Source organism: Streptosporangium album (genome assembly GCF_014203795.1).
GTDB classification, from domain to species: domain Bacteria; phylum Actinomycetota; class Actinomycetes; order Streptosporangiales; family Streptosporangiaceae; genus Streptosporangium; species Streptosporangium album.
Map to the genome: position 1 here is coordinate 2451761 of NZ_JACHJU010000001.1, position 114299 is coordinate 2566059.

The 114299-nt window shown below is 68.1% G+C and carries 104 protein-coding genes, 5 tRNA genes, 3 rRNA genes, 4 pseudogenes and 1 riboswitch (2 of these 117 running past the window's edge); of the genes and pseudogenes, 55 read left to right on the forward strand and 61 right to left on the reverse strand.

Annotated features, from left to right (window positions below):
* From FHR32_RS11560 to FHR32_RS11580, 5 genes are all read left to right on the forward strand, one after another.
* Positions 1–579 carry the 3' portion of a DUF1707 SHOCT-like domain-containing protein gene (locus tag FHR32_RS11560; protein ID WP_184754316.1) on the forward strand. 18 nt of this gene lie to the left of the window's left edge, so only the last 579 of its 597 coding nucleotides appear in the window; the start codon falls outside the window, past its left edge; the stop codon is at positions 577–579.
* Positions 580–678: 99 nt separating this feature from the next.
* Complete coding sequence (gene plsX, locus FHR32_RS11565) at positions 679–1698, forward strand: phosphate acyltransferase PlsX (RefSeq protein WP_184756484.1); 1020 nt, start codon at positions 679–681, stop codon at positions 1696–1698.
* A 60-nt stretch (positions 1699–1758) separates the two neighbouring features.
* Positions 1759–4116, forward strand: a complete 2358-nt coding sequence (locus FHR32_RS11570; RefSeq protein WP_312882266.1) for an HAD-IC family P-type ATPase — start codon at positions 1759–1761, stop codon at positions 4114–4116.
* Complete coding sequence (gene argS, locus FHR32_RS11575; RefSeq protein ID WP_184754317.1) at positions 4113–5867, forward strand: arginine--tRNA ligase; 1755 nt, start codon at positions 4113–4115, stop codon at positions 5865–5867. Before FHR32_RS11570 ends, argS begins: the two co-directional genes overlap by 4 nt.
* Before the next feature lie 143 nt (positions 5868–6010).
* Positions 6011–7339, forward strand: coding sequence for a hypothetical protein (locus tag FHR32_RS11580; protein ID WP_246466105.1), 1329 nt, complete (start codon positions 6011–6013; stop codon positions 7337–7339).
* 61 nt (positions 7340–7400) lie between these two features.
* Here FHR32_RS11580 and FHR32_RS11585 read toward each other — a convergent pair whose 3' ends face one another.
* Positions 7401–7793 (reverse strand): cell division protein SepF, encoded by a 393-nt coding sequence (locus tag FHR32_RS11585; RefSeq protein WP_184754319.1) that lies wholly within the window; start codon positions 7791–7793, stop codon positions 7401–7403.
* A 191-nt stretch (positions 7794–7984) separates the two neighbouring features.
* Between FHR32_RS11585 and FHR32_RS11590 the strand changes: the two genes are divergently transcribed.
* The gene (locus FHR32_RS11590) at positions 7985–8773 is read left to right on the forward strand and encodes a PhzF family protein (RefSeq protein ID WP_184754320.1); all 789 of its coding nucleotides are present in this window, start codon (positions 7985–7987) and stop codon (positions 8771–8773) included.
* Between the two features lie 143 nt (positions 8774–8916).
* Here the strand turns inward: FHR32_RS11590 and rrf are convergent.
* The 3 genes from rrf to FHR32_RS11605 all read right to left on the reverse strand — a co-directional run bounded on the left by rrf (position 8917) and on the right by FHR32_RS11605 (position 14138).
* Positions 8917–9033 (reverse strand): 5S ribosomal RNA (gene rrf / locus FHR32_RS11595).
* Positions 9034–9108: 75 nt separating this feature from the next.
* A 23S ribosomal RNA gene (locus FHR32_RS11600) occupies positions 9109–12238 on the reverse strand.
* A gap of 378 nt (positions 12239–12616) precedes the next feature.
* Positions 12617–14138: ribosomal RNA gene (locus FHR32_RS11605) — 16S ribosomal RNA — on the reverse strand.
* The 16S, 23S and 5S rRNA genes sit together here, the layout of an rRNA operon.
* Positions 14139–14703: 565 nt before the next feature.
* Here FHR32_RS11605 and FHR32_RS46645 point away from each other — a divergent pair.
* Both FHR32_RS46645 and mgrA read left to right on the forward strand, forming a co-directional pair.
* Positions 14704–16779 carry a S9 family peptidase gene (locus tag FHR32_RS46645; protein WP_184754321.1) on the forward strand — a complete coding sequence of 692 codons (2076 nt, stop codon included), beginning with the start codon at positions 14704–14706 and terminating at the stop codon, positions 16777–16779.
* Entirely contained in the window at positions 16780–17808 is a 1029-nt protein-coding gene (gene mgrA / locus FHR32_RS11615; RefSeq protein ID WP_184754322.1) for an L-glyceraldehyde 3-phosphate reductase, read from the forward strand.
* A gap of 18 nt (positions 17809–17826) precedes the next feature.
* On the opposite strand, the gene FHR32_RS11620 is transcribed toward mgrA, so the two are convergent.
* Positions 17827–20253, reverse strand: a complete 2427-nt coding sequence (locus FHR32_RS11620) for a lysylphosphatidylglycerol synthase transmembrane domain-containing protein (protein WP_312882267.1) — start codon at positions 20251–20253, stop codon at positions 17827–17829.
* Between the two features lie 561 nt (positions 20254–20814).
* Here FHR32_RS11620 and FHR32_RS11625 point away from each other — a divergent pair.
* Together FHR32_RS11625 and FHR32_RS11630 are read left to right on the forward strand one after the other, a co-directional pair.
* Complete coding sequence (locus tag FHR32_RS11625; protein ID WP_184754323.1) at positions 20815–22365, forward strand: M28 family metallopeptidase; 1551 nt, start codon at positions 20815–20817, stop codon at positions 22363–22365.
* A 73-nt stretch (positions 22366–22438) separates the two neighbouring features.
* Positions 22439–24454 carry a molybdopterin-containing oxidoreductase family protein gene (locus tag FHR32_RS11630; protein WP_184754324.1) on the forward strand — a complete coding sequence of 672 codons (2016 nt, stop codon included), beginning with the start codon at positions 22439–22441 and terminating at the stop codon, positions 24452–24454.
* Positions 24455–24481: 27 nt separating this feature from the next.
* Here the strand turns inward: FHR32_RS11630 and FHR32_RS11635 are convergent, their stop codons facing one another.
* Both FHR32_RS11635 and FHR32_RS11640 read right to left on the reverse strand, forming a co-directional pair.
* Complete coding sequence (locus tag FHR32_RS11635; RefSeq protein WP_184754325.1) at positions 24482–25249, reverse strand: hypothetical protein; 768 nt, start codon at positions 25247–25249, stop codon at positions 24482–24484.
* 176 nt (positions 25250–25425) lie between these two features.
* Entirely contained in the window at positions 25426–25875 is a 450-nt protein-coding gene (locus tag FHR32_RS11640; protein ID WP_184754326.1) for a GNAT family N-acetyltransferase, read from the reverse strand.
* A gap of 92 nt (positions 25876–25967) precedes the next feature.
* Between FHR32_RS11640 and FHR32_RS11645 the strand changes: the two genes are divergently transcribed.
* A complete protein-coding gene (locus tag FHR32_RS11645; RefSeq protein ID WP_184754327.1) occupies positions 25968–26435 on the forward strand; it encodes a hypothetical protein in 468 nt (155 codons plus the stop codon).
* Between the two features lie 49 nt (positions 26436–26484).
* Here the strand turns inward: FHR32_RS11645 and FHR32_RS11650 are convergent, their stop codons facing one another.
* The 3 genes from FHR32_RS11650 to FHR32_RS11660 form a co-directional block, all read right to left on the reverse strand.
* Positions 26485–26952: an SRPBCC family protein gene (locus FHR32_RS11650; RefSeq protein ID WP_184754328.1), complete on the reverse strand. Its 468-nt coding sequence runs from the start codon at positions 26950–26952 to the stop codon at positions 26485–26487.
* Between the two features lie 24 nt (positions 26953–26976).
* Positions 26977–27363, reverse strand: coding sequence for a VOC family protein (locus tag FHR32_RS11655; protein WP_184754329.1), 387 nt, complete (start codon positions 27361–27363; stop codon positions 26977–26979).
* Between the two features lie 65 nt (positions 27364–27428).
* A complete protein-coding gene (locus FHR32_RS11660; protein ID WP_184754330.1) occupies positions 27429–27752 on the reverse strand; it encodes a DMT family transporter in 324 nt (107 codons plus the stop codon).
* 17 nt (positions 27753–27769) lie between these two features.
* Positions 27770–27836, reverse strand: a riboswitch (guanidine-III (ykkC-III) riboswitch).
* A 439-nt stretch (positions 27837–28275) separates the two neighbouring features.
* Between FHR32_RS11660 and FHR32_RS11665 the strand changes: the two genes are divergently transcribed.
* From FHR32_RS11665 to FHR32_RS11690, 6 genes are all read left to right on the forward strand, one after another.
* On the forward strand, positions 28276–30099 hold the full coding sequence (locus FHR32_RS11665; protein WP_184754331.1) for an acyl-CoA dehydrogenase: 1824 nt from the start codon (positions 28276–28278) through the stop codon (positions 30097–30099).
* 235 nt (positions 30100–30334) lie between these two features.
* Positions 30335–31069, forward strand: a complete 735-nt coding sequence (locus tag FHR32_RS11670; protein ID WP_184754332.1) for an NUDIX hydrolase — start codon at positions 30335–30337, stop codon at positions 31067–31069.
* A 70-nt stretch (positions 31070–31139) separates the two neighbouring features.
* Complete coding sequence (locus FHR32_RS11675) at positions 31140–32096, forward strand: lipopolysaccharide kinase InaA family protein (protein WP_184754333.1); 957 nt, start codon at positions 31140–31142, stop codon at positions 32094–32096.
* A gap of 271 nt (positions 32097–32367) precedes the next feature.
* Positions 32368–33324, forward strand: coding sequence for a hypothetical protein (locus FHR32_RS11680; protein ID WP_184754334.1), 957 nt, complete (start codon positions 32368–32370; stop codon positions 33322–33324).
* Between the two features lie 69 nt (positions 33325–33393).
* Positions 33394–34608, forward strand: coding sequence for an adenylosuccinate synthetase (locus FHR32_RS11685; RefSeq protein WP_184754335.1), 1215 nt, complete (start codon positions 33394–33396; stop codon positions 34606–34608).
* A gap of 52 nt (positions 34609–34660) precedes the next feature.
* Positions 34661–34885: a DUF6458 family protein gene (locus FHR32_RS11690; RefSeq protein WP_184754336.1), complete on the forward strand. Its 225-nt coding sequence runs from the start codon at positions 34661–34663 to the stop codon at positions 34883–34885.
* On the opposite strand, the gene FHR32_RS11695 is transcribed toward FHR32_RS11690, so the two are convergent.
* Complete coding sequence (locus FHR32_RS11695; protein ID WP_184754337.1) at positions 34882–35175, reverse strand: Dabb family protein; 294 nt, start codon at positions 35173–35175, stop codon at positions 34882–34884. The two genes, FHR32_RS11690 and FHR32_RS11695, sit on opposite strands and share 4 nt — an antisense overlap.
* A 270-nt stretch (positions 35176–35445) precedes the next feature.
* On the opposite strand from FHR32_RS11695, the gene FHR32_RS11700 reads away from it, so the two are divergent.
* Complete coding sequence (locus tag FHR32_RS11700; RefSeq protein WP_184754338.1) at positions 35446–35706, forward strand: hypothetical protein; 261 nt, start codon at positions 35446–35448, stop codon at positions 35704–35706.
* A gap of 397 nt (positions 35707–36103) precedes the next feature.
* Here the strand turns inward: FHR32_RS11700 and FHR32_RS11705 are convergent, their stop codons facing one another.
* From FHR32_RS11705 to pdhA, 4 genes are all read right to left on the reverse strand, one after another.
* Positions 36104–37771, reverse strand: a complete 1668-nt coding sequence (locus FHR32_RS11705) for an ABC transporter ATP-binding protein (protein ID WP_246466107.1) — start codon at positions 37769–37771, stop codon at positions 36104–36106.
* Positions 37772–38453: 682 nt separating this feature from the next.
* Positions 38454–39854 carry a dihydrolipoamide acetyltransferase family protein gene (locus tag FHR32_RS11710; protein ID WP_184754340.1) on the reverse strand — a complete coding sequence of 467 codons (1401 nt, stop codon included), beginning with the start codon at positions 39852–39854 and terminating at the stop codon, positions 38454–38456.
* 14 nt (positions 39855–39868) lie between these two features.
* A complete protein-coding gene (locus tag FHR32_RS11715) occupies positions 39869–40852 on the reverse strand; it encodes an alpha-ketoacid dehydrogenase subunit beta (protein WP_184754341.1) in 984 nt (327 codons plus the stop codon).
* Positions 40849–41940 (reverse strand): pyruvate dehydrogenase (acetyl-transferring) E1 component subunit alpha, encoded by a 1092-nt coding sequence (gene pdhA / locus FHR32_RS11720; RefSeq protein WP_184754342.1) that lies wholly within the window; start codon positions 41938–41940, stop codon positions 40849–40851. The genes FHR32_RS11715 and pdhA overlap by 4 nt, the downstream gene beginning before the upstream one ends.
* Before the next feature lie 287 nt (positions 41941–42227).
* On the opposite strand from pdhA, the gene purS reads away from it, so the two are divergent.
* From purS to FHR32_RS11750, 6 genes are all read left to right on the forward strand, one after another.
* Entirely contained in the window at positions 42228–42473 is a 246-nt protein-coding gene (gene purS / locus FHR32_RS11725) for a phosphoribosylformylglycinamidine synthase subunit PurS (protein ID WP_184754343.1), read from the forward strand.
* 170 nt (positions 42474–42643) lie between these two features.
* Complete coding sequence (locus tag FHR32_RS11730) at positions 42644–43084, forward strand: ATP-binding protein (protein WP_184754344.1); 441 nt, start codon at positions 42644–42646, stop codon at positions 43082–43084.
* Positions 43085–43320: 236 nt separating this feature from the next.
* The gene (gene purQ, locus FHR32_RS11735; protein ID WP_184754345.1) at positions 43321–44004 is read left to right on the forward strand and encodes a phosphoribosylformylglycinamidine synthase subunit PurQ; all 684 of its coding nucleotides are present in this window, start codon (positions 43321–43323) and stop codon (positions 44002–44004) included.
* 23 nt (positions 44005–44027) lie between these two features.
* Entirely contained in the window at positions 44028–46283 is a 2256-nt protein-coding gene (gene purL / locus FHR32_RS11740; protein ID WP_184756487.1) for a phosphoribosylformylglycinamidine synthase subunit PurL, read from the forward strand.
* Positions 46284–46322: 39 nt separating this feature from the next.
* Positions 46323–46739 carry a hypothetical protein gene (locus FHR32_RS11745; protein WP_184756677.1) on the forward strand — a complete coding sequence of 139 codons (417 nt, stop codon included), beginning with the start codon at positions 46323–46325 and terminating at the stop codon, positions 46737–46739.
* A 290-nt stretch (positions 46740–47029) separates the two neighbouring features.
* The gene (locus FHR32_RS11750; protein ID WP_184754346.1) at positions 47030–47464 is read left to right on the forward strand and encodes a hypothetical protein; all 435 of its coding nucleotides are present in this window, start codon (positions 47030–47032) and stop codon (positions 47462–47464) included.
* Between the two features lie 174 nt (positions 47465–47638).
* On the opposite strand, the gene FHR32_RS11755 is transcribed toward FHR32_RS11750, so the two are convergent.
* Positions 47639–48301 (reverse strand): TetR/AcrR family transcriptional regulator, encoded by a 663-nt coding sequence (locus FHR32_RS11755; RefSeq protein WP_246466822.1) that lies wholly within the window; start codon positions 48299–48301, stop codon positions 47639–47641.
* Positions 48302–48383: 82 nt separating this feature from the next.
* Here FHR32_RS11755 and FHR32_RS11760 point away from each other — a divergent pair, with 82 nt between their 5' ends.
* Together FHR32_RS11760 and FHR32_RS11765 are read left to right on the forward strand one after the other, a co-directional pair.
* The gene (locus FHR32_RS11760; protein WP_184754348.1) at positions 48384–49829 is read left to right on the forward strand and encodes an MFS transporter; all 1446 of its coding nucleotides are present in this window, start codon (positions 48384–48386) and stop codon (positions 49827–49829) included.
* Positions 49830–49963: 134 nt separating this feature from the next.
* Positions 49964–50410 carry a sterol carrier family protein gene (locus FHR32_RS11765; protein ID WP_184754349.1) on the forward strand — a complete coding sequence of 149 codons (447 nt, stop codon included), beginning with the start codon at positions 49964–49966 and terminating at the stop codon, positions 50408–50410.
* Between the two features lie 84 nt (positions 50411–50494).
* On the opposite strand, the gene FHR32_RS11770 is transcribed toward FHR32_RS11765, so the two are convergent.
* On the reverse strand, positions 50495–51313 hold the full coding sequence (locus FHR32_RS11770; protein WP_184754350.1) for a DUF4190 domain-containing protein: 819 nt from the start codon (positions 51311–51313) through the stop codon (positions 50495–50497).
* A 387-nt stretch (positions 51314–51700) separates the two neighbouring features.
* Here FHR32_RS11770 and purF point away from each other — a divergent pair, with 387 nt between their 5' ends.
* Both purF and purM read left to right on the forward strand, forming a co-directional pair.
* Positions 51701–53137 carry an amidophosphoribosyltransferase gene (gene purF / locus FHR32_RS11775; protein ID WP_184754351.1) on the forward strand — a complete coding sequence of 479 codons (1437 nt, stop codon included), beginning with the start codon at positions 51701–51703 and terminating at the stop codon, positions 53135–53137.
* Between the two features lie 58 nt (positions 53138–53195).
* Positions 53196–54221, forward strand: coding sequence for a phosphoribosylformylglycinamidine cyclo-ligase (gene purM / locus FHR32_RS11780; RefSeq protein WP_184754352.1), 1026 nt, complete (start codon positions 53196–53198; stop codon positions 54219–54221).
* A 182-nt stretch (positions 54222–54403) separates the two neighbouring features.
* Here purM and FHR32_RS11785 read toward each other — a convergent pair whose 3' ends face one another.
* Together FHR32_RS11785 and FHR32_RS11790 are read right to left on the reverse strand one after the other, a co-directional pair.
* On the reverse strand, positions 54404–54637 hold the full coding sequence (locus FHR32_RS11785; RefSeq protein WP_184754353.1) for a DUF3073 domain-containing protein: 234 nt from the start codon (positions 54635–54637) through the stop codon (positions 54404–54406).
* A gap of 149 nt (positions 54638–54786) precedes the next feature.
* Entirely contained in the window at positions 54787–55890 is a 1104-nt protein-coding gene (locus FHR32_RS11790) for a Leu/Phe/Val dehydrogenase (RefSeq protein WP_184756488.1), read from the reverse strand.
* A 199-nt stretch (positions 55891–56089) separates the two neighbouring features.
* On the opposite strand from FHR32_RS11790, the gene FHR32_RS11795 reads away from it, so the two are divergent.
* Together FHR32_RS11795 and bldC are read left to right on the forward strand one after the other, a co-directional pair.
* Complete coding sequence (locus tag FHR32_RS11795) at positions 56090–56947, forward strand: DUF8083 family protein (RefSeq protein ID WP_184754354.1); 858 nt, start codon at positions 56090–56092, stop codon at positions 56945–56947.
* Between the two features lie 319 nt (positions 56948–57266).
* Positions 57267–57470: a developmental transcriptional regulator BldC gene (gene bldC / locus FHR32_RS11800; protein WP_013133571.1), complete on the forward strand. Its 204-nt coding sequence runs from the start codon at positions 57267–57269 to the stop codon at positions 57468–57470.
* Positions 57471–57621: 151 nt separating this feature from the next.
* Here the strand turns inward: bldC and FHR32_RS11805 are convergent, their stop codons facing one another.
* Positions 57622–58311, reverse strand: a complete 690-nt coding sequence (locus FHR32_RS11805; protein WP_312882272.1) for a TetR/AcrR family transcriptional regulator — start codon at positions 58309–58311, stop codon at positions 57622–57624.
* A gap of 135 nt (positions 58312–58446) precedes the next feature.
* Between FHR32_RS11805 and FHR32_RS11810 the strand changes: the two genes are divergently transcribed.
* The 4 genes from FHR32_RS11810 (at position 58447) to FHR32_RS11825 (ending at position 62483) form a co-directional block, all read left to right on the forward strand.
* Entirely contained in the window at positions 58447–59532 is a 1086-nt protein-coding gene (locus FHR32_RS11810; RefSeq protein WP_221465367.1) for a LacI family DNA-binding transcriptional regulator, read from the forward strand.
* Positions 59533–59653: 121 nt separating this feature from the next.
* The gene (locus FHR32_RS11815; RefSeq protein WP_184754355.1) at positions 59654–59902 is read left to right on the forward strand and encodes a hypothetical protein; all 249 of its coding nucleotides are present in this window, start codon (positions 59654–59656) and stop codon (positions 59900–59902) included.
* Positions 59903–59958: 56 nt separating this feature from the next.
* Positions 59959–60810: an N-acetylmuramoyl-L-alanine amidase gene (locus tag FHR32_RS11820; protein ID WP_184754356.1), complete on the forward strand. Its 852-nt coding sequence runs from the start codon at positions 59959–59961 to the stop codon at positions 60808–60810.
* A 35-nt stretch (positions 60811–60845) separates the two neighbouring features.
* The gene (locus FHR32_RS11825; protein WP_184754357.1) at positions 60846–62483 is read left to right on the forward strand and encodes a beta-N-acetylhexosaminidase; all 1638 of its coding nucleotides are present in this window, start codon (positions 60846–60848) and stop codon (positions 62481–62483) included.
* Positions 62484–62644: 161 nt separating this feature from the next.
* Here FHR32_RS11825 and FHR32_RS11830 read toward each other — a convergent pair whose 3' ends face one another.
* The 3 genes from FHR32_RS11830 to FHR32_RS11840 all read right to left on the reverse strand — a co-directional run bounded on the left by FHR32_RS11830 (position 62645) and on the right by FHR32_RS11840 (position 64271).
* Positions 62645–62848, reverse strand: a complete 204-nt coding sequence (locus FHR32_RS11830) for a heavy-metal-associated domain-containing protein (RefSeq protein WP_184754358.1) — start codon at positions 62846–62848, stop codon at positions 62645–62647.
* A gap of 42 nt (positions 62849–62890) precedes the next feature.
* Positions 62891–63958 (reverse strand): quinone-dependent dihydroorotate dehydrogenase, encoded by a 1068-nt coding sequence (locus tag FHR32_RS11835; RefSeq protein ID WP_184754359.1) that lies wholly within the window; start codon positions 63956–63958, stop codon positions 62891–62893.
* A gap of 64 nt (positions 63959–64022) precedes the next feature.
* Positions 64023–64271, reverse strand: a complete 249-nt coding sequence (locus FHR32_RS11840) for an ANTAR domain-containing protein (protein ID WP_184754360.1) — start codon at positions 64269–64271, stop codon at positions 64023–64025.
* A 394-nt stretch (positions 64272–64665) separates the two neighbouring features.
* On the opposite strand from FHR32_RS11840, the gene FHR32_RS11845 reads away from it, so the two are divergent.
* From FHR32_RS11845 to FHR32_RS11860, 4 genes are all read left to right on the forward strand, one after another.
* Positions 64666–65049 carry a hypothetical protein gene (locus FHR32_RS11845; protein ID WP_184754361.1) on the forward strand — a complete coding sequence of 128 codons (384 nt, stop codon included), beginning with the start codon at positions 64666–64668 and terminating at the stop codon, positions 65047–65049.
* 51 nt (positions 65050–65100) lie between these two features.
* A complete protein-coding gene (locus FHR32_RS11850) occupies positions 65101–65817 on the forward strand; it encodes a phosphatase PAP2 family protein (protein ID WP_184754362.1) in 717 nt (238 codons plus the stop codon).
* 1129 nt (positions 65818–66946) lie between these two features.
* A complete protein-coding gene (gene lepB / locus FHR32_RS11855; RefSeq protein ID WP_184754363.1) occupies positions 66947–67759 on the forward strand; it encodes a signal peptidase I in 813 nt (270 codons plus the stop codon).
* Between the two features lie 246 nt (positions 67760–68005).
* On the forward strand, positions 68006–68875 hold the full coding sequence (locus FHR32_RS11860; RefSeq protein ID WP_184754364.1) for a universal stress protein: 870 nt from the start codon (positions 68006–68008) through the stop codon (positions 68873–68875).
* Here FHR32_RS11860 and FHR32_RS11865 read toward each other — a convergent pair.
* Complete coding sequence (locus FHR32_RS11865; RefSeq protein WP_184754365.1) at positions 68808–70727, reverse strand: glycoside hydrolase family 15 protein; 1920 nt, start codon at positions 70725–70727, stop codon at positions 68808–68810. The genes FHR32_RS11860 and FHR32_RS11865 overlap by 68 nt on opposite strands.
* 30 nt (positions 70728–70757) lie before the next feature.
* Positions 70758–71006, reverse strand: a complete 249-nt coding sequence (locus FHR32_RS11870) for a hypothetical protein (protein ID WP_184754366.1) — start codon at positions 71004–71006, stop codon at positions 70758–70760.
* A gap of 204 nt (positions 71007–71210) precedes the next feature.
* Between FHR32_RS11870 and FHR32_RS45900 the strand changes: the two genes are divergently transcribed.
* Together FHR32_RS45900 and FHR32_RS45905 are read left to right on the forward strand one after the other, a co-directional pair.
* Entirely contained in the window at positions 71211–71441 is a 231-nt protein-coding gene (locus FHR32_RS45900; protein WP_281390867.1) for an aldo/keto reductase, read from the forward strand.
* Positions 71438–71563 (forward strand): annotated as a pseudogene (locus FHR32_RS45905) (aldo/keto reductase); the annotation flags it as partial. The gene FHR32_RS45900 and the pseudogene FHR32_RS45905, both read left to right, overlap by 4 nt.
* Positions 71564–71746: 183 nt before the next feature.
* On the opposite strand, the gene FHR32_RS11880 reads toward FHR32_RS45905, so the two are convergent.
* The 4 genes from FHR32_RS11880 to FHR32_RS11895 form a co-directional block, all read right to left on the reverse strand.
* The gene (locus FHR32_RS11880; protein ID WP_184754367.1) at positions 71747–72121 is read right to left on the reverse strand and encodes a DUF2267 domain-containing protein; all 375 of its coding nucleotides are present in this window, start codon (positions 72119–72121) and stop codon (positions 71747–71749) included.
* A 336-nt stretch (positions 72122–72457) separates the two neighbouring features.
* Entirely contained in the window at positions 72458–72943 is a 486-nt protein-coding gene (locus FHR32_RS11885) for a hypothetical protein (RefSeq protein ID WP_184754368.1), read from the reverse strand.
* A 14-nt stretch (positions 72944–72957) separates the two neighbouring features.
* A complete protein-coding gene (locus tag FHR32_RS11890; protein WP_184754369.1) occupies positions 72958–73302 on the reverse strand; it encodes a hypothetical protein in 345 nt (114 codons plus the stop codon).
* Positions 73303–73647: 345 nt separating this feature from the next.
* A complete protein-coding gene (locus tag FHR32_RS11895) occupies positions 73648–74508 on the reverse strand; it encodes an aldo/keto reductase (protein ID WP_184754370.1) in 861 nt (286 codons plus the stop codon).
* A gap of 106 nt (positions 74509–74614) precedes the next feature.
* Here FHR32_RS11895 and FHR32_RS11900 point away from each other — a divergent pair, with 106 nt between their 5' ends.
* On the forward strand, positions 74615–75514 hold the full coding sequence (locus FHR32_RS11900) for a LysR family transcriptional regulator (protein WP_184754371.1): 900 nt from the start codon (positions 74615–74617) through the stop codon (positions 75512–75514).
* A 5-nt stretch (positions 75515–75519) separates the two neighbouring features.
* Here the strand turns inward: FHR32_RS11900 and FHR32_RS45915 are convergent, their stop codons facing one another.
* Together FHR32_RS45915 and FHR32_RS11905 are read right to left on the reverse strand one after the other, a co-directional pair.
* Positions 75520–75654, reverse strand: coding sequence for a hypothetical protein (locus FHR32_RS45915; RefSeq protein ID WP_281390868.1), 135 nt, complete (start codon positions 75652–75654; stop codon positions 75520–75522).
* A 116-nt stretch (positions 75655–75770) separates the two neighbouring features.
* Positions 75771–76715, reverse strand: coding sequence for an aldo/keto reductase (locus FHR32_RS11905; RefSeq protein WP_221465368.1), 945 nt, complete (start codon positions 76713–76715; stop codon positions 75771–75773).
* Between the two features lie 105 nt (positions 76716–76820).
* Between FHR32_RS11905 and FHR32_RS11910 the strand changes: the two genes are divergently transcribed.
* On the forward strand, positions 76821–77543 hold the full coding sequence (locus tag FHR32_RS11910) for an acetamidase/formamidase family protein (protein WP_184754372.1): 723 nt from the start codon (positions 76821–76823) through the stop codon (positions 77541–77543).
* Positions 77544–77613: 70 nt separating this feature from the next.
* Here FHR32_RS11910 and FHR32_RS11915 read toward each other — a convergent pair whose 3' ends face one another.
* From FHR32_RS11915 to FHR32_RS11925, 3 genes are all read right to left on the reverse strand, one after another.
* On the reverse strand, positions 77614–79035 hold the full coding sequence (locus FHR32_RS11915) for an alkaline phosphatase PhoX (protein ID WP_312882278.1): 1422 nt from the start codon (positions 79033–79035) through the stop codon (positions 77614–77616).
* 127 nt (positions 79036–79162) lie between these two features.
* Positions 79163–79357, reverse strand: a complete 195-nt coding sequence (locus tag FHR32_RS11920) for a hypothetical protein (protein ID WP_184754374.1) — start codon at positions 79355–79357, stop codon at positions 79163–79165.
* Positions 79354–79935: an MFS transporter gene (locus tag FHR32_RS11925; RefSeq protein ID WP_246466109.1), complete on the reverse strand. Its 582-nt coding sequence runs from the start codon at positions 79933–79935 to the stop codon at positions 79354–79356. The genes FHR32_RS11920 and FHR32_RS11925 overlap by 4 nt, the downstream gene beginning before the upstream one ends.
* 106 nt (positions 79936–80041) lie before the next feature.
* Here FHR32_RS11925 and FHR32_RS11930 point away from each other — a divergent pair, with 106 nt between their 5' ends.
* Positions 80042–80653 (forward strand): TetR/AcrR family transcriptional regulator, encoded by a 612-nt coding sequence (locus FHR32_RS11930; RefSeq protein ID WP_184754375.1) that lies wholly within the window; start codon positions 80042–80044, stop codon positions 80651–80653.
* A gap of 286 nt (positions 80654–80939) precedes the next feature.
* On the opposite strand, the gene FHR32_RS11935 is transcribed toward FHR32_RS11930, so the two are convergent.
* Entirely contained in the window at positions 80940–84578 is a 3639-nt protein-coding gene (locus FHR32_RS11935; RefSeq protein ID WP_184754376.1) for a CARDB domain-containing protein, read from the reverse strand.
* Positions 84579–84818: 240 nt separating this feature from the next.
* Between FHR32_RS11935 and FHR32_RS47220 the strand changes: the two genes are divergently transcribed.
* On the forward strand, positions 84819–85184 hold the full coding sequence (locus FHR32_RS47220; protein ID WP_376773309.1) for a hypothetical protein: 366 nt from the start codon (positions 84819–84821) through the stop codon (positions 85182–85184).
* Positions 85185–85194: 10 nt separating this feature from the next.
* Here FHR32_RS47220 and FHR32_RS44255 read toward each other — a convergent pair.
* The 3 genes and pseudogenes from FHR32_RS44255 to FHR32_RS11950 form a co-directional block, all read right to left on the reverse strand.
* Positions 85195–85614, reverse strand: a pseudogene (locus FHR32_RS44255) (epoxide hydrolase N-terminal domain-containing protein); the annotation flags it as partial.
* A 27-nt stretch (positions 85615–85641) separates the two neighbouring features.
* A pseudogene (locus FHR32_RS44260) lies at positions 85642–86247 on the reverse strand (phosphotransferase family protein); the annotation flags it as partial.
* 210 nt (positions 86248–86457) lie between these two features.
* Positions 86458–86826, reverse strand: coding sequence for a helix-turn-helix domain-containing protein (locus tag FHR32_RS11950; protein WP_221465369.1), 369 nt, complete (start codon positions 86824–86826; stop codon positions 86458–86460).
* A gap of 109 nt (positions 86827–86935) precedes the next feature.
* Here FHR32_RS11950 and FHR32_RS11955 point away from each other — a divergent pair, with 109 nt between their 5' ends.
* Together FHR32_RS11955 and katG are read left to right on the forward strand one after the other, a co-directional pair.
* Positions 86936–87373: a Fur family transcriptional regulator gene (locus tag FHR32_RS11955; RefSeq protein WP_184754378.1), complete on the forward strand. Its 438-nt coding sequence runs from the start codon at positions 86936–86938 to the stop codon at positions 87371–87373.
* Between the two features lie 32 nt (positions 87374–87405).
* Positions 87406–89637, forward strand: coding sequence for a catalase/peroxidase HPI (gene katG, locus FHR32_RS11960; protein WP_184754379.1), 2232 nt, complete (start codon positions 87406–87408; stop codon positions 89635–89637).
* A gap of 645 nt (positions 89638–90282) precedes the next feature.
* Here katG and FHR32_RS11965 read toward each other — a convergent pair.
* A tRNA-Ser gene (locus tag FHR32_RS11965) sits at positions 90283–90350 on the reverse strand.
* 158 nt (positions 90351–90508) lie between these two features.
* On the opposite strand from FHR32_RS11965, the gene FHR32_RS11970 reads away from it, so the two are divergent.
* On the forward strand, positions 90509–90790 hold the full coding sequence (locus FHR32_RS11970) for a type II toxin-antitoxin system Phd/YefM family antitoxin (RefSeq protein WP_184754380.1): 282 nt from the start codon (positions 90509–90511) through the stop codon (positions 90788–90790).
* Positions 90783–91187, forward strand: a complete 405-nt coding sequence (locus FHR32_RS11975) for a type II toxin-antitoxin system VapC family toxin (protein WP_184754381.1) — start codon at positions 90783–90785, stop codon at positions 91185–91187. Before FHR32_RS11970 ends, FHR32_RS11975 begins: the two co-directional genes overlap by 8 nt.
* A 107-nt stretch (positions 91188–91294) precedes the next feature.
* Here the strand turns inward: FHR32_RS11975 and FHR32_RS11980 are convergent.
* The 4 genes from FHR32_RS11980 to FHR32_RS11995 all read right to left on the reverse strand — a co-directional run bounded on the left by FHR32_RS11980 (position 91295) and on the right by FHR32_RS11995 (position 93241).
* Positions 91295–91368, reverse strand: a tRNA-Phe gene (locus FHR32_RS11980).
* A 28-nt stretch (positions 91369–91396) separates the two neighbouring features.
* Positions 91397–91470 (reverse strand) — tRNA-Asp (locus FHR32_RS11985).
* A gap of 106 nt (positions 91471–91576) precedes the next feature.
* A tRNA-Glu gene (locus FHR32_RS11990) sits at positions 91577–91649 on the reverse strand.
* 92 nt (positions 91650–91741) lie between these two features.
* Positions 91742–93241: a metallophosphoesterase family protein gene (locus FHR32_RS11995; protein ID WP_184754382.1), complete on the reverse strand. Its 1500-nt coding sequence runs from the start codon at positions 93239–93241 to the stop codon at positions 91742–91744.
* Positions 93242–93275: 34 nt separating this feature from the next.
* Here FHR32_RS11995 and FHR32_RS12000 point away from each other — a divergent pair, with 34 nt between their 5' ends.
* Both FHR32_RS12000 and FHR32_RS12005 read left to right on the forward strand, forming a co-directional pair.
* On the forward strand, positions 93276–93626 hold the full coding sequence (locus FHR32_RS12000) for a metallopeptidase family protein (RefSeq protein WP_221465370.1): 351 nt from the start codon (positions 93276–93278) through the stop codon (positions 93624–93626).
* Positions 93627–93795: 169 nt separating this feature from the next.
* Positions 93796–95091, forward strand: coding sequence for an MFS transporter (locus tag FHR32_RS12005; protein ID WP_184754384.1), 1296 nt, complete (start codon positions 93796–93798; stop codon positions 95089–95091).
* Position 95092: 1 nt separating this feature from the next.
* On the opposite strand, the gene FHR32_RS12010 is transcribed toward FHR32_RS12005, so the two are convergent.
* Positions 95093–95599 carry a PspC domain-containing protein gene (locus FHR32_RS12010; RefSeq protein ID WP_184754385.1) on the reverse strand — a complete coding sequence of 169 codons (507 nt, stop codon included), beginning with the start codon at positions 95597–95599 and terminating at the stop codon, positions 95093–95095.
* A 121-nt stretch (positions 95600–95720) separates the two neighbouring features.
* Between FHR32_RS12010 and FHR32_RS12015 the strand changes: the two genes are divergently transcribed.
* A complete protein-coding gene (locus FHR32_RS12015) occupies positions 95721–96878 on the forward strand; it encodes an acyl-CoA dehydrogenase family protein (RefSeq protein WP_184754386.1) in 1158 nt (385 codons plus the stop codon).
* A 108-nt stretch (positions 96879–96986) separates the two neighbouring features.
* Here FHR32_RS12015 and FHR32_RS12020 read toward each other — a convergent pair whose 3' ends face one another.
* Complete coding sequence (locus FHR32_RS12020; protein WP_184754387.1) at positions 96987–97610, reverse strand: 3'-5' exonuclease; 624 nt, start codon at positions 97608–97610, stop codon at positions 96987–96989.
* Positions 97611–97726: 116 nt separating this feature from the next.
* Between FHR32_RS12020 and FHR32_RS12025 the strand changes: the two genes are divergently transcribed.
* Positions 97727–97802: transfer RNA gene (locus FHR32_RS12025), tRNA-Lys, on the forward strand.
* A gap of 106 nt (positions 97803–97908) precedes the next feature.
* On the opposite strand, the gene FHR32_RS12030 is transcribed toward FHR32_RS12025, so the two are convergent.
* The 16 genes and pseudogenes from FHR32_RS12030 to FHR32_RS12105 form a co-directional block, all read right to left on the reverse strand.
* Positions 97909–98517: a site-specific integrase gene (locus tag FHR32_RS12030; protein WP_184754388.1), complete on the reverse strand. Its 609-nt coding sequence runs from the start codon at positions 98515–98517 to the stop codon at positions 97909–97911.
* Between the two features lie 147 nt (positions 98518–98664).
* Positions 98665–98943: a TSUP family transporter gene (locus FHR32_RS12035; RefSeq protein ID WP_312882651.1), complete on the reverse strand. Its 279-nt coding sequence runs from the start codon at positions 98941–98943 to the stop codon at positions 98665–98667.
* A 15-nt stretch (positions 98944–98958) separates the two neighbouring features.
* Positions 98959–99618, reverse strand: coding sequence for a DUF1707 SHOCT-like domain-containing protein (locus FHR32_RS12040; protein ID WP_184754389.1), 660 nt, complete (start codon positions 99616–99618; stop codon positions 98959–98961).
* Between the two features lie 1040 nt (positions 99619–100658).
* Positions 100659–100877: pseudogene (locus FHR32_RS12045) on the reverse strand (tyrosine-type recombinase/integrase); the annotation flags it as partial.
* A gap of 78 nt (positions 100878–100955) precedes the next feature.
* Positions 100956–101276: a P-loop nucleotide/nucleoside kinase family protein gene (locus FHR32_RS42930; protein WP_221465371.1), complete on the reverse strand. Its 321-nt coding sequence runs from the start codon at positions 101274–101276 to the stop codon at positions 100956–100958.
* A gap of 131 nt (positions 101277–101407) precedes the next feature.
* Positions 101408–101806 carry a hypothetical protein gene (locus FHR32_RS12055; RefSeq protein ID WP_184754390.1) on the reverse strand — a complete coding sequence of 133 codons (399 nt, stop codon included), beginning with the start codon at positions 101804–101806 and terminating at the stop codon, positions 101408–101410.
* Between the two features lie 582 nt (positions 101807–102388).
* Positions 102389–102925, reverse strand: coding sequence for an AAA family ATPase (locus tag FHR32_RS12060; protein ID WP_184754391.1), 537 nt, complete (start codon positions 102923–102925; stop codon positions 102389–102391).
* A 330-nt stretch (positions 102926–103255) separates the two neighbouring features.
* Complete coding sequence (gene sepF, locus FHR32_RS12065) at positions 103256–103489, reverse strand: cell division protein SepF (RefSeq protein WP_312882281.1); 234 nt, start codon at positions 103487–103489, stop codon at positions 103256–103258.
* A 98-nt stretch (positions 103490–103587) separates the two neighbouring features.
* Positions 103588–104784: an amidohydrolase family protein gene (locus FHR32_RS12070; protein ID WP_184754393.1), complete on the reverse strand. Its 1197-nt coding sequence runs from the start codon at positions 104782–104784 to the stop codon at positions 103588–103590.
* On the reverse strand, positions 104781–105578 hold the full coding sequence (locus tag FHR32_RS12075) for an IclR family transcriptional regulator (RefSeq protein WP_184754394.1): 798 nt from the start codon (positions 105576–105578) through the stop codon (positions 104781–104783). The genes FHR32_RS12070 and FHR32_RS12075 overlap by 4 nt, the downstream gene beginning before the upstream one ends.
* 77 nt (positions 105579–105655) lie before the next feature.
* Positions 105656–106840, reverse strand: a complete 1185-nt coding sequence (locus tag FHR32_RS12080) for an aminotransferase class V-fold PLP-dependent enzyme (RefSeq protein ID WP_184754395.1) — start codon at positions 106838–106840, stop codon at positions 105656–105658.
* Positions 106841–106847: 7 nt separating this feature from the next.
* A complete protein-coding gene (locus tag FHR32_RS12085) occupies positions 106848–107597 on the reverse strand; it encodes an amino acid ABC transporter ATP-binding protein (RefSeq protein ID WP_184754396.1) in 750 nt (249 codons plus the stop codon).
* An 11-nt stretch (positions 107598–107608) separates the two neighbouring features.
* Positions 107609–108511 carry an amino acid ABC transporter permease gene (locus FHR32_RS12090; RefSeq protein ID WP_312882282.1) on the reverse strand — a complete coding sequence of 301 codons (903 nt, stop codon included), beginning with the start codon at positions 108509–108511 and terminating at the stop codon, positions 107609–107611.
* 13 nt (positions 108512–108524) lie between these two features.
* Complete coding sequence (locus FHR32_RS12095) at positions 108525–109457, reverse strand: transporter substrate-binding domain-containing protein (RefSeq protein ID WP_184754398.1); 933 nt, start codon at positions 109455–109457, stop codon at positions 108525–108527.
* A 522-nt stretch (positions 109458–109979) separates the two neighbouring features.
* A complete protein-coding gene (locus FHR32_RS12100; protein WP_184754399.1) occupies positions 109980–110426 on the reverse strand; it encodes a hypothetical protein in 447 nt (148 codons plus the stop codon).
* Positions 110427–110487: 61 nt separating this feature from the next.
* Positions 110488–111372, reverse strand: a complete 885-nt coding sequence (locus FHR32_RS12105) for a MurR/RpiR family transcriptional regulator (protein ID WP_184754400.1) — start codon at positions 111370–111372, stop codon at positions 110488–110490.
* Between the two features lie 92 nt (positions 111373–111464).
* Here FHR32_RS12105 and FHR32_RS12110 point away from each other — a divergent pair, with 92 nt between their 5' ends.
* The 3 genes in view from FHR32_RS12110 to FHR32_RS12120 are tightly spaced (at most 2 nt apart) and all read left to right on the forward strand, a layout consistent with a single transcriptional unit that may run on beyond the window.
* A complete protein-coding gene (locus tag FHR32_RS12110) occupies positions 111465–113009 on the forward strand; it encodes an ABC transporter substrate-binding protein (protein WP_184754401.1) in 1545 nt (514 codons plus the stop codon).
* Positions 113010–113011: 2 nt separating this feature from the next.
* Positions 113012–113983, forward strand: a complete 972-nt coding sequence (locus tag FHR32_RS12115) for an ABC transporter permease (protein WP_184754402.1) — start codon at positions 113012–113014, stop codon at positions 113981–113983.
* Positions 113980–114299 carry the beginning of an ABC transporter permease gene (locus FHR32_RS12120; protein WP_184754403.1) on the forward strand. It continues 508 nt past the right edge of the window, so only the first 320 of its 828 coding nucleotides appear in the window; the start codon lies at positions 113980–113982; its stop codon lies off the right edge, out of view. The genes FHR32_RS12115 and FHR32_RS12120 overlap by 4 nt, the downstream gene beginning before the upstream one ends.

Here is a 114299-nt window from a genome sequence, read left to right on the forward strand (position 1 = left end):
CCTCTGCGGCCCTCTCCCGCACCGGCACTGCGCGCGTCCGACGCCGACCGCGACCGGGTGGCGTCGGTGCTGGCCGAAGCCCTCGCCACCGGCCGTCTGACCAGCCTCGAACACGCCGACCGGCTGCAGGCGACCTACGACTCCGCGACCGTGGACCAGCTCGCTCCGATCACCGCCGACCTGCCCGACGTCACCGCCACGGGGAGCGGACCCGCCACCGTCCGGCAGGAGGTCAGCGCCGTCTTCAGCAAGGTGATCCGGGGCGGGCGCTGGATCGCCGGACGCCACACCGCGCTGAACGCCACGTTCGGCGCGCTGATCGTCGACCTGTCCGACGCGGTTCTCCCTGGCCGGGAGATCACCCTTGAAGTCAACTCCTACTGCGGCAAGCTGATCGTCAGGGTGCCCGAGAACGCCCATGTGATCGACGAGGTCAGCGCGCTGTTCGCCAAGAGGCACATCTCCGGAGGCCTGGGCGACGAAGGCGGCCCCGTCATCCGGGTCGTCGGCCGGGTCACCTTCGGAAAGGTCATCGTCGCGAGGGAGAGAAGCGACTGGAATCTCCCCGGCAAGCCCTGATCGACCCGGGTGGGCCGCCTGCCGCCACCCCCACCTACGATGCGGACAGACCATCCCGCACGAGGTGACCGCTTGCCTGACACCGATGTTCCCGGCCCCATGCCGGCCTCTCTGCCGATCGCCCTGGACGCGATGGGCGGAGATTACGCCCCCGAGGAGATCGTGGCGGGAGCCGTACAGGCGGTGCGGGAACACGGGATCCCCATCGTCCTCGTCGGTGAGCCCCGCCCCCTCATGGAGGCGCTCTCCCTGCACGACGCGCTCGCCGAGATCCCGATCATCCGGGCCGAGGAGGCCCTGGCCATGGACGAGGGCGCCCTCGCCAGCCTCCGCCGCCCGCGCTCCAGCATCGCCGTCGCCTGTCATCTCGTACGGCGGGGCGACGCCTGCGCCGTGGTCTCCGCCGGATCCACCGCCGGGATCGTCGCCACCGGCAAGCTCCGGCTCCGCAGCCAGAACGGAGTGCTCAGGCCCGCTCTCACTGTCGCCCTGCCAACCCGCCCCACTCCCACCGTCCTGCTGGACGCGGGGGCGAACGCCGAGGTGAAGCCGGAGATGCTGGTGCAGTTCGCACACCTCGGCGCGGCCTACGCGGAGACCGTCCTGGAGATCACGGACCCCGGGATCGGCCTGCTGACCATCGGCAGCGAGCCCGAGAAGGGCAACAAACTCGTCAAGCGGGCCCACGAACTCCTGTCGGCCGCCCCCGGCCTGAGATTCGCCGGCAACATCGAAGGGCACGACCTGCTCACCGGTGCCGTGGACGTCATCGTCACCGACGGCTTCACCGGCAATGTGGCCCTCAAGACCATGGAGGGCAGCGTCCGCTACGCCTTCACCGAACTCCGCGAGACCATCAACGAGAGCCGCGCGGCCCGGCTGGGCGGGCTGCTGCAGAGGAAACGCCTCAGGGAACTCGTCCAGCGGCTGGACCCCGAGGTCCACGGCGGAGCCGTACTGCTCGGGCTGAACGGCACGGTGGTCATCGCCCACGGCTCCTCCCAGGCCAAAGGGGTGAGCGCCGCCTGCGTGCTCGCCGCCAGACTGGCCCGGCAGGGCGTGGTCACCCGCATCGGCGAGCGGCTCGGCGCGGCCCACCGGCCACACCGCCTCTGGTAGCCCGGTCCCCGGCGACCCCCCGCGTAAGGTGAGAGATCCACACGGATCTCGGGGGGACGCGTGGAGCAGCCGGCAGAACGGGGGCTGACCACTGCGGAGGTCGCCGAGCGGATGGCTCGCGGTCAGGTCAACGTGGTGCGGCGCCGATCGAGCAGGTCGCTCACGGCGATCATCCGGGCCAACGTTCTCACCCTGTTCAACGGCGTGATCGTCGCCCTCTGGGTGATGATCATGATCTTCGGGCAGTGGCAGGACGGGCTCTTCGGCCTGGTGGTGGTGGCCAACTCGGCGATCGGCATCGTCCAGGAACTCCGGGCCAAGCACACCCTGGACAACCTCGCCGTCGTCAACGAGGCCCCCGCCAGGGTACGGCGGGACGGGGTGGACACCGGCATCCCGCCCGGGCGGATCGTGCTCGGCGACCTCATCCTGCTCTCCCCGGGCGACCAGCTCCAGGTCGACGGCCAGGTGGCGGACGCCGACGGACTGGAGGTGGACGAGTCCCTGCTCACCGGTGAGGCGGCCCCGGTCGTCAAACAACCCGGCGACCAGATGCTCTCCGGCAGCTTCGCCGTGGCCGGGAACGGCTCCTATGTCGTGACCAGGGTGGGCGGCGACGCCTACGCGGCCAGGCTCGCGGAGGAGGCCAGCGCGTTCAACCTGTCCCACTCCGAGCTGCGCGACGGCATCACACGGTTCATCGCCTACATCACCTGGATGATCATCCCGATCGGCGCGCTGCTCGTCTGGAGCCAGATCAACAGGGCCGGCGATTTCGGCCAGGCCGTCACCGGCGCGGTGGCGGGGATCGTCACCATGATCCCCGAGGGCCTCGTCCTGATGACCAGCATCGCCTTCGCCGTCGGCGTCATCCGGCTGGGCCGGCGCCACTGCCTGGTCCAGGAGCTACCCGCCATCGAAGTGCTGGCCCGGGTGGACGTCCTCTGCCTGGATAAGACCGGCACGCTCACCGCGGGCGGCATGAGCCTCGACGAGGTACGCCCGCTCCGCGACGACCTCCCCGTCCACGACGCCCTCGGCGCGCTGGCCCACCTGAACCCCGATCCCGACCCCACTGTCCGGGCCATCCGGACCGCATATCCGAAGGCCCCCGGCTGGACCCCCGGTACCAAGGTGCCCTTCTCCTCGGCCCGCAAATGGAGCGGTGCCGATTTCACCGGACAGGGCGCCTGGATTCTCGGCGCCGCGGACGTCCTGCTCACCCCGGGCACCCCGGAGTACGTCGAAGCCGAGGAACGGGCCGCCGCCGGCCTGCGCGTGCTCGCACTGGGCCGGGTCACGTCCCTGCGGGACCCCGGCGACCTCGGCTCCGTCGAGGCCGCCGGGATCGTCGTGCTCAGGCAACAGCTCCGCCCCGAAGCCGCCGAGACCCTCCGCTACTTCACCCGGCAGGGCGTCACCATAAAGATCATCTCCGGCGACAACCCCGGGTCGGTCTCGGCCATCGCCCACTCCCTCGGAGTCCCCGGCGCGGAGAACGCGGTGGACGCCCGCACCCTGCCGGAGAACGACCCCGGGAAACTGGCGGAGATCCTGGAGACCGCCACCGTCTTCGGCCGGGTCACCCCGCACCAGAAGCGATCGTTCGTCGGCGCCCTCCAGGCGCGGGGCCACACGGTCGCGATGACCGGGGACGGCGTCAACGACGTGCTCGCGCTCAAGGACGCCGACCTCGGCGTGGCGATGGGATCGGGCAGCGGCGCCGCCCGGGCGGTCGCCCAGATCGTCCTGATGGACAATGACTTCGCCGGCCTGCCCGCCGTGGTGGCGGAGGGCCGCCGGGTGCTGGCCAACATCGAGCGCGTCTCCCGGCTCTTCCTCACCAAGACCTTCTACGCGATCGTCCTGTCCCTGCTCACCGGGGTCATCGGACTCGTGTTCCCCTTCGCCCCCCGGCACTCCACCCTGATCAACGCGCTGACGATCGGCATCCCCGCGTTCTTCCTGGCGCTCGCACCGAGCGACGAGCGGGCCAAGCCCGGATTCGTGCCGCGCGTGCTCCGGCTGGCCGTCCCCGCCGGAGTCGTCTGCGCGGCCGCCGTCTACCTGTCGTACTGGGCGGCACAGACCGGTCCCTCCACCCTGGAGGAGAACCGCACCTCAGCGGTGATCACGCTCTTCATCGCCACGTGGTGGCTGCTGGTCCTGATCGCCCGGCCGTACGTCTGGTGGCGCGTCGCGCTGGTGGCCGCCATGGCCGCGCTGTTCGCGCTGGCCCTCGCCATCCCGTTCAGCCGGGACTTCTTCGCGCTCGCCCTCGGCGACCTGAGCGACGACCTCGTGGCGGTAGGGCTCGGCGCCGTCGCCGCGGTCGCGCTGACGGTTGTCTTCACGATCGTGCGATCGCGCGACAAATCGCCGGGTCAGGAGCGGTCAACCGATACCCTTGGGTCATGACCGACCCGCAGCTCGCACTGACCGAGCGCGTCCAGCAGGCGCTGGCCGCCGCCTTCGGTGCGGAGTACTCCGACGCAGACCCGCTGATCCGTCCCTCGCAGTTCGCCGACTACCAGGCGAACGTGGCGATGAGCCTGAGCAAGCGACTGCGACGGGCCCCGCGGGAGGTCGCCCAGGAGATCGCCGCCCACCTCACCGGCGAGACGGCGGGCGCACAGGGCGAGCTGTTCCCCGGCACGGTCGAGGTCAGCGGCCCGGGCTTTCTGAACCTGACGCTCTCCGACGAGTGGATCGCCACCCAGGCGGCCGAGATCCTGGCCGACCCGCGCAGCGGCGTCGCGCCGGCCGGCTCGCCGCAGACCATCGTGATCGACTACTCCGCGCCCAACGCGGCCAAGGAGATGCACGTCGGCCATCTGCGCACGACCATCGTCGGCGACGCCCTGGTCCGGGTCCACGAGCACCTCGGCAACAAGGTCATCCGGCAGAACCACCTGGGCGACTGGGGCACCCCGTTCGGCATGCTCATCGAGCACCTGCTGGACATCGGTGAGAAGGCCGCCGTGGCCCAGCTCGAAGCCGGCGAGGGCAACGCCTACTACCAGGCCGCCCGGGCGAAGTTCGACGGCGACCCGGAGTTCAACGCGCGCGCCCGCGCACGGGTGGTGACGCTCCAGGCAGAAGAGCCGGAGACCATGCGTCTGTGGCACATCTTCATGGACGCCACGGTCCGCTACTTCAACAAGGTCTACACCCAGCTCAACATGAGGCTGACCGACGACGACATCGCCGGCGAGAGCATGTACAACCACATGCTCGCCCAGGTCTGCGACGAGCTGCAGGAACGCGGAATCGCCGTCATCAGCGACGGGGCGCTCTGTGTCTTCCCACCCGGCTACACCGGCCGCGAGGGCCAGCCGCTCCCCTTCATGATCCGCAAGAGCGACGGCGGGTACGGCTACGCCACCACCGACATGGCAACCATCCGCTACCGGGTCCAGGACCTGAAAGCCGACCGGATCCTCTATGTCATCGGGGCGACCCAGGCCCTGCACATGTCGATGCTGTTCGACTCCGCCAGGATGGCCGGCTGGCTGCCCGACCACGTCAGCGCCGAGCATGTCCAGATCGGCAGCGTGCTGGGCAGCGACGGCAAGATGTTCAAGACCCGGAGCGGCAAGTCGATCAAGCTGCTGGATCTCCTCGACGAGGCCGAGTCCCGGGCCGCCGCCGTGCTCGCGGAACGCGCCTACGACGAAGCCACGCGCACGGAGATCGCCCACGCCGTCGGCATGGGCGCGGTCAAGTACGCCGACCTGTCCGTCAGCCACGACAGCGAATACGTCTTCGACTTCGACCGCATGCTCGCCCTGACCGGCAACACCGGCCCCTACCTTCAGTACGCCACGGCCCGGATCCGCTCGGTCTTCCGTAAGGGTGGGATCGACCCCGCCGAGGCGACCGGCCCGATCGTGCTCGGTCACCCGGCCGAGCGCGCGCTTGCCCTGCAGCTCCTCGGGTTCGCCCGGGCCGTGCAGGAGATGGCGGAGTGGTCGATGCCGCACAAGCTCGCCAACTACCTCTTCGAGACCGCGAGCGCCTTCACCACGTTCTACGAGAACTGTCCTGTTCTGAAGGACGACGTCGACCCGGCCACGCGCGCCTCCCGGCTCGCCCTGTGCGCGCTCACCCTGCGCGTGCTGGAGACCGGCCTGGACCTGCTCGGCGTCCCGGTTCCCGAGCGCATGTGAGCTATCTGCCGGATGATCGTCCCGATTCACCAAATCAGGGTGATCATCCGGCAAAGTTAGGTTCGGCGCGCCTCCCGGCGGGCATGACCGAAGCGCATTACGCTGGCGCGGTCATCGGTCACAACTTCGGAGAGTTCTCTGCCTTGAGCACCGACCTGACCGCGAGCCAGCACATCGGGACGGAGTTGCACCGCTACGCCGAGGCACTCCTGGCCAGCCTGGCCGCCGACACGGCCCCTTCCATGACGCCTCCGGATCTCTCGGACGTGACCGACTACTGGCTGGCTCCGGCAGTCGAAGCCCTCGAACTGATCATGCGCGGCGAAGACGCGCTCGGCCCCCTCGGCCGTGCCGCCCAACTCGACGAGCAGCGGACCGCCCTCTTCCTCTGCCTGGCTCTGGCGGTCTCGGGCCAGGGTGAGGCGATCCATGCCTCATGGCTGGGCATCGCCTTCGGTGAGCTGTCCGCGGACCGTCCGGTGACCCACGGGCAACGAGCGCTCTGGCTCGCCGCCGCCAGAGGAGCGTACGGCCCCGCAGGGAAGATCTTCGTGCTCCGCAAGCTCGACTCGGTGCCCATGCAGGCGGAGGCCGCACCCGAGCGGTGGCTGAGCGCGCTGATCCCGCACGAGCCGGCGATAGTGATCCCGCCCTCCCTGGTCGACTTCCCCGAGCTCGCCGAGCTTCCCGAACTGGCCGAGCCCGTCCAGGCGGCCGATCAACTGTCCCGTCTGCTCGGCCGCTGCGTCGAGATCACCTCGGTGCGGGAGGGGACGGGCGGAAAGCCGGTCAACCGTGCGGGCAGGCCGGCCACCGTGTGGATCGAAGGTGAGCCGCTGACGGTGCTCCGCCGCCTGATCGGTTCCGGCGGCCCCGAAGGCCCCATGAACGCGCTTACCGGCCACCTGCTCACCGACCTGCAGCCGGGCTCCGATCCGCACCTCGCCGCCATCGCCCTGCACATGGCGGCGCCGACCGTGCGGGCCGCCGCGGAGAACCTCGCACGGGCCACGGAGGTCGACCCGCCGGAGTCCGTCACCATGCCGCTGCTCGGGCACCGGGTGGTGCTCCGTCCCGAAGGCCCGGAGCCCGAGTCCCTGGCCGCCGCCCAGAAGCACATCACCACCGAGGGCGTGCCCGTCCGCGGCCGTCCCTGGCTCGCCTACGCGCTGTTCGTCCTCGGTGCGGTGACCCTGGTGGCCGCGCTCGTCACCCCGATGACGTTGCCGCTCGCGGCGCTCGCACTGGCCCTGGCGGCAGCGGGAGGCCACCGGCTCTGGCAGCGGCGCAGGGACGAACGGGCAGATGTCGAATACGTCACCGCGCAGTTGGCCGAGCTCCGTGAACTGGCCGATGGCGCCGTGTGGGCGCTGCACGAATACGCCCGCGAAAGCGAGAAGCGCGCCCAGACCGCGGCTTCCGATCTGGCCGAACTGATCCGGCTGCTACGCAGAGGCCCCCGCGCCAGATAGCCGGGGCCGGTGGGCCTGTGGGGCCCTGGGGGACGAAAAGAGCGTTCCAAGCGCTGCCGGATCAACCGTTCGTGATCTCCACGTCGGCGGGGGCCAGCAGGAAGACCTTCTCCGCGATGCGCTCGATGCGGCCCTCACAGCCGTAGGCCAGGCCCGCGGCGAAGTCGACCATCCGCGTGGCCTCAGCGGTGCTCATGACGTTGACGTCCATGATGACGGTCTGGCCATCGCGGAAATGCCGCCCGATGATCGGAGCGTCGTTGTACTTCCTCGGCGTCAGCATCACGATCCGCGACGGCTCGCTCATCGAACGCCAGCGCTTGGCCGCACGCTCCGAAGCCGGCTGCCAGTCCTCGTCCTCGCCTTCGACTCCGTCCTCGTACTCATAGGACTCGTCGTAATCCTCTGCTCCGCCCAGGCCAAGGTAGGTCGCCACCTTGCGCACTGCCCCCATCGGCTCGTCCTTTCCTCAGGACCACGCCGCAGCCGGCTTGTCCTCCACCTTGGACGGTAACCGACGAATTGAGGTTCGCCGCGCGACACGCCCAACGCTTATTCCCACTTTGTACGGCTAGCGCACCGGTTTGCCTGGCGTCCTCCCATACCCACTTTCAGCTGGTTATTCGCAATGTGTAAAATTACGCCATGCGTATCTATACAGTCGATTCATTTACCGATCAGTTTTCCAAGGGTAACCCTGCAGGGGTCTGCATACTCGACAATCCGGCTACGGAGGCTTGGATGCAGTCGGTCGCAGCGGAGATGAAGCACTCCGAGACGGCCTTCCTACTGGAGGGGGAAGACGGCGGACCGTATTCGCTCCGTTGGTTCACGCCGGCGGTCGAGGTGGCCCTGTGCGGGCACGCGACCTTGGCCGCGGCGCACGTGCTCTATTCCACAGGATCGGCTCCGGAAACCCTTGAATTCTCAACCAAGAGCGGGATCCTCTCCGCGACCAGGGACGGAGCGGGTCTGATCACCATGAACTTCCCGGCCAAGCCCCTCGAAGAGGTGGGCCCACCGGACGGCCTGACAGAGGCCCTCGGGGTCAGACCGCTCTGGGTCGGCAAGAACGTATGGGACTACCTCGTGGAGGTCGAGTCCGAGGAGGCCGTGCTCGGCCTCTCCCCTGACTTCCTCTCCCTGGAGAAGGTGGACGCGCGAGGGGTGATCGTGACAGCCCGGGCGTCACGCCCGGGTGTCGACTATGTCTCGCGGTTCTTCGCCCCCAAGGTGGGCGTTCCAGAGGACCCGGTGACCGGATCCGCCCACTGCGCCCTGGCGCCTTACTGGACGGGCAAGCTCGGCTCGGACACCCTCGTCGGTGCCCAACTCTCCCATCGAGGCGGCGTGGTGCACACGACCGTGCGAGACGACCGTGTCGAGCTGGCCGGACACGCGGTGACCGTGCTCTCCGGTGAACTTCACGTCTGAGGCTCCGCAGGTGAGGCCCTGAGTATCGCTGAGGGTCCGGAGGGAAGCAGCCCAGAGGAGAAGATCTCCGGGAAAAGGATCAGAGGAAAAGAGCCAGGGAAACAGAAAAGGCCACCCCGAAGGATGGCCTTTCCCAAAAGATTGCCCGGCGGCGACCTACTCTCCCACACCGTCCCCGGTGCAGTACCATCGGCGCTGAAGAGCTTAACTTCCGGGTTCGGAATGTAACCGGGTGTTTCCCCTTCGCCATAACCGCCGTAACACTATGAAACTATCAAACACACAACGGTGCCTGCTGTTTCAGAATCACACAGTGGACGCGAGCAAAAAGCTTTATGGTCAAGTCCTCGGCCTATTAGTACCGGTCAGCTCCACACGTTACCATGCTTCCACCTCCGGCCTATCAACCCAATCGTCTATTGGGAGCCTTACCCACTCTCATGGTGGGAGACCTCATCTCAAGGCGAGCTTCCCGCTTAGATGCTTTCAGCGGTTATCCCTTCCGAACGTAGCCAACCAGCCGTGCTCCTGGCGGAACAACTGGCACACCAGAGGTTCGTCCGTCCCGGTCCTCTCGTACTAGGGACAGCTCCTTTCAAGTCTCCTGCGCGCGCAGCGGATAGGGACCGAACTGTCTCGCGACGTTCTAAACCCAGCTCGCGTACCGCTTTAATGGGCGAACAGCCCAACCCTTGGGACCTACTCCAGCCCCAGGATGCGACGAGCCGACATCGAGGTGCCAAACCATCCCGTCGATATGGACTCTTGGGGAAGATCAGCCTGTTATCCCCGGGGTACCTTTTAGCCGTTGAGCGACGGCGCTTCCACAAGCCACCGCCGGATCACTAGTCCCAGCTTTCGCTCCTGCTCGACCCGTCGGTCTCACAGTCAAGCTCCCTTGTGCACTTACACTCGACACCTGATTGCCAACCAGGCTGAGGGAACCTTTGGGCGCCTCCGTTACTCTTTAGGAGGCAACCGCCCCAGTTAAACTACCCACCAGACACTGTCCCTGATCCGGATCACGGACCGAAGTTAGACGTTCAAAACGACCAGAGTGGTATTTCACCAATGACTCCACCACCACTAGCGTAGCGGCTTCACCGTCTCCCACCTATCCTACACAAGACGTTCCAAACGCCAATGTCAAGCTATAGTGAAGGTCCCGGGGTCTTTCCGTCCTGCTGCGCGTAACGAGCATCTTTACTCGTAGTGCAATTTCGCCGGGTCTGCGGTTGAGACAGCGGGGAAGTCGTTACGCCATTCGTGCAGGTCGGAACTTACCCGACAAGGAATTTCGCTACCTTAGGATGGTTATAGTTACCACCGCCGTTTACTGGCGCTTAAGTTCTCAGCTTCGCCACCCCGAAAGACAGCTAACCGGTCCCCTTAACGTTCCAGCACCGGGCAGGCGTCAGTCCGTATACATCGTCTTACGACTTCGCACGGACCTGTGTTTTTAGTAAACAGTCGCTTCCCCCTGGCCTCTGCGACCCCCACCAGCTCCGAGTGCAAGACTCATCACCAGCGAAGGCCCCCCTTCTCCCGAAGTTACGGGGGCAATTTGCCGAGTTCCTTAACCACAGTTCACCCGATCGCCTTGGTATTCTCTACCTGACCACCTGAGTCGGTTTCGGGTACGGGCCGCCACGACACTCACTAGAGGCTTTTCTCGGCAGCATAGGATCACCCACTTCGCCACAATCGGCTCGGCATCACATCTCAGGATACACAAGAGGCGGATTTACCTACCTCTCTCCCTACATGCTTACCCCAGGACTACCATCGCCTGGGCTGGGCTACCTTCCTGCGTCACCCCATCGCTTACCTACTACCAGATCAGGCCAGGCGTTCAGCCTCACCCACACCCCGAAGGGCGTCAGGGACTTAAGGACCCCTAGTATCACTGGATTCAGTATTGGCGCATCGCAGCGGGTACGGGAATATCAACCCGTTGTCCATCGACTACGCCTGTCGGCCTCGCCTTAGGTCCCGACTTACCCTGGGCGGATTAGCCTGGCCCAGGAACCCTTGGTCATCCGGCGCAGAAGTTTCTCACTTCTGATTCGCTACTCATGCCTGCATTCTCACTCGCACAGCCTCCACAACTAGATCACTCTGCTGCTTCGCCGGCTGCACGACGCTCCCCTACCCATCCACACACCTAGACAGACAAGCTGCCAAGCTAACATGTGAATGCCACGACTTCGGCGGTGTACTTGAGCCCCGCTACATTGTCGGCGCGGAATCACTTGACCAGTGAGCTATTACGCACTCTTTCAAGGATGGCTGCTTCTAAGCCAACCTCCTGGTTGTCACTGCGACTCCACATCCTTTCCCACTTAGCACACGCTTAGGGGCCTTAGTCGGTGGTCTGGGCTGTTTCCCTCTCGACTACGGAGCTTATCCCCCGCAGTCTCACTGCTGCGCTCTCACTTACCGGCATTCGGAGTTTGGCTGACGTCAGTAACCTTGTCGGGCCCATTAGCCATCCAGTGCTCTACCTCCGGCAAGAAACACGCAACGCTGCACCTAAATGCATTTCGGGGAGAACCAGCTATCACGGAGTTTGATTGGCCTTTCACCCCTAAACACAGGTCATCCCCCAGGTTTTCAACCCTGGTGGGTTCGGTCCTCCACGCGGTCTTACCCGCGCTTCAACCTGCCCATGCCTAGATCACTCCGCTTCGGGTCTACAGCATGCGACTCAAACGCCCTATTCAGACTCGCTTTCGCTACGGCTACCCCACACGGGTTAACCTCGCCACACACCATAACTCGCAGGCTCATTCTTCAAAAGGCACGCAGTCACATCACAGACGTCCGAAAACGTCTACGCTCCTACGGCTTGTAGGCACACGGTTTCAGGTACTATTTCACGACCCCTCACCGGGGCGCTTTTCACCTTTCCCTCACGGTACTTGTTCACTATCGGTCATCAGGGAGTATTTAGGCTTACCAGGTGGTCCTGGCAGATTCACACAGGATTTCTCGGGCCCCGTGCTACTTGGGATCCCCTCAAACAGTCGACAAGATTTCGCCTACCCGGCTCTCACGGTCTACGGCGCAACTTCCCAGAAGCTTCGACTATCCCATCGATTTCTCACTGTCTGGAGAAACGGCAGCTCCTCCCAGAGGGTCCCACAACCCCGCACACGCAACGCCTGCCGGCTATCACACGCATACGGTTTAGCCTGATCCGCTTTCGCTCACCACTACTCACGGAATCACTAAATTGTTTTCTCTTCCTACGGGTACTGAGATGTTTCACTTCCCCGCGTTACCACCAACCGCCCTATACATTCAGGCGGAGGCAACACCACATGACTGGTGCTAGGTTTCCCCATTCGGACATCCCCGGATCAAAGTCAGGTTGGCGACTCCCCGGGGCTTAACGCAGCCTCCCACGTCCTTCATCGGCTCCTGATGCCAAGGCATCCACCGTGTGCCCTAAAAAACTTGGCCACAAAGATGCTCGCGTCCACTATGCAAATCTCAAACAACAGACAGCAACCAAACCCACCCCACCACCAACACCCATCACCCGATGAGCTGGTCTGGCAGGAGGCCGGCCCCGCACGAGGTCAAACAGACAGCAAACCCGCCACAGCGGGCCCGCCTCAATGTCCGTTTCCTCAGGACCCAACAGTGTGTTCAACCAGCCCGAACCCCCGACACCCCGTTCCCACTCCCTCCACGAAGAGGGCGGTACTAGCGGCCCGGCGACCCGGTCCGGCTGACTAGCCAGTGCTCCACTAATGAGCGCGCCGAGCGTGGAACGTTCGCCCACGGACACGGCATGAACCACAGACCACCACGTGGCCTGCAGCCGATGCTCCTTAGAAAGGAGGTGATCCAGCCGCACCTTCCGGTACGGCTACCTTGTTACGACTTCGTCCCAATCGCCAGCCCCACCTTCGACCGCTCCCCCCAGCAAGCTGGTTGGGCCACGGGCTTCGGGTGTTGCCGACTTTCGTGACGTGACGGGCGGTGTGTACAAGGCCCGGGAACGTATTCACCGCAGCGTTGCTGATCTGCGATTACTAGCGACTCCGACTTCATGGGGTCGAGTTGCAGACCCCAATCCGAACTGAGACCGGCTTTTTGGGATTCGCTCCACCTCACGGTATCGCAACCCTCTGTACCGGCCATTGTAGCATGTTTGCAGCCCAAGACATAAGGGGCATGATGACTTGACGTCATCCCCACCTTCCTCCGAGTTGACCCCGGCAGTCTCCAATGAGTCCCCACCACCCCGAAGAGCGTGCTGGCAACATTGAACAAGGGTTGCGCTCGTTGCGGGACTTAACCCAACATCTCACGACACGAGCTGACGACAGCCATGCACCACCTGTCACCCGATCCGAAGAGGCACCCATCTCTGAGTGTTTCCGGGCGATGTCAAGCCTTGGTAAGGTTCTTCGCGTTGCGTCGAATTAAGCAACATGCTCCGCCGCTTGTGCGGGCCCCCGTCAATTCCTTTGAGTTTTAGCCTTGCGGCCGTACTCCCCAGGCGGGGCGCTTAATGCGTTAGCTACGGCGCGGAAACCGTGGAAGGTCCCCACACCTAGCGCCCAACGTTTACAGCGTGGACTACCAGGGTATCTAATCCTGTTCGCTCCCCACGCTTTCGCTCCTCAGCGTCAGGTAAGGCCCAGAGAACCGCCTTCGCCACCGGTGTTCCTCCTGATATCTGCGCATTTCACCGCTACACCAGGAATTCCGTTCTCCCCTACCTACCTCTAGCCAGCCCGTATCGAATGCAGACCTGGAGTTAAGCCCCAAGCTTTCACACCCGACGTGACAAGCCACCTACGAGCTCTTTACGCCCAATAATTCCGGACAACGCTTGCGCCCTACGTATTACCGCGGCTGCTGGCACGTAGTTAGCCGGCGCTTCTTCTGCAGGTACACGTCAACTTCGTCCCTGCTGAAAGAGGTTTACAACCCGAAGGCCGTCATCCCCCACGCGGCGTCGCTGCGTCAGGCTTTCGCCCATTGCGCAATATTCCCCACTGCTGCCTCCCGTAGGAGTCTGGGCCGTGTCTCAGTCCCAGTGTGGCCGGTCGCCCTCTCAGGCCGGCTACCCGTCGTCGCCTTGGTAGGCCGTTACCCCACCAACAAGCTGATAGGCCGCGAGTCCATCCCCAACCGAAAAAACTTTCCACCACCATCCCATGCGAGAAGTGGTCGTATCCGGTATTAGACCCAGTTTCCCGGGCTTATCCCAGAGTCAGGGGCAGGTTACTCACGTGTTACTCACCCGTTCGCCGCTCGAGTACCCCGAAGGGCCTTTCCGCTCGACTTGCATGTGTTAAGCACGCCGCCAGCGTTCGTCCTGAGCCAGGATCAAACTCTCCAAACAATGTTTGAGAAGTTTCTCCCGGCTGAAAGCACCCGCATCAACATGCGGATGTATCAACCAAAGGAATCCGTCCTCCCACCACAGGCGGGTCGGACGGGGTTGTGCTTCATGCACTGGCTTTTAACACACTGTTGAGTTCTCAAGAAACGGACGCGTTCTCCGTCTTCCTGGCCAGAAGGCCAAGCGTCCGGGGCGTTTCGTTCGTTCCGTTGTGCCTTTATTCTTTCAGGCCCGCGTTTTCGTGTCAAACCAGTCCGTTTCGAACCGCTTGACTTGATCTCGCTTGCCTTACCGGAATTCCGGCCGCCCCGTTTCCGGGGCAACCCCTCAAACTTACCAGCCTCTGAGCGGCTCTGCGAACCGATCTTTGAAACCGTTTATTTGAAGGGATTGTCGACGGACACGGAGCAGCCCACACCGAAGTCACCGGAGTGATTGGAGTGGATTGCGCCGGACCCTGCCGACATCAAAAGATTAGCAGTCCCCGAAGACCGCTCGGAACGGAACCGCCAAGAGCTCCGACGCGACCCAGGCCGGGCACGAGGGGAAACATAGACTCGACCGGGTGAGCAGCCAGACGCCGCCTACGGCGAAGAAGGTTCCCAGCGAGCGCGTGCACCACGGGGACACCGTGGTCGATGACTACGCGTGGCTGACGGTCAAGGACGATCCCGAGACGATCGCCTACCTGGAGGCGGAGAACGCCTACACACAGCAGGCGACCGCCCATCTCAAGCCCCTGCAGGAAACGATCTTCCAGGAGATCAAGGGCCGGACCCTGGAGACGGACCTGTCGGTCCCCACCCGCAAGAACGGCTGGTGGTACTACTCCCGGACCGAGGAGGGGAAGCAGTACGGCATCCAGTGCCGGGTGGCGGCCGACGGAGAGACGCCTCCGGAGCTGAAGGCGGGCGAGTCGCTCCCGGGCGAGCAGATCCTGCTCGACGGGAACGAACTGGCCGGGGAGAGCGACTTCTTCTCCATCGGCACCAGCGCGGTCAGTCCCGACGGGACCCTGCTGGCCTACTCCGTCAACTTCACCGGCGACGAGCGGTTCACCCTGAAGGTGAAGGACCTCACCACCGGTGAGATGCTCCCCGACGAGATCCCCGGCATCTTCTACGGCGGAGCCTGGTCGGCCGACGGCACGACGTTCTTCTACACGACCGTCGACGAGGCATGGCGGCCCAACCAGGTCCACCGGCACACGATCGGCGCCGCGTCCGCCGACGACGTCATCGTCCACGAAGAGGGCGACGAGCGGTTCTGGATCGGCATCGGGCTCAGCCGCAGCGAGCGCTACCTCGTGCTCTCGATCGGAAGCAAGATCACCAGCGAGGTCCGCATCCTTGAGGCGGACGACCCGACGGGTGAGTTCCGCGTCGTACGCCCGCGCGAGACCGGCGTCGAATACGGCATCGACCACGCCGGCGACCACTTCCTCATCCTGCACAACCGGAACGCGGAGAACTTCGAGCTGGCCACCGCGCCGCTCGACGCCCCCGGCGACTGGACTCCGCTGATCGAGCACCGCGAGGACACCCGGCTGCTGGACGTGGAGGCCTTCGCGGGCCACACCGTCGTGCACTTCCGCCGAGACGGCCTCACCGGCATCCGCGTCCTTCCCGGGGACCGGGAGGGCGCCGAGGGGGTGGAGCCGTACGAGATCTCCTTCCCGGAGCCGATCTACGACGCCACGCCGTCGGGAAACCCGGAGTTCACCACCGGACGGCTCCGCCTCGGCTACACCAGCATGGTCACTCCGCCCTCGGTCTATGACTACGACCTGCGGACGCGCGAACTGATCCTGCTGAAGCAGAAGGTCGTGCTCGGCGGTTACGACCCGGCCGACTACGAGCAGTTCCGCGAGTGGGCCACCGCCTCCGACGGCACCCGTGTCCCCATCTCGATCGTGCGTAAGAAGGGCACCGAGCGGCCCGCGCCCACCGTGCTGTACGGCTACGGCAGCTACGAGATCTCGATCGACCCGTCGTTCTCGGTGGCCCGGCTCAGCCTGCTGGACAGGGGGTTCGTCTTCGCCGTCGCGCACATCCGGGGAGGCGGTGAGATGGGTCGCCGCTGGTATGAGGACGGCAAGTTCCAGAAGAAGAAGAACACCTTCACCGACTTCGTCTCCGCCGCCGAGCACCTCAGGGCGGAAGGCTGGTCGAGCACCGTCATCGCCCGGGGCGGTTCGGCCGGTGGCCTGCTGATGGGCGCGGTCGCCAACCTGGCGCCGGAGACCTTCGCGGGAGTGGTCGCCGAGGTGCCGTTCGTGGACGCGCTGAACACGATCCTCGACCCGTCACTGCCGCTGACCGTCATCGAGTGGGACGAGTGGGGCGACCCGCTGCACGATCCGGACGTGTACGCGTACATGAAGTCCTACTCGCCCTACGAGAACGTCGACCAGCGGGTCTATCCGCCGATCCTCGCCATCACCAGCCTGAATGACACCCGCGTCTTCTACCACGAGCCCGCCAAGTGGATCGCGAAGCTCCGCGACACCGCGGACGGCGGGCCGTTCCTTCTCAAGACGGAGATGGGCGCCGGGCACGGTGGCCGGAGCGGCCGTTATGACTCCTGGCGCGAGGAAGCCCTCGCCCTCTCCTGGATTCTCGACACAGCCAAGGTGGCCTGAATGGCATACATCGCAGCGGACGACCGATACGACGGGCATCAGCCGTACAACCGGGTCGGCAGGAGCGGGCTGCGGCTTCCGGCGGTCTCGCTGGGGCTCTGGCACAACTTCGGCGACGACCGGTCCTTCGACACCCAGCGGGCCATCCTGCGGAGGGCCTTCGACCTGGGGGTGACCCACTTCGACCTGGCCAACAACTACGGCCCGCCGTACGGCTCGGCGGAGACCAACTTCGGCCGGCACTTCCGGGACGACTTCGCGCGGTACCGCGACGAGCTGGTGATCTCCACCAAGGCCGGTTACGACATGTGGCCCGGGCCGTACGGTGAGTGGGGGTCGCGCAAATACCTGCTGTCCAGCCTGGACCAGTCGCTGAAGCGGATGGGGCTGGACTACGTCGACATCTTCTACAGCCACCGGTTCGACCCGGACACGCCGCTGGAGGAGACGATGGGCGCGCTGGACCACGCGGTCCGGTCGGGTAAGGCCCTCTACGCGGGCATCTCCTCCTACTCGCCGGAGCACACCGCGGAGGCGGCCCGGATCCTGCGTGAGATGGGCACGCCGCTCCTGATCCACCAGCCCTCCTACTCGATGCTGAACCGGTGGATCGAGGGCGGCCTGCTCGACGTGCTGGAGGAGGAGGGCGCGGGTTGCATCGCGTTCTCTCCGCTGGCGCAGGGGATGCTGACCGACCGCTACCTCAACGGTGTCCCCGAGGGGTCGCGGGCCTCGCAGGGGCGCTTCCTCACTCCGGAGATGCTCACCGAGGAGAACATGCGGCACATCCGCACGCTCAACGGGATCGCGGAAGGACGCGGTCAGTCGCTGGCGCAGATGGCGCTGTCGTGGGCGCTGCGCGACAGGCGGGTCACCTCGGTGCTGATCGGCGCGAGCAGTGTCCGGCAGCTGGAGGACAGCCTCGGGGCGGTGCGGAACCTGTCCTTCACCGATGAGGAGCTGGAGACGATCGACAAGGACGCGGTCGAGGCCGGCATCAACATCTGGGCCCGTTCCAGCGAGGCCTGACCCCTGCCGGGGCCTCGTTCACAGTGCCTGGTTGCGCTGCAGGTAGGTGAACGAGGCCCAGCCGGGCAGGACCGGCAGCCAGAAGGTGAGCAGCCGGAACAGCAGCACGGCGGAGGTGGCGATCTCGCCGGGGAGGCCGGAGATGGTGAGGCCGCCGATGAGGGCGGCCTCCACCGCGCCGAGACCGCCGGGGGTGGGGGCGGCCGAGCCGATGGCGTTGCCCGCCAGGAAGACGATGGCGACGGCGGCGAAGCCGAGGGAGCCGCCGAAGGCGCGGATGCTGGCGTCGAGGGAGGCCACGAAGAAGATGGTCAGCAGCAGGGTGCCGGAGAAGCCTTCGAGGATCTTGCGGGGCGACTGGAGCACGTCCAGCAGGCGCGGGATGACGCCGGAGAACAGTGACCGGATGCGCGCGGTGACCATCCGGCGCAGGCGGGGGACGCTCACGATGACCAACGCCAGCACGGCCACGGCCAGCAGGACGAACACCAGCGTGCGCGACGGGGTGAAGGACGAGGCCGCGCTGGAGCCGGTGATGTAGGCGAACAGCAGGAGCAACGTGATGTGGAAGCTCAGGCCGATCAGCTGGGAGGCGCCCACGCTGGCCACCGCCTGCCCCGGGGGAATGCCACGTTTCTGCAGGTAGCGGGTGTTGATGGCGACGCCGCTGACCGCGGCCGGGGCGACCAGCTTCACGAACGACCCGGCGAACTGGACGAGGACGGTACGGCCCAGCGGAAGCTTCTCCGGCACGAACCCCCGCAGCATCAGCGCGGCGGCGACGTAGCTCATCATCGCGGCCACCAGCGCCACGACGGTCCAGCCCCACTTGGCCGAGCTGATCATGTTCAGGTTGATCTGGGTGATGTAGTAGACCAGGAAGTACGCGGCGAAGGCGCTGGCGATGATGGTGATGAGGATCCGCGGGCGGAAGCGCTCCAGGCGGACCTCCTCGGCCTCGGCCTTGGGCTTGAGCTCGACGATCCGCTCACGGATCTCGGTCAGGATCTCCTTGTCCTTGCTGAGCGCGGCCCTGGTCTCGCGGGTGAGCGCGATCCGCTGGAGCAGCGGGAGCGCGCCTGCCAGCGTGTCCGGCCCGGCGACGGACGCGGCTGCGCGGACCGCGCGCTCGGCGCCGACGCGCAGGCTGAGGTAGGTGAGCAGCTGGGCGATGTCGAGGCGGAGCAGGAGGTCGCCGGCGGCGATCTCACCGCTGCGGGCGTCCGTGAGGATGACGCGGCCCTCGTGGTCGACGTGGATGCTGTCGCCGGTCAGGCGCCGGTGCGCGAGCCGCTGGACCTGGAGGAGCAGCACCTGCTCCCAGATCTGGGCCAGCAGGTCGTCGTCGATCTCGGTGTCGGGGATGTCGTCGAGCGCGCGGGTGTCGGTGTGCTCGTAGGCGAGCAGCGCGGCGTCGGTGCCGATCTCGCTGGTGCCGACGAGCCGGGGGGTGCTGGCCCCGGCTGCCTGCGCGGCGTACGCCATCAGGGCTTCGCGTTCCAGCTCGGCGCGGAGGGAGCGGATGGCCCGGCGCCGGGTCTCGGTGTTGAGCCGGATCCGCCGCCAGAGGCGGTAGAGCAGCCCGGCGACCTGGCGGTCGCGGTCGAGGACGGTGACGTCGAGACGGCTGCCGTCCTTGAGCCCGATGGCGTATCGCCGGCTGCTCTGGTGGTCGTCGTCGAGTCTGCGGGCCCGCACCGGGACGAAGCCCAGCTTGGCGACCGCCGCGACGATCGCGCTGCCCGGCGGGCGGGTGTTGGGACTGCCCACGCCGTACAGCGTGGCGTAGCCGACGGCCAGGCCCACCAGGATGGAGACGACGATGCCGAGGATGGTGGCGGCCGTGGCGGCGAACAGGGCGATGGCGTTGAGCGCGACCGCGCACCACAGGGCCGCCCGCCAGGTGGGCCTGCGGGAGATCCGGACGGCCGTGACGTAGGCGATGATCGAGGTGAGCAGCGTGTTGAGGGGTTCGACCCCTCTGCGGCCTCCGGTCAGCAGGAGACGGAGGTCTTCGGGACCGGCGTTGAGGATCCACTCTCCGAGCGCGAAGGACAGCACCATTCCGGCGATCGCCGCGAACAGGCCCTCGGCCACCCGGAGGCCGTCGCGGTGGAGCACCCTCTCGATCGCGTAGGCGGCGGGAAGGCCCAGCATGGCCGCACCGCTCAGCACGCCGACCAGGCCGCTGAGCAGGAACGGCACCCGGTTCGTGCCGTCGATGACGTCGCCTTCGAGGCCGTTGAGAGTCTTCTGCGCGACGAGCGCGAGCAGCACCACGGCCGCCAGCCCGAGCAGGACGGCCAGGAAGCGCAGCAGGTCGGAGGGGCGCCGGATCCGCTGCGGGAGCAGGGGTTCGACGACGAGCACGACGGAACCGTCGCCCGTCGACGGTGTTGCGTCGTCGAAGGCCGCCACTTTGCCGCTTTCCTTAATTTTCGTCACCGCTAGCGATTCTGCATGTTCCGCATTACAGGTGCGTCACCGATCTTCTCTTCCAGTGTCCACAATCGGAGGCATGCGTATCTCGCCACCCTCCGACAGTGCTGACGGTATGACCCCATCCTGACGCCCGAGGCCGGGAAAAGAGCGGCGCCAGGCGATCCGGCACGACGCCGTGACCGCACTCGACCATAGTCACCGCGGCTGCCCGCCTGCTCTGAGGGTATGGTCCAGACACTCCGGCAAGGTTATGAGGTTTTCCGGAGATGGTATGAAATCCTCTGTACACGGCGAGATGCTCTCCCGGGCGGCGCAGGCGAGCATGTGCAGGCCCGCGCCCCTCAGCGCCCCTCAGTGCCTCTCCGGACGCGAGGCGGCGCCTGCCTACGTCACGAAACCACGACCGTCAAGTAGGGCCAGGGAACGCCCCGAACGCTGATTCGACTCCGCTCGATAACAAATGTCGAGCGGGTCTTTAAAGATCGTGATTACTCCTACTACCTTCCGGCTTATCACGATCAAGGGGATTTCCTCTCCACTCGTGCCAGTGCTAAAGGAGTTTGCATGCGCGCACGCGCTCACAAGGGTCTGGTGGCAGTGATCATCGCCGCTTCAACCATGGCTCTGCCAGTGATCTCCGCCACTCCGGCCTCCGCCGACCCGGATCCCGCGGCATTCAGCGCGTCGGTCAAGGCTCCGGCGGTCAGACGGCACCTGGAGAAGCTCCAGCAGATCGCCGACGCCAACGGCGGCACCCGCGCCTCGGGCACCCCGGGCCATGAGGCCTCGGTCGCCTACGTGGCCGGCAAGCTGCGGGCCGCGGGATACAAGGTCACCCTGCAGGAGTTCGAGTTCCCGTTCTTCCGCGAGCTCGCCCCCAGCGTGCTCAACCGGGTCTCGCCCGGAGGCAAGCCCTACGTGCGCGACACGGACTTCGCGGTCATGACCTACTCCGGTTCGGGGAACGTCACGGCCCCCGTGCAGGGGGTGGACCTGGTCCTGCCGCCGAGCCCGGCGCCCAACGGCTCCACCTCCGGCTGCGAGGCGAGCGACTTCGCCGGGTTCACCGCGGGCAACATCGCACTGCTCCAGCGCGGCACCTGCAACTTCCAGGTCAAGGCCGAGCTCGCCCAGGCGGCCGGCGCCTCCGGCGTGATCATCTTCAACGAGGGCCAGCCGGGCGAGGGCACCAACGACCGCCGGACCCTGCTGAGCGGCACGCTCAACGTGCCCACCACGAACATCCCCGTCGTCGGCACCACCTTCGCCGTCGGCAACGAGCTCGCCGCGGCCGGAACCACGGTGACGCTCACCGCCGACACCGAGGGCGACCCTCACCGCAAGACGCGTAACGTCCTGGCCGAGAGCCGCTGGGGAGATCCGGGCAAGGTCGTCATGCTCGGATCTCATCTGGACAGTGTCACCAAGGGGCCGGGCATCAACGACAACGGCTCCGGTAGCGCGGGAATCCTGGAGACGGCGCTGAAGGCGAGCGTCCTGCCGACCAGGAACAAGCTCCGGTTCGCCTTCTGGGGCGCCGAGGAGCTGGGTCTGCTCGGCTCCGAACACTACGTGGCGAGCCTCTCCCCGGAGGAGAAGGCGAAGATCAAGATGTACCTGAACTTCGACATGATCGCCTCGCCGAACTACGTCCTCGGGATCTACGACGGGGACAACTCCGACGCGACCGGCGCTCCGGCGGGTCCCGCGGGCTCGGACAAGATCGAGAAGCTTTTCGAGTCGTACTACAGGGCGATCCGCCAGCCGTACACCGGCACCGACTTCACCGGCCGCTCGGACTACGGCCCCTTCATCGCGGTCGGCATCCCCGCGGGCGGCCTGTTCACCGGCGCCGAGGGCGTCAAGACCGCAGAGGAGGCCGCCAGGTTCGGCGGCGAGGCCGGGGTCGCCTACGACAAGTGCTACCACCAGGCGTGCGACACCATCGCCAACGTCAACGACAAGGCCCTGGCGATCAACACCGGCGCGATCGCGACGGCGGCGTTCGTCTACGCCTACAGCGGCACCCTGCCCGGCGGCGGCGCCCCGGCCTCCACCCAGCCGGGGACCGGTGGCGGCGGCCTCGGGCACGACCACGGAGGCGCCCCCATGTAGCAGACGCGCCAGCGGAGGGGCACGGCTGAGGCGGCCGTGCCCCTTTTTCTGCCACGCGGATAAAGTCGGGGGCATGTCTCTGGGTGAACTGCAGGTTCTGGGTGCGTGTCCGCTGGACTGCCCGGACACGTGCTCGTGGGTGGTGACCGTCCGGGACGGCAAGGCCGTCAGGATGCGCGGCAACCCCGATCATCCCTACACCCGCGGCGCGCTCTGTGTGAAGGTCAACCGCTACCTTGAGCACACCCAGGCGCCCGACCGCATCCTCCATCCGATGCGCCGGGTCGGCCCCAAGGGGTCCGGCCGGTTCGAGCGGATCAGCTGGGAGGAGGCCCTGGAGGAGATCTCCGTACGGCTGCGCGGGATCATCGACGAACATGGCGGCGAGGCGATCTGGCCGTACATCGGCACCGGCACGCTCGGCTACATCCAGGGATCCGAGGGGGTGGCGGGACGACGGTTCTGGAACGTGCTCGGAGCCTCCAAGCACTTCCTGAACATCTGCTCGACGGCCGGCAACGTCGGGCTGTCGCGGACCAACGGCACGGCCGGCGGGATGGACCCCGAGACGTTCGCCCTCTCGAAGCTGATCCTGCTGTGGGGCACCAACACGCTGACCAGCGGACATCACCTGTGGAAGTTCATCCAGGACGCCCGCGCGGCCGGGGCGCACGTGGTGGCGATCGACCCGATCCGCACCCGGACCGCCGAGCAGGCCGACGAGCACCTGCCGATCCGGCCCGGCACCGACGCGGCCCTGGCACTCGGGCTGATGAACGTGGTCCTCTCCGAGGGGATGGAGGACCGCGACTACCTGGAGAACCACACGAGCGGCTGGGAGGGTTTCCGGGAGGAGATCCTGCGATATCCGCCGGAGCGCGTGGCAGAGATCACCGGTCTGCCCGAGGCCGACATCCGCGCCCTGGGAGTACGGCTGGCGCACACCCGGCCCACCGGCATCCGGGCCACGATGGGCATCCAGCGGCACGCGGGCGGCGGCACCGCGATGCGCACGATCGCCGCCATCCCCGGGGTGACCGGCGACTGGCGCCACCCCGGTGGCGGGGTCGCCTACTCCACCAGCGCCTACATCCACCTGAACATCGACACCCGTGAGGACCTGCTCGCCGAGCCGGTCCGGCAGCTCACGATGACCCGGCTGGCCGAGGGGCTGGACGCGTCGGTGAAGTGCCTGTGGGTGTACGCGGCCAACCCGATGGGCTCCACCTCCGACCAGAACCGCATCCGCGAGAAGCTGCTGCGCGAGGACCTGTTCACGGTCGTCATGGAGCAGTTCCCGACCGACACCGTGGACTACGCCGACATCGTGCTGCCCGCGACCATGCAGATCGAGCACACCGACCTGCACGCGGGCTACGGGCACATGTATCTGATGTGGAACGAGCCGGCCGTCGAGCCGCCGGGCGAGTGCCTGTCCACCATGGAGACCTTCCGGCGCCTGGCCCGGCACATGGGCCTGACCGAGCCGTCACTGTACGACTCCGACCTGGAGTTGGCCGAGCAGCTGCTCGCCTCGGGGCATCCGTCGTTGGAGGGCATAACGGTGGACCGGCTGCGCAAGGAGGGCTGGGTCCGGCTCAACGTGCCGCAGCCGTTCGTGCCCTTCGCCGACGGTTTCCCGACGCCCTCGGGGAGACTGGAGTTCGGCTCCGGACCCGCCTACGTCCCCTCGCACACGGCCTCCGCCGAACGCGGGCCCTACCCCCTGGCACTGATCACCCCGGCCGCCCACACCTTCCTCAACACCATCTTCGGCAACAACCCCGAGCTGCTGCGGCGCTCGAAGGGGCCCCGGATCCTGGTCAACCCGGTGGACGCCGCACAGCGGGAGCTGGGCGACGGGCAGCGGGTCCGGGTGTTCAACGCGGGCGGCGGGTTCGAGGCCGTGGTGGAGGTCAGCGACAGGGTGCAGCCGGGTGTGGTGGCCTCCACCAAGGGGCACTGGCGGAAGCTGAGCTCGGGTGGGGCGACGGTGAACGCCGTGGTGGAGGAGCGCGACGCCGACATGGGCCGGGGCGCCGTCTACCACGACAACCTGGTCGAGCTCAGCGCGTGCGCTCCCGGCTGAGCCCGGTCCTCGCGTCCGCCGGTGAGCTCAGCCCTTGTGCTTGTCGAGGAAGGTCAGGACGGCGCGGAACAGCTTCGGCGCCTGGTCGCCCGTGAAGAGCCCGCTGGCGTGCTCCCGGCCGGGGAGGATGACCAGCTGGCGGTCGGCCGACTCCGTGGCCGCGTCGTAGACGGCCTGCGCCAGGTCGACCGGGGCGATGTCGTCCTGGTCCCCGTCCACCTGGAGGAAGGGCGCCTTGAGCGTGGCGACCTCACCGGGCTGGGTCACCCCGGAGATGCTGATGACCCCGGCCGGTGGGGACGTCAGCTTGCCGGCCGCGAGCACGGAGGCCTGCCCGCCCACCGACCCGCCGACCAGGAACACCTTTTTGACGCCCGCCGCGCGCAGCCGCGTGGCCATCGCGACGATGTCCCCTTCGGGCTCCGCCTCGTTGTTCCGGTCGAACAGCAGGACCCGGTATCCCGCGTCGACCATCCGGTCGGCCAGCGGGAGCCAGCCGCACACGCTGCCCCGGCGCTCGTAGGAGACGACCACCCCGACGGGCCCCTTGCCCATGATCACGCCCTGGGTGGTGGTACCGCCGCGCTTGTACTTGAAGATCGTCCCGTTCTTCTCGGTGACGCAGCCGTCGATGTTCACCCCGGTGGGGCTGGACTCGGGGGTCGCGACGGGGGTGGGGGTGGTGCTCGGCGGGCTCGCGGCGGCAGTGCTCGACGTGGGCGCGGGGACGGGCGGGGAGGCCGTGGCGCCTTGGGCCTGGCTGCCGGCCGTACCCCCGCAGGCTGTCAGAAGCACGGCCAGAGCCCCTAGACCAAGCGCGTGTTTACCCATTGCTCCCCCAACGACTCTGTCCGGATTGACATGTTGAGGATGCCGTATCGGAGATCAAACCGTGGTGAGATCCCGTTTCCGGCGGGCTCTTCGGCGACCGGCGGGCCCTTCGGCGACCGGCGGGCGGGCAGGCGGACCGATCAGCTCAGCGAGAGCTTGTATCCCTCGTGGGACGCGACGAAGCCGAGGGAGTCGTAGAAACGATGGGCGTCCTTGCGTGACTTGTCGGTGGTGAGCTGGACCAGGGCGCACCCGCGGGCCCGGCCGCGCTCGACCGCCCACTCCATCATCTGGCGGCCCAGTCCCCTGCCGCGCAGGGCCGCGGCGATCCGGACCGCCTCGATCTGCATCCGGAGCGCTCCACGGCGGGAGATGCCCGGAATGTAGGTGAGCTGCATGGTGCCCACGACCTCACCGTCCAGCTCCGCCACGATCAGCTCGTTGTTGGGATCGGTGTCGATGGCCTCGAAGGCGGCGCGGTGCTCGTCGCCGAAGTCGCCGGTGCGGGCGGCGGAGACGACATCGTCGGCGATCATGGCCACGAGCAGCGGAACGTCCTCGGCCCGGGCGATACGGAAGGTCACTGTCATGACGGCCAACCTATCGAGGGGCCGTGGCTCAGGGATGGGTCAGGGTTGCTCCCCGATGCGGTCAGGGGGTCCGGAAGGGCAGTGTTGGTGTCATGAACGACGAACTGACTCGACGTGACGAGATGTCCCTCGCCGGTGCGGCCCTGCGGGGAGCGCCGTGGAGGGCCGCCGCGGTGACCGGTGGCGCGGTCGCGGCCGCCAGTTTCGGCATGGGCGTGCTCCTGCCGGGGAACGCCGACCTGACCTGGGCCCTGTCTCTCGGCATCGGCCTGTTCGCGCTGATCGCGGCGGTCGGCTCGGTCAGCAGGCCCGATCGCGGGGACCGGGTGACCCGGCAGGCCCGCCTCTGGGCCCTGCGCCGCCCCTGGCGGTTCTCCCTCTACCCGGCGCTCGGCGCCGCCGCGCTCATGTATCCCGTCCAGCTCGTCGTCGACGACGAGGGCGTGTTCGGCGCCGCGCTGGACGCGCTGCAGGGCGGTGTCGCGGTCTATCTGATCACCGCCGTCCTGGCCCTGACCCTCAGGGGACGCGGCCAGTCATCCCTGCCCCACGGCCACTGACCGGATCTCCGCCGGCGCCCGAGAGGGCCGGCGGGGACGGCATGTCCTCTCAGGCCCGCTCCACCACCCGCTTGATGCCTTCCAGAGTCCGCCGCATGTTGGCCTCGTTGTGGGCGGCCCTGTCCCGGACACCGGTGACCAGCCCGCCGACGACCCGCATGAAGGGGCCACGGGTGTCCCAGGTGCCCTGCTCCACGTGACAGCCCGTCCTGGTGGGGGTGATGCCGAAGCGCCACAGGGCCACGTCCAGCAGACCGGCGGCGCGGACGTGGTAGGCGAAGACCCTGCCGGGGTCGGCGGCGGTCACCGTGCAGACCGTGGACCAGTGCCGCCGCCCGCGGCTGTTGTGCCCCCGGAACCGGGCACCGGGCCGCGCCTCCCGGATCCGTCCGACCCATTCGGCACTCAGGCACTCGACGTTCCAGGCACTCATGTCGGTGATGTCGGTGACCAGCGCGTAGACCACTGCGGGCGGCGCCGAGACGTGGATGCTCACAGACGCGCTCGGGGGGCTCATGACGGCAGCATCCCCGACATAACATCACTCCGGCAAGAGCTGCCGGGTCCTCTCGTACTCGGCACGGCAGACGCAGAACTCGTTGCCCTCCGGGTCGAGCATGGTCACCCAGCCGACGCCTTCGGAGTCCCGCCGGTCGTCGTGGACCGTGGCGCCGAGCCCGAGCAGGCGTTCGACCTCCTGGTCGCGGGTGGTGCCGTCCGTACCGGTGACGTCCAGATGAATGCGGTTCTTGACCGTCTTGCCCTCCGGAACCCGGATGAACAGCAGATCCAGCTTGCCCTGGAGGAGAATCTCGTCGTCCTCCGGCTTGTCGTCCGGGTGGATCTCCCAGCCGGTGGCGTTGCTCCAGAAAGCCGCCAGCTCGTACGGCTGGGCGCAGTCAATGGTCACGAAGTGAACGTCGATCATGCCTCTACCCAACCGCGACACCACCTAAGGCGTCAAGATGGTTCTTCCTCCGCCGTCAGGGATGCTCAGTGGCCGCCACCGGCGAGGTTGAGGCCGACGACTCCGGCGAGAATGAGGGCGATCGAGACGATCTTGAGAAACGACACGTCGTCGCCGAGGAACAGCATGCCCAGAGACGCGGTGCCGACGGCGCCGATGCCCGTCCAGACGGCGTAGGCCGTACCGACCTCAAGGCTCTTGAGGCCCATGGCGAGGAGGCCGAAGCTGAGGACGGCCGAGACGGCGAACGCGACGCTCGGCAGTGGCACGGAGAACCCGTGGCTCATCTTGAGCGCGTAGGCCATGGCGACCTCGAACAGACCGGCGACGATGATGACGACCCAGGCCATGACGGCTCCTTCCATAAGGAGCGTCGTCTTTTCAGACCGGGTACGGCGCATCTCGTCCGGGAGCCGCCCTCATGGGAGCTCTAGTGGCAGAGCGTAGCAGTGGAAGTGCCCCCAGGGGTCGGCCGGGGCCCGCGCCGCGATCTCGCCGGGGATCCCCCACAGCGCGAGGTCCGCGCGCCACCGCTCGCCCATGAGACCGAGCCTGGAACGGCGAGACCTCCCGCTTCAGCCCCGCGCTCCGGACGGCCCCTCCGTGTCGCCCTGTCGCGCCGGGTGACCACCGGACCGCGACGTCACGCCGGCCGTACGGAGCAGGAGGCCGGCATGCGCCTCGGAACCGGCCGACCAGCGTGAGGACGGAGAGACGAGCGGAGAAGGCGGCGCGGGGTGTCCTACTGGTGCGATGTGACAAACGTCCTATCAGGGCGGTTTTTTTGGGGTTACTGGCGGGTAGCATTGTCGGTAAGGTTACTGGCCAGTATGTAACGAGTCCCGGTTCCCCCGGTTTCAAGGAGCAGACCCCATGGGCCACTACAAGAGCAACATCCGTGACCTGGAGTTCAATCTCTTCGAGGTGTTCGGGCGCCGGGAGATCCTGGGCACAGGACCCTACGCCGACCTCGACGAGGAGACCGTGCGGACCATCCTCGGCGAGGTCAACCGCCTGGCGACGGGCGTGCTGGCCGACTCCTTCGAAGAGGGTGACCGCACGCCCCCGGTCTTCGACCCCGCCACCGGGACGGTGACGATGCCGGAGGGCTTCAAGAAGTCCTTCGCCGCCTACCGTGACGCCGGCTGGACCAACCTCGGCCTGCCCGCCGAGCTGAACGGCCCCGGCCTGCCCAACAGCGTGAACTGGTCACTGGCCGAGATGGTCCTCGGCTCGAACCCGGCGATCTGGATGTACGCCAGCGGCCCGGCCTTCGCCCACGTGATGCACGTGATCGGCACCGAGGACCAGAGGCGCTACGCCGAGCTGGCCATCGAGAACCAGTGGGGCGCCACCATGGTCCTCACCGAGCCCGACGCCGGCTCCGACGTGGGCGCCGGCCGCGCGAAGGCCGTCCAGCAGCCCGACGGCACCTGGCACATCGAGGGCGTCAAGCGCTTCATCACCAGCGCCGAGCACGACATGGCCGAAAACATCTTCCATCTGGTCCTGGCCCGTCCCGAGGGACACGGCGTGGGCACCAAGGGCCTGTCGATGTTCCTGGTCTCGAAGTATCACGCCGACCTCTCGACCGGCGAGCTCGGCGAGCGCAACGGCGTCTACGTCACCAACGTCGAGAAGAAGATGGGCCTGAAGGTCTCCACGACCTGCGAGCTCACCTTCGGCGAGAAGCACCCGGCCGTGGGCACGCTGATCGGTGACGTGCACGAGGGCATCAAGCAGATGTTCATGATCATCGAGCACGCCCGGATGATGGTGGGCACCAAGGCGATCGCCACGCTCTCCACCGGCTACCTCAACGCCCTGGAGTACGCCAAGTCCCGCAAGCAGGGCGCCGACCTCACCCAGATGGCCGACAAGTCGGCCCCGCGCGTGGCCATCACCCGCCACCCGGACGTGCGCCGCGAGCTCATGCTCCAGAAGTCGTACGCCGAGGGCATGCGGGCACTGGTCCTGCTCACCGCCACCTACCAGGACGCGGTGCAGATCGCCGGCTTCGAGGGCCGCCGGGACGAGCACGCCGAGGCGATGAACGACCTGCTGCTCCCCCTGGTCAAGGGCGTCGGCTCCGAGCGCTCCTACGAGTTGCTGGCCCGCTCGCTGCAGACCCTGGGCGGCTCCGGCTACCTGCAGGACTACCCGATCGAGCAGTACATCCGGGACGCCAAGATCGACTCTCTGTACGAGGGCACGACGGCGATCCAGGGCATGGACCTGTTCTTCCGCAAGGTCCTGCGCAACCAGGGCACCGCCCTGGGCTCGCTGTACGGAGACATCAAGGCCTTCGCCGCCTCCGAGGCGGGCAACGGCCGCCTCAAGGAGGAGCGCAAGCTCCTCGACGAGGCCGCCGACGAGGTCAAGGCCATGGCCGACACCCTGGCGGGCTGGGCCATCGGCTCGCTGGAGGCCCCGGAGGAGGTCTACAAGGTCGGCCTCAACACCACCCGGTTCCTGCTCGCCCTGGGCGACGTGGTCATCGGCTGGCTGCTCCTGCGCCAGGCCGAGGTGGCGCTGGCCGCGCTGGGCTCCTCCGACAAGGACAAGGCCTTCTACACCGGCAAGGTCGCGGCGGCCTCGTTCTTCGCCCAGACCATCCTGCCCCGCCTCACCGCCGAGCGTCGCGTGCTGGACGCCACCAACCAGGACCTGATGGAGCTCCCGGAGGAGTCCTTCTAAGTCTGAAGCCGCCTGCTCCCTCGGCAGCCGACACTGAGGGGCGATCCTTCTCCCGAAGGATCGCCCCTCACCCGTTTCCTCCGCCCTTCCGCATGGCCGCGGTTCTCCGTTCGACTGCGCGGCGGTCGGGTGCTCCCAGCGGCGCCACGCAACCGACGGGATCATGGGAGGGATATTGACACGCATGATTAGTTATTCTCATTATGAGATTGTCTCAATCCTAGAAAGTCGTGCGATGGACGAGTCCGAGTTCCTGGCGAGTTATGACCCCCGGGCCTTCCCCCCGGTCGCGGTGACGGTCGACGTGGTGGCGCTGACCATCCGTGAGGGCGCGCTGCACGTGCTGCTGGTCCGGCGGGGCGAGCAGCCCCACGCGGGGCGGTGGGCGCTGCCGGGCGGGTTCATCCGGCCGGCCGAGGACCTGGCGGAGGCCGCGGTGCGGGAACTGGCCGAGGAGACCGGCCTCACCCCACGGGTGCACATCGAGCAGCTCGCCAGCTACGGGGCGCCCGACCGGGATCCTCGGATGCGGATCGTGTCGGTCTCCTATCTGGCCTTCGCCCCCCACCTGCCCGATCCGCGCGCGGGTTCGGACGCGGCGGACGCCGCCTGGCACCGGGCCGACCGGCTGCCGGAGCTGGCGTTCGACCACGGCCGCATCCTCGGCGAAGGGCTGGAGCGGGCACGGGCCAAGCTGGAGTACACCCCGCTGGCCACCACGTTCGTGGGCGAGACGTTCACGATCTCCGAGCTGCGCGGCGTCTACGAGACGGTCTGGAGTGTGCCGCTGCACGCGGGCAACTTCCACCGCAAGATCCTGTCGGTTCCCGGGTTCGTGGAGAGCACCGGAGAGACCACCGAGAGCGGCGGAGCCAGGGGCGGTCCCCGGGCGAAGCTCTACCGGGCCGGGGACGCCCGGCTCCTGCACCCCGCGCTGCTGCGGCCCGCCCGAGAGGAGGAGGTGCGATGAAACACCCCGCCGAACCCGTCACCCGGACTCCGATGACCCATGCGATCCCCACGGTGGGGAGCGTGGCCCGATGACCACCACGGCCGAGGCGATCGCCCTGGTGTCGGCCGCCCGCACGCCGGAGGACCTGTTCGGCGGGGACTCCCCGCACCGGGCCTACCGGCGACTGGCGCGGCTGCTCCACCCCGACCTCGCTCCCGGGCCGGAGGCCGCCGAGGCCTTCGCCAGGCTCGCGGGGCTGTGGGCGGCACGGGACCGGAGCGTCGAGACGGTGATCACCACCAGGCTGGGGACCTACCGGATCGGGAAGGTGTTCCGGCGGGGCGCCACGGCCGTGCTGTACGGCAGCGGCGACGACGCCCTGCTCAAGGTCCCGCACAGCCACGTCGACAACGACCTGATGCGGCGCGAGGCGGAGTCGCTCAGGAAGATCGCGCGGGACGGCGACCCGCTGCTCCTGCCGTACGTGCCCCGGCTGGTGGAGTCGTTCCGGCACCGCTCGGGCGGGGTCGAACGGCAGGCCAACGTGATCAGCCGGGCACCGGACGGGTTCGTGAGCCTGGCGGAGATCGCGCGGCTGCGGCCGGCGCTCGACCCGAGGGACGCGGCGTGGATCTGGCGGCGGCTGCTGGTCGCGATCGGGATGGCCCATCGGGCGGGGGTGGTGCACGGCGCGGTGTTCGGGCAGCACGTGCTGGTCCACCCGATCGACCACGGCCTGCTGCTCGTCGACTGGAGCCAGTCGGTGCCCCTCGGAGCCCCGCTGACCGCCCTGGTGGCCCGGCACCGGCGCGACTACCCGCCCGACGTCCTCGCCAGAAAGCCGGCGACCGAGGCCACCGACATCCACCTCGCCACCCGCTGCGTGGCCGCACTCATGGGCGACCGCGCTCCCGTCCCGATCCGCCGGTTCGTCCGGGGAAGCCTGGCGGGCCCGCCGCGTGACGCCTGGCGGCTCCTCGGCGAGCTCGACGACCTGCTCGACGACCTGTACGGCCCGCGGAAATACCGGCCCCTGCACCTGTGAGCCGCACCGGGCCCTACGTCTCGTCGCGCAGGGAGGCGAGGATGACGGTCCAGCATGGCCTGGTAGCTGGAGAACCGGGCGGCGAATCCCACCTGTCCGGCCACCTGCTCTCTGATGGCGTTCGGCACGCTCTACCGCCACTTTCCAGAAATGTCCGGGCGGGTTGACGCGGCCCATAGTTATTCTCATACTGAGATTGTCTCACCTTAAGAAGAACTCGTGATGGACGGGTCCGGGCTTCCGGGCCTCGCCCCTGATGCCAGGAGACCCCATGGGAAGCGGAATCTGGTCCACCGACGTCTACGCCGCCGCCGCGAACTACCGCGCGGCGAAGGGCACCAGCGCCTTCGCCTACAGCGACAGCGGCGCACGCGCGGTGCACGACGATCTCAACCCGTACGGCGTGGCGGCCCGGGAGAGCCGTGACTCCGCCGAGCACCCCGCCACCGTGGCCGTCGCCGTCCTGTTCGACGTGACCGGCTCGATGGGCGGGGTGCCGCGCACGCTCCAGACGAAGCTGCCCGACCTGCTCGGCCTGCTGCTCCGCAAGGGCTACGCGGCCGACCCGCAGATCCTCTTCGGCGCGATCGGCGACGCGACCTGCGACCGGGCTCCGCTGCAGATCGGGCAGTTCGAGTCCGACAACCGGATGGACGAGGACCTCGGCAAGGTCCTGCTGGAGGGTGGGGGCGGCGGTCAGAAGTCCGAGTCGTACGAGCTGGCGATGTACTTCATGGCCCGGCACACCACGCTCGACTGCTTCGAGAAACGGGGACGCCGAGGCTATCTGTTCATCATCGGCGACGAGCTGCCCTATCCGAAGGTCAAGCGCCGCGAGGTCGGCAAGGTGATCGGCGACGGGCTCGGGAGGGACGTCACGACCAAGGAGATCGTCGCCGAGCTGACCAGAAAATACGACGTCTACTACATCCTTCCCGCCGGAGCGAGCTACGCCGGGGACCGCCAGGTGCTGACCGCCTGGCGCGAACTGCTCGGCCAGAACGTGCTGGAGCTGGACGATCTGGACGCGGTCTGCGAGACGATCGCGCTCACCGTCGGGCTCGGTGAGGACGCCATCAGCCTGGACGAGGGGCTGAGCGACCTCGACGACCTCGGCTCGCCCGCCGGGACCGCCGTGGGCAAGGCCCTGGCCAGGCTGGACCGGGGCACGCTGGTGGTGACCGAGGGACTCGACCTCGGCGGCGACAGCGGCGTGGTCCGGCTGTGAGCGGGCGGACGGGTGCCCGCCGGTGCACGCCCGACACCCACGGACCCGTGCCGGAGGCGAGGGCGTCGCATGCGTGAGCACATGATCGTGGTCGACCTCGGGTACGGCGACGCCGGTAAGGGCACGGTCGTGGACTGGCTCTGCGCCCAGGGGCCCGTCCAGGCGGTGGTCAGGTTCAACGGAGGCGCGCAGGCGGCGCACAACGTCGTCCTGCCCGACGGGCGGCACCACACCTTCGCCCAGTTCGGGTCCGGGACACTCCGGGGCGTCCCGACGCACCTGTCCCGGTTCATGGTGGTGGACCCGCTCGCTCTCGCCTCGGAGGCCACACACCTGGCCGGGCTGGGTGTCCCCGACCCGTTCGGGCTGCTCACCGTGGACCGGGACGCCCTGATCGCCACGCCGTACCACGCGGCGGCGGGGCGGGCGCGGGAGCTGGCGCGGGGTGCGGACCGGCACGGGTCGTGCGGGATGGGCATCGGCGCGACCATGGCCTACGCCCTGGACCATCCGGGCCTCGGGCCGACCGTCGGCGACTGCGAGAACCCGGCGCTGCTCACCCGGAAGCTGTACGCGCTCCGGGAGACGCTGGGGGTGGCCGGACCGCCCGTGGAGGACTGCGTCGCGGCCTACCGGGCGTTCGCCGAGCGGGTGATCCTCGTGGACTCCTCGTTCACGAGGGCCCTGCTGCGGGGGCACCCGGTGGTCTTCGAGGGGGCGCAGGGGGTGCTGCTCGACGAGTGGCACGGTTTCCACCCGTACACGACGTGGAGCACGACGACCTTCGCCAATGCGCTGGCCCTGCTCGACGGGGTGCCGGCCGTACGGCTGGGCGTGCTGCGCACCTTCACCCCCCGGCACGGGCCCGGCCCGCTGGTCACCGAGGACCCGGAGCTGGGAGGGTCCGAGGTCCACAACACGACCGGCCCGTGGCAGGGGTCCTTCCGCGCCGGTCACTTCGACGCGGTGGCCCACCGCTACGCGCTGGCGGTCGCGGGCGGAGCCGATGCGCTCGCACTCACCCACCTGGACGCGCCGGTGTCGCGGATGTGTGTCTCCTACGACATCGGCGAGCTCCCCGTGGGGACGGCGGGCGACCTGGACGGGCAGGACCGGCTGACCCGGCGGGTGCTTCAGGCGCGTCCCCGCTACGCCGACGGCGTCGACGACTGGCCCGCCGCGGTGGCCGACGTGCTCGGTGTCCCGGTATGGCTGGGATCGGCCGGCCCCACCGCCGCGGACAAGGCCCGCCTGAGTGGCGCGATCACCCTTGAGAGGGTGTAACCGACAACGTACGCTCTTTTTACCTGGTCATTACTTGCGTCCGGAGGTCTTGATGGGTGTCGGGGTCAGCATCTTCTTTCTCACGCTCGGCGCCATCCTCCGGTTCGCCATCGAACCTGACGTGCTGGGCGGGGATGTGCACATCGACGTCATCGGGGTGATCTTCATGATCGTCGGTGCTGCCGGGATCGTGTTGAGTGTCGCGCTGGCGCCCAAGCGCGGGTTGACCTCTGAGGATCGCCTGATGCACCGGGAGAACCACCCGCCGGAGGTCTAGCAGACGTACTGCACGGCCGCGCGTGAGGCCAGGATCGGCTTGATGTGCTCGGCGATCACGGCCTGGTGGATCGGATGGTCGCGGTAGACCCCGTAGGCGTCGACGTCGTCGAAGTCCGCGACGACCGCGAAGTCATGGTTTCCCGGATTCACCCCCGCGTCGGCGCCGACGGTGTAGGCGCGGATCTCAGCGATGACCTCCGGCAGTTTGAGGAGCTCGGTCGCGACCGTGGCCCGCTGCTCGGCGGTGGCCTCTTCTGCCCAGGTGAAAAGCACGACATGCCGGAACATGATCTTCCCTTCGTTCGAGTTCCCCGTCAGCGTACGGCCACGCCCGCAACGTCGAAACGGCGGGGACTAAACACCATTTAGTATGGGTAGAACCTTGTGCCCCAAAATGAGGGGATATGTGTAATTTATTTCTTATTTATACAGCTATGCGGCGCTTTGCCAAAGTATAAGTGCTTTGCGGTGTCTTGATCGCTTCACCTCCGGCAGTCTGTGAATTGTCCAGAAATCAATGAGGACGGATCCGTCTTCGCGTGAAACCCGGAGGATCGCATGAATACCAAGACTGCTGCCTCGTTCATCGCGAGCATGATGGGCGCGGGGCTTCTCGCCGGAGCGCTCGCCGCAGGTCCCGCACAGGCATCGGTCACCGTGGCCTCGCCCCCGGCCGTCCAGACCGCCACCACGGCCACGGGGTTCCTCACCGGCTGCGGCGGTTGCTGGAGACGGCGCTGCTGCTGTCGCTGTCAGCGCTGCTGCCGGTGCGGCGGCGGCTGCGGTTGGGGCGGCGACTGGGGCGGCGACTGGTGGTGATCAGGGGGCGGGCGGTCCGCCCGTTCTGAAAGCACGCACAGCCGGGGCAAGGGTGCCTTTCTTACCCGGCCGGCCCGGGGAGACAACCCCGGGCCGGAAACCCGGAAACGTTTTCCGCCGGCCGTACCCACGGGGCGAGCCAGACGGATCCATTCGCCTCCGCGGCGGACCCGCTCCTTTCCGGGAGCGGGCCCGCCGCGTTTTCACGTCGTCCGGCACATGACGCATGAAGACGCCAGAGGGGACCGCGTTCGACGTCCGGCGCATGGCACGTGATGCGTATCGGGAACTCAACCGCCGTCCGGCGCGTGCGGCGCATCGGGAGTTCGACCGCCCGGCACGCGACGCACGTCAAGAACCCGGCCGGCCCTCGGGAACGCGGGTCCGGGACCCGCCCTCAGACCGGACGCGCTGTCGCGTCGCGGCGGTGGGAGAGCCTGATCCTCGTCCGGGCGGGATCCCTGACGGGTTCGAGAACGATCGTGCGGGCCGTCTCGGGGATGAGACGGAGATCATGGGTGATCAGGATGGTCGTACGGCCGGACATGAGCCGCCCGAGAGGTTCCATGATCCGCGCCGCGGTGGGCGAGTCCAGTCCGGTCATCGGCTCGTCGAGGACGAGCACGGGGGCGTCGCGCAGGATCGCACGGGCGATGGCGATCCGCTGGCGCTGTCCCCCGGACACGAGCCGGCCACGTTGCCCGAGGGGGGTGTCGTATCCCCGGGGAAGCGTGCCGATGAAGTCGTGCACGTCCGCCATGACGGCGGCCCGGACGATGTCGTCCATGCCTGCGCCCGGACGGCCGTAGGCGATGTTGTCGCGCACGGTCCCGGAGAAGAGCAGGTTCTCCTGCTGGAGGATGGTGATGTTGTCACGGAGCGACCGGCGTTCCAGCTCGCGGATGTCCACTCCGTCGAGCAGGATGCGTCCGGCGGTGGGGTCGTAGAACCGCAGCAGGAGCTTGGTGATGGTGGACTTGCCCGCGCCGCTGGGCCCGGTACACACGATCAGCTCGCCCGGTCCGGCGCTGAAGGACAGATCCCGCAGCGTGGGGCCGGTCCTGTCCGGATAGGTGAAGCCGACGTCCTCGAAGTCGATCCGGCCACCGCTCCGCGCCGTCAGGGGGGCCGCCACGTCACGGTCGGTGATGGTGGGCCGGGTCCGCAGGATCTCGATGACACGGTCGGAGCCGGCCGCCGCCTCGGAGACGGTGAGCGCGAGCTGCCCGAGACTCTGCACCGCCGGATAGAGGTAGGCGAGGTAGGCGGCGAAGGCGAGCAGCCCGCCGATGGTGAGACGCCCGGCCGCGATCTCCCATGCGCCGAATCCGATGATGACGAGCATGCAGACGGTCTCGACGACCTGGACGACCGGGCCGTACAGGGCGGACAGCCCGGCCTGGCGGACGTTGGCCCGCAGCCAGGTGCGGCCCTCGCCGTGCAGGCGCCGGGCCTCGGCCTCCTGACGGTTGTAGGCCTGGACGAGGGACTGGTTGGCCAGGCTCTCCTCGATGACGCTGTTCATGGTGCCGTTGCTGAGCCGCGCGCGTGCGGCGGCGTCTCTGAACCTCGACGCGAACACCTTGGAGACGATCAGGAAGGCCGGAACCATCGCGAACGTCACCAGTGCCAGATCCCACCGGATGTAGAAGGCCGCTCCGGCGAAGAAGACCACGCTGGCGGCCGTCGTGAAGAGACGCACCAGGCCGGAGCCGACCAGTTCCTCGATGGCCTCGATGTCGTCGGTGAGCCTGGCCATCAGGTCACCCAGCCGGCGGTTGTCGAAGAAGTCCGGGGCGAGCGTCTGGATATGGGAGAACACCCTGTCCCGCAGCCGCAGCAGGAAGCGTTCACCGCCCAGGGACGTGGCATAGGAACCGGTGAAGGAGGCCAGGCCCGCGGCGACCGCCAGTCCGAGCCAGGCGGACGCGGGCCCCCAGAACGCCCCGAGGTTCCCGCGGCTGAGGACCTCGTCCGTGATGAGCCCGAACAGCCCGATCGCGGCGACCTCGCAGAGAGCCGCCACGATCGCCAGCACGACGCCGGCCACGAACAGCCTGCGCATGCCACGGGTGGAGGGCCAGAACCTCCGGAGGGCCTCCCGGAGGGCGACCGCCGGTGCGACAGGGGGCGGGGAGTCCACCACCGGTCCGGCTCCGCTGAGCGAGGGCGAAGGCGAAGGCGGCGGTGAAAACGAGAACCGGCGGAGTGACCGCCGGTTCTCGTTCGATTCTTCTACCACCACCAGCGCCGCCGCCGCCGCCTGCATCCGCATCCGCCCCATTCAAGAGGGGCACGGTTCGTCGGGAAGATCATGTTCAGTCTCATGGATTATCTCCTTTGGGCCGACTTTCGTGCGGTTACCAATATCGACCATATCATCCATATCGACACAAATCGCTAAATTCGGAATCCGTTAAAGACGCTTTAACGGATCATTCCGATAACCCGCGGAATCGAAAACAGCGCGTTTCTCTTGATTGCACCATGGAACCCCAACAGGAGCCCTATCTGCGGAGATGCCCCCAAAGCCCGCCCCAGCGCAATCCCACGAGAAGACCGGAATGGCCAACGAGACGGCAACCGGCACGTGCGAGACTCCTCCCTCCGGGAGGGTGCATAAATTTTCCATAAAAACCATAGAGACGGCGGGCCGGCAAACGCCGAGTAAATCACGTTGACATGTCTGGGTATGAGGAAACACCGCGAGCCCGCTCCCTCGGGAGCGGGCTCGCGTTCTCTCGCCGTCAGTTCCAGGCGAGCATGCGCAGCGGGTCTTCCAGCATGGCGCCGACGTCGCGCAGGAAAAGCGAGCCGAGCTCCCCGTCCACGACCCGGTGGTCGAAGGAGAGCGCCAGCGTGCACACCCTGCGGGGCACGATCTGTCCGTCCACCACCCATGGCATGTCCCTGACCTGGCCGAAGGCCAGGATCGCCGACTCGCCCTGGTTGAGGATCGGCGTGCCCGCGTCCACTCCGAACACGCCCACATTCGTGATCGTGATCGTGCCCCCGGCCATCTCGGCGGGCTGGGTACGGCCGGCCCTGGCGGTCTCGGCGAGGGCGCCGAGGGCCTTGGCCAGGTCCGGGAGGGAGAGGGCGTGGGCATCTTTGACATTGGGGACGAGCAGGCCACGCGGGGTCGCCGCCGCGATGCCCAGGTTCACGTAGTGCTTGACCACGATCTCCTGCGTGACCTCGTCCCACATCGAGTTGATCATCGGATGGCGCCGGGCGGCGACGAGCACCGCCTTCGCCACCAGGAGCAGCGGCGAGACCTTGACCTCGGCGAAGTCGGGGAGCTGCCGTAGGCGGACGACCGCGTCCATGGTCGCGGTCACGTCCACCTGGAGGAACTCGGTGACGTGCGGCGCGGTGAACGCGGAGGCCACCATCGCCTGCGCGGTCGCCTTCCGCACGCCCTTGACGGGGATCCGCTCCTCATGTGCCGGTACGGCTTGCACCACGGCGGGAGAGGAGACCGTCCCGACCGCCGCGTGGACGTCGTCCCGGGTGATCGAGCCCTGCGGGCCGGTCCCGGTGAGTTCCGTGAGGTCCACCCCGAGGTCCTTGGCCAGCTTCCGCACGGGAGGTTTGGCCAGTGCCGCCCCCCGCGCCGGACGCACGGCGGTGACCGGCTCGCTCCCCCGGGAGGGCGGCGGAGCGTCTTCCCCGACGGAGCCCCCGGCCCCGGCAGCCTCCCGGACGGACCGCGGGACGGTGGACGGGTCGGACGGCGCGGCGGGCGCCTGAAGGGCCGACGCCTTGCGGGGACGGCGCTTGGCGGTGCCCATCTTGACGCCGTAGCCCACCAGAACAGGCTGGCGTTCCTCCTTGGGGACCGCCGGGACCATGTCGTCGGCCAGGGCCTCCACGCGGTCGGGCACAGGCGCGGCGGCCGGGGCGGGAGCGGTGCCGTCGTCGACGGAGATGATCGGCCGGCCGACGTCCACGGTCTCGCCCTCGTCGGCCATCAGGGCCGCCACCACTCCGTCGAACGGGCAGGGCAGCTCGACGACGGCCTTCGCCGTCTCGATCTCCACGATGATCTGGTTGACCTTGACCGGGTCGCCGACCTTCACGTGCCAGCGGACGATCTCGGCCTCGGTCAGGCCCTCGCCCACGTCGGGGAGCTCGAACTCCTTCATCGTTCCTCTCCCTCTCAGAACCTGAACGCGCGGTCGACGGCGTCGAGGACCCGGTCCAGATCGGGCAGGTAGTAATCCTCCAGTCTGGAGGGCGGGTAGGGCGTGGACGGCCCGCCGACGCGCAGCACCGGGGCCTCCAGGTTGTAGAAACACTTCTCGGTGACCCGGGCGGCCACCTCGGCGCCGAAGCCGTTGTAGACCGGCGCCTCGTGCACCACGACGCAGCGCCCGGTCCTGCGGACCGACTCGGTGACCCGGGCGACGTCCAGCGGGTTGAGCGAGCGCAGGTCCACGACCTCCAGGGACCGGCCGTCCTCCTCGGCCGCCGCCGCGGCCTCCAGGCAGATCTTCACCATCGGCCCGTAGGCGATCAGGGTGAGGTCCGTGCCGGGCCGTACGATCTGGGCACGGTCGAAGGGCGTCCAGCCGGCGGAGTCCGCGGAGGTGTCCACCTCGGCCTTCTCCCAGTAGCGGCGCTTGGGCTCGAAGAAGACGACGGGGTCGTCGCAGCGGATCGCCTGCTGGATCATCGTGTAGGCGTCGACCGGGTTGGAACACGCCACGACCCGCAGGCCGCCGGTGTGCGTGAAGTAGGCCTCGGGCGACTCGCTGTGGTGCTCCACGGCGCCGATGCCACCGCCGCACGGGATCCGCACCACGACCGGCAGCTTCAGCTTCCCCAGCGACCGCAGCGGCATCTTGGCCAGCTGGGTGATGATCTGGTCGGCGGCGGGGAAGACGAACCCGTCGAACTGGATCTCGCATACCGGGCGGTATCCCCGGAGCGCGAGGCCGATCGCCGTGCCGATGATGCCCGACTCGGCCAGCGGGGTGTCGATGACCCGTTGCTCGCCGAAGTCCTTCTGCAGCCCGTCGGTGACGCGGAACACGCCACCGAGCTTGCCCACGTCCTCGCCCATGATGAGGACCTTGGGGTCGTCCTCCATGGCCTTGCGCATGCCCTCGTTGAGCGCCTTCGCCAGCGTGAGAGTCGTCATCCCTCGAAACCCTCCAGGTAGGTGGCGAACTCGGCGCGCTCTGAATCCATCAGCCCGTGCGGCTCCGCGTAGACATGGTCGAAGATGGCCAGCGGCTCGGGGTCGGGCAGTGCGAGACAGCGCTTGCGGACGTCCCCGCCGAGTTCGTCGGCCTCGGCGTCGATCGCGTCGAAGAAGTCCTGGTCGGCGATCTGGTTCTTGAACATGTAGGCGCGTACCCGCTCGATCGGGTCCTTGAGCTTCCACGCCTCGAGTTCGCCCGCCACCCGGTAACGGGTCGGGTCGTCGGCGGTGGTGTGCGCGCCCATCCGGTAGGTGAAGGCCTCGATCAGCATCGGGCCCTGCCCGGACCTGGCGTCGGCCAGCGCCTTACGGGTGACCGCGAGGCAGGCGAAGACGTCGTTGCCGTCGACCCGGACGCCGGGGAAGCCGAACCCGCTCGCCCGGCGGTACAGCGGGATGCGGGACTGCTTCTCCAACGGCTCGGAGATGGCCCACTGGTTGTTCTGGCAGAAGAAGACCACGGGCGCGTTGAACACCGATGCCCAGATGAACGACTCGTTCACGTCTCCCTGGGAGGTCGCGCCGTCACCGAAGTAGACGATCGTGGCGGCCTCGGCGCTGTCGCGCTGGACGCCCATGGCGTAGCCGACCGCGTGCAGGGTCTGGCTGCCGATCACGATCGTGTACAGGTGGAAGTTGTGCTCGGCCGGGTCCCAGCCGCCGTGGTTGACGCCGCGGAACATGCCGAGCAGGTTCACCGGGTCCACGCCCCGGCACCAGGCCACACCGTGCTCGCGGTAGGTCGGGAAGGCCATGTCGGCCTCGGTCAGCGCCCGGCCCGAGCCGATCTGCGCGGCCTCCTGGCCGAGCAGGGAGGCCCAGATGCCCAGCTCGCCCTGGCGTTGCAGGGCCACGGCCTCCAGATCGACGCGGCGGACCAGGACGAGGTCCCGGTAGAGCCCGCGGATCTCCTCGGGCGTCAGATCGATGTCGTAATCGGGATGCTCGACCCGTTCCCCTTCGGGGGTAAGCAACTGGACGAGCTCCGAAGGTGCTTCCGCACCATGAGGGGCCTCGGCTGTCACGTGCCGCTCCTGTGTGCTCGGGGCCGCCCGGATGGGTTCGCCATCCGTGTCCGGCCGATCAGCGACGCATCCGATCCGTTTGGTGGTGGTTCGTATGCTTTTGAGGACATCGTGGCAGAGGTCACACACCTGTGCGCAAGACCTGGCCCGGCATCCATACGCTCCTCGTTCCCGCTGAACCCCTCTTTACCCTCGCACGTGGGGTGTCCGGACCCGGCGACGAACTGCCGGAGAAGCCCGTTACGCTTGAGACGCCGAACGTCCCCGCTGCAACCAGGAGGAACACCGTGGCGCGCGTCATCGTCGACGTCATGCTGAAGCCCGAGATTCTCGACGCGCAGGGCCAGGCGATCGCCCGCGCGCTCCCTCGGCTCGGCTTCTCCGGTGTCTCAGCGGTACGGCAGGGCAAGCGGTTCGAGGTGGAGATCGAGGGTCCCGCCGACGAGGCCGCGCTTTCGGACGTCCGGAAGATGGCCGAAACCCTGCTGGCCAACACCGTGATCGAGGACTACACGGTGACTGTGGAGTCGTAGACCGTCACATATCACGCAGGAAATTTCCTTACGTCGGGCTAAATGCCACTCCGGATGTGCCGGAATCCCACAGCTTGACCAACACTAAATAACATCAAGGTTATTTTGCGGTTAGCCCGGATTCTGCGGGGAAACCTTGACAGGGTGACGTCTGGCCCGGGAGGGATCCGGTGGATATCGAGTTCGCGTTGGCTCTGCCGAGGGAGGCCATCGGCATTCCGATGGTCCGCAGGGCGTTGGGCGACTCTTTACGGTCGCTCGGCGTCACCGAGGACTGCGTGTCCGACATCCTGCTCGCGGTCACCGAGGCGTGTGCCAACGCGGTGCGCCACGGCGGCCCCGCCAACCGCTACGAGGTCGAGGCGGCGATCGGCAACGGCCGCTGCGACGTCCGCATCATCGACAACGGCCACGGCCTCATGAGGGTGCCTGAGCAGTATCCCCCGGCGGACACCGAGAACGGCCGGGGCATCCTCATCATGCAGGCCGTGGTGGACGAGATCAGCTTCGACATCGCGCCCGGCCGGGGCACCACCGTGCACCTGCGCAAGCACCTCGACTGGGACGACGACGCCGCCTTCCTCCGCCGCCCGATGCTCGCCGCCGTGTGACCCTCTCCCCGCCGCCGCCACCGCTTGGTCCCGTCTCCCCCCGGGTCCCCTCGGCCTGACCGGCACTGTGCGATCCTCCAACTCACCGACCGGTTCCGCCGGGGTGAGCTGTGCGTTCCGAAGGCTCCGCGTGTCACCTCCCGTCCGGGAGCGGATAGCCTGGGCACACCGCCGCAGACCGTCGTCCGATGTGTGAGACGGCGGCGCGGTGCTCGTTTGTGGAGGGGAACGCTGTCATGAGTGCTGCCCGCGTGGGCGTCGTCACTTTTCCCGGAACTCTTGACGATCAGGACGCGGCCCGCGCCGTGCGGCACGCGGGCGGCGAAGCCGTCCCGCTGTGGCACGCGGATCCCGATCTCAAAAGTGTGGACGCGGTCTTCCTGCCAGGCGGGTTCTCCTACGGGGACTACCTGCGGTGCGGGGCGATCTCCAGGTTCGCCCCTCTGATGGAGGAGCTGATCCCCGCCGCCAGGGCCGGGCTCCCCGTTCTGGGCACCTGCAACGGCTTCCAGATCCTCTGTGAGGCCCACCTGCTGCCCGGGGCGCTGATGCGCAACGCCGGGCTGCACTATGTCTGCCGTGACCAGGGCATCCGGGTGGAGAACACCGCCACCCCGTGGACGTCGGACTTCACCGAGGGCCAGGAGATCGTCCTGCCGGTCAAGCACGGCGAGGGCCGCTACGTCGCCGACGAGGCGACCCTGAGCGCGCTCGAGGCGGGTGGCCAGGTCGTCTTCCGCTATGCCGGAGGCAACCCCAACGGCTCCCTGAACGACATCGCGGGGATCCGCAACGAGGCGGGGAACATCGTCGGCCTCATGCCGCACCCCGAGCACGCGGTCGAGGACCTCACCGGCGCTCCGAGCACGGACGGCCGCGGATTCTTCTCCTCCATCCTGAAGAAGCTGGTGAACCTGTGAGCGAGCGACCCGGCAAGGGCCCCATGAACCTGGACACCGTCAAGCGGGCCGAGGACACCCCCGACGAGCGTCAGCCGTACGTCGAGCTGGGGATGAAGACCGAGGAGTACGACCGGGTCCGCGAGATCCTCGGTCGTCGGCCCACGGGCTCCGAGCTGGCCATCTACAGCGTCATGTGGAGCGAGCACTGCTCCTACAAGTCCTCCAAGGTGCACCTGCGCCAGTTCGGCACCAAGGCCCCCGCCTCCGAGGCCCTGCTCGTCGGCATGGGCGAGAACGCCGGTGTCGTCGACATCGGCGACGGCTGGGCCGCCACCTTCAAGATCGAGTCACACAACCACCCGTCCTACGTGGAGCCGCACCAGGGTGCGGCGACGGGTGTCGGCGGCATCGTCCGCGACATCATGTCGATGGGCGCCCGGCCGATCGCGGTGATGGACGCGCTGCGGTTCGGCGCGGCCGACGCCCACGACACCCGGCGGGTGCTGCCCGGTGTGGTCGAGGGCATCAGCCACTACGGCAACTGCCTGGGCCTGCCCAACATCGGCGGCGAGGTCGTCTTCGACCCCTGCTACATCGGCAACCCGCTGGTCAACGCGCTCTGCGTGGGCCTGCTCCGCAAGGACCAGATCAAGCTGGCGACCGCCCCCGGACCGGGCAACAAGGTCGTGCTGTTCGGCGCGCTGACCGGCCCCGACGGCATCGGCGGCGCGTCCGTCCTGGCCTCGGCCACGTTCGAGGACGAGTCGCAGGCCAAGCGCCCCAGCGTCCAGGTGGGCGACCCGTTCATGGAGAAGCTGCTGATCGAGTGCTGCCTGGAGCTGTACCAGGCGGACGTCGTCGTCGGCATCCAGGATCTCGGCGCGGCCGGTGTCTCCTGCGCGACCACCGAGCTCGCGGCCAAGGGCACCGGCGGCATGGACGTCAGGCTGGAGGAGGTCCCGCTGCGCGACCCGTCGCTGCGGCCCGAAGAGATCCTGATGAGCGAGTCGCAGGAACGCATGATGGCCGTCGTCACGCCCGACGACATCGATGCCTTCATGGCGATCTGCGCCAAGTGGGACATCCCGGCGACCGTGATCGGCGAGGTCACCGACTCCGGCCGCCTGGTGATGACCTGGTACGGCGAGACCATCGTGGACATCCCGCCGGGCACCGCGGCCGACGACGGCCCGGTCTACGAGCGGCCGTTCCACGAGCCGGCCGGTCAGGCCGCGCTCAACGCCGACGACCCCGCGCGGCTGGCCCGCCCCGACGACCTGAGGGCGACGCTGCTGGAGCTCCTCGGCTCGCCGAACCTGGCGTCCAAGGAGTGGGTGACCTCCCAGTACGACCGCTATGTCCGGGGTAACACCGTGCTGGCCCAGCCCGCCGACGCCGGTGTGCTGCGCATCAGCGAGGTCATGCCGGGCGCCGAGGAGACGACCCGGGGCATCGCGCTGTCGACGGACGGCAACGGCCGCTACGCCCGGCTCGACCCGTACGCCGGCGCGCAGCTCGCGCTGGCCGAGGCCTACCGCAACGTGGCGGTGACCGGCTCCCGGCCGCTCGCGGTGACCAACTGCCTCAACTTCGGCTCTCCCGAGGACCCCGAGGTCATGTGGCAGTTCGCCGAGGCCACGCGCGGCCTGGCCGACGCCTGCAAAATCCTGGGCGTGCCGGTCACCGGCGGCAACGTCTCCTTCTACAACCAGACGGGATCCACCCCGATCCACCCGACCCCGGTCGTGGGCGTGCTGGGCGTGATCGACGACGTGGCCACGCGGGTGCGGAGTGGCTTCACCGGCCCGGATGAGAAGATCGTCCTGCTCGGCGCGACGGAGGAGGAGTTCGGCGGCTCCGAGTGGGCCCACGTGGCCCACGGTCACCTCGGCGGCCTGCCGCCCCAGGCCAACCTGGAGGCCGAGCGCGCGCTGGGGACCGTCCTGGCCGAGGCGGCTTCCCAGGGCCTGCTGACCGGCTCCCACGACCTGTCCGACGGCGGCCTGGGGATCGCCCTGGCCGAGGCCTGCCTCGCCCGGGGAGTCGGCTGCACGGTCTCCCTGACGGGTGACGACGCGTTCGTCGACCTGTTCAGCGAGTCGCCGGCCCGCGCGCTGGTGACCGTGGCACCGGAGAGCTTCGAGGCCTTCGCCGAGCTCTGCGCCGCCCACGAGGTCCCCTGCTACGGCCTGGGCACCACCGGTGGCACCTCGCTGACCGTCGGAGGCGTCCTGGACGTCCCGGTCACCGAGCTCCGCCAGACCCACGCGTCCACCCTGCCGGGCATCTTCGGCTGATCTCACACACCCGCCCGGATCTCCGGGACCACGGACACCGTGTACGGGATTCTGCGCACGTCCAACCGGAAGACGGCGGTCAGTGCGGCACACGCGCTGGCCGTCATGGCCGTCATGGTCGTCATGGCGGCCAGCGCGCACTTCGTCCCGGCGAGCGTCACGGTCATGCCCAACCACGCCGGCCCGGTGCGCATGGTGCCACCCATCGCGCTCTCCCGCATGTCCCCCGTCGCCGTGGACCAGCTCATGAACGGTTTCCGCACCACCTATGCCGTCCTGTGCGCCATCGCCCTCTGCGGGACCGTTTCCGCGGTGCCGGCCCGCCCGCGCCGCATCCCGGCGGCGGGCGATTCCCAAGCAGGCGCGACACGTGAGCCCTTCCTCCCGCCGGAACACCCCAAGGGCCTCGGACCGGCACACATGCTCGTGGACCGTGACCCGGAGGACGGCGAGTAATAAATTGGAATTAGTGAGATATTAATCACGGAATGGGCGTAAATGGCGGCGTGGCGGAGAATTAATGAAACCACCCGCCAAACAGAAGCTTTTCCGGGGGAATTTCCATGCAAAGTCAGCGAATACCGGTTTTCCTTACCTTATCGATACTTATGCCCGTTCTGACCACCTCTTTCGGCGCCGGGGCCTGCGCTGACAGCGGTCCCGCGTCCATCTGGACGCGGCCGATCGGCAATGGTGCGGGCAGAGGGGCGGACGACTCTTCATCGTCCACCAAGGCGTCATTCCGAGTGCTCCCCGCGCCGGCGCCGACCTACTACCCGCCGATCGGACCCGGCTTCGGGGACATCGAGGCCGGCGTCGGGGACGATCTCCTCGATGACATCGAGGCCGGCGTCGACGCCGACATCAAGGGCATCGATGCCGGCGTCGGGGCCGGCCTTGGGGACACCGAACCCGCCGACCCCGATTCCGAATTTCCCCGATCCAGGCACCACCCCGGATCCGGGAGCGCCGACTCCGAAGGCTCCGAACCCGTGGACTTCGGGAACATCGGTCCCGGCCCCGTGGGCCCCGCGCCGACCGGGGGCCCCAGCCTGCCGTTCACCGGGATCGACGGCCACCGCCTGGCGATCCAGGCACTGGCGGGAGCGGGGGCCGTACTGGTCGGCACCTGCCTGATCCTGCTGTCCGCCTCGCGCCGTCGCCGTCGAGGGAGGCCCTGACCTCTTCCCGCCGATCGTAGGTGAGATCCCCTTGGGCCCAGCCCCCTGGACGGCCACCCTGCCGGGACTCGGCCTCATGACGGCGAGTCACCGGGACCAGATGGACACCGCCGGACGGGCATGGGTCACGGATGCGCGGCGCCTGCTCGCGCGTGGCCTCCGGCGGCGCGGAGATCAGCCCGTACGGAGGCGGGCCGCCATGGTCTCGATGCCGGTCATCAGGATGTCGACGCCGAAGGTGTCGTAGAGCTCGGTCGTGCCGCCGTCGATGAGAGGGCCCGCCATCTCCACGATGTGCGGGTAGACGTCCGGCGGCAGCGACTGGAGGGTGGCGCGCTTGACGCGCAGACACTCGGCCCTCTCCTCGCTTGACGCGCTCGGACGGCGGCTCATCGGACCGGCGGCCAGGGCGATCGCGCCCTGGAGCAGATATTTGGAGATCAGGCAGTTCTCCTCGTAGGAGAACCCCGCCTGCTTGGCCAGGCCGAGCGCGGTGTCCCACACCCGCAGGAAGTTCGGCACGGTCATGTGGTCCACCTCCTCCAGCACGGCCGCCGCGCACGGGTAGTGGCGCAGCACCCTGACCAGACCGGTGACGAGTTCGCGGAGCTGCTCCTGCCACGGCCTGGCGTGATCCTCGGCGATCACGAACCCCTCGATCAGGTGGTCCGCCATACCGATGAGCAGCTGCTCCTTGTTCTTGAAGTGCCAGTACAGCGCCATCGGGGTGACCCCCAGCTCCTGAGCGAGTCGCCGGATGGTCACCGCCTGGAGTCCTTCGGCCGAGCCGATCTCCAGCGCCTGCTCGACGACGGCCTCACGCGTCAGTTTTCCCATCACGCTTGACAACTATACGCCGTACACGGTCCACTCTACATCGTACATGTACGAGGTACATGTACGACGTAGAGGAGCGGAAGTGACGGACAACCGCAAGTGGTGGGCTTTGGGAGCGATCTCGCTGGCCACCTTCATGACCTATCTGGACAACAACGTGGTCAACGTCGCGCTACCGACGATCCAGCGGGACCTCGGGTTGAGCATCTCGGGCCTGGAATGGATCGTGAGCGGTTACATCCTGGTCTTCGCCGGGCTGATGCTGACCGGCGGGCGCCTGGCGGACGTCTTCGGCCGGCGGCGGATCTTCATGATCGGGCTCGGTGTGTTCACCGCGGCGTCGTTCGCCGCCGGACTGGCCACGGACGGCACGGGCCTGATCGCCGCCCGGGCGCTCCAGGGCGTCGGCGCCGCGTTCCTCGCGCCCACCGCGCTCGCCCTGCTCACCTCGATCTTCCCCGACACCCGGGAGCGGGCGACGGCGGTCGGACTGTGGAGCGCGGTCGGCGCGCTGGCCCTGGCCCTCGGCCCACTGACCGGCGGGTTCATCAGCGAGCGGTGGCACTGGGGGTGGATCTACCTGATCAACGTGCCGATCGGGATCGTGACCCTCGGGCTCGGCCTGTGGGCGATCCGGGTGGCCCCGCAGGACCGCGTACGGCACAGCCTGGACGTTCCCGGCCTGGTGACGTCGGGCCTGGCGCTGTCCGCGCTGACCTACGGGCTCATCGAGGGCGACGGGGCCGGGTGGACCTCAGCGGAGATCCTGGTCGCGTTCGGCCTGGCGGCGGGGTTCGCGGCGGTGTTCGCGGTGATCGAGACCAGGAGCCACGAGCCGATGATCGACCTGTCGCTGTTCCGGTCCCGGGTGTTCAGCGGGGGCCTGCTGTCGATGGGGCTGTGGTCGTTCGGGGTCTTCGGGATCTACTTCTTCACCGCGCTGTACCTGCAGAACGCGCTGGGCTTCTCGCCGATGGAGGCCGGGCTCTCGTTCGTGCCGATGGCGCTGGTGATGGCCGTGACCGCGGCCGTCGCCCAGCGGATCAGCCGGGTCCTGGGAACCGCGCGGACCGTGGCCGCCGGGCTCCTGCTGATGGCCGTGGCGGTGTTCGGCATCTCCTTCATCGGACAGGACGGCTCGTTCGGTGACCTGCTGCCCTGGTTCCTGGCCTACGGGCTGGGCGGCGGGATGCTCGTGCCCCTCACCACGGCCATCCTGAACACGCTCCCCGCCGGCCGGACCGGGGTGGCCTCGGGTGTGCTGAACATCTCACGGGAGATCTTCGGTCTGCTCGGGGTCACCGTCCTCGGGGCGATCCTCAACGGCAGGCAGAGCTCGATCCTCCAGGGCGGCGCCGAGCCGCTGACGGCCTTCCTGGAGGCCTACCGGTTCACCCTGGTCATCGCCGCGGTCATCGTGCTGGTGGGCGTGCCGGTCAGCCTCTTCTCCCTGCGCTCCCCCACGGCCCCGCGGGATCCCGGCGGCGCGGAGACCACCGGCGAGCGCCTCGCCGTACCGGCGGCATGAAAGGGCGGGGAGACGCCGGTCGCACCTGTCTCGGCGAGGCCGGCGCCCGCCCCGTGCCTGTTCCGGAGGCAGGCACCCGCCGGTGACCCTCCGCCGCGGCCGGGAGGGGACCTCCGAAGGGGCATGATGAAGGCGTGCCACCTCACAAGCCTGATCCCGCCAAGGTCCGCGCCGCGTTGGACGCCCAGTTGAGCGCCCTCGACGAACCGTCCTACGACGGGCCCGGAGACCTTGCGGCCCTGCTGGCGGCGTGCGTGCCGGTGGTGCTGCGGGTCTACGAGCGGCAGATCCGGCCTGAGCGGGAGATCGCGCGCTTCGCCGTACGGCACCTGCTGGACCGGCTGGCGGCGGCGGCTCCCGGACGGACCGTCGAGGTGCGGGTCCCCCCGTATGCCGCGGTGCAGTGTGTGGAAGGTCCCCGGCACACGCGGGGCACCCCGCCGAACGTGGTGGAGACCGACGCCCGGACCTGGCTGGAGCTGGCCACCGGCCGGCTGGTGTGGGCCGAGGCGGTGGCGACGGGAAAGGTCACCGCGAGCGGTGCCCGGGCCGACCTGTCGGACCATCTGCCCGTCCTGTAGACGCGGCGTCCCGTGGACGAGGCATCCGCCGGTTGCGCGGACGCCCGCCCGTGACCCGATGGCCACGGGCGCCTTCCCGTGCTGTCAGGGGTTGCTCTGGATCTGCACGCCCAACCTCTGCTCGATGCAGCGCTGCTGAAGCTCGGCCGGCAGACCGGCGCAGTCGCCGATCCTGCTGTAGAGCCAGCTCAGCAACACCGCGGCGATGATCAGAGTCAGGGCGCTCAGCACGATGCCCACCCAGGCCCGGCCACGGTTGGAGTTCTTGACGACCGCGACGATGCCGACGATCAGCCCTGCTATGGCCGTCAGCACGCCGAGGCCGCACACGACGAGCAGGAAGAGGCTCACGATGCCGAGTACGAGCGCGGTGGTGCCGAGACCTCCCCCCTGCCTGCGCGACCAGTCGCTCCCCGGCGGCGGCGGGTACGGTGTGCCGCCCGGATAGCCCGGATAGGGCGGCGGCTGCCCCTGGTACGGCTGGCCCGACGGATAGGCCAGGTTGCCCTGTGGCGGATAGGGCGGGCCGCCTGGCGACGCCGCATAGGGCGGTGGCTGCTGGGACGGGCCAGCCGGCGCGCCCGCGGGCGCGCCACTGGGGGGAACGGACCCGTAGGGACCGTAGGGACTCGTCCCGGGAGGGTTCCCGGTGGAGAAGTCGTCACCCGCGGGCCCCCGATGGGCGCCCGGGGCGGGCCCGCCGTACGGGCCGCCCGGTGGTGCCGGCGTGTCCGAGGCACTCTCCCAGCCCGGGTAGGCGGGCGGAGGGGCGCCGGGGATCGGATAGGGGGGCGGGGAGGCGTCCGTGCCGTCCCGGGCCGTACCGCCCTGATCCGCCCCGCCCGAACCCGTACCGCCCGGATCGGCCTGGACCGGCCGGGGAACCTCCGGCGCGGTCGGCACATCAGGGTGTGCCGGAACCGACGGCCCCTGCGGTGTGGAGATCGGCGGCCACTCCGAGGGCTCACCCGGCCGGTCAGGGTCGGGAGGCAGTGGAGTGGTTCTCTCCGGCTCCTCCGGCCCCCCGGGTGGCTCCGGGGCCGTCCCCTCCCGCTCGGATCGCCGGTCTCGCGACTCCCGTCGCGGATCAGGCTCGTTGGGGTCCTCAGGTGTTGTCACGTCCGCTCTCCCGACGCGTAGGCATGCCGGATACCTCAGACTCCCCCGCTCCTTTGCGATAAAACAGCCCGACACGGCAAAAGCCCGACGATTGTTCGGCAACAGGGAACACAGCCCCCAGACCTGCCCCCGGGGTACGAGCAATGAAGAAGCCGACCTAGACTGAAGGATGTGCTGAAGGGCGACGGCCATCTGAGCCATGACCTTGACCCCCAAGACCAGCCCCCGAAGGACGCATGTGGCGTCTTCGGCGTCTGGGCGCCGGGGGAGGAAGTCTCCAAACTCACCTACTACGGGCTGTACGCATTACAACACCGCGGTCAGGAATCCGCGGGTATCGCGGTCAGCGAAGGCAGCCGCATCCTCGTCTACAAGGACATGGGCCTCGTCGCCCAGGTCTTCGACGAATCGGTGCTCGGCACCCTCCGCGGCCACCTGGCCATCGGTCACTGCCGCTACTCGACCACCGGATCGAGTGTCTGGGAGAACGCCCAGCCGACGCTGAGCTCGACCGAGGTCGGCGGGCTCGCGCTCGCCCACAACGGAAACCTGATCAACACTCCGGAGCTGGCCCAGCGTCTGGCCCCGGGCGCGACCAGGGCGACCACCGACACCGAGGTGCTGACGTCGCTGCTGGCCCAGGACCGCAGCCAGTCCATCGACGACGCGGCAGCGGAGCTCCTGCCACAGGTCAAGGGCGCCTACTCGCTGGTCTTCATGGACGAGAAGACGCTGTACGCGGCCCGCGACCCGCAGGGCATCCGCCCGCTGGTCCTCGGACGGCTGGAGCGCGGCTGGGCGGTCGCCTCCGAGACCGCCGCACTCGACATCGTGGGTGCCACGTTCGTCCGCGAGATCGAGCCCGGAGAGCTGATCACCATCGACGAGCGGGGCGTGCGGTCTCGCACGTTCGCGCTGGCCGAACCCAAGGGCTGCCTGTTCGAATACGTCTACCTGGCGCGCCCCGACACCACGATCGCCGGGCGCGGCGTGCAGAGCACCCGCGTCGAGGTCGGCCGCGTGCTGGCCCGCGAGCACCCGGTCGAGGCCGACCTGGTCATCCCGACGCCCGAGTCGGGCACCCCCGCCGCCGTCGGTTACGCCGAGGAGAGCGGGATCCCGTACGGCCAGGGCCTGGTCAAGAACTCCTATGTCGGCCGGACCTTCATCCAGCCGTCCCAGACGATCCGCCAGCTCGGCATCCGGCTCAAGCTCAACCCGCTGAAGGAAGTGGTCGCGGGCAAGCGCCTGGTCGTCGTGGACGACTCGATCGTGCGCGGCAACACCCAGCGGGCGATCGTCAAGATGCTGCGCGAGGCCGGCGCGCGTGAGGTCCACGTCCGGATCTCCTCTCCGCCGGTCTCCTGGCCGTGCTTCTACGGCATCGACTTCGCCACCCGCGCCGAACTGATCGCCGGTTCGCTCAGCGTGGAGGAGATCCGCGCCTCCCTGGGCGCCGACTCTCTCGGATACATCTCGCTGGAGGGCCTGACCCAGGCCACCACGATCCCGGCCGAACGGCTCTGCCGCGCCTGCTTCGACGGTGTGTATCCCATTGCCATCGACCGTGACAACGTGGGCAAATACGTCCTGGAGGGCAAGCTGTGAACCGGGACGACACGAAGGACGGCGGAGCCGCGGTCGCGCGACCGGCGAGGGGGGACGCATGACGAGCTATGCCGCCGCCGGCGTGGACATCGACGCGGGTGAGCGCGCCGTCGAGCTGATGAAGTCGAAGGTCGCGCGGTCACGGCGGCCCGAGGTGGTCGACGACGCCAGCGGATTCGCCGGTCTCTTCGACGCCTCGGCCCTGCTGGGCTACCGGCGACCGCTGCTGACCACCTCGACAGACGGGGTCGGCACCAAGGTCATGCTGGCGCAGGCGCTCGACAAGCACGACACGATCGGCATCGACCTGGTCGGCATGGTCGTGGACGACCTGGTGGTCTGCGGCGCCGAGCCGCTGTTCATGACCGACTACATCGCCTGCGGAAAGGTCGTCCCGGAGCGGATCGCCGAGATCGTGGGCGGCGTCGCCGAGGGCTGCCGTCTGGCGGGCTGCGCCCTGATCGGTGGCGAGACGGCCGAGCACCCCGGGGCCATGGGCGCCGGCGAGTACGACCTGGCGGGCGCCGCCACCGGTGTGGTGGAGGCCGAAAGAATGCTCGGCCGGGACCGGGTCCGCGAGGGCGACGTGGTGCTGGCGCTGGCCTCCTCCGGCGTGCACTCCAACGGCTACTCGCTGGTCCGGCACATCATCAAACTCGCCGGGCTCTCCCTTTCGGCCGAGTTCGCCGAGCTCGGCCGGTCACTGGGCGAGGAGCTGCTGGAGCCGACCAGGATCTACTCCCTGGACTGCCTGGAGCTGGCCCGTTCGGTCGACGTCCACGCGTACGCGCACATCACCGGCGGTGGCCTTGCGGGCAACCTGTCCCGCTCGCTGCCGTCGACGCTGGACGCGCTGCTGGACCGTTCGTCATGGACTCCGCCCGCCGTCTTCGAGCTGCTCGCGGGCCACGGCAAGGTGGCGCAGGCCGACATGGACCGCACCTTCAACCTGGGTGTGGGCATGGCGGCGATCGTCGGTGCGGACGCCGCCGACGCGGCCCTGGCCCTGCTCAAGGAGCGCGGCCTTCCGGCCTGGGTGCTCGGCGAGGTCGTCTCCGGCACCGGCCAGGCGCGTTACCGCTGAGATGTGAGGGCGCCGGTCACCGCCGGCGCCCGGCCGTACATCCGGAGATCGAGGATCCGGTGCGGAGCACGACGAAAGCGCTCCGGACCACCGGAGCGCGGGTATGAAGCGGTGCACGCGGAGAAAACACCCGGCGGCTGTCAACCACCGGGTGTTCCGCTCACACTCGATCCGAAGCTCGCCTAGCGGCGGCCGGACGTTCCTTCGTCCGGTTTGTCACCAGAACCAAAGTCATCGGCGTAATCGGCATACCGATCCGCCAGCTCATCGTAGGCGTCGTTGGCGTCGTCATCGTGGTTGGAGTCATCTCTGACTCCGAGCTCGTCGCGAAGACGCTCAAGATCAGTGCCACCGCTGTTGTACTTCAGCTGGCGAGCAACCTTGACCTGCTTGGCCTTTGCTCGGCCGCGCCCCATTGGCTCGACCCCCTCGTGTGGGGTCGTGCCCGACCCCTCGTCGCTAACGCACCACCCACTGACGCCACCTGACTTAGGCGTCAGCTCTCGTTCGACTACAACCGTACCTGTTTTACGCCCGGCTCGGTACGCCGTATGGGCGTGAGGGGCTAGCGGCCTAGCCAAATGCCCCTAATTCGCCCGACTTCCGACATTCTGCGCTCCGCTAGCCTATCGGCTGCGACGGCCGGGGGAACGCCATCCTCCGCCGCCGTGGCAAAAATCTTGAGAGTCGTGTCGTAGATCTGGGTTGCCTTTGCCTTGGCCCGCTCCATGTTGAACCCCTCGATCTCGTCCGCGACCTGGATGACGCCGCCGGAGTTGACCACGTAGTCAGGCGCGTAGAGGATGCCGCGGTCGGCGAGCTCCTTCTCCACCCCCGGGTGGGCCAGCTGGTTGTTCGCCCCGCCGCAGACGATCGTGGCGCGCAGCCGGGCGACCGTGTCGTCGTCCAGCGCCCCGCCGAGCGCACACGGCGCGTAGACGTCGATGTCGGCCGCGGTCAGCTCTCCCTGGTCGGCGACGACCTCGACGCCGGGGTGGCGCCGCCGGACCCGTTCGACCGCCTCCTCGCTGACGTCGCAGATCACCACCTCGGCACCGTCCTCGACGAGGTGGTCGACCAGACGGTGGCCCACCTTGCCCACGCCTTCGACGCCGACCCGCCTGCCGCGCAGCGCCGGCGCGCCGTAGGCGTGCTCGGCCGCGGCCCGCATGCCCTGGAACACACCGTAGGCGGTCAGGATCGACGAGTCGCCCGCTCCGCCGTGGGCCACCGTACGGCCGGTCACGTAAGAGCTCTCGCGGGCCACGATGTCCATGTCCTCGCTGTAGGTGCCCACGTCGCACGCGGTGAAGTAGCGGCCTCCCAGGGACTGCACGAACCGGCCGTAGGCGCGCAGCAGCGCCTCGCTCTTGTCCGTCGCCGGGTCGCCGATGATGACGGCCTTGCCGCCACCGAGGTCGAGGCCGGCCAGGGCGTTCTTGTAGGCCATCGCCCGCGAGAGGTTGAGCACGTCGGCCAGCGCCGCCTGCTCGCTCCCGTAGGGGTAGAACCTGGTGCCCCCGAGGCCTGGGCCGAGGGCGGTGTTGTAGATCGCGATGATCGCGTGGAGGCCGCTGCGCTCGTCGGAGCAGAAGACGACCTGCTCGTGTTTCGTCTGGCCGCTTGCGGGGCTGATGTCCTTGTGGGACAGCCCGAAGACGTCGGTCACGGTGGTGACTCCCGGTCGTCCGGTCCGCCGCTCCATCGCGGCGGAGATCACTCTCAGCGTAACCACAACTTTGAGTGGAACGACGGAGGTTGTGGCTGGTTCTCCGCACCCGCGACGTCCCGGGACACGGTGGGCGGTACCCCGGCCGTCACGTGGTCGATACCGGACAGCGGGGGGTTCTTCATGACACGATGCGGTCGTGCTGCCCTATGCCGCGTACCTCCGCGTCTATGAACCACTGGCCGCGTTCACCCCGCCGGAACGCGTCTCGTGGGCCGCCTACGCCGAGGCGGCCGACCGCCCCCGCCGCGCGAGCGCGCTCCGCGCCGAGCACGGCGAGGCGGTCCGCCGCATCCTGGGGGTCCCCCCGGCCCCCGCACCCGCCCAGGAGAGCCCCAACGCCTATCTCAGGCGCGTGGAGGACGTCCTCTACGTCTGCCCCTGGCAGAGCAGGCTGAGATCGTGGCTGGCCTTCTCACGCTTCCGCGGGGCGACTCCGGAAAGGCTGATGGAGCGGTTCGTGCCGACCTCCGTCGCCGAGCAGACGGCCGACGACTTCGACAGGTTCAAGCGCCGCGGCGACTCGGCCTCCCTGCGCACCCACATCCGGACCTCGACATGGCACGTTCCGACCTCGTGGTTCGTCCCCTTCGACGGCAACGAGCGCTGGCTGGTCCTTGACGGGAGGGAGTCGCCCGGGGGCACGACCACCACGCGGAACCTGATCTACGTCACGTCCATGGCCCACGCTCGGCGCCGTAGCGCCCGCGCCCTGCAGATCGTCCGCAGGCACGTGGGCGCGGCCGCGGTGACCAGCGAGGTCGAGGACCTGGCTCGCTGGCTGGAGGAGTTCCATCCGCACTCGCTGGTGGAGCTCGACTACGGCGGCATCGTCCATCTCATGGACGACGAGAAGCTCCAGGACGACCAGTCGGTGGCGGAGCTCGGGGCGGCTCTGACGGGTCTGGAAACCGGCGAGGAAGAGTTGGCCTTCGCCATGTATAGGCGAGTTATCCTCCGCTGGCGATCAATACAACTTCTCGAATCAGCAAACTGAGTCGCAAATCATCCCTCTGACCTGCATAAGTAGTTCGGTCGATGACCGGCGACACGTCTACGAACTGAGTAGTTTGCCGTTTTCGCTGCGATACCACGAAACGTGTCGCTAGAATCACCGAGCGTGACAACAACAGGTACACATGAGAGATGAGCCACTCAAAGGCTCGCCAATCGCTCTACGTGGCTGTATGGTCACATCGGGTGATGCCGCATATGGCCCGAACAGCCGCACGCAAGGGGCCATAGGGGGACATCCGTGACAAGCGTCAAGTCGCAGGATCGCTGTCGCCGGTCCACATGGAGGAGAGGCCGCACAAATGTCAGCTCGTACACCCGAGGCAGAGCCGCTGCTCACCCCGGCGGAGGTCGCAACCATGTTCCGCGTCGATCCCAAGACCGTTACGCGGTGGGCGAAGGCCGGCAAGTTGACGTCCATCCGCACTCTGGGTGGGCACCGCCGCTACCGGGAGACCGAGGTTCGCGCGCTGCTGGCGGGGATTCCGCAGCAGCGCTCTGAGTAAGACGGGGATCTTCTAGGGGGAAACAGATGCGCGCTCATCACGTGAGCGCGCAGGCCATACGCGTTGTTTGTGGGGAGCGGCGTCGCCCGCCCGGCGCCGCCCCGGCATCGTCTCCGTCCGGCTTCCGCCGATTCTCCCGGCGACACGACCGTTACGGCGCGGGTTCCCCCGCCAGGTCGCCGAGGAGCTGCCCGGCCTGCGGATCGCGAGCCGCGGCCACTCTGAGCAGTGCCACCATCTGACCGACCAGCATGCCCTCAAGCTCCGCCCGTTCGATGTCCCGGTGTTCCAGCCAGTCGAGGCCGGCCGTCTCGACGGAGGCGATCCACGAACGCAGGGTGATGCGGAGCACGGGCCCCGGCTCGTGGACCCCCATCCGGCTCATGACGAGGCGGAACAGCCGGCGCCGGACGCTGTCGACGATCTCACCGATCTCGCCGCTGCGGTTGGCGGGACCACCCCTGAGCAGTGCGGCGAAGCCCGCCGCGCGCTCCTCGACGAAGTCGAAGTAACACCCCAGCCCGGTGGCGAGCCCGTCGATCGGGCGGCCGCCCTCAAGGGGCCGGAGCCGCGCCTCCAGCTGCGCCGCGGCACCCCTCAGCGCGGCGACGTAGAGCTCCTGCTTGCCGCCGAAGTAGTGGTAGACCAGGGCCCGCGACGCTCCGGCCGCCGACGCCACGTCGTCGATCGAGACATCCTCGGCATCACGCTTGCTGAACAGCTCCAGGGCCGCCGCCATGAGCTCCTCACGACGCTGGTCCACGCTGAGTCTGCGCCGCGCCGGCCGCGTGCCCTCCGTCGCGGGGACGTCCTGCTCGGCCGCTCCGGATGTCGAACCCACACTCCGCACACTATCGGAGTCGATCGTGGCGACGACGACATCAAGATCGGAGTTCCCTTAGGCGGAAGCCGTACCCCATTCGGAACTCGATCGTTTTGAGTGACAGGTGCCCATCCACCATCCCGGGGGAGAGCCATGTCAGGACCACCGGTCAACACCACCGTCATCCGAACCCGCCGGTTCGCCGAACCCGTCTCGCCGAATGACCACGGCCCACGTCCGCGGCCCACGATCCGCAACGTGGCCGAGCGAGCCGGTGTCTCCAAATCGCTGGTCTCGCTCGTTCTGCGCGGCTCGCCGCACGTGAGCGAGCATCGCCGGCAGGCCGTGCTCCAGGCGGCCAGAGAGCTCGGCTACCGGCCCAACGCGGTCGCACGCAGCCTGGTCGAAGGCCGCACACACCTGGTCGGGGCGCTCGTCGCCGACCTGCACAACCCTTTCTACGCCGAATTCCTGGACGGCCTGCAGGAGAGCCTGCACGGCGACGGCCTCCGGCTTCTCATCGGCAACAGCCAGTGGGATCCGGCCTTCGAGGTCGAGGCGGTCGAGGCGTTCCTGGAACTACGGGTGGACGGTCTCGTCCTGCTCGGCATAGCGCCCACCAGCGAGACGCTCATCGAGGCCACCGGCTACACGCCGACGGTCGTGGTGGGCGAGCGCGACATCGACCTCGGCGGCGTGGACATCGTCGCGGACGACGACCAGCTGGGCGCCCGCCTGGCCATCGACCATCTCGTCTCCCTCGGCCACCGCAGGATCGCCCACATCGAGGGCACCCGCTCCTCGTCCGGGCGGTTCCGCTGCGAGGGCTACCTGGTCGCGATGCGCAGGCACGCGCTGGCGCCGTACATCATGGTCGAGCAGGGTGACTGCACCGAGGAGGGCGGCGCGGCGGCGGCACGGAGCCTGCTCACCCGCACCCCCCGACCCAGCGCGATCTTCGCCTCCAACGACGCGGTCGCCATGGGCGTGCTCTCCGCGGCGGCCGAGCTGGGCCTGCGGGTGCCCGAGGACCTCTCCGTGATCGGATACGACAACACCCACCTCTCGGGGACCTCGGCGATCTCGCTGACAACCGTCGACCAGCCCCGCCGCGCCATGGGCCGCTCGGCCGCGGCCCTGCTCAGCGACCGGATCGGTGATCCCGGTAAGGCCTCGCGCCTGCGCCAGGTCACTCCCGAACTCGTCGCACGGCGCAGCACGGGCCCCGCCAAGGAGTGAGGGACCCGCCTGGAGCGTTACACAATGCCCAGGCGGGCTCCAAGTCCTCGCCAAAACCAGGTCAACCATCGACGTGGCTGCAGGGCCCCGGTGTTGACTCCGGTGTGACGAGGGGGTAATAATGCGCGATCCAGAACTGGTTTCATGCGCCCAGCGCGCGGCCGCCGAGCTTGAGCGGGCGTGGGCGCACTGGCGGGCCGCCCGAGGCCGGAACGGGGATGCCGGTGCCGAATCCGTGGCGAGCTACGTGGCCCATTCGATCGACCACCCATGGGGGCGTCCACGGGTGGTGCTCGGGCTGGACGCCGAGGACGCCAGAGAGCTCGCCTCCCTCCTGCAGAAGCTGGAGGCGGGGGAGCACGTCTGGTGATGACGGCCGAGTCGCGTAGGTTGGATGGTTGACGGACTCCTTCGAGGGGGATCAGCGTGACCAGCAAAGCATTCGTGGCAGCCCTTGCGTTGTGCGGCCTGAGCGCCGCGGCCTGCGGCGGCGCTGTCAACGGCGCCACGGCGAGTTCGGTGCGGAACGACGGGCCCGTCTCATCGGCCACCCCCCAGGCGACCCACGCGGCCTCGGCCGCCACGCCCGCTCCGGCGGCGGGCAAGAGCGTGCCGGCCGAACCGTTGCGCGGCAAGGTCGTGGTCGTCGACCCGGGCCACAACGGGCTCAACTACAAATACCCCTCGAAGATCAACAAGCAGGTTGACGTCCTGACCCAGCACAAGGCCTGCGACACCACCGGCACCGCCACCGACAGCGGCTACAGCGAGGCGGCCTTCACCTGGGACGTCGCCCAGCGCCTGGCCAAGATCCTCAAGGAGCGCGGGGCGACGGTGAAGCTGACCAGGACCAGCAACTCCGGCGTGGGCCCGTGCATCACCCAGCGCGCGGCGATCGGCAACAAGGCCAAGGCGGACGCGGCGATCTCGATCCACGCCGACGGCGCGCCCGCGGCCGGCCACGGCTTCCACGTGATCATGCCGAAGAAGATCGGCGGACCGGTGGACCCGGTGGTGGGGAAATCCAGGGAGCTCGGCATCGACGTCCGCAACTCCATCAAATCCGTCGCCGGCCAGCCCTACTCCACCTACATCGGCAACAAGGCCCTGGACTTCCGCGACGACCTCGGCGGACTGAACCTCTCCACGGTTCCCAAGGTCTTCGTCGAGAGCGGCAACATGCGCAACCCGGGCGACGCGGCCGAGTTCCGGTCTCCGGCGTTCCGCCAGAAGCTGGCGCTCGCCCTCGCCGACGGGATACAGGCCTACCTCAACTAGCGCGCGTTCTCGCCCTACTTGGCATGATCTGAGGCATGACTGACCTTCTGCCACACCCTGCCGTCTTTCAGCCTGCCCGTGGTTCCTTCCCGCTCTCGCCCGGCGCCTCCGTCTCCGGTCCCGCCGAACTCGTGGACGGAGTACGGCCGGCGCTGGCCGTACTCGACCTGCGGCCCGCGGAGACGGGGGCGGTCGTGGTGGAACGGGACGTGTCGCTGGGCGCGGAGGCGTACACGCTGGAGATGACGGCCGAGGGGGTGCGGATCACCGCCGGAGACCGTGCCGGGGCGTTCTACGCGGGCCAGACGCTACGGCAGCTCCTTCCCGACGGAGCGTTCCGGACGGTCGGGAAGGCCGGCTGGACCGTCCCGTGCGGCCGGGTGGAGGACGCCCCCCGGTTCTCCTGGCGCGGCGTGCACCTGGATGTGGCGCGGCACTTCATGCCCAAGCGCGAGGTGCTCCGGATGGTCGACATCATGGCCGTGCACAAGCTGAACCGGCTCCATCTGCACCTGGTGGACGACCAGGGGTGGCGGGTCGAGAGCCGGGTCGCCCCCAGGTTGCACCAGGTGGCCTCCCACCGGCCGCGCACGATCACCAGCCGCCGCAGGGAGGACCCCGTCTACGACGACGTGCCGCACGGCGGCTACTACACGCTGGACGACCTCGCCGAGATCGCCGCCTACGCCCGTGCCCGGGCGGTGACGATCGTGCCCGAGATCGACGTGCCGGGACACGCCTCGGCGATCCTCGCGGCCTACCCCTCGCTCGACGCGCGGGCCACCGGGGGCCGGGAACCCGAGCCGTTCGGCGTGCTGGACCGCTGGGGCATCTCCCCCGCGATCCTGTCCCCGCTCCCCCCGACGGTCGACTTCCTGACCGCGGTGATCGACGAGATGCTCGGTGCGCTGGGCGAGACGCCGTATGTGCACATCGGCGGGGACGAGTGCGTGCTCGACGACTGGGCCGCCGCACCGGAGATCGTCGCCTTCCAGGAGGAGCTCGGCCTTGCGAGCCTGAGCGACCTGCACGCCTGGTTCCTGCGCCGGCTGGCGGACGTGCTCGCCGAGCGGGGCAGCCGGGCGGTCGTCTGGGACGAGGCCTTCGTCAGCGGCATGCTGCGACCCGACACCATCGTGATGCCGTGGCGCGGAATGGGGGTGGCCCTGCGTGCGGCCGAGGCCGGGTACGACGTCGTGCAGACGCCGGTCTCCCCCCTCTACTTCGACTACGCCGAGGCCGCCTCCGAGGATGAGCCGCTCGCCATCGGCGAAACGACCACTGTGGCGGACGTCGCGGCCTTCGACCCGGCGCCGGAGTCCTGGACGGCCGGGCAGCGCGAGCGCGTGCTGGGGGCGCAGTTCCAGCTCTGGAGCGAGTATCTGCCGGACGGCCGGGCGGTGGACTACCGGGCCTGGCCCCGGGGCTGCGCGCTGGCCGAGGTCGCCTGGTCGGGCTCGGCCGGTCCCGGATTCGACTCCCGGCTCGAAGGACATCTGGGCCGCCTGGACGCGATGGGGGTGGAGTATCGCCCCGCTGCCGGCCCGCGCCCCTGGCAGCGTGGCGGCTCCGGTCGCCGCGCCCACCGCCCCGGGGCCGTCAGTGTGGAGGCGACCATGAAGCGCCTGGAGGAGCTGACCCACCTGGCGGACTCGACCCGGCCGAGCATGTGACTCGCCCGCCCGGTGTGGCGGCGGTGAGCCCCGGCTCCCGATGAGCGCGGGGCGACGGGCTGCGCCCCGGGCGGTGCCGCCCGGGGCGCAGCCGTACGGCGGGCACGGGCACCGGCCGGGACGCAACCCCTGGGGCAGTCAGGGCATCGGGAGGCCGTCCGTCAGACGGCCACCTCGTAGCCGGCCTCCCTGATGGCGGCACGGATGGCGGCATCGTCGGGAGAGGCGCCGGAGACGTCCACCCGGCCGCTCGCCAGATCGACGTCGACCTCCGTGACGCCGGGAACCTCGGCGACCTCTTCCTTGACCGAGCTCACGCAGTGGCCGCAGGTCATGCCGGTGACCGTGTATGTGCTCACGCTCATCGCGCGCCTCCAAAGTCGAAAACCACCCGCACAGGATAGTGCTCAGGTCGCGGTGCGGCCGATGATCTCGCGCAACTCGGTGGCGCCGTGCCGGCGGAGGCGGCGCGACAGCCCGCGATGGATGCGATGGGCCCACAGAGGACCCTCGTAAATCAACGCGCTGTAGCCCTGGACCAGGGTGGCGCCGGCGAGCAGGCGCTCCCAGACGTCGTCCACGTTCTCGACGCCACCGACGGAGATGAGCACCAGGCGGTCGCCCACCCGGGCGCGCAACCTGCGCAGCACCTGCAGAGAGCGGGCCTTCAGCGGACGTCCCGACAGTCCGCCGGTCTCGGTGCTGGAGACGCCCTCACGGCTGATCGTGGTGTTGGTCGCGATGATGCCGTCAAGCCCGAGCTCAAGGGCCAGGTCGGCGACCGCGTCCACATCGTCGTCGGCCAGGTCGGGGGCGATCTTGACCAGCAGCGGGGTGCGCCTGGGGGTGCTGTCGGCGACCTCCTTGACCGCCCTGAGCAGGGGGCGCAGGAGGTCGACCGCCTGGAGGTCGCGCAGGCCGGGAGTGTTCGGCGAGCTGACGTTGACGACCAGGTAGTCGGCCAGCGGGGCCAGCTCCCTGGCGCTGGCCACGTAGTCGTGGACGGCCTCCGCCTCGGGCACGACCTTGGTCTTGCCGATGTTGACGCCGACGACCGCCGGAACGCCGCGGGGCCTGGCCAGCACGCGGGCCGCGGCGCTCGCCCCGGCGTTGTTGAAGCCCATCCGGTTGATGATCGCCCGGTCCCTGATGAGGCGGAACAGCCGGGGTCTGGCGTTGCCGGGCTGGGCGTGCGCGGTGATCGTGCCGACCTCGACGTGGCTGAAGCCGAGTGCGGACATGGCCTCCACGCAGCGGGCGTCCTTGTCGAAGCCCGCCGCCAGCCCGAACGGGCCGGGGAAGTGCACGCCGAAGGCCTGCACGCGGAGGGCGGGGTCGCGTGGCGCGAGGCGGCGGTGGACGAGCCGCTTGACCACCGGCGTCGCCGAGAGGAGGCGGAGCGCGCCGAGCGTCAGATGGTGCGCATCCTCCGCGTCGAAGCGGCTGAGGACCTGCGTGAACACGAATCGATACATCACCGATCAGGTTAGTCCCCCGGCGGAGCGGGGTCGGCGCCGGCCGCCGGTGGCGTGAGCACGATCACAACAATTCACCGGTTCCCTCACCGAGCACCTCGGCCGCGAGGTCGGCCACCCGGCGACGGCTATCCCTGGCCTGCTTGCGCAGGCCGGTGAAGGCCTGGGCCGCGGTGAGATCGTGTTTGCCCATCAGGTAGCCGACGGCCCGCTCGATGACCACCTCAAGCTGATGGACTATGCCTGTCGAGGCAGAGGTCGTCTGGAGCCGTCTCAGGCTTGCGACCAGCACTTCCGGGTCGATATGCATCATATGTGTAGCGCATTTCAGCGTCGGCCTGGTTGCTTGACATGTTCACTACGACTGACCAGGAATGGGCGGCTTATGGGCGAGGGTCTGCAGGACCGTCACCATGAGCTCGCCGAGACGCTCTCCGGCCTGGATTTTCGCGGGCTGCCATCCGCGGCCGGCCCGGTCGTAGAAGTTCAGAACACCGATCAGCCGGTCCGCTCCTGCACCAGCTCCAACTGCCGGCCACTGTCATCGGAGCCGGCGACCGCGCGCAACCGGTCGTGGTCGTCGACCAGCATCAGTGCCGTGCGGCGACTCCAGCCAAGCGGTCTCCGGCACCGTCCGCCCACAGACCGCGCGCCGCTGGCAATTGATCGTTAAGTGTTCGGCAAGTTGGGGGCGGCAGAGTGGGGACATGAACAACTTGTCACGTTCTGCCCTCGTCCGTCGGCGCCGCACGCTGGCACATGTCGTGCTCCGCGATATGGCGGAGACCGGCAACACCACCGTACCCGCGTGGTGGGACTCCGAAATCCAGCGGGAGTTCGGTGGCCTGGGCGGATTCCTGTCCGAGTTGAGCCGCCAGTGGTGGACGGCCTATTCCGCGCACCTGGACGCGCTGATCGAACTCGGCGCGGACGACCCCGCCCAGGCGTGGACCGACGTCACCGAGCAGATGCCGCATCTGCGGGCCGCGCTCGACGCCTACACCGACGAGTCCGCCCTCGCCGAGGCCGAGCGGCGCCACTGCGACGTACTGCGCTGGACCACCCGGCGCGAGAGCCGTCACGCCGCCTGAACTCCGCTCCCGGACTATGCATATCCGCCTGTCATCGGGTAACGATGAACGATGGTCAGGCTACTCAGTCATCGAGATCGTCAGCATTCGGACCGCCGCCTGGGCGCGCGGCTCACGTTCGCGGTGGCGGCCGTGGTGGTGTTCTCGGTGCCGTTCATCCTGCTGCTGGTGTTCGTGGTGTCCTCCTTCGCGCCGCTGAACGACTTCGACGAGAGCGTGGCCCGGCAGCTCCACACCCAGGCCCTGGCCGATCCCGGATACACCCACTTCCTCAATGTGGCCACAGACGCGCTCGGGCCGACGACGTGGCGCGTGCTGGTGGTGGCGGTGGCGATCTTTCTCTGGGTGCGGGGGTCGCGGCGCGTGGCGGTCTGGGCGGTCGTCACGATCACCGTCAGCGGCCTGCTGAACCTGGCCATCAAGGACATCGTCAACCGGGCTCGGCCCGTCCTGCCCGATCCGGTGTCGTCGGCCCCGGGCGCCTCGTTCCCCTCCGGGCACGCGATGGGCGTGGCGACATGCACCTTCGTCCTCGCGCTGATCCTGCTGCCCTACCTGAAGGGCTGGACCCCCCGCATCGTCGTCTGGGCCGTCGCGGCCGCCTTCACCCTCTTCGTCGCCTACACGCGGGTCGCGCTCGGCGTCCACTGGTTCAGCGACGTGGTCGCGGGGATGACTCTGGGCGTCGCGGTGGCCGCCATCGCCCTGCTGCGGCAACGCCCCGTGGCCGGAGAGCATCCCGTGGCGCGGGAGAAGATCACGGCATAGCGGCCCGTGGCGCGGAGGAGACCTCCGGCGCGCCGGGCACCGGTTCCGGGGGCAGGAGCATGTTGCGCTGGACGTCGACAAGGAGCAGGATCTGATTCACATACGAACTCTAGTTCGCTTTCCTGTGCACGACAAAATCCGGGCACGGCCGTACAGGCGACAGGACCGCCGGGAGGATCCAGGGAGGGGAGGCACGGAACGCGAGATCCTTTTCCTTCGCTTCCTCTCCGGTTTCAGATCGTGCACACCATGAGGCGAGCTACATTCAGGAGGGGGCAAACCCGCGTTCGCCCGTCACTATCCGCAATTTGATGACTACCGCGTGCTACCAAGTAAGATAAAGGCCCCCTGGGGAGATTGACGTCTCCCCTTCAGGGCAGGAGCAGCCAGCCGGCCGGACCCAAAGGTGTTCGACGGCCCCCTCAGGAAGGAAGCCGTCCCGTGGATTCCCAGCCCATCGTGTGTCATGCCTGCGCAGGTGTTCTTCCCGCCACCGACTCCCGCACGTACACACCGCAGCGGGGACGCATGATCGTGTCCAATGGATACTGCACGTGCCCGCCGGCCTCGGAGCCGGAGGCGCCGAGGCAGCAGCAACAACAGGAGCAGGAGCAGGAGCAGACCCCCTCCGCCCCGGTCACGATGGTGCATGCCTGAGGCAGCCCCCGATCACGGATGGCAGGCCGGCGCGGCGCCCGGCCCGCGCCGCGTCCGGCCGCAGGCCACGCCGCGCCACGCCCGGCACCCGGCCGCAGGACGCACCGCCCCACCGCCGGTGGGCGGGAACACCTCCGCCCGGTCTTCAGCCGGACAGCCCCCAGGCCGCGACCACCGCGAGACCACTCGTTCCAATCAGCCCGATGAGCACCACGATGGCGATGACTCGACGATTCATACCCACGAGCCTAGCCAGAGGTGCCGGTGAGATCGCCCGCCGGAGAGCGGCCGCGCGGACGGCCCCCGCTTTTCCGACCAATCCGCATATCCTCACCGGCACAGCGGCGGACTGAAGATCATCAGGACATCCGTCCACCTCAACCCCGGGTGCCGCCCATGAGAATGATTTAGGCTCATCATCGTTGGCTAGCGAAGAACGGGCTACGGCATACGCCGCCCCGCCGAGGACGAGGTGCACGTGGTCGCGGAAGACGTCGAGCAATCGGCCAAGAGTGACAAGAAGAAGAAGCGCTCGTTCTGGCTGGAGTTCCCCCTCCTGGTCGTGGTCTCCCTTCTGCTCGCGCTGCTGATCAAGAGCTTCGTCGTCCAGGCGTTCTACATTCCGTCGGAGTCGATGGAGAACACGCTTCTGGTCAACGACCGGGTCCTGGTCAACAAGCTCGTCTACTACACCCGCGACATCGAGCGCGGTGACGTCGTGGTCTTCTCCGGAGTCGACTCCTGGAAGGGCGAGGTCGAGATCCCGGAGCCGTCCAACCCGGTCGCGGCGGCCCTCCAGTGGGTCGGCACCGTCTTCGGCGTGGTGCCCGGCGAGAAGGACTACATCAAGCGGGTCATCGGCGTGCCCGGTGACGTCGTGAAGTGCTGCGACGTGAAGAAACGCGTCACGGTCAACGGGGTCCCGCTGGAGGAGAAGGACTACCTCTACCCGGACGACGACCCGTCGGATGAGCCTTTTGAGATCAAGGTGCCGGAGGGCCGGCTCTGGGTGATGGGCGACCACCGCTCGGTGTCGTACGACTCCCGCAAGCACCAGGGCGACCCGGGTGGCGGCACCATCCCCGCCGAGCAGGTGATCGGCCGGGCCTTCGTGATCGTGTGGCCGTTCTCCCGCGCCACCACGATCCCGATCCCCGAGACCTTCTCCCAGCCCGCACTGGAGGCCGCCGGGGTGATCGGCACGCAGGCCCCGCTCCTGCTCGGGTTCACCGGTGCGGTGCCCCTGGTGCTCTGGCGCCGCCGCCGGCTCCTGAAGCGGCTCTGACACAAGCGGCTCTGACAGCCGGAAGGCACCCCCGTCCCTGCCCGTACGGCCCCCTGTCGGCGCGTGCCGTACGGGGGCCGGATGGAGCGGGTCAATCAACGTGCCTCGCGGCGGCCATGGGAGTTCCCGCGTGCCCGCCGTACGTCAAAGGAAGTCCTGTGACCTGGCGTGGCGCTCGCCATAGCTGGCCAAACAAGACAAGTATGGAGGTGAGGGGCACGCCAGGTCACGGGGGAAGTGGTGGCGATGTATACACAAGACGGGCGGCCTGTGGTCGCTGGATACGACGGTTCGAAGGCAAGCAGGCAGGCTCTTCAGTGGGCGGCCGGCGAGGCCCGCACGCGATTCGTCCCGCTGCTCGTCTGCCACGCCTGGCAGTGGCTCTACCCCATACCTCCCGTCTCTCCTGAGACGCTGGAGGCCGTGCGGCGGATGGGCCAGCACGTGCTCGACACCGGAGTGAGCCTGGCACGCAGCCTGGCACCCCGGCTGGAGGTGATGGGGAAGCTGGAGATGGGGTCTCCTACGGTCGTCCTGGTCAGCGAGTCGTCCGGCGCGGAGCTGGTCACGGTGGGACCGCGCGGGACGGGTGGCTTCGAAGAACTGCAGATCGGCTCGGTCGCGATGCAGCTCGCCGCGCACGCCTACTGCCCGGTGGCCGTCGTGCGGGAGCCGGACCGGCCCGCCACGGGCCGCGTGGTGGTCGCCGTGGAAGGCGGCGGTCCGGAGCGTTCGGGGATCGGGGTGGCGTTCGAGGAGGCGAGGCTGCGGCAGGCGTCGCTGACGGCGATCTGTCTGTGCCCCGAGGACATGGGCGACACGCGGCAGGTGGCCACCCGCTTCCACAGCACCGTCTCGGTGTGGGAAGAGAAATATCCCGCCGTGGTGGTGGATACCGTGGTCGAGACACGGCCCCCCACGGCGGTGCTGCACAGTGCCGCCGAGCACGCGGACCTGGTGGTGGTCAACGGCCGCGGGGAGAACGACCCTGTCGAGCTGCCGCTCGGCCTGCTCCCCCAGTCGCTGCTGCGTGGGGCACCGTGCACGGTCATAGTGATTCCGGATCGGATGCTTGCATTGTCCTCCCGCTCAGCAAGTCGCGTTCCGCCCGGATGATGTGGATGACCGCGTTGATGAGGGCCAGGTGGGTGAAGGCCTGAGGGAAGTTGCCCAGGTGGCGCCCGGTGACGGGGTCGAGTTCCTCGGCGTAGAGGCCCAGGGGGCTGGCGAAGGAGAGGATCTTCTCACAGAGCCTGCGGGCACGGGTCTGCTCCTTGATCTCCGTGAGCGCCGACACGAGCCAGAACGAGCAGATCGTGAAGGTGCCCTCCTCACCGGACAGGCCGTCGTCGGTCTCCTTGCTCAGGTAGCGCATGACGAGATCGTCGACGGTCAGCTCGTCGGCGATGGCCAGGACGGTGGCGCGGATCCTGGGGTCGTCGGACGGCAGGAAGTGCACCAGAGGGAGGAGCAGAAGCGAGGCGTCAAGTGCGTCGGTGTCGTAGTGCTGCCTGAAGATTCCGTTCTCCGTCACCCCGCGGGCGCAGACGTCGGCGCGGATCTCGTCGGCGGCCGTCTGCCAGCGCGCCGCCAGGTCGAAGTCGTGGCGGCACCGGGCAAGCCGCGCGCCGCGGTCGGCCGCCACCCAGCACATGACCTTTGACGAGGTGAAGTGCTTGGGCTGGCCTCGCACCTCCCATATGCCCCGGTCGGGCTCCCTCCAGTGGGTGACGGCCGATTCGACCTGGCGTTTCAGGATGGGCCAGATCCGCTCGTCCAGCCGGTCCCGGGATCGGGTGTGAAGGTAGAAGGAGTCGAGGACCGTCCCCCAGACGTCGTGTTGGTGGTGTTTGTAGGCGTTGTTGCCGATCCGGACGGGTTTGGCCCCCTGGTAGCCGTCCAGGTGGTTGAGGATGTGCTCCTCCAGGTCGCGCTCGCCGTCGACGCCGTACATGATCTGGAGCTCGTCGTCCCGTTCGGCGACGTCGGCGATGAACCAGAAGAAGTCGTCGGCCTCCCAGTCGAATCCGAGCGTGTAAAGGCCCCAGAGGGCGAAGGTCGAGTCGCGGATCCAGGCGTAGCGGTAGTCCCAGTTCCTCTCGCCGCCCGGCGTCTCGGGCAGCGAGGTGGTCGCCGCCGCGACCAGCGCCCCGGTCGGGGCGAAGGTCAGACCCTTGAGGGTGAGGGCGCTGCGTTCCAGGTAGCTGCGCCAGGGATGGTCGGGGAAGTCGCCTCTGGCAAGCCAGTGCTGCCAGTGGTGAGCCGTCCACACGAGCCGGTCGTACGCGTCCGCGAAGGTGTAGGGCGGTTCGTGAGCGGTCCAGGACAGCGCGCAGAAGCGCGTGTCCCCCTCTCGCAGCAGGGTGCGCGCCGTCGCCCGTGACGCCTCGAATCCCAGCCGCATGTCGGTGGTGAGCCTGAGCTCCAGGTTCACCCCGTCTCCCTGGGCGACGGCCTGGTGGTAGCCCCGGTCGGAGTAGGACCAGTGGGCCGACCTGCGGCCGTAGTCGAACACCGGCTCGCAGTCGAGGGTGATCTGCATCTCCCCGCTGACGCAGCGTACGGTGCGCAGCAGCACGTGACTGGCGTCATAGTCGGTGGGCGCCCTGCGGTGGGTGTGGGAGAGCTCGTCGTGGTGGTGCCAGGGGCCGATGAGCAGCAGGTCACGGACGATGATCCAGCCGGTCGGGGTGCCCCAGCTCGTCTCCAGCACCATGGTGCCCGGCAGGTATCGGCGTGCGGCGGGCACTCTGAGGTCGGCGGGGCCGAGCCGGAACCCTCCGGCGTCCCGGTCCAGTATGGCGGCGAACACGCTGGGTGAGTCCATCCGGGGCAGGCAGAGCCATTCGATGTTCCCGCTCGGCGCCACCAGAGCGGTTGCCTCGCAGTCGGACAGGAAGCCGTAGTCGGCGATCGGCGGGAAAGGGGACCGTTCGCAGAACACGTCCACCGGTGGCTCGAGAGTCATACGATGACCTGCTTTCCCCGAGGGTCTCGTTCAGGACTCGCCGACGACCAGATCGGTCTCCGCGGCCTCGATCACCGGCTGCAGGCGCAGGCCGTGGCGTACGTCCAGCTCGTGCGGGGTGCCCTCCTGGATCGCCGCCACGAACTCCCGGTACATCCTGTTGATCGCGTCGGGGCCGACCGCCGCCACACAGTCGACCATGGCGGAGTCGCCCGGCCCGAAGACTTCGACCTCGGTGGCCCGACGCCCCGCCCCGGCAAGACCGATGCTGACCGTCATACCATCGACTGTAAACACCTATGTCCGCAGTTCGGAAGGTATGGCCTGCCACGGAGAGTCGGGCTTTAGGGAGGCCCGCCATGCGCATGACCAAGCTTCCCTCCGGTGACGAGATCGTGGTCCTCGGCATGGGCACCCGGCATATGGGCGAGGCCCCCTCGCGCCGGGGGGAGGAGATCGCTGCGCCAGGGCCTGAAACCGGGAATGACGCTGATCGACACCGCCGAGATGTACGGCGACGGCAGGGCTGAAGAACTCGTCGGCGAGGCGATCGCCGGCAACCGGGACGAGGTCTTCCTGGTCAGCAAGGTCCTGCCGCAGCATGCCACGTTCAGTGGCACGATCGCCGCCTGCGAGGGCAGCCTGCGCCGCCTCGGGACCGACCGGCTCGACCTCTACCTGCTGCACTGGCGGGCCCCGCGCCGCTGGAGATGACCGTGGGGGCCTTCGAGGAGCTGACGAGCCGGGGGCTCATCCGGAGCTGGGGCGTGAGCAACTTCGACGTCCCGGACATGGAGGAGGTGATGACCGTTCCCGGCGGACAGGCCGTACAGACCGACCAGGTGCTCTACAACCTCATGCGGCGCGGCATCGAGTACGACCTGATGCCCTGGTGCCCTGCGGCCCTCGCCCTGCGCCTCACCGAGGACGACTTCACGCTGCTGGACGGGGCGTCCCGCCACCGCTGGGCAAAAAGCCGCTCGAAATGCTGTGAACACGGCGCGGGTGGCCGTCTCCCGTCAGGTCGTTTGCTCGGCCATCTCCCGGAACTCGCCGGGAAGCTGCGACATGACATGGTCGAAGACCTCACCGGGGACGGCGTCCCGCAGCGTCGTGAGGACGGCCCGGACGCCTCCGGTGGCCTCCGGCACGGTCAGGCCGGTCCGCTTGCGCACCCGCATGACGGTGTCGTGGAGTCCGAAGCGCTCGCTCCCGCCCTGTATGGAGAGCGACTCCCGCAGCGAGTCGGGCAGCTCGGCTGCGAGATGGCGAGCCTCCCCCGCGCTCAGCCGGTCCCCCAGCGTTGCGAGCGTCGCGCGGGTGAGATCCGCAGCTTCCTCGCGCGACAGACCGGTACGCTCCATCACCGCCTGGACGAACTTTTTGTATTCCACATCTATCCCCCCTGACCGGCTAGCCTTCCCTGTCGGTGCGGGATCGAACGTCCCGGCCGGGACCGTGTGCGCGCTGTCAGCTCTGGACCGTGCTCTCGCCTCGACGAGCGCCAGACCCGCCGCAGACCCTCCACCTCCCGCAGGACGCCCCTGCGATCCATCTCGTCGTGCCAGGCGAGGCACTCGCTCAGGGGGTAGTTCACCGGGTCCGCGACGACCCCGTCGCTGCAGATCATCAGCATGTATCGCGTGGTTCCCTCCCTACCGGAAAGGTCCACACCTCTACTACGACGGACGGGAAGACGCCGGAACGACAGCCATCCCTCTCCGAGGTCGTCACCGATCTGAGCGGCATCCTTCCGCCCCCGGCCGCTCCGAGGGGAGCCAGGGCCGGTCTGTCGGCCGTCGGACGAGGGTGGTCAGCAGCAGCAGGAGCGCGGCCTGGGCAAGCGCGCCGGGCGCGAAGGGCGGGGCGGGACCCACCGATTTGGTGAGGGCGTACCACAGCCGGGAGATCATGGGGAGGTTCTCCCAGGTGCCGGCGTATCGCTGGTCGAGGAAGCCGGTGTCGTAGTTGGCGGCCACGTGGGCGTAGACGCCGAACAACGCCACCAGCAGGACGACGGACGAGAGCACCCGGACCACGAGGACCGCCTTCGGCGACCCACCGCGGACGAGCAGGACCACCCCGATCACCAGGAGCACCAGCGCCCCCCAGGGGAACAGCTGCTCCACGTTCTTCCAGTGCCGCTCGGTGGCGAGTTCGACGGCGATGCCGAGGAGGCTCAGCACGGTCAGACCGATGAGACCGAGACGCAGCATCGCAGGGCCGTCCGTCAAGGTGTCAGCGCCGATACGATCTTGTTGACCGTCTCCTCACCCGGGTTGTACTTGGCGAGGTTCTGGCGTAGCGAGGTGAGGTTGCTGTCATCGGCGGCATAGGGCCGGTATTCGACGACCTCCTTCGCCCACCGTTCGGAGTTGGACACGCCGGCGGCCTTGAGCGCGGCGGCGATCTCGCTCTCGCCGGCGGTGTTCGCCGAGACCTTCCTCACCTGCGTGGATCCGGCTGTGGCCGCGGTGGGGGCGGATGGCTGATCCGATGACGACCCGCCGCAGGCGGTGAGCGAGACGCAGGCGGCGAGTGCCGCCAGAGCCAGCTTCGATGGCGCTGATCCCATGGTGCTCCGTCCGATGTGTAGTTCTTGTCGGTCACCTACAAACTGGCCGGTCCGTCTCAGATCAAGCTCTGTGAAACGTGAAAATCAACTGAAAATAGCGTCGCCCTGGTCCGGCGTATATACAAGAATCACGAAAATCAGCAGAAATGTCCCATATAAGCTTTTTAAATGGGTTTCCGCCCTTCGGCGCTCCGCGGTGCCGCCCCCTCACCATCGATGCCGCGATCACCGGCACGGTGCTGGCCGCTATCCTCTGGCCCCCGCTGAGCGCGTGGGGCCGGCCCGGATGACGGACCGGCCTCACGGTGACCGTGCCGGACGCGACACGCTCGGTCAGGCCGGCGCTCAGGCTGCGTCGAGGCGGGCCAGTTCTTCGGCCGACAGCTTCAGATCGACCGCGGCGACCGAGTCGCGGATGGTCTCGGGGCGCGAGGAGCCGGGGATCGGGATCACCACCGGCGCCTTGGCGAGCATCCACGCCAGGCACACCTGCTGCGGGCTCACCTCGTGTGCCCGCGCCACGTCCGCGAACACGGCGAAGCGTGAGCCCAGCTCGCCGGCGCGCGAGATCCCGCCCAGCGGGCTCCACGGCAGGAACGTGATGCCCAGTTCCGCGCAGAGCTCCAGCTCCGGTTCGCTGGAGCGGAACGCCGGTGAGAACTGGTTCTGCACGCTCACCAGCCGCCCGCCGAGGATCTCGTTGGAGAGCCGGATCTGCTCCGGATCGGCGTTCGAGATACCCGCGAAACGGATCTTTCCCGCGTCCAGCAGGTCGCGGATCGCCCCGACCGAATCCGCGTAGGGGACCTTCGGATCCGGCCGGTGGAACTGGTAGAGCCCGATGGCCTCGACGCCGAGCCGCTTGAGCGACGCGTCGCAGGCCTTCTTCAGATGGTCGGGCGAGCCGTCCAGCGTCCACGAGCCGTCGCCGGGGCGCAGGTGGCCGCCCTTCGTCGCGATCAGCACGTCGGACGTGTCGCCCCCGTAACCGGCCACCGCGCGGGCGATCAGGGACTCGTTGTGGCCGACCTCGTCCGCGTCCCTGTGGTAGGCGTCCGCGGTGTCGATCAGCGTCACGCCCTCCTCCAGCGCGGCGTGGATCGCCGCGATCGAACGCTGCTCGTCGGGGCGCCCCTCGATCGACATCGGCATCCCGCCGAGGCCGATCGCGCTGACCTGAACGTCGCCGATGCGGCGAGCCTGCATGGAGTTCCTCCTCGGAGATCAGTTGATACGTCTCCAGTCTCCCTTCCCACGATTAAGCTGTCCAACAGAAGAAAGCGATCCCTTTGAGCGTCTCAGGTGATTAATCGTGGAATTCAGGCAGCTCGAGTACTTCGTCGCCGTCGCGGAGGAGTGCCACTTCACGCGGGCGGCGAAGCGCCTGCGCGTCGCGCAGTCCGGGCTGTCGGCCTCGATCCGCTCCCTTGAGCGCGAACTGGGCGCCTCGCTGTTCCTCCGCAGCACCCGGCAGGTCGAGCTGACCCCCGCCGGGCGGGCGCTCCTGGCCGAGGCCCGGCGGGCGCTGTCGGCGACCAACGCCGCCAAGGACGCCGTCGCCGCGGTGCAGGGCCTGCTCCGGGGCAGCCTGGCCATCGGATCCCTGCAGTGCCTGCACGTGGTGCACCTGCCGGCCGTGCTCGCCCGATTCCTGGCCGCCCATCCCGGTCTGGAGATCCGGTTACGTCAGGGAGGGTCCGGCGAGCTGATCGAGCAGGTGCGCGCGGGACGGCTGGACCTGGCGTTCGTCTCCCGCCCGGCCCGGTGCCCGGACGACGTCGTCATCGAGTCGCTCGCCGACGAGCCGCTCGTGCTCGCCTGCGCGCCCGAGCACCCGTTCGCGGCGCGGGAACAGGTCGGGCTGGTGGAGCTGGCCGCGGAGCAGTTCGTGGACTTCCCCCCCGACTGGGGCACCCGGGACCTGGTCGACGACGTGCTCGCCACCGCGGGCGTCGAACGCCGCGTCGCGCTGGAGGTGACCGACGTGCACTCGCTGCTCGACCTGGTGACCTTCGGGCTCGGCGTGGCGCTCGTGCCGCAGTCCTTCTCGGTCAAGACCGACCGGGTGCGTTTCGTCGGCCTCGCCGGGGCCGTACCGGTCTGGGAGACCGTCACCGTGACGGGTGACCCGACGAGCGCGGCGGCGGCCGCGCTGCTGCGTGAGGTCCACGAGGCGAGGAGCGGCCGCCGGTCCGCCGCCACGAGCGGCTGACGACATCACAGCAGCTTGTCCAGGGTGATGGGCAGGTCGCGCACACGCCTGCCGGTCGCGTGGTGGACCGCGATCGCGATCGCGGCGGCGGCGCCGGTGATCCCCTCGATCGTGGTGATCTCACGGCCGGCGTACTGCACGGCCAGGGTCAGGCAGGAATTCGTCCGGGCCCGGCGGCCTGAGCACAAGCAGCAGCGACGCGAGGCGATCCTCGCCGCCGCGCGCGAACTCGCCCTCCGCTCCGGCGTGCGCGACGTCAGCCTGGCCGGGGCGCGATCCGGTCGAGCTCGGCGAGTGCCTCCTCGCTGGGGCGCCAGGTGCCCGCGGCGGCATTGGCCTTGACCTGCTCCGGCTTCGTCGCACCGGCGATCACCGAGGACACCCCGGGCTGCGCGAGGAGACCGCCGATCGCGACGTCGAGCAGGCCCACGCCCTGCCGCTCGGCGAACTCCACGAGCCTCTCCACGACCTCGAAGCGGGCGTCGGTGAGATATTCGGGGCGGGCGGCCAGGCGGCTGCCCTCCGGCGCCGCGGCGCCCCGCCGGTACTTGCCCGTGAGCAGCCCGTTGGCCAGCGGGAAGTACGGCAGCAGCCCGATGCCGTAGTGCCGCAGGGCGGGTGTCAGCTCCACCTCCACCCGCCGCTGCAGCAGGCTGTACTCGTTCTGGGCACTGACGAAGCGCTCGTGGCCCTCGACGCGGGCGATCCAGTCCGCGTCGGCCACCTGCCAGGCGGCGAAGTTGGACGACCCGATGTAGCGGACCTTGCCCTCGCGCACCAGGTCGGACAGGGTGGCCAGGGTCTCCTCGACCGGCGTCTCAGGATCGGGGAAGTGCACCTGGTAGAGGTCGATCCAGTCCGTACGCAGGCGGCGCAGCGACCGTTCGATCGCCTTGCGGATGTATCTGCGGGAGGTGCGGGCGCCCCAGTCGGGACCGTTCGCCTCTCCGGTGTCCCCGCCGAACTTCGTGGCCAGGATCACGTCGTCACGCCGTCCCCGCAGCACGTCCCCCAGAAGCGCCTCGGACTCGCCGTAGATGTCGGCCGTGTCGATCAGGGTGATCCCGGCGTCGAAGGCGGCGTCGACCACCGCCCGTGTCGCATCGAGGTCGATCCGGCGGCCGAAGTTGTTGGCGCCCAATCCGACGGCCGAGACGACCAGCCCGGATTCGCCGAGTCGGCGATAGGACATGTCAGGCATGAAGCGCTCCTCACTTCCACGTCACGTATGGCGAGGCGACTCAAGGCCATTGTCCCCGCCCTCCCGTGACCGACCGCTCGGGGGCACCCCCACGGTCCGGGGGCGATGCTCGCGGTGCGGCTGGTCTCGCTACGGCCGGACGAGTGGGGCTGGACCGTCGCCGCCGCCGTGGACAACCCGCTCAACCGGCGGCTCGGAGTAGCCGGCGGACCACCGTCCTGGCTGCTCTGGGAACTGGACGCCGACAAGCTCGTGGGCGGCAACGACCGCGGGGTGACGATGGATCTCGCGCCCTTCCTCGGCGTCATCGGCCTGCCGCCGGACGAGGAGGGCGAGCACTCGACGGTCCCGCCTCGCCCGTCCGGCGGGAACATCGGCTGCCGCGAACTGGTCGCGGGCTCGACCCTCTACCTCCCGGTGACCGTGCCCGGCGCGCTGCTGTGCCTCGGCGACGGGCATGCCGCGCAGGGGGACGGCGAGGTGTCCGGCACGGCGATCGAGTGCGGGATGACCACCGAGATCGTGGTCGACCTGGTGACCGGCCCGCCGATCCCGACGGTGCACGCGGTGACCCCGGCCGGTCGCATCACCTTCGGCTTCAGCCCCGATCTCAACGAGGCGTCCGCGCAGGCACTGGACGCCATGCTCGGTTGGATTCAGTCACTGTTCGAGGTGGACAGAGCCACCGCCCTCGCACTGGCCAGTCCGGCCGTGAATCTGCGCGTCACCCAGATGGCCAACCAGGTATGGGGCGTCCACGCCGTACTGCCCGAGGGGGTGCTCCGCCGGACCGGCTCCGAGGAGCCGGCCCTTCCCCCGTCGTCGTGATCTCCGGTATCCCACCGCCCCGCGCCGTCGGACGGCGCGGGGCGGTGGGGCATCCGTGGTCATGCGACGGTCAGTGCTTGTCGCCCTCGTCCGGCTTGCCCCAGGGACCGGTGATCGCGAACACGTATCCCGGAGTCTGGATGTTGGCGAACAGGACCTTTCCGTCCGCGCTGAACGTGGGCCCGGTGAACTCGCTGGTGTTGAGCTCGTTGCGGGCCATCGGGTAGGCGTTGCCCTTCTTGGTGACGCCGACCAGGTGCGAGACGCCCTCGCCGTCCTCGGCGAGGATGATCCCGCCGTACGGGGAGACGGTGATGTTGTCCGGTCCGTCGTAGTCGGTGTCCTGCTCGGGGTCCGGGTTGACGCCGAAGATCGTCTTCAGGGTCACCGTCTCCGACCTGGGGTCGTAGAACCACACCTGGCCGTCGTGCTCGTTGACGCTGCCGTCGCCGTGACGGGCGAAGCTGGCGACGAAGTAGGCGCCGCCGTCGGACCACCAGGCACCCTCGAGCTTGCGGCTACGGGTGATCTGGTCGTTGGTGAACTGCTTGCGCACCGAAACGGTCTTGGCGTCGCGGTCGGGCACGTTGACCCACTTCACCTTGTACTGGGTACCCGGCTGGGTGGCCTCGGACAGGTCGGCGATGTGCTTGCTCCCCTTGAAGCAGCTCATGGCCTCCAGGGTGCCCGCGGTGTCGCCGCCGTCGCTGAGCGCGAGCGCCCGGAGCGCACCCTTGCGGCCCCGGAAGTGGCGCGGCGGGGTCCAGCGGAAGTACAGGCCGTTCGGGCTGCCCGCGTCCTCGGTCTCGTAGATCGCGGAGGTGTGCGGGTCGACCGCGACGGCCTCGTGCGCGAACCGGCCCAGGAATTTCAGCGGGACCGGGTCCACGTTGGCGTCGCGGTCGAACGGGTCGACCTCGAAGACGTACCCGTGGTCCTTCTGGAACGCCCCGCCCGCGCGCTGCTCGGTCTCCTCGCAGGTCAGCCAGGTGTCCCAGGGGGTGATGCCACCCGCGCAGTTGTTGTGGGTACCGGCCACGCTGACGTACTCGCGGATGCGGTTTCCGTGCCTGTCGACCTCGATGTTGGTGGTGCCGCCGTGCGCGCCCGGGTCGTAGGTCAGTCCCGGCAGGGTGGGCACACCGTACGGCTCGCTGCCGTCGATCTCGTGGTTGTTGACCAGGACGTACCCGTCGTGCCCCTTGCCCTTGAAGAAGCCGGTGCCGTCGGCGTCGCTCGGAGTCGGCTCCCCGCTCTCCAGCAGCGTCTTCCCGGCCTGGGCGACGATCTTGTAGGAGAAGCCGCGCGGGAGCGCGAGCAGGCCGGCCGGGTCCGCGACGACGGGGCCGTAGCCCACTGCCTTGAGACCGGTCTGGGCGGCCTGGGCGGCCGCGGGGCCGGCGATCGCTTCGATGCTGCCGAGGATGGCAATGCCCAGGCCGCCCATCGCACCGGAGCGCATCAGGTCGCGGCGCGAGAGTGAGGAAGTCACAGGAGCACCTTTTCCACTACATATCGGTAGGTATGTCATGGACCCAAGTCCTCCGGCCTGAACGACGCCGTTCCTGACACGGTCATCCGCGTGAACACACGGCGAACGGTCGGCCGACGGGCCGCGTTCATCCCGCCGGGCGGCGGTAGACCCCGCACCACAGCGTCAGCGCGAGTTCGCGGGCGAGCGCGGCGTCGCCGCCGGTGACGGCGACGGCGACGGCGACGGCGACGGCGACGGCGACGGCGACGGCGACGGCGACGGGACAGGACGCCGCGCGAACCCCGAGTACCCGGACTTCCCGCAGGGACCGCGTGGTCATCGGGCGGCTGCCGCCCCGCCGCGGCGGGGGCCGAGGATCGCGCCGGCGGTGAATCCGGCCGACATCAGGGCGCCGTTGAGGCCGAGTGCCTTCTCCCGCAACGGCCCTTCCTTGAAGGAGGTGGTCAGCAGGGCGAGCCCCGCGGGGGTGACGGCCGCGGTGGCCAATCCCTGCAACACCCTGGCGACCAGCAGCATCCCGGGCGAGGTCGCCAGGCCGCCGAGGGCGGAGGACAGGCCGAGCACGGCCATGCCGCCCAGGAACAGACGCTTGCGGCCGACGAGGTCGGCGATCCGTCCGAACAGCAGCGTGAAGCCCGCGGCGGCGGGCGCGAAGGCGGTCGCGATCCACCGCAGGTTCGCCATGGAGAAGCCGAGGCCCGCACCGACGACGGGCAGGGCGACGTTCAGGATCGAGAAATCCACGGCGATCATGAACTGGGCGCCCAGCAGCAGGGTCAGCACCAGCTTCTGCCGTCCCGTCATGTGAACCTTCCGGTTCCGGCCGGGCGGGGGAGGCGCCACCGCCGTCGCAGGGGCGGCCTCACCGGAGGGCACGACGTGGTTGGGTACGGACATCACGGAGTCCTTCCTGAACCGACAGAGCCATTAACGGGTCTGAAGTTCCATTAGAATGACGCAACCGTAGCAGAAGAGCGCTCGTTAATGAAACTGGAGTTCCGTTATGAGTTCTGAGCAGATGGAGCCCGGTACCGTCCGGCCCGGCGGGCGGACCGCCCGCGTCCGGTCATCCGTTCTGCGGGCAGCCGGTGACGCCCTGGTGGAACACGGCTTCGACCGGCTCGACCTGGCCGACGTCGCACGCCGCGCGGACGTGGGCAAGACGACCGTCTACCGGCGCTGGGGAACGACGGCCGGCCTGGTCACCGATCTGCTGGCAGATATGGCCGAGCAGTCCCTGCCCCGAACGGACACCGGTTCGCTGATCGAGGACCTCAGGGCCAACGCCCGGCTCGTGGTCAAGACCCTGACCGACCCGCGCCAGGGCGCCCTGTTCAAGTCGGTGATCGCCGCCGCCACCTGTGACGAGCGCACGGCGGAAGCCCTGCACCGCTTCTACGCCACCCGCATCGGAGAATGGGCCGGGTGTGTCGACCAGGCCGTCGAGCGCGGGGAACTGCCCGCCGGCACCGATGCGGCGGAGGTGATCCGCGCCGTCTCCGCCCCGCTCTACTACCGGCTACTGGCCAGCGGCGACCCTCTCGACGGAGCGGCCGCCGACCGCGCCGCCGAGGCCGCCGCGGCTGCGGCGAGGGCGGGAGCCTACATCGCGTAGTCGATGCCCAGCGAGCCGGCCGGTTGGTTCAGGGGCACGCGGTGCGGAAGTGGTGCCGGCTTCACCAGCCGGCCATGGGGAGATCGCCGCCGCAAGCCGTGCCCGCCCGCCACTGGCCCCGGGCGCAGTGGGCGCCGTCGCGATCAGCAGGATCCACCGGATGGGTACGACCAGCCATGAGCGTGCTCCCCGGTGGCGTTTCACCCGGGAGCACACCACATGGCCGGTCGTTTTTCGAGTGCCGGACCCCGAGTGGGCGTCCGTGTCGGAGCGGCCGTCGAAGGGGCTAACCGCCGTTGATCACGAAGCCCGACCCCGGCTGTTTCACGATGTCACCGGTGGCCGAGTTGGTTATGGTCACGTTTGTCAGCGTCGCGCTACCGCGAGCGCCGCTCATGGCCAGAATGCCGGCGCCGTTGTTGGACTTGTCGATCTTTACATTGGTGATCGCGACGTTCGGCATGTTGCCGCCACCCGTCTTGAACTGGATGCCGTCGTAGGTCGAGTCGTAGATGTCGGTGTCGCGGATGGTGACACCGGTGATGTCCCTGCTCGACGGGAACAGCGTGATGGCTCCGAACTCCTGGTCCTCGTTCCAGAAGACGCCGCCACCACGGTGGATCCCGTTGTTGGCGATCAACGTGGTCCCCGAGAAGGGCAGGGGACTGTGGTCGGTCGCCAGCATGATGGCCGGGTAGTTCATGGTGTCGTAGATCAGGTTGTTCTCGATCGAGTTGTCGTAGCCGCCGTAGATCGCGATGCCGTTCGCCCGCCAGGGCAGCTGGATGGTGTTGTTGATGAAGTGGTTGTCGTGCGTGTTGTCGACGACCTGGTCCTTCACGGCCTGGTTGGCCCAGATCGCCAGGGCGTCGTCGCCGGTGGTGCGGAACGACGAGTTGAACACCTTCGAGTTCCGCGTGCCGTTGGTGAAGTTGATGCCGTCGGCGTAGGTGTTGCGGATGCGCATGCCGCTGAACTGCAGCCCATCGCCAGGGCCCCACAGAGCCGGGATGTTGTCGTAGTCGCGACCGACCCAGACACCCACGTTGGCGTGCTCGATCCACACATTGGAGATCTTGGTGTTCAGGCCGAACCGGCCGTTCAGGCCCACTCCGCCCTCGTCGTTGCCGTCTCCGCCGCGAATACGGCCCGAGCCGAAGATGGCGATGTCGGAGATCTGGGTGTTGCCGTCGATGTCGAACCCGAAGTTGCCCTCGTGCGGGTGGTTGATGCCGCCCACCACGTCCTGCGGCTCGGTCAGGGTGTACAGCTGGGAGTGCCACATGCCCGCGCCGCGGATCGTGACGTCGCTGATGCCCACCTGGTTCCACTGACCCCGGTTCAGCGGGTCGTCGGTGAGGATCTTCTGCTCCTGCCGCCACTGCCCCGCCGGGATCCACACGCAGCCGATGACGCCGTTCTGGTCGTCCGTCACCGCCCGCTGGATGGCGGCCGTGTCGTCGATCCCGTCGTTGGGCACCGCACCGTAGTCCGTGATCGAGGTGCAACCGGCCGGCTGGCTCGCCGCCGGCGCCACCTGCTCCAGATCGATCAGGTCGATGATGTAGAACGAGGCCGTGTCGGTCGCATCGCGCTGCAACTTGAACTTGGTGCCTGCCGGGTAGCTCTGCGTGAGCAGCGCATGTGACTCGTCGAACAACCGCCTGGCGTCGGCCTGGGGGGTGTTCGTCAGCGCTTCGGGGCCATCGGTGTTCCCGTACAGCCAGCTGTGGCGCGATGAGAGGGTCAGCTTCTGAGCAAAGGTGCCGTTGATGTACAAGCTGATGCCGGCATCGATGCCGCCGCCGTTCGGAGCGTCGGGGATGGAGTTGCGCACCACGATCGAGTTGGAGGGGCTGGTCGAGGTGAACTCGACGAACTGCCCCGTGCTGTTCAGCCGCACCGACTTTCGGCCGGAGGACTCGGTGGCGAAGTTGGTGTGCCCGAATGTGCGCAGCGGGTCGGCCTCCAGCAGAGTGCCCTGGTAGCTGGCGGCTTCGGCCTCGTACTCGACCCATGGAACCGCCGCCCCGCGCCCGACCACGATCGCCTGCGAGAAGGCGTTGTTGGTCTCGTTGGTCTCGGTGACGACGTTGGTCGCATCGGCGGTGGCGGTGATGGTGGCACCGCCGCTGGTGGCGGTCCAGCTACCGCTGACAGCCACGTTGGCCGTCGCGCCCGCGGCGATCGACGGGGTGTTGGTGTTGAGCGTGGTGCCGCCCACCACCAGGCGAGTGACCGTGGTCGCGCCTGTCGCGGTGGTCCCGCGGTTCTTCACCGCCACGGTGAACGTGACCGCCGCTCCGACCGCCGGGTTCGTGGGGTTGGAGCTGATGCTGAGGACCTGCAGGTCGGGGCCGGGAGCCTCCGCGACCACCAGCGGCGACGTCGCGGTGAAGGTGTTGTTGCCCTCGTTCTGCTCGAAGATCGTTTTCGACTCGTCCACCTTGGCGCTGACAGAGTAGGTGGCCGCGCCGCGGGTGCCGATGTTCGCGGTCACCGTGGCCTGGGCGCCGGCCGCGAGACCGGCGACCGGAGCGGTGCCGGCCGGCGTGGTGCCGAGGTAGAAGTTGACGCTGGTCGCGCCGGAGGCGGCGGTGCCGATGTTGCGCACCGTGCCGGTCAGCGTGATCGCGTTGGTCTCGATCGGGGAGCCCGGGGACCAGGTGAGAGCCGAGACCGTCAGGTCGGGGTTCGGCGCGGGGACGCCGATGACCTGGAACTCGGCGACCTGTCCGGCGGGTGCTCCGCTGTTGCTCGCGAACTTCAGCTGGACGTCGGCGACGGTGGCGTTGAAGTTGATCGTCACCGTGTTGTCGCCGGAGGCCGGGTTGAACGTGTAGTTCTGCGCCGACACCAGGTTGGTGTAGCCCGTGGCGCTCTGCTCCCGGCCCAGGACCTGGATGTTCTGGGTACGGGTGCCCCACCCGGCGTCCGGGTTCAGCTTCAGCACGACCGAGCTGACGCTCGCGTTCGCACCGAGCTTGACCGTCAGCGTGTTCGGGTAACCGGCGTTGCCCTCCCAGTAGGTGGCCGTGTTGTTGTCGTTGGCGTTGGCCGCGACGAACGTGTGCACGTGGCCGGACTCGACCATCTCCTTGCCGATCGCCAGGTTCGAACCGGGGTCGCCGGTGCCGTTGCGGGTCACGGAGTTGCTGTTGGCCGACTGGTTGCCCGCCGCGTCCTTGGCCCGCACGGAGTACGTCACGGTCGCCGACGCCGGCTGGTTGTCGGTGTAGGTCAGCACGTTGCCGACGCTGCCCCGCAGCTGGTTGTCGGCGTAGATGTCGTACCCGGTGACGCCCACGTTGTCGGTCGAGGCGTTCCAGGTCAGCCTGATCTGGCCGGAGCCCGGCTGGGTGAAGGCGAGGTTACCGGGGGCCGACGGTTTCTCGGTGTCGCCACCACCGGCGGCGGCGTAGATCTCGAACTCGGAGATCTGCGCGGCGGGCCAGCCGGTGTTGGCTGTGACGTTGACGCGCCAGTACCGGTGGGTCGCGGCGCCGAAGTTGATCGTGACCGTGTTGCCGGTCGCCGGGTTGAACGTGTAGTTCGCCGAGGCCACGACCGTGCTGTAGGTGGAGCCGTCGGCGCCGCCCTGGACCGAGAGCGTCTGGGTTCGGGTCTGCCAGGCGGTCGGCGCGGGCACCTTCAGGACGATCTGGTCGACGCTCGTGGCGGTGCCGAGGTCGATCCGCGCCCACTGCGGGAAGCTGTTGTTGCCGCTCTCCCAGTAGGTGTTCTGGTCGCCGTCGTTGATGGCCGACACCGCGTATTCGGCCGTGGAACTGCTGGCCTGGGTCGCCTTTCCCGGCGACAGGTTGGGTCCGCCGGCGGCGGAGGCCGGGACGATCGACCCCACGACGAGCAGGCCGGCGGCGATCATGGTCGCCACCAGCCTCAGTGGTCCGTGCAGTTTTCTCATTCGCGTCTTCCATCTCTCGTCAGGCACGACAGGGCCGAGGCGTGAAGACATGCGCCTTCACCGCACACGTATGGGGGGCAGGTGCACGGACGCGGTGCATCCCTGAAGAGTTGCGAGGAATAGCGAAAAAATTAACAGCAATCTGCAATATTCTTGCTTAGCTTTGGCCAAATGTTACATATGTGCTACGGGCACGTCAACGGTTGGAAAGCAGCTTTCTGAACTGGCCCGATGCCGGATGTGACAGAGATCGATACGGGTGCCGTCAACGGACCCGTCGCCGGCCGCCGAGTCCTCGCCCGAGCGGCGAAGGAGGTCGACGCGGAAACGACGAGGCGATGCGGTCGGCGGGACCAGGGGACCAGGGGACCTGGTGTCGCCTGGGGCCGGCGGACGCTGCGCGCCGCCTCCGGCCTCGTGTCGTCGGCGGTGAGCACCGCGCAGGTGAGTCCGGTCCACGCAAGAACGGACCCTCCTACGGCCACCGTGGTCGCACAACCGGCGGCCGAACGCAAGTTGAGCCTGGACGACACGGTGGAGAAGTGGCTACCCGGCCTCGTCAAGGGCAACGGCTACGACGGCCGCGAGATCACCATTACGACGTGACCGAGATGAGCCAGCCCCGCTCCGTGGTGTGGCCGGAGAAGCCGAAACCGGGCACCGACGGGATCACCAGGTGGAACGCGTCGGCCGGGTCGCCGCCGTGGGCTCGCGGGTCGCTCAGCGGGCCGATCACGTCCAGGTACTCGACGATCGTGGTCGGCCAACCGTGCGTGAGCAGCAGCGGCGTGGCGTCGGGCTCAGGCGAGCGGACATGCAGGAAGTGCACGTTCTGCCCGTCGATGACCGTGGTGAACTGCGGGTACTCGTTGAGCTTCGCCTCCCACGCGCGCCAGTCGTACCCGTCGCGCCACCGCTGGACGAGGCTCTGCAGGTACTGCGACGAGATGCCGTAGTCGGTGCCGGCGTCGGGCAGCTCGTTGGTCCAGCGGACCCGGGCCAGGCGCTCGGTCAGCTCGTCCAGGTCGGCAGTCATGCCAGCCGTGTCGTTGCGCCAGACCGATATGTGCTCGATGACCTCGGCAAGTTCGAAAGCGCGGTCGCTGCGGCCGGAGTACTCGAAGTCGATGACACGGACTTCGGTTCCATCCCACAGGTAGTTGGCCAGATTCCCGTCACCGGTGCCGAACACCGGAGTGCCCGGCTGCGCGAGCATCTCCTCCAACGTCGGCTGTTTCACCCAGACCGCGGCCTCGCCAAGCGCGTCAGTGACCGCGGGGTCCCCGTCAGGAGGCTGTATCTCCGCGGACCATGCTCGTACTTGCCGGAGGAGCTCAACCGGATGCCCGGCACGCGCGGGCACACGCTCCAGCACCCGCGGAGGGATCGACTGCTGGACCCTCGTGACGGCCTCGGCCAGCGCGTCGGCCAGTTGTCCCTTAATCGGCCCATCCACTGCCGCGCCTCCCAGTCGGGACATCACCACGGTCGGCGGATCCGCGTCCAGATCGGCGGTCACGGGCACGGGCGCTACCCCAGGCGCGTACTCATTGAGCAACTCCAGGGCTCGCCACTCACGTTCGGGTTGACCGTAGTCGGACGACCGGTATCGCTTGACCACCGCATCGGGCCGCATCTCGACCGAATGCTTGCTCGCCTGGCCGCCCATACACCTTCCGATCTCCTCGGGCTCCGCTGGGTGGACATGGACCCGCCCACATCACGCCTGAAGCGGCGACCATCCTGCTCCTGCAAGCGAAGCGGCATCGTGTTGTCCGTCCTGCTCACGTTCTCATGATCCGGCCCTTAGGCAAGATCGTCCAGAGCGCGAAAGGCATCTGCGAGAGATCCGGGTTCTGGGGCAGCAGAGACGTTGCTGTCATTGGAGATCAAAAAAAGCCCCGAACGATGATCGTTCGGGGCGTCTTTGCTGCTCAGATGATGCGGTCAGGGGCGAGGTCGAAACGACCTTGGGGTAGAGCGGGTCGAAGCCGTCGGCATTGAAGTTGCCGGTCACCTCCCGGACCCGGTCCGGGCTGGTGAACGTCGCCTCGGCGATCCTGGCCACCGGCATGCCCTGCGCGGACAGCAGTACCATCTGCGCCCGCCGCCAGGTCACCACCGCCCCAGCGCCTCTGCGGATGATCCGCAGCGGCCACTGCGCCTCTTCATCATCGATCTCGCGTACGCGTACTCGTTCTGCCACCAAGACAGCCGGACCGTGACGCGCCGCCCCCAAGCCCACCATCCGGACGGCACATCACGCCACAACGGGGCAAACGCCGCCTGACGCGGCACAAAACTTGGATTATTCGTTGTCTTGAATCATTCGTGTTTATGACGGTAGATTTGGCGCCATGACCGCATCCCTTCCCCTGACCACCGCCGAGGAGCTGCGCGGTGCCGGCCTGCGGGTGACGGCCGCCCGCGTCGCGCTGCTCGAGACAGTCCGGGACGGTGACCACCTCGATGTCGAGGCGATCGCCTCCGGGGTGCGCGATCGCGTAGGCCATATCTCCCTCCAAGCCGTGTATGAGGCCCTCCACGCGCTCACCGCGGCGGGACTCGTACGCCGCATCGAACCGGCTGGCAGCCCGGCCCGGTTCGAGGGACGGGTCGGGGACAACCACCACCACGTCGTGTGCCGGTCGTGCGGTGTCGTCGCCGACGTCGACTGCGCGACCGGCGAGGCGCCCTGCCTGACCGCGTCCGACGACCACGGCTTCTCGATCGACGAGGCCGAGGTCATCTACTGGGGCCTGTGTCCCGGCTGTTCCACCCCCCGCAGTGCCTGAGCACAGTGATCAGCTAGTCCGGAAGGATTTCCATGTCCGAGAACCATGATGCAATCGCCACAGACGCGAAGACGGAGAGCGGAGGTGGCTGCCCGGTCGCGCACGAGCGCGCCCCGCACCCGACTCAGAGCGGCGGAAACCGCCAGTGGTGGCCGGAGCGGCTCAATCTGAAGATCCTCGCCAAGAACCCCGCCGTGGCCAATCCGCTCGGCGAGGAGTTCGACTACGCCAAGGCGTTCAATAACCTCGACCTCGCGGCCGTGAAGCGGGACATCGCGGAGGTGCTGACGAGCTCGCAGGACTGGTGGCCGGCCGACTACGGCCACTACGGCCCGTTCATGATCCGGATGGCGTGGCACAGCGCGGGCACCTATCGGATCAGCGACGGTCGCGGTGGCGCCGGGGCCGGCCAGCAGCGCTTCGCCCCCCTCAACAGCTGGCCGGACAACGGGAACCTCGACAAGGCGCGCCGCCTGCTGTGGCCGGTCAAGAAGAAGTACGGCCAGCAGCTCTCGTGGGCCGACCTCATGATCCTCACCGGCAATGTCGCCCTGGAGTCGATGGGCTTCAAGACCTTCGGCTTCGCCGGCGGTCGTGAGGACGTCTGGGAGCCAGAGGAGGACGTCTACTGGGGTCCCGAGTCCACCTGGCTCGACGACCAGCGCTACACCGGCGACCGAGAGCTCGAGAACCCCCTCGGCGCGGTCCAGATGGGCCTCATCTACGTCAACCCGGAGGGCCCGAACGGCAACCCGGACCCGCTCGCCGCGGCCCGCGACATCCGTGAGACGTTCCGCCGGATGGCGATGAACGACGAGGAGACGGCCGCCCTGATCGCGGGCGGTCACACCTTCGGCAAGACCCACGGTGCCGGCCCGGCGGACCACGTCGGCGCCGACCCCGAGGCCGCCCCGCTCGAGGACCAGGGCCTCGGCTGGAAGAACACCTACGGCACCGGTAAGGGCGGCGACACGATCACCAGCGGTCTCGAGGGTGCGTGGACGAACACCCCGGTGACGTGGGACAACAGCTTCCTCGAGATCCTTTACGGCTACGAGTGGGAGCTGTCCAAGAGCCCCGCCGGCGCGCACCAGTGGAAGCCGAAGGACGGCGCCGGGGCCGGTACCGTCCCCGACGCCCACGACCCGTCGAAGAGCCACGCCCCGACGATGCTGACGACCGACCTCGCGCTCCGCGTGGACCCGGTTTACGAGCAGATCACGCGACGCTGGCTCGAGAATCCCGCCGAGTTCGCGGACGTCTTCGCCCGGGCGTGGTTCAAGCTGACCCACCGCGACATGGGTCCGGTTGTGCGCTACCTCGGCCCGGAGGTCCCGACCGAGACGCTGCTGTGGCAGGACCCCCTCCCCGCGGTGACGCACGAGACCGTCGACGCTGCGGACATCGCCTCCCTCAAGGGCCAGGTCCTCGCCTCGGGCCTGTCGGTGTCCCAGTTCGTGTCCACCGCGTGGGCGTCGGCCTCGTCCTTCCGTGGCAGCGACAAGCGCGGCGGCGCCAACGGTGCGCGCATCCGCCTCGAGCCGCAGAGCGGGTGGGAGGTCAACGATCCCGACCAGCTGTCGACGGTGCTGCGCGCCCTGGAGGGGATCCAGGAGGCCTTCAACGCCGCCCAGACCGGCGGCAAGCAGGTCTCGCTCGCCGACCTGATCGTGCTCGCTGGTGGTGCGGCCGTCGAGCAGGCCGCCAAGGACGCCGGCTTCGACGTCGAGGTACCCTTCACGCCGGGCCGCGTGGACGCGTCGCAGGAGCAGACCGACGTGGAGTCGTTCGCCGCGCTCGAGCCGACCGCCGACGGGTTCCGCAACTACCTCGGGAAGGGCAACCGGCTGCCGGCTGAGTACCTGCTGATCGACCGGGCGAACCTGCTGGCCCTGAGCGCCCCCGAGATGACGGTCCTCGTCGGTGGCCTCCGAGTCCTGGGCGCGAACTCCCAGCAGTCGCCGCTCGGCGTCTTCACCGCGACTCCTGGGTCTCTGACCAACGACTTCTTCGTCAACCTGCTCGACCTGGGCACGACGTGGAAGACGACGTCCGAGGACGCGAACACGTTCGAGGGTCGCGACGCCGCCACGGGCGAGGTCAAGTGGACCGGCAGCCGTGCCGACCTCGTCTTCGGGTCGAACTCCGAGCTGCGCGCGCTCGCGGAGGTCTACGCGAGCGATGACGCGAAGGAGAAGTTCGTGAACGACTTCGTCGCGGCGTGGGACAAGGTGATGAACCTCGACCGGTTCGACCTCGTCTGATCATGACGTCCAGGTCGGCCCGCGCCGGCCGACCTGGACGTCATCAGCCCGAAGGATCTCGACACAGTCCGCCTCCAGCGCGACGTCGAGAGAGTCGCGGCCGAGCAAAGGTGAACCTCTTCGGCCGCCGCCAGGTCACCACCGACCCAGGGCCTCTGCGGATGATCCGCAGCGGCCACTGCGCCTCTTCGTCATCGATCTCGCGTACGCGTACTCGTTCTGCCACCAAGACAGCCGGACCGTGACGCGCCGCCCCCAAGCCCACCATCCGGACGGCACGTCACGTCACAACAGGGCAAACGTCGCCTGACGCGGCATTAGGAGAGCCACTTCTCGCAATGGCGATGCCTGGTCGGCTCCGGTTCCTCACCACGCAGCAGCGTCAGCCGCACCCGTTGCCAGGCCTTACGCTCCGCGATGTCGGCGTCCTCACCGATACCCGAGTAGCTGCCGCCCACATCATGTCTGAAGCACCGGCCGTCCTACTCCTGCAAGCGAAGTGGCATCGTCCTGTCCGTCCGGCTCACACCCCCATGCTGCCGTCGGCAAACGAGCCGTCCAGTGGCCGAGGACGTTGCCGTCAAGGGCAACGAAAAGCGCCCCGGAACAACAAGGCTCCGGGGCGTTTCTGCAGTTCAAGGAGTGTGGTCAGGGGCGGGGTCGAACCGCCGACCTTCCGCTTTCCAGGCGTGACGATCGCCCTGCTCACCCACTGCGGCCTGGGAGTAGAAGGATGCCGGCGGCGCCTCATGTACGGCTGTGGTCGGTGGACGTTGCCGTCAGCGTTGCCGTCGACGACATCGGATTCACCGGCGAATAGGCCGTTCGTAATGATGTAGCACGTCGAGACACGGAAGGCTACATTGAATGCATGAAGACGATTACCCAGCGCGAGTTCCGCAACAACTCCGCAGCCGTCATGGACGCGGTGGAGGCGGGCGAGGTCTACCACATCACCCGCAATGGCATCGAGGTCGCCGAATTGCGGCCCCTGGCCCGCAGACGGCGCCTGACCGCGGAGGAACTGGTCGCCCGCCATCGCCGGCTACCGCGTGTGGACTATGAGCACATGCGTCAGGAAGCCGACGAGTTCTTCGGCACGGAAGATCGCGTCGGCGACGGCAACGATCCCTGGGAGCGCAACCATGCCTGACCGTGACGAGTCCGGGGTGCTCGACACCTGCACTTACATCGATCTGGATCTGATCGACCCAGCGCGGTTGCCGACCATCCCGGAGATTACCGCGATCACCCTCGCTGAACTCCACCAAGGCGTCGCCATGGCCAAAAGCGCTGGAACCAGAGCCGCACGCATGGAGAAACTAGGGGCAGCTGTCACCGACTTCGAACCGCTGCCCTTCGACGGCGACGCTGCCACCCGCTACGGGACCCTGGTGGCCCTCACGATCGCCGCCGATCGCGACCCACGCCCTCGCAGAATGGATCTGATGATCGCAGCGGTGGCATCCACTCGAGGCCTGCCGCTCTACACGCGCAACGACGCCGACTTTAAGGGGCTCGAAGGCATCGTGACCGTAGTGTCCGTGTGACGATTCCGCAGAGCGCACCAAGGGCCTGGAATCGCCATCGTCGTCAAGCACAACGAAGAACGCCCCGGCCGTGATCGGCTCGGGGCGTTTGTGCTGCTCAGCTGCTGTGGTCAGGGGCGGGGTCGAACCGCCGACCTTCCGCTTTTCAGGCGGACGCTCGTACCAACTGAGCTACCTGACCTCGGTGGTGGATCGAACACCTACCAGAGCGGTCCTGACGGGACTTGAACCCGCGACCTCCACCTTGACAGGGTGGCGAGCACTCCAACTGCTCTACAGGACCTTGCTTTGGTCGGAAGTTTTCACTTCCGTCCTTCTTGCCTTGCTAGGTTACCAGTTCTTCGGAGGTCCGCGACCTGCCGTTTCCCTGGCGAGCCTTCGCTCGACCGTGCCCCCAACGGGATTCGAACCCGTGTCGCCGCCTTGAAAGGGCGGTGTCCTAGGCCACTAGACGATGGGGGCTCGGAATTCACATTCCGTTCCGTTGCCGTCTTCCGCTGGAGACCTCTGAAGCATAGGGGACTTTTGCCCCGATGCCAAAGCGGCTTCCCGGCTTAAGGCGACGTGGTGCCGCTGAGCGAACCCGTCGGAGACGGGACACTTGTCGGCCCAGGAGAAATTGTACGGCCAGGGTCGGTCTCAACGTGACGTTCGATCTGAACCGACTGCTCGCCGAGGCCTCCCAAAGTGATGTCGTCCCAGGCCCGGAGGCGATGCGTCTTCCGGTCGAAGTACAGAACCGAGGCCGCGACGGGGGTGGGTTCGTCGTGTTCCAGGGCACGCAGGCCGGCGCCGCCGGTGGAGCCCTGGACGAGGAGACGGGTCCCCGAGGGGAGCAGTTCGGTGGATCGCGCGTGGGTGTGGCCCGAGAGGATCATCGGCGCCGTGCCGGAGAACTCCCTGGCGATCGACGGATCATGCACCGCCACCAGGTCGACCGGCTTGAACGCCTGACCGAGCCGCATTGCGTGGGCGCGTCCCAGAGCCGTGAGGGATGCGGGGTCGGAGTCGACGTCCACGGTCTTGTCGGGGGTGAACCGGGGGTCGCCCAGTCCGTAGATGCGTAGCCCCGCCACCGACTTGACGGAGTCGTCGAGGACGACCGCGTTCTTCTGCTTGTCCACGGCTCGCTGGGTGGCCTTGGAGTCGTGGTTGCCCCTGACGAAGACGTACGGCACGTCAAAGCTGCCGATCTCCTCGACGAACCTGTCCTCGGGTCCGGTCCCGTGGTCGGTCAGGTCGCCGGTGTCCACGATCGCGTCGACCTTGAACTGCTTGGTTACCGAGTGCATGAGGTTCCACGCTATGGGGCTGAGATGGATGTCGGAGACGTGAAGCACCCGGATCGACTCGGGATCGGAGTCGTAGACCGGCAGGGCCGAGACCGCGTCGTAGAGCTGGGAGACGTTGTTGACCAGCTTGGCGAGCTGGGCCCGGTAGGACTCGAACCTGGTCACGATCGACTCGGCGTCACCCACCAGGGACGGCGCCCCGGCCAGCAGACCGGTGTATTTCGGCTCCACCACCGCGTTGGGCCGGAAGGTCAGGAGGGCGGCCGCGCCCGTACCGGCGATCATGACCGTGGCGCTCAGCAGGCCCGCCAGGGCAGGTCCGGGACGGCGGAAGACGATCAGCGAGGTGAGGAGAGCCCCGGCCAGACCGCAGAGAGCGGCGCGCAGGACCAGCGTTCTGACCCCTTCGCGCAGCTCCTTCTCCAGCAGCGCGGGGAGCTGGTCGGAGAAGCGGGGGTCCTCCAGCAGCACACCGGCCCGGGCGGTGTTGATGTTCTCAAGGGTGATGCGCAGGCCGATCGGGGCGTTGTGCGTGTCGAACAGGAGCGTGCCCAGCGGGTGGGCGTCCACGACGGTCTCCCCCGACCAGGAGGGCTCGGCAGACATGCCGACCTCCACGGGGCCGACGTTGGCGTGCACCGCACCGCCGAGGGCGATGCCCAGCCAGGCTCCGCCCGCGGCGACGATCACGACTGTCAGTGCACGTACGGCGCGCCCCGTCGCGAAGCGACGGAGCCTCTGGGTCCAGGGCGTGATGTCCATGCGGCTTTCCCCTTACCCGAAAACACGGGGCACAATGACAGGTGTGATCGAGGTCTCGAGAGAGAAGTTCGAAGAGCTCGTGGCCGACGCACTGGACACGATCCCTCCCAAGCTGACGAGAGTCATGGACAACGTGGTCGTGGTGGTGGTGGACGACCCACCGGAGCCGAACCTGCTGGGGCTTTACACCGGGATCCCACTTACCGAGCGGGGTGACTGGTACGCAGGAGTGTTACCCGACCGGATCGAGATCTACCGCAACCCGATCTGTTCGATATGCGAAACCGAAGATGAGGTGGTGCAAGAGGTGCGGATAACGGTTGTCCACGAGATCGCCCACCATTTCGGCATCGACGACGACAAGCTGCACGCTCTCGGCTGGTAGTCAAAGCCGCATTACATACCGGCCTTTCGGATGCCCGATATTTACTGATTTAAAATTACAGCTTGCATGAGTTTGATTGCTTTCAGTTGCGCGCCGGCAATTCTACGGGCACCGTAGGTTACGCATCGAACACCGACAGTCAATGCTCCTGCGAGCCCAGCGGAGTCCTATGGCGGCCACCAGGTCCGGCCGGCTACCCGGGCGGCACCGCCGCCCGACCGAACGCCAAGCCACTTATGGCGAGGTCATCGCCATCAGGGAGTTTCGCGCGCTCTGGATCGGCCAGGCACTCTCCCTCCTCGGCGATCAGCTCTCGCGGGTGGCGCTCTCCGTGCTCGTGTTCGAACGGACGGAATCGCCACTGGCCACCGCGTCGGTCTACGCGTTGACCTATCTGCCGCCGATCATCGGCGGCCCGCTGCTCGCGGGTCTCGCGGACCGCTACGCCCGGCGGTACATCATGATCGTATGTGACCTGATCCGGGCCGGTCTGGTCGCGCTCATGGCCATCCCCGGCACCTCGTTCACCGTGCTGTGCGTGCTGGTCTTCTGGGTGGTGCTGCTCAGCGCCCCGTTCTCGGCCGCCAGGGCCGCGCTGCTCCCCGAGCTCCTCGAAGGCGACCGCTATGTCGCGGGCTCAGCCCTGCAGAACATGACCAACCAGGGTGCACAGATGCTGGGCTTCGCCCTCGGCGGCGCCTTGATCATGGCGATGGGACCATACCGCGCGCTGGCACTGGACGCCTCCACGTTCCTCGCCTCCGCGCTCATCCTGGTCTCGGGAGTACGGCGGCGCCCCGCTCCTCTCGGCGCCGGCGGCGATCGGCCCTCCATGTGGGCCATGACCCGGGCCGGAGCCAGACTCGTCTTCGGCGATCCACGGCTGCGTACGCTGGTGCTGTTCGCCTGGCTGTGCGGGTTCTACGTGCTTCCCGAGGGGATCGCCACCCCCTACGCCGCAACTCTGACCGACGACCCGCAGCAGATCTCGTTCGTCGCCGGTCTGCTGATGGGGGCGATGCCGACCGGAACGGTCATCGGCGCGTTCCTGTTCAGCCGGTACGTCACGCCGTCAAAACGGCTCCGCGCGATGGGCGCGATGGCGATGCTGACCTGTGCGCCGCTGATCCTGTGCGCGATGGAACCGCCGCTCACCGTGGTGCTCGCCCTGTGGTTCGTCTCGGGCATCGGTGGCGCCTACCAGCTCGCGGCGAATGCCGCGTTCGTGCAGTGTGTGCCCCCAGAGCGGCGGGGCCTGGCCTTCGGGCTCGTGCAGTCGGGCCTGCTGGCCTCTCAGGGCATCGGCATCCTCATCGGCGGGGCCGTCGCCGACGAGATCGGCCCCGCACATGTGGTGGCACTGGCCGGCGCGGCGGGACTGTGCGTCGCGGCCGCGCTGGCCATGATCTGGATCGGGTCCTGCAAGGAGATCATCGAGAAGGTCCGCGCTGAGGTGACTGCCTGAGTCACGCCTGGGGCTTCGAATCACCGTCGTGTTGGGGCGCCGTGTTCTGCGGGGCCGGGGTCGCGGGGTACGGCTGCGCGGGGTCCTGATGGGTCGGATACTGCGGTTCCGGGTTCTGGTAGGCGGGGTACGGCTGCGCGGGGTCCTGATGGGTCGGATACTGCGGGGCCCGGTCCTGGTGGGTGGCCTTGCTCCAGCTCTGTTCGGCCTTGGCCCAGCCCTGCTCGGCCTTGGACCTCGCGTCCTGCCAGACCGGGTTGTCCTTGTTCTTGTCGACCAGGTCCTGGACGATCGAACTGTTCTTGCCCTCGTCGGGCAGGAGCAGCCAGCCGATCGCGTAGATCCCCACCCCGAGGCCACCGAAGAAGCTGGCGATGGCGAGGGCCACACGGATGATGTTGGGGTCGATTCCGGTGTAGCGTCCGAGACCGGAGGCCACCCCCGCAATGATGCGCCCGTCCCTGGTCCTGCGGAGCTGCTTGACACCCGAGAAGTCGTTTTCGTTCATGCCTTAAGACTGCCCGCTGAGGAGCCTCGATTACATCGGGATTCTCCCTGGCAGCACCCTGACATCCCTCCCCGGAACACCGGCAATACCCTGACAGGGGCCGACGAGAGAGGAACATCCCATGGACGACCTTCTGCGCATCGACGACGGACTCTCCGAGGAACAACGTCTCATCCGCGACACCGTGAAGAAGTGCGTGACAGACAGAGTCCTTCCCCACGTGGGCGACTGGTTCGAGGAGGCCGTCTTCCCCGCCCGTGAACTCGCCCCGGTCCTCGGCTCACTCGGCGTGCTGGGCATGCACCTTGAGGGGTACGGCTGCGCGGGGCTGGACGCCGTCTCCTACGGCGTCGCCTGCCGGGAGCTGGAGGCGGGGGATTCGGGCCTGCGGTCGTTCGTCTCCGTACAGGGCTCACTGGCCATGTTCCCGATCTGGAAGTACGGCTCCGCCGAGCAGAAGGAGGAGTGGCTGCCCCGAATGGCCGCGGGGGAGGCCATCGGCTGCTTCGGTCTCACCGAGCCCGACCACGGCTCCGACCCCGCCAATATGCGCACCAACGCCAAACAGGACTCCTCCGGCGACTGGATCCTCAACGGCGCCAAAATGTGGATCACCAACGGCTCCATCGCCGACGTCGCGGTGGTCTGGGCCCAGACCGAGGACGGCATCCGCGGCTTCGTGGTCCCCTCCGACACGCCCGGCTTCTCAGCGCCGGAGATCCACAAGAAGTTGTCCCTGCGGGCTTCGGTGACCTCGTCTCTGTACTTCGACAACGTCCGTCTTCCCGCGTCAGCCGTACTGCCCGGGGTCCGTGGTCTGAAAGGTCCGCTGTCGTGCCTGTCCGAGGCCCGTTACGGCATCCTGTGGGGCGTCGTGGGCGCGGCTCGCGCCTGCCTGGAGTCGGCCGTCGACTACTCCAAGACACGCGTGCAGTTCGACAGGCCCATCGGAGGCTTCCAGCTCACCCAGGAGAAGCTCGCCTGGATGTATGTGGGCGTGGGCCAGTCTCAGCTCACCGCGCTTCACCTGGGCCGTCTGAAGGACGCCGGCGCCCTCACCCCTCAGCAGGTCAGTTTCGGCAAGCTCGCCAACGTCCGCGCCGCTCTGGACATCGCCCGCCAGGCGCGCTCGATCCTCGGCGGTAACGGCATCACGCTGGAGTATCCAGTGATCCGGCACATGAACAACCTGGAGAGTGTCCTGACGTACGAGGGCACCGAGGAAATCCATGTCCTCACCCTGGGCAGGGCGCTCACCGGCCTGGACGCCTTCCACTGACACCGTCCTCACATGGCGCCGGCCCTGCACCGGACAGGGCTTTCCGCCGAGACGGATCTCGGGCGAGGCGTCCACCAGATGCGGACGCCTCGCCCGTGGCTTCCGGGCCTACCGCTGCCGGGCCTGCCTCTGCGGCAGGCCGCTGGGACGCCAGTCGGGGGCCTGGGCCGCTCTGTCGAGCTCGCTCTGCCAGGAGAGGCCGCGGCTCAGGTAGAAGCGGAGCAGATCGGCGGTGGCGTGGGCGTCGGGCAGCGCGGCATGGGCGTTCGAGAGCGAGATGCCAGCACGCTCGCAGCAGGCGCCGAGGGTCCACTTCCCGCCGGGGACGAAGTCGGGCGCGAGCCGCTGTGTGCACAAGGTCTCGGTCAGCCAGTGGCTGCCCGGGAGGACTTTGAGGAAACGCAGGTCGAAGGAGATGTTGTGGGCTACCAGGACCCGCCCGGCGATGCGCTGCCACACCTCGTCCAGCACCTCCTCGATCACCGGCGCGCCCGCGACCATCTCCTGGGTGATGCCGTGGACATGCACCGCCCCGGTGGCCCGGCGGGGGTTGATCAGCGAGTGCCACTCGTCGACGGTCGAACCGTCGGCGTCCAGGGAGACGAGCGCGATCTCACAGATCTGGTCCCCCTTGGCAGGTGAGAAGCCCGTGGTCTCCACGTCGACCACGACATACCCCTGCCGCGCGGCCACACGGGCACCGCCCGCGGGCTCGAATCCCGAGCTCGTCATATGGCCACTGTATGAGAGCCGGCTCCCGCCCTGACTGTCATCGGGCAAACAGGTGATCGCCCGCAGGCCTGGCAACGGGCGTTAGTGGACACTATCCTCGGTACGCTGTCTTCAGCGGGGCGTTAGCTCAATGGTTAGAGCTGCGGACTTTTAATCCGTAGGTTCTGGGTTCGAGTCCCAGGCGCCCTACCAGCAAAAACGGTGGTCATCGACCTTGCCCGAAAGGGCGATGACAGCCACCTTTGACAGCCAAGAGGCCGGACCCCACCAGGAGTCCGGCCATTCGTGCGTTCTCTGATCATCCGAACAGCTTCTTGGCGACCGCATCGACGGCCGCTCGTTCGATGTCCGGGAGCACGTGCGTGTACGTGTTCATGGTCAGCCCGATCTGACTGTGACCTAACGTCTTCATCACGGTCCGAGGTGAGGCCCCGGAGGCGAGCAGGAACGAGGCGCAGGCATGGCGGAGATCATGAAGCCTCAGCCAGTCGAGCCCCGCTCTCTTCCGGGTGGCCCGCCACCGGGTGCTGAGGTTGCCCGGTTCGATGGGCGTTCCGATCGTGGAGGGGAAGACGAGCCCGAGGTTCTGCCACCGCTTGCCCGCGGCGAGCTGTTCGGCCGCCTGAGCCCGCTTGTGCTTGCGGAGCGCCGCCAAGGTCGGTTCCGACGCGGGGACGACTCGGCGAGACCGGTCCGTCTTGGGGTCGACGAATTGAAGGGAGCCGTCCGCCCGCTGGAGCGTCTGCCGTACGGCGAGCAGTCCGTTGGCGAAATCGATGTCCTCCCAGCGGAGCCCGAGCAGTTCCCCACACCGCAGGCCAAGCGTCAACGCGCAGATCCAGAAGGCTTCGAGCCGATCGTCTTTGATCACGGCGAGCAGCCGCTTGGTCTCCTCGATCGTGAGCACTTTGGCCTCCTCCCTGCACTCGGCCGATGGCATGCTCGCGCCGATCTCCTACGAACAGGTCTCGGCACGTTCGGTAACAGAGGCGGCATGAGCCGCCGCGATTTCCCGATCAAGAACCCCGCGCGGGCCGGGGATGCGCCGCGCAGCCTAGAGGTTGGCGCCCAGGACGGCGAAGCTGCCGTCGCGGCTGTAGCGGGCGAAGGCGACCAGCATGGTGGGCAGGGAGACGAGCAGAGACAGGCTGCCGGCGGTCTTGATGTCGACGGAGTAGAACAGCACGATCGTGGGGATCAGCAGTTCGCCGCTGGCGATGCCCATGATCGCGGCCACCACGCCGATGCCGAACCCGGCCGCGACCCCGGCGACGGCTTGCGCCGGACCGGGCAGGGCCAGCGTAGGAGACCTCAGCGACCGCCCTGCCGACAGTTCACAACGATGGAGTCAATCGTCTGTAGAAAGGGGCGTGGGCCTGCGCAGCAGCCACTGCCCGAACGTCCGACGCGGGGGCCGCACCACCACGCGGCCGTGGACCTTCTGACCGACCAGCTCCACTCGCAGAGTGACCGGCGTGTCAGGATTCGTTGGAGTCTGACGGTACTTGACCCTGCTGTGTACCAGCTGCAGACCATCAGTATCGACCACGATGCCTGGCCTCGTGACCAGCGTCAGGGTCTTCCCCGTCATGCCCACGTCGATCCGCAAGGTGTCGTGCGTGATCACTGCGTCAGTGAAGTCAAGCGTCACCCCGCAGTACGTCACCGCGAGCTCCAGTCTCCGCGGCACCACCCAGCGCCCCACGCGCTTGACCGCGCCGCTGTGGACCTGTTCGATCCGAACTATGTCCTTGACCTCTGCTCCAGTCGCGCCGACCGTAGCCGATACGGGCGGCAGGTCAGCGGTGAGCGCGGTCAGTTCGCTCAGAGTCCGCGCCGACAGGGCAGCTTCCAGGCGCTCGTCCAACTCGTCCGCGGTCAGCAGGCCGTCCCCCGCCGCGATACGCAGCACATCCACCACCCGGTCCCGGTCCGCATGAGAGGCTCGCAGTTCGGGCGACGAGCCGGATCCGGAGCGCTTTCCGGTGGGCGAAATCTCTCCCGACATGCTTCCATCCTGGTCCTGTCGAACCTCTCCGCGCGACGCAGGCAACGGCGCGAGTAGAAGACTAACGCTATATCGCGACATGGATCCCGGCGGGGCCTAAGGATTCCCGGGAGATCCGCCAGGCGCTTCTCGTAGCCGATGGTTTTACAGGACGTGACCGTTCCTGCTGAGATATGGCCTCTCACCTGTGGCGTAACCATGTCTCCCCGCCGCGAGTTCCATGATCATTGCGCGGATGTTGCGCGACGAGTCGATCATGGCTTGTTCAGCGCGAACGCACAGGGACCCTGGGATGCTCGGATACGCGGTTCGACGGCGGACGGTTGATCAGGTTCTTACCTGAGCCCCCTTGCGGACGAGCTGTCGTAATGAGATGCGCCAGCTTCCTTCGACGGACAGCATGGCAAGATGCCGGATCTGCTGTGGAACGAGGTCAGGAGCTTCTTCGATCCTGATCTGATGGAGGGACTGCCGGATGTGGAGTTGGCCCGGTTTGGTGGACACCTGATTTCTGGGGAACCCTGGTTCCTCAAAGAAGGAGTTCACCAAACCGGGCCAACTCCAGTTAGTTCAGATGGAACTGATCGGGACGGGCAAGATCAGAGCTGCTAACACGATTTGGAAGCCTTGGCTGTACAGCCATAAATACAGCCAAGAGAACGAACGACGCCAGAACTCAGCGAACGCCCACGGACACCGCGCCCGCAGGCCAGAGCCTCAGGCCTCGATCGAACCGACTTCTTTTAATCCGTAGGTTCTGGGTTCGAGTCCCAGGCGCCCTACCACTCGCGAGCAGGAACGTAGGCCCTGACCTGGGCCTACGTTCCTGGCGATCTTTCTCCGCCTATGCAGCCGGATGCTGTCAGATGCAGCCGCCTGCCAGTGGTCCCGGAATATACGCGGAATGGGATCACGCGCGTTTGCCCAGGTCGCCGCAGGAGTTTCGGAAGCTTCCGGGACGATTCCGAGGGTGTGGGAGCCGACACGACGAAGGACCCCGAGGGCTACCCGAGGTCCTGTCTGTTCTGTTGTCAGGGATGTCACGTCGTGAGCGCTTCCAAGATCCGCTTGTTCGCCACCTCGTGCTGCCCGTCGATGCACTTGGCATAGACCTTGAGCAGCACGTCCACCCCGTGCCCCGCCCGCTCTGCCACCTCTGGCGCGTGGACTCCGGCGTTGAGCCAGAGGGAGACCGCCGCGTGTCGCAGGTCGTACGGCCTGCGCGCCAGCGGTGAGGCGACCTGGTCGGGGGTGAAGGCGTATGCGGTGCAGCGTTACCAAGTCGAGGCTGCTCGAACGGTCTGGCGTATTACTGACTGTGGCCCCAGTGCTCGCCGTTACGAGGGGTGCGTCAGATCCAGCGCCCCGACCGTCTGGCCCCCACTCTTTTCACCTGTGAGCTGGAACCCGAGCTTCCGGTAGAAGCCCTCGGGCCCGCCCTCTCCCGGCTCCCACGTGACATACATCCGCGTGCCGCGGCGCCGCCTGATTTCGGCGGCCACTGATTCGACGGCGAGGCCGCGCCACTGCTCTCGCGCTTCTTCTGCATCATTCACCGCATCGACGATGACCATCTGCCCGAGCGCGAGAACCTCGGAGGCCAGCGCCTCCACATCGAGCTGGGGGAACTCACCATCGAGATCGAACACCATGCTCAACGTGAAGATCTCTGAAGCGCGCCGATCCGCGGGGACCGTATCCGTCCGTCGGATCCAGCCGGTCCCCGCCCGGGCCGGGCTACCCGCAGGAGACCGGACCCGGACGGATTCGCGCGGGCCGGGGGCTCTGATCAGCCGCAGTGCTCAAGAGGCGAAGTGTACTGCGCGCTGCCGTAATCGCCGCCCCACTGGATGCACTTCCCTGCGGCGGAGATCTTCACCGGGCCGGCGTAAGTCGAGAAGTTACCGGGGTCGGTGACATATGCTCCGCGTTCGCGCCTGATCACGGCGTTGACGCGGGTGCTGTTCGGACTGTCCTTCCAGGTGACCACGCAGTTGGTGCTGCCGTTGTACAGCAGGTAGACGGTGGCCTTGCCCAGATCGTGCTGGTCGATCACATGGTAGGAGCCGCCGCCACACGCCGCGATCGGCGATGATGCCGCCATCGCCGGGCTGCTGGTGGCGAAGGTTCCGGCTATCGCGGCCGCAGTGGCGAGTGTGAGCGCGGCTCCCTGCTTGAATTTGCGCACAGAAATTCTCCTGACTAGTAATCGTCTAGTAGGGCCAAATCTTCTGCAGCCGCTCAAACCTGCTGCCCAGGAGGCATCGATATACGGATGCCTCCTCGGTGTAGCCATGACAACGAGACGACCGGGCGGGCCAGACCCGTGGCAGAGGTCGTCGAGTTCCATGATCTCCGGGCGGCCGCAGTCGATCACCTGCATGTACGTTATACATAACCGTTAGGCATGCGTCAAGGTTACGTAAATTCCGGCTGTCATTTACGGCCCTGCCGGCGCAAAGCGCCTGTGTATGCGGATGGGCACCGCTGGTCCCCGCTGCTTGGCATGGAGAGGTGCCGTTCTCCCGCGGTCCCGTCTCTCCGGTCGCGATCGTGTCTCTCGCAGCGTCGATCGTCGAGGTGAGGCCCGACTCTCGGATGCTGAGCGGGCCGGAACGCCGGCCGCACCACGACAGACCTCACGGCCGTGCGAGCGGCCACCGGAGCGAGGCTGCAGAGAGCCGTCACCGCGTGATGGAGTCTCCACGCTTCCAGGGGACGCTTCCTGCTGCTATTCCTCGTCTAAAGGCCTGCAGCTGGGGCCCCAGAGCTACTCGACGCCCGTAGTCCTCGCGCCGACGCTGGCTGCGATGACGTGGGCGACCTGTTCCGGCGAGGTCTCAGTCGTGTCGACGACCTCCGCTTCGCGGCGCAACCAGGGCAGAGCCGCGTGATAGTCCGGAATATGGTCAAGCCGCCACTGCCGGGCTCCAGACTCGATCGTGTCCGTCTCGATCCGATGGATGAGCGTGTCCTGGTCGGTATGGAGCACGAAGTGATGGACGGGGATGGAGGCCTTTTCGAGCCCGGCATGGATCTCCGCCCAGTACTGCTCGTCAAGGACCGTTTGCGGGACGACGAGAGCACCACCGACATAATCGAGCAATTGCGAAGCCGTCTCCACGACCAGGCCGCGCCATGGCCGCCAATCTTGGAAATTGCCGACCTGCGGCAGGTCCGTGACATGCCGCAACATGAAGCCGACCTTTTCGGGATCGAAAAGCCGTGCTTCTGGAATCAGCTTGAGAAGCTCTCTGGTAGTGGTCGTCTTACCTGCGCCGAAAGTCCCGTTCAGCCAGATGATCATGAAGCTGAGTGTATACGCGCAGATGTGATCGCACATATGAATCGACCTCAACCAGCCGCCCAGAGGCTTGACCGTACGGCCACGACTACGGCCACGAGGGCGAACGGCGGCGGAACTCTACGGACGTCCAAACGTCATCCCGGATATCCCAGGCGAGTTCGGATTCGGCGTTGAAGCCCACGCAGCTCACGGCGGAACCGCCCTGATCGGATCAACCGATCATCTCGCTCCCTACCGGTGACGGAACCGCGCCTCACGAAGAGCCGGAACATGCACGGAACCATCTCGACCGGCTTGATCGACGGGACGGAAGAGCCGAGGATCACCCGTCTACTGCGCCTCGTCAGCCGCCGATGACCGCCCGGTCATTCCGCGGGGCATCAGCAGGAAGACCTTGGGCGACAGCCGGTCCATGTCCCCGCCCCTGCCGAACACCAGGCCGGCGGCGAAGTCCACGAACTGCTTGGCCTCGCTGTCCGGCAGCTTGGTGAGGTCCATCACCACGGGGTGCCCGTACGGAAGAAATGCCCCACGTAGAGTGCCTCGTTGCAGTCCCGGGGACACAGCGTGTTGATCATTGCATCACTCTCCACCTCCCACGACGGCCGTCAAGCCGTCTTCCGTATTGATGATGCGACACCCGCCCGCCGCTGACGCCGGTGTCATCGCACGGCGCCGGCGCGGCCGACGGTGTCCTTGACGATACGACCGCCTGCGACGACGAGCGGGGGATCCAGCAGCGCGTCGACGCCGGAACGCGGGTCGGCGTCGACCGCGATCAGATCGGCCAGGTAGCCGGGTCTGATCGCACCCGCCTCCGTCAGTCCCGCTGCTCGCATCCCGGCCTCCGTGGCCGCTGCCAGCGCCTGCCGTACGGACAGGCCCGAGGCGACGAGGCCGTGCAGCCCGTCGACGACCCCGCCGACGTGCGGGTGCCGGGGGATGCCCGAGTCGGTCCCGGCGAGGATCGGCACCCCTGCGGCGTGGAGCCGGGTGACCCAGCCGCCCCTGACGTCGAGGGAGATGGGATGGGCGTGCGCGCCGGCGAGCCCCAGCGTCGGGCAGACCCCGGTCCCGGCGCTCACCAGGTCGCGGACCACGGCCGCGTCATAGCCGTCTCCGCCCTCCGGCGAGATGAACGTCGCGTGCTCGACCGAGTCGACCCCCGCGGCGGCCGCCGCCCGGACGCCCACCGTCGACAGGGCGTGCGCGGCGACGGTGGCCCCAAGCCGGTGTGCCTCGTCGACGATCGCCGCCAGGGCCGCCTCGGACACCTCGAACCGCAATGGATCCGTGCCCGGGGTCATCCGCCCGCCGGTCACCATGACCTTGACGAGATCCGCCCCGGCCTCGATCTCCTCCCGCACGGCGGCTCGGGCCTGTTCGGGCCCGTCGATCTCGTTGCCCATGAACCAGCAGTGCCCGTTCGGCCGGGTCAGGGGCCGGCCGGCGACCATCAGGCGCGGGCCCGGCGTCGTCCCGTTCCGGATCTCGTCGCGGATCCGCGCGGAGAGTCCGCGCGGCGCGCCGAGATCCCTGGCGAAGGTCACTCCGCTCTCCACCAGCTGCCGCGCCGAGAGCCGCATCCCGTCCAGCTGCGCCTGCTCGTCCCTGGCGAGCATGCTCGCCACCGGATCGGCTCCCGCGTCGAAGGCCAGGTGCACGTGCGCGTCCATCAGCCCGGGGAACAGGACGCGCCCCCCGAGGTCCACGACCGCCGCCTGCTCGTGGGGCGGCGCGCCGGCGGCCGGCCCGACCCAGGAGATCCGGTCGTCCTCGACGAGGACGGTCGCGTCGTCGACGGCACTGCCGGCGAGCACGTCCGTGATCACGGTGGCCGCCCTGAACGCGATCATCATGTGGTCTCCCGCTCCCCATCGATGCCGCCTTCGCGGTATCCCAAGCTCTGTGACACGGCCGTGGCGGTGTCCTGGACCGCGGCGGAGACACTGGCCAGCCGCCGCTCGTCCACCGCCCGGTCCCGCATCGTCACGCAGACGCAGTACCTCACCGAGCCCTCGGTGTCCCAGACCGGAGCCGACACTCCGACGGTGTGCGGTGTGATCTCCCCGTTGCTGACCCAGACTCCCTCGGTTCTGATCCTGGCGAGCAGGTCGCGGATGACCTCCGGGTCGGTCGGCGTCCGGTCGGTGTAGCGCGGCAGCGGCGCGGCGAGAACCTCTTGGAGGAAGCGCTCGTCCTGGAACGCCAGCAGGGTCTTCCCCGCCCCGGCGTTCAGGCCGATGGTGTCACCGATCTCCACGGTGACCGCGGTCTCCGCGTTGATGTCCAGTCGCTCGACACAGACGTAGCGGTGGCCTCGGAGCGTGTAGAAGAGCACGACCTCGCCCGTCTGCTCGGCCAGGCGGATCAGGTGCCGCCGGGCGGCCGTCCGCGGTGCCCGCCGCCCGGCCGCCCGGCCGAGCGCCACCGCGGCCGGGCCCAGGGAGTAGGAACCGCGTGCTTCGGCCTGCTCCAGGAACTGGCGTACCTCAAGGGATCGGACGATCCGGTGAGTCACCGCCTTGTGCATGCCCAGGTGCTTGGCCAGATCGGAGACGCGCCACTCGGCCTGCCCCACGAAGGCCTCCAGCACGGTCAGCACCCGGTCCACGCCCTGCAACGATGCGGGCTTGACGGGTCCCTCTGTCATGTCTTCCTCCAACCGCGGGTCAACTCCGAGGATCATCGCGTCCATTCTCGATCACTGCCATGGGCTCCCGGGCTCGTTCATCGGAGCCCGCCTACGAGCGAGCCGACGTGCTCGATCTCCGACTCCGTGTTGTAGTAGTGCGCCGATGCCCGGACGACACTGGCCAGCCCCCGCGAAGGCAGGTCCCACTGCGAGGACGTGGACTTGGAGACGCTCACATTGACCCCGTTGCCGGCGAGAACGCGCTTCACGTCATCGGGCGCGAAACCTTCGACGGTGAACGACACGATCCCGCACCGGCTCCGGCCGAGGTCGTGGATCCGCACCCCCTTGATGCCGGTGAGCGTCCGGCGCAGCAGGTCTCCCAGCGCGAGGATGCGGGCCTCGATCGCGTCCATCCCCAGGTCCAGGGCGTAGTCCACGGCCGCTCCCAGGCCGACGACCGCCGCGAAGTTCTTCTCCCACGTCTCGTAGCGGCGGGCGTCAGGGCTCATCTCATACTCGGTGGGTGACGTCCACACCGCGGAACCGTTGTCCAGTACGGCCGGCTCGAACGTGTCCATGGCGTTCTCGCGCACGTACAGGAAGCCCGTTCCGCGCGGCCCCCGCAGGTACTTGCGGCCGGTGCCGGTCAGCACGTCGCACCTGAGTTCGGTGACGTCCAGGTCCAGCTGCCCCACGGACTGGCAGGCGTCCAGCAGGAAGGGCACCCCGGCGGCCTCGGCCAGCGCGCCGACCTCCGCCGCCGGATTGATCAGACCGCCCTGGGTCGGGATGTGCGTCATCGACACGAGCTTGACGCGGCCGTCGTCAAGCTTCTTCTCGAGCAGGTCGAGGTCGACCTGCCCGCTGGGATCGTCGTCGATGACGCTGACGTCGACGCCGAGGCGCTTCGCCTGCTGCAGATAGGCGATGGCGTTGCTTCCGTACTCCGACCGGCAGGTGAGGATCCGGTCCCCCGGAGCGAGCCGCATGCCGTAGAACACCATGTCCCAGGCGCGCGTCGCGTTGTCGGCCAACGCGATCTCTGACGGCCTGGCACCGATCAGGGAGGCGAGCGAGGTGTAGGTCGCCGCGATCTGTTCGGCTCGGTCTCTCTGGGTCTCGTACCCACCCCGCGACGCCTCGTTCCGCAGGTAGTCCATCGTCGTGTCGACGACGGCCGCGGGGGGCAGGGCGCAGCCGGCGTTGTTCAGATGGACCAGGCTCTGGCAACCCGGGGTCTCATCGCGCACACGCACGACGTCGATGCCGTTGTTCACTGTTTCGTCAGCCTCGCTTCAGGAAGTCTCGCGCCCGCGCCGTCTGCGGATTGGCGAGCACGGTGTCCGGATGGCCTTCCTCGACGATGACGCCGTCATCCATGAAGCACACGTGATCACCGACGTCACGGGCGAAGCCCATCTCATGCGTGACGACGATCATCGTCATCCCCTCGGCGGCGAGGTCGCGCATGACCGACAGCACCTCGTTCACGAGTTCGGGGTCCAGTGCCGATGTCGGCTCGTCGAAGAGCATGACCTTGGGCTTCATCGCCAGGGCCCGGGCGATGGCGACGCGTTGCTGCTGCCCGCCCGACAGCTCGTTGGGGTAGTGGTCGCTGCGCTCGGTCAGGCCCACCCGGTCCAGCAGTTGCATGGCCAGGTCGCGGGTCTGCGCCTTCTGGGAGCGGTTGACGCGGAGCGGCCCGGACATGACGTTCTCCAACGCGGTCATGTGCGGGAAGAGGTTGAAGCGCTGGAAGACCATGCCGATCTGGCGTCGCTGGTCGGCGATCTCCTTCTCCGGCAGCGGGATCACGTGGTCTCCGTCGATCCGCAGGCCGATCAGCTCGCCGTCGACCCAGACCTCGCCCTCGTCCGCGGGCTGCAGCCCGTTGATGCAGCGGAGCAGGGTGGACTTCCCCGAGCCCGACGGGCCGATGAGGCAGCTGACCGAGCCCTTGGACACCGAGTAGTCGACTCCCTTGAGGACGTGTACGGAGTCGAACCGCTTGTGTATCCCACTCAGGACGATCATCGGAGTCTCCACTAGACCTCCTTCGGCGCGACGGCGTCGCTCGTCTCGGTCCTGACCTCCGGGCGCGACCTCGGCGCGTAGCCCTTCGAATACCTGCGTTCCAGGAGCGCCTGGAAGTAGCTGAGAAGTGAGGTCAGGAGGAGGTACCAGAAGGCGGCGACGATGAGCAGCGGGATCGTCTGGTAGTTCAGCGCGTAGACGACCTGGGCGCTGTGCAGGAGATCGGCCAGGCCGATGACGCTGACCAGCGCGGTGTTCTTGAACGTGGTCACCAACTGGTTGGCGGTCGGCGGGATGATGGTGCGTACGGCCTGCGGCATGATGATCCGGAAGACCTTGTTCGGCCGCATGCCGAGTGCCTGAGCCGCCTCGTACTGACCGCGGTCGACCCCCAGCAGGCCACCGCGCACGATCTCGGCCATGTACGCGCCTTCGTTCAGCGACAGCGCCAGCACCGCGGCGGTCCACGGCGTGACGAGGGCGTTGGCGTCGAAGCCCACCAGCGTCGGGCCGAACGGCACGGCCAGCTCGATCTGCGGGAAGAGGGCCGCGATGTTGAACCAGAAGATGACCTGGATCAGCAGGGGCGTGCCGCGGAAGAACCAGATGTAGGCCCACGCGCCCCGGGCCACGAACTCGTTCGCGGACGTCCGCATGATCGCCAGGATGACTCCCAGCACGGACCCGACGACCATGACGACCGCGGTCAGTTCCAGCGTCAGCAGGAGCCCTTTGAGGATGACGGCGCTGAGGAGATACCGCCCCACGACCGGCCAGCCGAAGTTGGGGTTGGTCAACGCCACGTCGGCCAGCGACAGTATCAGGAAGAGGATCACGGCGATGGCGACGTACCGCCACGGACTTTTCCTGGGATTGCGACGGGTCCGCTGACGGGACCCCGCGGTGGTGCTCACGGGCTCGGTCACCTCAGCCCTTGAGCCGGCCCAGCTCGTCGGCCGGGAGCGCGTAGCCGGCCATCCCCCACTTCTCATAGATCTTCTGGTACTCGGGGAGCCCGTGGAGGACCTCCATCGCCTTGACGAGCAGCGGTGTCAGCTCGGAACCCTTGACGACGGCCATCCCGCCGGTCGAGGTCAGGCTGGACTCGTCCTGCAGCACCTCGAACTTGGTGTTCTGTGTCTTCTGCGCATAACCCAGCACCGGGCCGTCGGCCATGGCCGCGTCGACGCGGCCGCTCGACATGGCCAGCAGCACCTGGCTCTGGTCCGGCAGTTCCACGGCCTTGATGGCCGGTTTGCCCTTGCTCGTGCACGTCTCCTCGCTGAGCTTCGGCAGCCGGGTCGTGGCCTGGAAGGACCCGACGGCGACGCCCACCTGGAGACCGCAGAGCGCCTTGGAGCTGAGGCCCTTCGGGTTGCCCGTGGGAACGGCGACCGCAGAGCCGCCCTTGGTGAAGGCCACCATGTCGAGGACCTGGAGCCGTTCCGGGCTCGGCGACATGGACGCCAGTGCCATGTCGTACTTCTTCGACTGCAGTCCGGGGATGATGCCGTCGAGCGGGATGGACACGAGCGTGGGCTCGACCCCCATGGTCCTGGCGAGCGCGCGCCCGATGTCGGCGTTCAGTCCCATGCTCGTCTTTCCGTCCGGCGAGATGAAGGACGTCGGCGGGGCGCCCGCGGTGACGACGATTGTGATCTTCTTCGACTCCTTCATCCCGGCGGGAAGCAGGGCTTCGACCTCCGGGTCCGGCTGGATCTGCGTGAAGGCGTCGGCCTGTCCGACGTCCGCTCCGCCGGTCTTCGCCTGATCGCCTTGAGGGGCGTCGGTGGGCGTCGAACAGCTGACGAGCGTGACCGCGGACACCAACGTCGCCGCTACGACCTGAACCCTTTTCACGGGCGTTCACATCCCTCAAGACAGTCTCTCCAGGAGAGACAACGTATCGCGGAAAGAGACGCTAATGGAGCCGATCCGGCACGGTCAAGGGATGACCAAGGACTGAGAAGCCGCTACGTCTCCGCCGAGGCGTTTCCGACCTGCGGCGCTACCGGGCCGTCGCACTCGGCGAGAGCACTGGGAGCCCGTGGGGGCCGACGGGAGGCACCCACACCATCTCCGCCAAGACCCTGGCCGGCACGCTCCAGGAGTCCGGCGGCATGCGCGTCAACTCCAAGCTCTGACACCGGCGCCGGAAGGTGTCTGAGGAACCACCAGGTCGCGCCTGCTGCTGGGATTTTCCCCCAGTTTCACGGGACGATCCCAGCAGACCCTGAAAAAGGCCTGGTCACCGTACGGTTTACCCGTCCCCCGGACGGCCGGACAACAGTGGCCCTGACGACCCGGCCCCCGGCTCCGCACGTTCACAAGCGGAGCCGGCCGGCCTGGCCTCCGGCACTCGCGGAGCAGGGCGGGGGTGTCTCACTTCAGGGTGTGCTTGCACATGTTCTCGCCGGCGTCATTGGTGGCGACCTCCTTGCCGTCGACGAGGATGCGGCACCTGGCCGGTCTGAGCATGCCCTTGGCGTCGCGGACCGCGCCGGGGATGACGGAGACCAGATAGCCGACCTTCTGCTCGGCCTCGGTCAGCTCGATCGTCACGGTCTTCTTCCACGGGAGGGTGACGTCGGACTCGGTGCCGTCGGTGTCGGCGGCGTAGACGATCGGCTGGAAGACCTTGCCCTTGCCGTTCACCTCCAGGGTGACCTCGCGGGTCTCCGTCTGGGGCGCCGGGGCCTGCGTGGACGGCCGGCTCGACGCGGGGGGAGCGGCCGGGGGCGACGCGGAGGCCGTCTCGTCGGCGCCGCCGCAGGCGGCAACGGTCAGCGCGACCGCCGCGAGCAGTCCGGGCAATCGTCCGTTCACCATCGACGTGACCATGACGGACAAGGTTACCGGTGCCCATGAGCAGTCGTCTGACGTGACCTCTTCAGGCCCGCTTGTGGACGATGCGGTCGTGCACGACCGCGTAGGTGTCGCGCAGCGCCGCCATCGACTCGTCGTAGGAGGCCTGGGCCACGCCCGTGAACAGGCAGTCGACGACCATGAGCTGGGCGATGCGACTGCCGAGCGCGCCCGAGCGGAACTGGGTCTCCCGCGCCGCCGTCGTGAGGGTCACGTCGGCCGTGGCCGCGAGCGGCGACTCGCGGAAGTTCGTGATGGCGACCGTCGCGGCGCCGGACTTGCGGGCGATCGCCAGGAACTCGACCGTGTCGACGGTCGCGCCCGTGTGCGAGACGGCGACGGCCACGCATGTGTCGTCGAGTGTGGCCGCGGAGGTCCAGGCCGAGTGCGAGTCGTGCCAGTTGATCGCGGTACGGCCGATGCGTGACAGCTTCTGCTGGAAGTCGAGCCCGACGAGGGCGCTCGCGCCCACTCCGAAGCTGTCGATACGGCGGGCCGACAGCACCAGCTCCACGGCCCGGCCGAGGGCCTCCGTGTCCAGCGCGCGTGCCGTGTCCGCGATGGAGAGCGTCTCGTTCATCGCCACCTTGGACACGATCTCTTCCAGGCTGTCGTGGCGGTCGATGTCGCCGGACACCTCGGGGAGATTCGACTTCGTGAGCTCCTCCCGCGCCACCTCTCTGGCCAGGTCGATCCTGAAGTCCTTGAAGTGGGCGTAGCCCATGCGCTGGTAGAAGCGGACCACGGAGGTGGTCGAGGTTTCGCAGCGGGCCGCGAGCTCGGCGATCGAGAGGTTGGCGGCGCCCGCCGGGTCGTCGATGACCAGTTCCGCGATGCGTCTCTCCGACGGCCGCAGGGTGGGCATGGCCGCTCGTATGCGTATCAGCACGGTGCGGGAGCCTTCAGCCATCTTTATCCACTCGTTTGGACCTGATGAGGAAAATTAGTACGTAGATGGTATGGTCTGCGTAATTTTATGACCTACGGCCCCGAGGAGGCCACATGTCCCGTGGCATATTCTCCGCGATCGGCACCGCGGCAGCGCTGTCCATCGCCCTCACCAGCTGCTCATCACCCTCCGGGCCCGCGACCACCACCGGCGCGACGGGCAAGGCCGGTGGAAACCTCGTGGTCGGAGTCACCTCCGACCCGGACACGCTCTTCCCCTGGAAGGCCACGCAGTTCCAGGCGGTCAACGTGCTGCAGAACATCTACGGCACGCTCACGGAGTTCGACAAGGACCTCAACGTGGTCCCCGGGCTGGCCGAATCGTGGGAGACCTCGAAGGACGGCCGGACCCTCACCCTCACCCTCCGGCAGGGCGTCACCTACAGCGACGGCAGCGCCTTCGACTCCAAGGACGTCACGTCCTCGCTCAACAAGATCATGGAAGAGTCCACGGCCGCCGTGGCCAGGGCATCCCTCTCCTCGGTGAAGTCGGTGGACGCGCCTGACGCTCACACCGTGGTGCTGAAGCTGAGCGGACCCGACGCCGCGCTGCCCGCCAATCTCGCCACGGTCAACATGGCGATGCTCTCCTCCGACGACACCGAGGAGAAGCTCAACGCGGCCCCCAACGGGACCGGGCCCTTCGCCATGAAGAAGCGCGTCGCGAGCCAGTCGATCACGCTGGCCAGAAACGACACGTACTGGGGCAGCGAGAAGCCGAAGCTCGACGGCGTCGAGTTCAGGGTGATCCCCGACGAGTCGTCCATCGTCTCCGCGATGCAGTCGGGCAACGTGCAGCTCGCGATCTTCAACGACCCGCTCGTCGCGCAGACCGCGCAGGGCGGCTCGATCACCATCGCCAAGACCCCGCAGCTCAACTACCACGCCCTCCAGCTCAACACGCGTCGCGGCGATCTCGGCGACGTCAACGTGCGCCTGGCCATCCAGTGCGCGATCGACCGCAAGCAGGTGCTCGACACCGCGGCGCTCAGCGAGGGCGAGGTGACGGGACCGATCACCGCCCCGGCGTTCAAGTCGGATCCCCAGCAGCGTCCGTGCCCCACACGCGACCTGGCCAAGGCGGCCGAGTATCTCGGCAAGGCGGGTAAGCCGGGCGGGGTGACCGTCAAGGCCATCGTCTCCCAGGGCGAGTACGCGACCTCGGTCAACGAGGGCCAGAACCTGAAGGCGCAGCTCGCCGAGGCCAAGATCACTCTTGACCTCGAAGTGCTGGAGTCGGGCGCGTTCGTCGACCGGTGGGTCGCGGGCGACTTCGAAGCGGCCGTCGCGCTGAACGGCGGCCGTCCCGACCCCGACGGTATGTACAGCCGCTACTTCACCAGCAAGGGCAACCTCAACAAGGTCGCCGGCTACAGCTCTCCCGAGCTCGACAAGCTCTTCGCCGAGGGCAAGGCGACGACCGACCAGGCCGCGCGTAAGGAGATCTACGGCAAGGTCGGCGCGGAGCTCGAGAACAACGCGGCGTGGATCTGGCTGTTCACCGGCTACACCTACACCGGGACCACGGCCCAGGTGAAGGGCTTCGTCCCGATGGCCAGCGGCTCCCTGCAGTATCTGCGCACGACGACCCTCAACTAGCCATGCGCAACGTACTCGCGCACAACCGTGTCGTCCGGCGCGTGGCGGGCATGATCGGCACCCTGTTCGGGGTGGCCGTGCTCGTGTTCGTCATGCTCCGGGCGATCCCCGGTGACCAGATCACGGCAGGGCTGGGCACGGAGGCCGCGGCGCTCACCCCGGTGCAGCGGGAGGCGCTCGAACGCTACTACGGCCTCGACCAGTCCCTGTTCACGCAGTTCTTCTCCTGGCTCGGCAACATGTTCACCGGGAACTTCGGCTACTCGGCACGGTCGCAGCAGAGCGTGTTGGAGCTGACGCTCCACTCGCTGCCCGTCACGTTCGAGCTGGCGGTGTTCTCGATCGTGCTCGCCCTGCTGGTCGGTGTCCCGCTGGGCATGCTCGCGGCGTCCAGGACGAACTCGCCGAGGGACTTCCTCGGCCAGGTCGTGAGCCTGGCGGGGCTGTCGGTCCCGGCCTTCCTGCTGGCGACGACACTGCTCTCGATCTTCGCCGCCTCCTTCGGCTTCAACCCCAACGGGCAGGGCTTCGCCACCCTCTTCGAGAACCCGCTGCTCAACATGGAGCAGATGTTCCTGCCCGCGCTCGTGCTCGGGTTCGGCATCGCGGCACCGATCCTGCGCACCACGCGCACCGCGGTGCTCGAGGTGCGCTCGAACGACTTCATCCACACCGCCCGCGCCAAGGGCGTGCCGCCGGGGCGCCTGCAGGTCAAGCACGTGCTCGGCAACGCGCTCGTGCCGATCGTCACGATGACCGGCCTGCAGTTCGGCTATCTGCTCGGCGGGGCCGTCGTGGTCGAGCAGATCTTCTCCGTCCCCGGCATCGGCAGGCAGGTGCTGCTGGGCATCCAGCAGAAGGAGTACGCGGTCGTCCAGAGCACGGTGCTGGTCATCGCGCTGGCGTTCGTGATCGTCAACCTCCTGACCGACGTCCTCTACCGGGTCATCGACCCGCGGGTGCGAGCCTCATGAGAACCCTGTGGAAGAGCCCGAACGGCCTCTCCGGCATCGTCATCCTCGTGCTGCTCGCCCTCATCGCGCTGCTGTCGTACTTCGGGCTGCTCCCCCACGACCCGATCGCGCAAGACCCGCCGTCGCGGTTCCTCTCCCCGTCGGGCGACCATCTGTTCGGCACGGACCAGTTCGGCAGGGACGTCTTCTCGCGGGTCGCGGCGGGGGTGGGCAACTCCGCGCTCATCGCGGTCGTCGCCGTGGCCTTCTCCACCGTGGTGGGCACCCTGGGCGGGCTCGTGTCCGGCTTCTACCGCGGCTTCGCCGACGGCGCCAT

What these genes read in the sequence shown, in the direction of transcription:
- plsX (WP_184756484.1), top strand. Translation starts at nt 679, where the DNA reads ATGCCGGCCTCTCTGCCGATCGCCCTGGACGCGATGGGCGGAGATTAC.
- argS (WP_184754317.1), top strand. Translation starts at nt 4,113, where the DNA reads ATGACCGACCCGCAGCTCGCACTGACCGAGCGCGTCCAGCAGGCGCTG.
- FHR32_RS11585 (WP_184754319.1), bottom strand. Translation starts at nt 7,793, where the DNA reads ATGGGGGCAGTGCGCAAGGTGGCGACCTACCTTGGCCTGGGCGGAGCA.
- FHR32_RS11590 (WP_184754320.1), top strand. Translation starts at nt 7,985, where the DNA reads ATGCGTATCTATACAGTCGATTCATTTACCGATCAGTTTTCCAAGGGT.
- mgrA (WP_184754322.1), top strand. Translation starts at nt 16,780, where the DNA reads ATGGCATACATCGCAGCGGACGACCGATACGACGGGCATCAGCCGTAC.
- FHR32_RS11625 (WP_184754323.1), top strand. Translation starts at nt 20,815, where the DNA reads ATGCGCGCACGCGCTCACAAGGGTCTGGTGGCAGTGATCATCGCCGCT.
- FHR32_RS11630 (WP_184754324.1), top strand. Translation starts at nt 22,439, where the DNA reads ATGTCTCTGGGTGAACTGCAGGTTCTGGGTGCGTGTCCGCTGGACTGC.
- FHR32_RS11640 (WP_184754326.1), bottom strand. Translation starts at nt 25,875, where the DNA reads ATGACAGTGACCTTCCGTATCGCCCGGGCCGAGGACGTTCCGCTGCTC.
- FHR32_RS11645 (WP_184754327.1), top strand. Translation starts at nt 25,968, where the DNA reads ATGAACGACGAACTGACTCGACGTGACGAGATGTCCCTCGCCGGTGCG.
- FHR32_RS11650 (WP_184754328.1), bottom strand. Translation starts at nt 26,952, where the DNA reads ATGAGCCCCCCGAGCGCGTCTGTGAGCATCCACGTCTCGGCGCCGCCC.
- FHR32_RS11655 (WP_184754329.1), bottom strand. Translation starts at nt 27,363, where the DNA reads ATGATCGACGTTCACTTCGTGACCATTGACTGCGCCCAGCCGTACGAG.
- FHR32_RS11660 (WP_184754330.1), bottom strand. Translation starts at nt 27,752, where the DNA reads ATGGCCTGGGTCGTCATCATCGTCGCCGGTCTGTTCGAGGTCGCCATG.
- FHR32_RS11665 (WP_184754331.1), top strand. Translation starts at nt 28,276, where the DNA reads ATGGGCCACTACAAGAGCAACATCCGTGACCTGGAGTTCAATCTCTTC.
- FHR32_RS11670 (WP_184754332.1), top strand. Translation starts at nt 30,335, where the DNA reads ATGGACGAGTCCGAGTTCCTGGCGAGTTATGACCCCCGGGCCTTCCCC.
- FHR32_RS11675 (WP_184754333.1), top strand. Translation starts at nt 31,140, where the DNA reads ATGACCACCACGGCCGAGGCGATCGCCCTGGTGTCGGCCGCCCGCACG.
- FHR32_RS11680 (WP_184754334.1), top strand. Translation starts at nt 32,368, where the DNA reads ATGGGAAGCGGAATCTGGTCCACCGACGTCTACGCCGCCGCCGCGAAC.
- FHR32_RS11685 (WP_184754335.1), top strand. Translation starts at nt 33,394, where the DNA reads ATGCGTGAGCACATGATCGTGGTCGACCTCGGGTACGGCGACGCCGGT.
- FHR32_RS11690 (WP_184754336.1), top strand. Translation starts at nt 34,661, where the DNA reads ATGGGTGTCGGGGTCAGCATCTTCTTTCTCACGCTCGGCGCCATCCTC.
- FHR32_RS11695 (WP_184754337.1), bottom strand. Translation starts at nt 35,175, where the DNA reads ATGTTCCGGCATGTCGTGCTTTTCACCTGGGCAGAAGAGGCCACCGCC.
- FHR32_RS11700 (WP_184754338.1), top strand. Translation starts at nt 35,446, where the DNA reads ATGAATACCAAGACTGCTGCCTCGTTCATCGCGAGCATGATGGGCGCG.
- FHR32_RS11705 (WP_246466107.1), bottom strand. Translation starts at nt 37,771, where the DNA reads ATGCGCAGGCTGTTCGTGGCCGGCGTCGTGCTGGCGATCGTGGCGGCT.
- FHR32_RS11710 (WP_184754340.1), bottom strand. Translation starts at nt 39,854, where the DNA reads ATGAAGGAGTTCGAGCTCCCCGACGTGGGCGAGGGCCTGACCGAGGCC.
- FHR32_RS11715 (WP_184754341.1), bottom strand. Translation starts at nt 40,852, where the DNA reads ATGACGACTCTCACGCTGGCGAAGGCGCTCAACGAGGGCATGCGCAAG.
- purQ (WP_184754345.1), top strand. Translation starts at nt 43,321, where the DNA reads ATGAGTGCTGCCCGCGTGGGCGTCGTCACTTTTCCCGGAACTCTTGAC.
- purL (WP_184756487.1), top strand. Translation starts at nt 44,028, where the DNA reads ATGAACCTGGACACCGTCAAGCGGGCCGAGGACACCCCCGACGAGCGT.
- FHR32_RS11755 (WP_246466822.1), bottom strand. Translation starts at nt 48,301, where the DNA reads ATGGGAAAACTGACGCGTGAGGCCGTCGTCGAGCAGGCGCTGGAGATC.
- purM (WP_184754352.1), top strand. Translation starts at nt 53,196, where the DNA reads ATGACGAGCTATGCCGCCGCCGGCGTGGACATCGACGCGGGTGAGCGC.
- FHR32_RS11785 (WP_184754353.1), bottom strand. Translation starts at nt 54,637, where the DNA reads ATGGGGCGCGGCCGAGCAAAGGCCAAGCAGGTCAAGGTTGCTCGCCAG.
- bldC (WP_013133571.1), top strand. Translation starts at nt 57,267, where the DNA reads ATGTCAGCTCGTACACCCGAGGCAGAGCCGCTGCTCACCCCGGCGGAG.
- FHR32_RS11810 (WP_221465367.1), top strand. Translation starts at nt 58,447, where the DNA reads ATGTCAGGACCACCGGTCAACACCACCGTCATCCGAACCCGCCGGTTC.
- FHR32_RS11815 (WP_184754355.1), top strand. Translation starts at nt 59,654, where the DNA reads ATGCGCGATCCAGAACTGGTTTCATGCGCCCAGCGCGCGGCCGCCGAG.
- FHR32_RS11825 (WP_184754357.1), top strand. Translation starts at nt 60,846, where the DNA reads ATGACTGACCTTCTGCCACACCCTGCCGTCTTTCAGCCTGCCCGTGGT.
- FHR32_RS11830 (WP_184754358.1), bottom strand. Translation starts at nt 62,848, where the DNA reads ATGAGCGTGAGCACATACACGGTCACCGGCATGACCTGCGGCCACTGC.
- FHR32_RS11835 (WP_184754359.1), bottom strand. Translation starts at nt 63,958, where the DNA reads ATGTATCGATTCGTGTTCACGCAGGTCCTCAGCCGCTTCGACGCGGAG.
- FHR32_RS11840 (WP_184754360.1), bottom strand. Translation starts at nt 64,271, where the DNA reads ATGATGCATATCGACCCGGAAGTGCTGGTCGCAAGCCTGAGACGGCTC.
- FHR32_RS11845 (WP_184754361.1), top strand. Translation starts at nt 64,666, where the DNA reads ATGAACAACTTGTCACGTTCTGCCCTCGTCCGTCGGCGCCGCACGCTG.
- FHR32_RS11850 (WP_184754362.1), top strand. Translation starts at nt 65,101, where the DNA reads ATGGTCAGGCTACTCAGTCATCGAGATCGTCAGCATTCGGACCGCCGC.
- FHR32_RS11860 (WP_184754364.1), top strand. Translation starts at nt 68,006, where the DNA reads ATGTATACACAAGACGGGCGGCCTGTGGTCGCTGGATACGACGGTTCG.
- FHR32_RS11865 (WP_184754365.1), bottom strand. Translation starts at nt 70,727, where the DNA reads ATGACTCTCGAGCCACCGGTGGACGTGTTCTGCGAACGGTCCCCTTTC.
- FHR32_RS11870 (WP_184754366.1), bottom strand. Translation starts at nt 71,006, where the DNA reads ATGACGGTCAGCATCGGTCTTGCCGGGGCGGGGCGTCGGGCCACCGAG.
- FHR32_RS45900 (WP_281390867.1), top strand. Translation starts at nt 71,211, where the DNA reads ATGACGCTGATCGACACCGCCGAGATGTACGGCGACGGCAGGGCTGAA.
- FHR32_RS11885 (WP_184754368.1), bottom strand. Translation starts at nt 72,943, where the DNA reads ATGCTGCGTCTCGGTCTCATCGGTCTGACCGTGCTGAGCCTCCTCGGC.
- FHR32_RS11890 (WP_184754369.1), bottom strand. Translation starts at nt 73,302, where the DNA reads ATGGGATCAGCGCCATCGAAGCTGGCTCTGGCGGCACTCGCCGCCTGC.
- FHR32_RS11895 (WP_184754370.1), bottom strand. Translation starts at nt 74,508, where the DNA reads ATGCAGGCTCGCCGCATCGGCGACGTTCAGGTCAGCGCGATCGGCCTC.
- FHR32_RS11905 (WP_221465368.1), bottom strand. Translation starts at nt 76,715, where the DNA reads ATGCCTGACATGTCCTATCGCCGACTCGGCGAATCCGGGCTGGTCGTC.
- FHR32_RS11910 (WP_184754372.1), top strand. Translation starts at nt 76,821, where the DNA reads ATGCTCGCGGTGCGGCTGGTCTCGCTACGGCCGGACGAGTGGGGCTGG.
- FHR32_RS11920 (WP_184754374.1), bottom strand. Translation starts at nt 79,357, where the DNA reads ATGACCACGCGGTCCCTGCGGGAAGTCCGGGTACTCGGGGTTCGCGCG.
- FHR32_RS11925 (WP_246466109.1), bottom strand. Translation starts at nt 79,935, where the DNA reads ATGTCCGTACCCAACCACGTCGTGCCCTCCGGTGAGGCCGCCCCTGCG.
- FHR32_RS11930 (WP_184754375.1), top strand. Translation starts at nt 80,042, where the DNA reads ATGAGTTCTGAGCAGATGGAGCCCGGTACCGTCCGGCCCGGCGGGCGG.
- FHR32_RS11935 (WP_184754376.1), bottom strand. Translation starts at nt 84,578, where the DNA reads ATGAGAAAACTGCACGGACCACTGAGGCTGGTGGCGACCATGATCGCC.
- FHR32_RS11950 (WP_221465369.1), bottom strand. Translation starts at nt 86,826, where the DNA reads ATGGTGGGCTTGGGGGCGGCGCGTCACGGTCCGGCTGTCTTGGTGGCA.
- FHR32_RS11955 (WP_184754378.1), top strand. Translation starts at nt 86,936, where the DNA reads ATGACCGCATCCCTTCCCCTGACCACCGCCGAGGAGCTGCGCGGTGCC.
- katG (WP_184754379.1), top strand. Translation starts at nt 87,406, where the DNA reads ATGTCCGAGAACCATGATGCAATCGCCACAGACGCGAAGACGGAGAGC.
- FHR32_RS11970 (WP_184754380.1), top strand. Translation starts at nt 90,509, where the DNA reads ATGAAGACGATTACCCAGCGCGAGTTCCGCAACAACTCCGCAGCCGTC.
- FHR32_RS11975 (WP_184754381.1), top strand. Translation starts at nt 90,783, where the DNA reads ATGCCTGACCGTGACGAGTCCGGGGTGCTCGACACCTGCACTTACATC.
- FHR32_RS11995 (WP_184754382.1), bottom strand. Translation starts at nt 93,241, where the DNA reads ATGGACATCACGCCCTGGACCCAGAGGCTCCGTCGCTTCGCGACGGGG.
- FHR32_RS12000 (WP_221465370.1), top strand. Translation starts at nt 93,276, where the DNA reads ATGACAGGTGTGATCGAGGTCTCGAGAGAGAAGTTCGAAGAGCTCGTG.
- FHR32_RS12005 (WP_184754384.1), top strand. Translation starts at nt 93,796, where the DNA reads ATGGCGGCCACCAGGTCCGGCCGGCTACCCGGGCGGCACCGCCGCCCG.
- FHR32_RS12010 (WP_184754385.1), bottom strand. Translation starts at nt 95,599, where the DNA reads ATGAACGAAAACGACTTCTCGGGTGTCAAGCAGCTCCGCAGGACCAGG.
- FHR32_RS12015 (WP_184754386.1), top strand. Translation starts at nt 95,721, where the DNA reads ATGGACGACCTTCTGCGCATCGACGACGGACTCTCCGAGGAACAACGT.
- FHR32_RS12020 (WP_184754387.1), bottom strand. Translation starts at nt 97,610, where the DNA reads ATGACGAGCTCGGGATTCGAGCCCGCGGGCGGTGCCCGTGTGGCCGCG.
- FHR32_RS12040 (WP_184754389.1), bottom strand. Translation starts at nt 99,618, where the DNA reads ATGTCGGGAGAGATTTCGCCCACCGGAAAGCGCTCCGGATCCGGCTCG.
- FHR32_RS12060 (WP_184754391.1), bottom strand. Translation starts at nt 102,925, where the DNA reads ATGATCATCTGGCTGAACGGGACTTTCGGCGCAGGTAAGACGACCACT.
- FHR32_RS12070 (WP_184754393.1), bottom strand. Translation starts at nt 104,784, where the DNA reads ATGATGATCGCGTTCAGGGCGGCCACCGTGATCACGGACGTGCTCGCC.
- FHR32_RS12075 (WP_184754394.1), bottom strand. Translation starts at nt 105,578, where the DNA reads ATGACAGAGGGACCCGTCAAGCCCGCATCGTTGCAGGGCGTGGACCGG.
- FHR32_RS12085 (WP_184754396.1), bottom strand. Translation starts at nt 107,597, where the DNA reads ATGATCGTCCTGAGTGGGATACACAAGCGGTTCGACTCCGTACACGTC.
- FHR32_RS12100 (WP_184754399.1), bottom strand. Translation starts at nt 110,426, where the DNA reads ATGGTGAACGGACGATTGCCCGGACTGCTCGCGGCGGTCGCGCTGACC.
- FHR32_RS12105 (WP_184754400.1), bottom strand. Translation starts at nt 111,372, where the DNA reads ATGGCTGAAGGCTCCCGCACCGTGCTGATACGCATACGAGCGGCCATG.
- FHR32_RS12110 (WP_184754401.1), top strand. Translation starts at nt 111,465, where the DNA reads ATGTCCCGTGGCATATTCTCCGCGATCGGCACCGCGGCAGCGCTGTCC.
- FHR32_RS12115 (WP_184754402.1), top strand. Translation starts at nt 113,012, where the DNA reads ATGCGCAACGTACTCGCGCACAACCGTGTCGTCCGGCGCGTGGCGGGC.